Source organism: Pseudomonas umsongensis, from assembly GCF_002236105.1.
In the GTDB taxonomy this organism is placed as follows: domain Bacteria; phylum Pseudomonadota; class Gammaproteobacteria; order Pseudomonadales; family Pseudomonadaceae; genus Aquipseudomonas; species Aquipseudomonas umsongensis.
Genome location: NZ_NIWU01000006.1, coordinates 1 through 114,212, shown reverse-complemented (window position 1 = coordinate 114,212; position 114,212 = coordinate 1). Strand labels below are relative to the sequence as shown.

General features: G+C 59.1%; 105 protein-coding genes, 4 tRNA genes and 1 pseudogene (1 of these 110 running past the window's edge). 60 read left to right on the top strand and 50 right to left on the bottom strand.

The genetic code is table 11. From position 1 onward, the window contains the following. The 3 genes from PSUM_RS24920 to yjiA form a co-directional block, all read left to right on the top strand. A protein-coding gene (locus PSUM_RS24920; protein ID WP_083349772.1) for a carbon starvation CstA family protein crosses the window boundary here: on the top strand, positions 1-1,218 show its 3' portion. The gene continues 849 nt to the left of window position 1, outside the view; 1,218 of the gene's 2,067 nt are visible here — the last part of the coding sequence; its start codon lies beyond the left edge, outside the window; it ends in the stop codon at positions 1,216-1,218. A gap of 15 nt (positions 1,219-1,233) precedes the next feature. Next, on the top strand, positions 1,234-1,431 hold the full coding sequence (locus tag PSUM_RS24915) for a YbdD/YjiX family protein (RefSeq protein ID WP_008058222.1): 198 nt from the start codon (positions 1,234-1,236) through the stop codon (positions 1,429-1,431). A gap of 163 nt (positions 1,432-1,594) precedes the next feature. Beyond that, a complete protein-coding gene (gene yjiA / locus PSUM_RS24910; RefSeq protein ID WP_083349771.1) occupies positions 1,595-2,566 on the top strand; it encodes a GTPase in 972 nt (323 codons plus the stop codon). On the opposite strand, the gene PSUM_RS24905 is transcribed toward yjiA, so the two are convergent. The 3 genes from PSUM_RS24905 to PSUM_RS24895 all read right to left on the bottom strand — a co-directional run bounded on the left by PSUM_RS24905 (position 2,563) and on the right by PSUM_RS24895 (position 5,362). Then, positions 2,563-3,252, bottom strand: a complete 690-nt coding sequence (locus PSUM_RS24905; RefSeq protein ID WP_083349770.1) for a GntR family transcriptional regulator — start codon at positions 3,250-3,252, stop codon at positions 2,563-2,565. The two genes, yjiA and PSUM_RS24905, sit on opposite strands and share 4 nt — an antisense overlap. Before the next feature lie 25 nt (positions 3,253-3,277). Next, positions 3,278-3,982 carry a FadR/GntR family transcriptional regulator gene (locus tag PSUM_RS24900; RefSeq protein ID WP_020798672.1) on the bottom strand — a complete coding sequence of 235 codons (705 nt, stop codon included), beginning with the start codon at positions 3,980-3,982 and terminating at the stop codon, positions 3,278-3,280. A 66-nt stretch (positions 3,983-4,048) separates the two neighbouring features. Next, positions 4,049-5,362: a C4-dicarboxylate transporter DctA gene (locus PSUM_RS24895; protein WP_020798670.1), complete on the bottom strand. Its 1,314-nt coding sequence runs from the start codon at positions 5,360-5,362 to the stop codon at positions 4,049-4,051. Here PSUM_RS24895 and PSUM_RS24890 point away from each other — a divergent pair. After that, complete coding sequence (locus PSUM_RS24890) at positions 5,361-5,600, top strand: hypothetical protein (protein WP_020798671.1); 240 nt, start codon at positions 5,361-5,363, stop codon at positions 5,598-5,600. The genes PSUM_RS24895 and PSUM_RS24890 overlap by 2 nt on opposite strands. Positions 5,601-5,722: 122 nt before the next feature. Here the strand turns inward: PSUM_RS24890 and glyA are convergent, their stop codons facing one another. Both glyA and PSUM_RS24880 read right to left on the bottom strand, forming a co-directional pair. Then, positions 5,723-6,976 carry a serine hydroxymethyltransferase gene (glyA, locus tag PSUM_RS24885; protein WP_020798669.1) on the bottom strand — a complete coding sequence of 418 codons (1,254 nt, stop codon included), beginning with the start codon at positions 6,974-6,976 and terminating at the stop codon, positions 5,723-5,725. A gap of 251 nt (positions 6,977-7,227) precedes the next feature. After that, positions 7,228-11,016, bottom strand: coding sequence for a sensor domain-containing protein (locus PSUM_RS24880; protein ID WP_093935814.1), 3,789 nt, complete (start codon positions 11,014-11,016; stop codon positions 7,228-7,230). 345 nt (positions 11,017-11,361) lie between these two features. Here PSUM_RS24880 and ettA point away from each other — a divergent pair, with 345 nt between their 5' ends. From ettA to gdhA, 3 genes are all read left to right on the top strand, one after another. After that, positions 11,362-13,026 carry an energy-dependent translational throttle protein EttA gene (gene ettA / locus PSUM_RS24875; protein ID WP_020798667.1) on the top strand — a complete coding sequence of 555 codons (1,665 nt, stop codon included), beginning with the start codon at positions 11,362-11,364 and terminating at the stop codon, positions 13,024-13,026. A gap of 294 nt (positions 13,027-13,320) precedes the next feature. Continuing rightward, on the top strand, positions 13,321-14,787 hold the full coding sequence (locus PSUM_RS31945; protein ID WP_175582349.1) for a fibronectin type III domain-containing protein: 1,467 nt from the start codon (positions 13,321-13,323) through the stop codon (positions 14,785-14,787). A 242-nt stretch (positions 14,788-15,029) separates the two neighbouring features. Then, positions 15,030-16,367 (top strand): NADP-specific glutamate dehydrogenase, encoded by a 1,338-nt coding sequence (gdhA, locus tag PSUM_RS24860; protein ID WP_033041344.1) that lies wholly within the window; start codon positions 15,030-15,032, stop codon positions 16,365-16,367. Here the strand turns inward: gdhA and PSUM_RS24855 are convergent. From PSUM_RS24855 to PSUM_RS24840, 4 genes are all read right to left on the bottom strand, one after another. Next, the gene (locus tag PSUM_RS24855) at positions 16,364-16,858 is read right to left on the bottom strand and encodes a GreA/GreB family elongation factor (RefSeq protein WP_033041343.1); all 495 of its coding nucleotides are present in this window, start codon (positions 16,856-16,858) and stop codon (positions 16,364-16,366) included. The genes gdhA and PSUM_RS24855 overlap by 4 nt on opposite strands. Positions 16,859-16,928: 70 nt before the next feature. Next, positions 16,929-17,285, bottom strand: a complete 357-nt coding sequence (locus tag PSUM_RS24850; RefSeq protein ID WP_020798663.1) for a hypothetical protein — start codon at positions 17,283-17,285, stop codon at positions 16,929-16,931. Positions 17,286-17,509: 224 nt separating this feature from the next. After that, on the bottom strand, positions 17,510-19,363 hold the full coding sequence (locus PSUM_RS24845; protein WP_033045240.1) for an Lnb N-terminal periplasmic domain-containing protein: 1,854 nt from the start codon (positions 19,361-19,363) through the stop codon (positions 17,510-17,512). A gap of 96 nt (positions 19,364-19,459) precedes the next feature. Beyond that, positions 19,460-19,948 carry a DUF3015 domain-containing protein gene (locus tag PSUM_RS24840; RefSeq protein ID WP_020798660.1) on the bottom strand — a complete coding sequence of 163 codons (489 nt, stop codon included), beginning with the start codon at positions 19,946-19,948 and terminating at the stop codon, positions 19,460-19,462. 278 nt (positions 19,949-20,226) lie between these two features. Here PSUM_RS24840 and PSUM_RS24835 point away from each other — a divergent pair, with 278 nt between their 5' ends. After that, entirely contained in the window at positions 20,227-22,665 is a 2,439-nt protein-coding gene (locus PSUM_RS24835; protein ID WP_020798659.1) for a Lon protease family protein, read from the top strand. Positions 22,666-22,980: 315 nt separating this feature from the next. Further along, positions 22,981-23,322 carry a PA4575 family protein gene (locus PSUM_RS24830; RefSeq protein ID WP_008058253.1) on the top strand — a complete coding sequence of 114 codons (342 nt, stop codon included), beginning with the start codon at positions 22,981-22,983 and terminating at the stop codon, positions 23,320-23,322. 5 nt (positions 23,323-23,327) lie between these two features. Here PSUM_RS24830 and PSUM_RS24825 read toward each other — a convergent pair whose 3' ends face one another. Next, positions 23,328-25,157, bottom strand: a complete 1,830-nt coding sequence (locus PSUM_RS24825) for a hypothetical protein (protein WP_033045239.1) — start codon at positions 25,155-25,157, stop codon at positions 23,328-23,330. A gap of 159 nt (positions 25,158-25,316) precedes the next feature. Between PSUM_RS24825 and PSUM_RS24820 the strand changes: the two genes are divergently transcribed. The 3 genes from PSUM_RS24820 (at position 25,317) to bamJ (ending at position 26,970) form a co-directional block, all read left to right on the top strand. Further along, positions 25,317-25,805, top strand: a complete 489-nt coding sequence (locus PSUM_RS24820; RefSeq protein ID WP_007970904.1) for a TIGR00645 family protein — start codon at positions 25,317-25,319, stop codon at positions 25,803-25,805. Between the two features lie 135 nt (positions 25,806-25,940). Further along, positions 25,941-26,231, top strand: a complete 291-nt coding sequence (locus PSUM_RS24815; protein ID WP_020798656.1) for a DUF6482 family protein — start codon at positions 25,941-25,943, stop codon at positions 26,229-26,231. Between the two features lie 121 nt (positions 26,232-26,352). Next, a complete protein-coding gene (gene bamJ / locus PSUM_RS24810; RefSeq protein ID WP_020798655.1) occupies positions 26,353-26,970 on the top strand; it encodes a BamJ family beta-barrel-assembly machinery protein in 618 nt (205 codons plus the stop codon). A gap of 124 nt (positions 26,971-27,094) precedes the next feature. On the opposite strand, the gene PSUM_RS24805 is transcribed toward bamJ, so the two are convergent. From PSUM_RS24805 to PSUM_RS24795, 3 genes are all read right to left on the bottom strand, one after another. Beyond that, complete coding sequence (locus PSUM_RS24805; RefSeq protein WP_020798654.1) at positions 27,095-27,352, bottom strand: PA4570 family protein; 258 nt, start codon at positions 27,350-27,352, stop codon at positions 27,095-27,097. 207 nt (positions 27,353-27,559) lie between these two features. Next, complete coding sequence (locus tag PSUM_RS24800) at positions 27,560-27,901, bottom strand: zinc ribbon domain-containing protein YjdM (protein WP_020798653.1); 342 nt, start codon at positions 27,899-27,901, stop codon at positions 27,560-27,562. 169 nt (positions 27,902-28,070) lie between these two features. Beyond that, positions 28,071-29,039, bottom strand: coding sequence for a polyprenyl synthetase family protein (locus tag PSUM_RS24795; RefSeq protein WP_020798652.1), 969 nt, complete (start codon positions 29,037-29,039; stop codon positions 28,071-28,073). A 239-nt stretch (positions 29,040-29,278) separates the two neighbouring features. Between PSUM_RS24795 and rplU the strand changes: the two genes are divergently transcribed. The 5 genes from rplU (at position 29,279) to PSUM_RS24770 (ending at position 33,037) form a co-directional block, all read left to right on the top strand. Beyond that, positions 29,279-29,593 carry a 50S ribosomal protein L21 gene (gene rplU / locus PSUM_RS24790; protein ID WP_003176051.1) on the top strand — a complete coding sequence of 105 codons (315 nt, stop codon included), beginning with the start codon at positions 29,279-29,281 and terminating at the stop codon, positions 29,591-29,593. A 35-nt stretch (positions 29,594-29,628) separates the two neighbouring features. Next, entirely contained in the window at positions 29,629-29,886 is a 258-nt protein-coding gene (rpmA, locus tag PSUM_RS24785; RefSeq protein WP_003281574.1) for a 50S ribosomal protein L27, read from the top strand. Between the two features lie 195 nt (positions 29,887-30,081). Further along, positions 30,082-31,305 carry an Obg family GTPase CgtA gene (gene cgtA, locus PSUM_RS24780; protein ID WP_020798650.1) on the top strand — a complete coding sequence of 408 codons (1,224 nt, stop codon included), beginning with the start codon at positions 30,082-30,084 and terminating at the stop codon, positions 31,303-31,305. Positions 31,306-31,442: 137 nt separating this feature from the next. Then, the gene (proB, locus tag PSUM_RS24775) at positions 31,443-32,561 is read left to right on the top strand and encodes a glutamate 5-kinase (RefSeq protein WP_033041014.1); all 1,119 of its coding nucleotides are present in this window, start codon (positions 31,443-31,445) and stop codon (positions 32,559-32,561) included. Between the two features lie 11 nt (positions 32,562-32,572). After that, positions 32,573-33,037, top strand: coding sequence for a CreA family protein (locus PSUM_RS24770; protein WP_033041012.1), 465 nt, complete (start codon positions 32,573-32,575; stop codon positions 33,035-33,037). A gap of 182 nt (positions 33,038-33,219) precedes the next feature. On the opposite strand, the gene rpsT is transcribed toward PSUM_RS24770, so the two are convergent. Beyond that, on the bottom strand, positions 33,220-33,498 hold the full coding sequence (gene rpsT, locus PSUM_RS24765) for a 30S ribosomal protein S20 (RefSeq protein ID WP_020798646.1): 279 nt from the start codon (positions 33,496-33,498) through the stop codon (positions 33,220-33,222). Positions 33,499-33,750: 252 nt separating this feature from the next. Here rpsT and murJ point away from each other — a divergent pair, with 252 nt between their 5' ends. The 6 genes from murJ to ispH all read left to right on the top strand — a co-directional run bounded on the left by murJ (position 33,751) and on the right by ispH (position 41,262). Continuing rightward, on the top strand, positions 33,751-35,289 hold the full coding sequence (gene murJ / locus PSUM_RS24760; protein ID WP_020798645.1) for a murein biosynthesis integral membrane protein MurJ: 1,539 nt from the start codon (positions 33,751-33,753) through the stop codon (positions 35,287-35,289). 129 nt (positions 35,290-35,418) lie between these two features. Continuing rightward, entirely contained in the window at positions 35,419-36,369 is a 951-nt protein-coding gene (ribF, locus tag PSUM_RS24755; RefSeq protein ID WP_020798644.1) for a bifunctional riboflavin kinase/FAD synthetase, read from the top strand. Further along, positions 36,370-39,201: an isoleucine--tRNA ligase gene (gene ileS / locus PSUM_RS24750; protein ID WP_020798643.1), complete on the top strand. Its 2,832-nt coding sequence runs from the start codon at positions 36,370-36,372 to the stop codon at positions 39,199-39,201. It begins immediately after the preceding gene. Then, positions 39,194-39,706 carry a signal peptidase II gene (gene lspA, locus PSUM_RS24745; RefSeq protein WP_020798642.1) on the top strand — a complete coding sequence of 171 codons (513 nt, stop codon included), beginning with the start codon at positions 39,194-39,196 and terminating at the stop codon, positions 39,704-39,706. The genes ileS and lspA overlap by 8 nt, the downstream gene beginning before the upstream one ends. Positions 39,707-39,713: 7 nt before the next feature. Beyond that, positions 39,714-40,151, top strand: coding sequence for an FKBP-type peptidyl-prolyl cis-trans isomerase (fkpB, locus tag PSUM_RS24740; RefSeq protein WP_173667185.1), 438 nt, complete (start codon positions 39,714-39,716; stop codon positions 40,149-40,151). Positions 40,152-40,314: 163 nt separating this feature from the next. Beyond that, positions 40,315-41,262 carry a 4-hydroxy-3-methylbut-2-enyl diphosphate reductase gene (gene ispH / locus PSUM_RS24735; protein ID WP_020798640.1) on the top strand — a complete coding sequence of 316 codons (948 nt, stop codon included), beginning with the start codon at positions 40,315-40,317 and terminating at the stop codon, positions 41,260-41,262. A 4-nt stretch (positions 41,263-41,266) separates the two neighbouring features. Here the strand turns inward: ispH and PSUM_RS24730 are convergent, their stop codons facing one another. Next, a complete protein-coding gene (locus PSUM_RS24730; RefSeq protein ID WP_020798639.1) occupies positions 41,267-41,779 on the bottom strand; it encodes a GspH/FimT family pseudopilin in 513 nt (170 codons plus the stop codon). A gap of 67 nt (positions 41,780-41,846) precedes the next feature. Between PSUM_RS24730 and PSUM_RS24725 the strand changes: the two genes are divergently transcribed. The 7 genes and pseudogenes from PSUM_RS24725 to thiO all read left to right on the top strand — a co-directional run bounded on the left by PSUM_RS24725 (position 41,847) and on the right by thiO (position 47,472). Then, positions 41,847-42,320 carry a GspH/FimT family pseudopilin gene (locus tag PSUM_RS24725; protein WP_020798638.1) on the top strand — a complete coding sequence of 158 codons (474 nt, stop codon included), beginning with the start codon at positions 41,847-41,849 and terminating at the stop codon, positions 42,318-42,320. Next, entirely contained in the window at positions 42,317-42,766 is a 450-nt protein-coding gene (pilV, locus tag PSUM_RS24720) for a type IV pilus modification protein PilV (protein WP_020798637.1), read from the top strand. Before PSUM_RS24725 ends, pilV begins: the two co-directional genes overlap by 4 nt. Then, positions 42,763-43,482 carry a prepilin-type N-terminal cleavage/methylation domain-containing protein gene (locus tag PSUM_RS24715; RefSeq protein WP_020798636.1) on the top strand — a complete coding sequence of 240 codons (720 nt, stop codon included), beginning with the start codon at positions 42,763-42,765 and terminating at the stop codon, positions 43,480-43,482. Before pilV ends, PSUM_RS24715 begins: the two co-directional genes overlap by 4 nt. An 11-nt stretch (positions 43,483-43,493) precedes the next feature. Beyond that, positions 43,494-43,964 (top strand): pilus assembly PilX family protein, encoded by a 471-nt coding sequence (locus PSUM_RS24710; RefSeq protein WP_083349768.1) that lies wholly within the window; start codon positions 43,494-43,496, stop codon positions 43,962-43,964. Positions 43,965-44,067: 103 nt separating this feature from the next. Continuing rightward, positions 44,068-45,900 (top strand): annotated as a pseudogene (locus PSUM_RS24705) (pilus assembly protein); the annotation flags it as partial. Between the two features lie 14 nt (positions 45,901-45,914). Continuing rightward, complete coding sequence (locus PSUM_RS24700) at positions 45,915-46,316, top strand: type IV pilin protein (protein ID WP_033040385.1); 402 nt, start codon at positions 45,915-45,917, stop codon at positions 46,314-46,316. Between the two features lie 55 nt (positions 46,317-46,371). Beyond that, positions 46,372-47,472 carry a glycine oxidase ThiO gene (gene thiO / locus PSUM_RS24695; RefSeq protein ID WP_020798632.1) on the top strand — a complete coding sequence of 367 codons (1,101 nt, stop codon included), beginning with the start codon at positions 46,372-46,374 and terminating at the stop codon, positions 47,470-47,472. Positions 47,473-47,566: 94 nt separating this feature from the next. Here thiO and PSUM_RS24690 read toward each other — a convergent pair whose 3' ends face one another. From PSUM_RS24690 to PSUM_RS24675, 4 genes are all read right to left on the bottom strand, one after another. After that, positions 47,567-48,898, bottom strand: coding sequence for a sigma-54-dependent transcriptional regulator (locus PSUM_RS24690; protein ID WP_033040383.1), 1,332 nt, complete (start codon positions 48,896-48,898; stop codon positions 47,567-47,569). A gap of 2 nt (positions 48,899-48,900) precedes the next feature. Further along, entirely contained in the window at positions 48,901-50,487 is a 1,587-nt protein-coding gene (locus PSUM_RS24685) for a sensor histidine kinase (protein WP_083349767.1), read from the bottom strand. Then, complete coding sequence (locus PSUM_RS24680) at positions 50,477-50,710, bottom strand: PP0621 family protein (protein WP_033040380.1); 234 nt, start codon at positions 50,708-50,710, stop codon at positions 50,477-50,479. The genes PSUM_RS24685 and PSUM_RS24680 overlap by 11 nt, the downstream gene beginning before the upstream one ends. Positions 50,711-50,846: 136 nt before the next feature. Then, positions 50,847-51,869, bottom strand: a complete 1,023-nt coding sequence (locus tag PSUM_RS24675) for an outer membrane protein assembly factor BamD (protein ID WP_020798627.1) — start codon at positions 51,867-51,869, stop codon at positions 50,847-50,849. Positions 51,870-52,020: 151 nt separating this feature from the next. On the opposite strand from PSUM_RS24675, the gene rluD reads away from it, so the two are divergent. The 7 genes from rluD (at position 52,021) to PSUM_RS24640 (ending at position 57,276) form a co-directional block, all read left to right on the top strand. Continuing rightward, the gene (gene rluD / locus PSUM_RS24670) at positions 52,021-52,983 is read left to right on the top strand and encodes a 23S rRNA pseudouridine(1911/1915/1917) synthase RluD (protein WP_033040377.1); all 963 of its coding nucleotides are present in this window, start codon (positions 52,021-52,023) and stop codon (positions 52,981-52,983) included. Continuing rightward, positions 52,980-53,732 (top strand): peptidoglycan editing factor PgeF, encoded by a 753-nt coding sequence (gene pgeF / locus PSUM_RS24665; RefSeq protein ID WP_020798625.1) that lies wholly within the window; start codon positions 52,980-52,982, stop codon positions 53,730-53,732. The genes rluD and pgeF overlap by 4 nt, the downstream gene beginning before the upstream one ends. Before the next feature lie 263 nt (positions 53,733-53,995). Further along, positions 53,996-56,560 carry an ATP-dependent chaperone ClpB gene (gene clpB / locus PSUM_RS24660; protein ID WP_033040376.1) on the top strand — a complete coding sequence of 855 codons (2,565 nt, stop codon included), beginning with the start codon at positions 53,996-53,998 and terminating at the stop codon, positions 56,558-56,560. Positions 56,561-56,861: 301 nt separating this feature from the next. Further along, positions 56,862-56,937: transfer RNA gene (locus PSUM_RS24655), tRNA-Asn, on the top strand. Between the two features lie 9 nt (positions 56,938-56,946). Then, a tRNA-Pro gene (locus PSUM_RS24650) sits at positions 56,947-57,023 on the top strand. A 5-nt stretch (positions 57,024-57,028) separates the two neighbouring features. Continuing rightward, a tRNA-Lys gene (locus PSUM_RS24645) sits at positions 57,029-57,104 on the top strand. Positions 57,105-57,199: 95 nt separating this feature from the next. Continuing rightward, positions 57,200-57,276, top strand: a tRNA-Pro gene (locus PSUM_RS24640). A 195-nt stretch (positions 57,277-57,471) separates the two neighbouring features. On the opposite strand, the gene PSUM_RS24635 is transcribed toward PSUM_RS24640, so the two are convergent. Genes PSUM_RS24635 through PSUM_RS24620 form a run of 4 tightly spaced genes read right to left on the bottom strand, consistent with a single transcriptional unit; the run spans position 57,472 to position 60,207 of the window. Beyond that, positions 57,472-58,770: an NAD(P)/FAD-dependent oxidoreductase gene (locus PSUM_RS24635; RefSeq protein ID WP_020798623.1), complete on the bottom strand. Its 1,299-nt coding sequence runs from the start codon at positions 58,768-58,770 to the stop codon at positions 57,472-57,474. A 60-nt stretch (positions 58,771-58,830) separates the two neighbouring features. Beyond that, complete coding sequence (locus PSUM_RS24630; RefSeq protein WP_020798622.1) at positions 58,831-59,004, bottom strand: DUF3094 family protein; 174 nt, start codon at positions 59,002-59,004, stop codon at positions 58,831-58,833. A gap of 52 nt (positions 59,005-59,056) precedes the next feature. After that, entirely contained in the window at positions 59,057-59,584 is a 528-nt protein-coding gene (locus PSUM_RS24625; RefSeq protein WP_083349766.1) for an MOSC domain-containing protein, read from the bottom strand. Continuing rightward, complete coding sequence (locus PSUM_RS24620; RefSeq protein WP_003228301.1) at positions 59,581-60,207, bottom strand: DUF1780 domain-containing protein; 627 nt, start codon at positions 60,205-60,207, stop codon at positions 59,581-59,583. Before PSUM_RS24620 ends, PSUM_RS24625 begins: the two co-directional genes overlap by 4 nt. A gap of 220 nt (positions 60,208-60,427) precedes the next feature. Between PSUM_RS24620 and PSUM_RS24615 the strand changes: the two genes are divergently transcribed. From PSUM_RS24615 to PSUM_RS24605, 3 genes are read left to right on the top strand one after another with little or no spacing between them, the layout of a single operon-like run. Continuing rightward, a complete protein-coding gene (locus PSUM_RS24615) occupies positions 60,428-61,795 on the top strand; it encodes an aromatic acid/H+ symport family MFS transporter (RefSeq protein WP_020798620.1) in 1,368 nt (455 codons plus the stop codon). Continuing rightward, the gene (locus PSUM_RS24610; protein WP_020798619.1) at positions 61,792-63,009 is read left to right on the top strand and encodes a benzoate/H(+) symporter BenE family transporter; all 1,218 of its coding nucleotides are present in this window, start codon (positions 61,792-61,794) and stop codon (positions 63,007-63,009) included. Before PSUM_RS24615 ends, PSUM_RS24610 begins: the two co-directional genes overlap by 4 nt. Before the next feature lie 17 nt (positions 63,010-63,026). Further along, positions 63,027-64,295, top strand: coding sequence for an OprD family porin (locus PSUM_RS24605; RefSeq protein WP_020798618.1), 1,269 nt, complete (start codon positions 63,027-63,029; stop codon positions 64,293-64,295). Positions 64,296-64,308: 13 nt separating this feature from the next. Here the strand turns inward: PSUM_RS24605 and PSUM_RS24600 are convergent, their stop codons facing one another. After that, positions 64,309-64,551: a DUF2790 domain-containing protein gene (locus PSUM_RS24600; protein WP_008058336.1), complete on the bottom strand. Its 243-nt coding sequence runs from the start codon at positions 64,549-64,551 to the stop codon at positions 64,309-64,311. Between the two features lie 120 nt (positions 64,552-64,671). On the opposite strand from PSUM_RS24600, the gene PSUM_RS24595 reads away from it, so the two are divergent. Continuing rightward, complete coding sequence (locus PSUM_RS24595; RefSeq protein ID WP_020798616.1) at positions 64,672-65,604, top strand: LysR family transcriptional regulator; 933 nt, start codon at positions 64,672-64,674, stop codon at positions 65,602-65,604. A 76-nt stretch (positions 65,605-65,680) separates the two neighbouring features. Beyond that, entirely contained in the window at positions 65,681-66,370 is a 690-nt protein-coding gene (locus PSUM_RS24590; RefSeq protein WP_020798615.1) for an energy-coupling factor ABC transporter permease, read from the top strand. A 20-nt stretch (positions 66,371-66,390) separates the two neighbouring features. Here PSUM_RS24590 and PSUM_RS24585 read toward each other — a convergent pair whose 3' ends face one another. Further along, complete coding sequence (locus PSUM_RS24585) at positions 66,391-66,732, bottom strand: hypothetical protein (protein WP_020798614.1); 342 nt, start codon at positions 66,730-66,732, stop codon at positions 66,391-66,393. 180 nt (positions 66,733-66,912) lie between these two features. Here PSUM_RS24585 and PSUM_RS24580 point away from each other — a divergent pair, with 180 nt between their 5' ends. The 5 genes from PSUM_RS24580 to PSUM_RS24560 are packed head-to-tail and all read left to right on the top strand — an operon-like array spanning position 66,913 to position 71,928. After that, entirely contained in the window at positions 66,913-68,373 is a 1,461-nt protein-coding gene (locus PSUM_RS24580; RefSeq protein WP_042955495.1) for a cytochrome c oxidase subunit II, read from the top strand. A gap of 48 nt (positions 68,374-68,421) precedes the next feature. Continuing rightward, positions 68,422-70,197, top strand: a complete 1,776-nt coding sequence (gene ctaD, locus PSUM_RS24575; protein WP_020798611.1) for a cytochrome c oxidase subunit I — start codon at positions 68,422-68,424, stop codon at positions 70,195-70,197. Continuing rightward, positions 70,194-70,886 carry a cytochrome c oxidase subunit 3 gene (locus PSUM_RS24570; RefSeq protein WP_020798610.1) on the top strand — a complete coding sequence of 231 codons (693 nt, stop codon included), beginning with the start codon at positions 70,194-70,196 and terminating at the stop codon, positions 70,884-70,886. The genes ctaD and PSUM_RS24570 overlap by 4 nt, the downstream gene beginning before the upstream one ends. A gap of 6 nt (positions 70,887-70,892) precedes the next feature. Beyond that, positions 70,893-71,597: a heme-copper oxidase subunit III family protein gene (locus PSUM_RS24565; protein ID WP_083349765.1), complete on the top strand. Its 705-nt coding sequence runs from the start codon at positions 70,893-70,895 to the stop codon at positions 71,595-71,597. 13 nt (positions 71,598-71,610) lie between these two features. Then, positions 71,611-71,928, top strand: a complete 318-nt coding sequence (locus PSUM_RS24560) for a cytochrome C oxidase subunit IV family protein (RefSeq protein ID WP_033039536.1) — start codon at positions 71,611-71,613, stop codon at positions 71,926-71,928. A 21-nt stretch (positions 71,929-71,949) separates the two neighbouring features. On the opposite strand, the gene PSUM_RS24555 is transcribed toward PSUM_RS24560, so the two are convergent. From PSUM_RS24555 to PSUM_RS24535, 5 genes are all read right to left on the bottom strand, one after another. Then, a complete protein-coding gene (locus tag PSUM_RS24555) occupies positions 71,950-72,510 on the bottom strand; it encodes a hypothetical protein (protein ID WP_020798607.1) in 561 nt (186 codons plus the stop codon). A 218-nt stretch (positions 72,511-72,728) separates the two neighbouring features. Next, positions 72,729-72,929, bottom strand: coding sequence for a DNA gyrase inhibitor YacG (gene yacG / locus PSUM_RS24550; protein WP_020798606.1), 201 nt, complete (start codon positions 72,927-72,929; stop codon positions 72,729-72,731). Next, positions 72,926-73,549 carry a dephospho-CoA kinase gene (gene coaE, locus PSUM_RS24545; protein ID WP_083349764.1) on the bottom strand — a complete coding sequence of 208 codons (624 nt, stop codon included), beginning with the start codon at positions 73,547-73,549 and terminating at the stop codon, positions 72,926-72,928. Before coaE ends, yacG begins: the two co-directional genes overlap by 4 nt. Next, positions 73,546-74,418 carry a prepilin peptidase gene (locus tag PSUM_RS24540; protein WP_020798604.1) on the bottom strand — a complete coding sequence of 291 codons (873 nt, stop codon included), beginning with the start codon at positions 74,416-74,418 and terminating at the stop codon, positions 73,546-73,548. Before PSUM_RS24540 ends, coaE begins: the two co-directional genes overlap by 4 nt. Position 74,419: 1 nt before the next feature. Continuing rightward, positions 74,420-75,637, bottom strand: coding sequence for a type II secretion system F family protein (locus PSUM_RS24535; RefSeq protein WP_033039523.1), 1,218 nt, complete (start codon positions 75,635-75,637; stop codon positions 74,420-74,422). 312 nt (positions 75,638-75,949) lie between these two features. On the opposite strand from PSUM_RS24535, the gene PSUM_RS24530 reads away from it, so the two are divergent. Together PSUM_RS24530 and PSUM_RS24525 are read left to right on the top strand one after the other, a co-directional pair. Beyond that, entirely contained in the window at positions 75,950-76,369 is a 420-nt protein-coding gene (locus tag PSUM_RS24530) for a pilin (protein ID WP_083349763.1), read from the top strand. Positions 76,370-76,680: 311 nt separating this feature from the next. Next, positions 76,681-77,034 (top strand): BON domain-containing protein, encoded by a 354-nt coding sequence (locus PSUM_RS24525; RefSeq protein ID WP_020798601.1) that lies wholly within the window; start codon positions 76,681-76,683, stop codon positions 77,032-77,034. A 233-nt stretch (positions 77,035-77,267) separates the two neighbouring features. Here the strand turns inward: PSUM_RS24525 and PSUM_RS24520 are convergent, their stop codons facing one another. The 14 genes from PSUM_RS24520 to dksA all read right to left on the bottom strand — a co-directional run bounded on the left by PSUM_RS24520 (position 77,268) and on the right by dksA (position 97,197). Then, positions 77,268-80,222, bottom strand: a complete 2,955-nt coding sequence (locus PSUM_RS24520) for a DUF748 domain-containing protein (RefSeq protein ID WP_083349762.1) — start codon at positions 80,220-80,222, stop codon at positions 77,268-77,270. Between the two features lie 93 nt (positions 80,223-80,315). Further along, a complete protein-coding gene (locus PSUM_RS24515) occupies positions 80,316-81,332 on the bottom strand; it encodes a class I SAM-dependent rRNA methyltransferase (RefSeq protein WP_020798599.1) in 1,017 nt (338 codons plus the stop codon). A gap of 166 nt (positions 81,333-81,498) precedes the next feature. Then, positions 81,499-82,368: an oxygenase MpaB family protein gene (locus PSUM_RS24510; protein ID WP_020798598.1), complete on the bottom strand. Its 870-nt coding sequence runs from the start codon at positions 82,366-82,368 to the stop codon at positions 81,499-81,501. 37 nt (positions 82,369-82,405) lie between these two features. After that, positions 82,406-84,343 carry an acetate--CoA ligase gene (gene acs / locus PSUM_RS24505; protein WP_020798597.1) on the bottom strand — a complete coding sequence of 646 codons (1,938 nt, stop codon included), beginning with the start codon at positions 84,341-84,343 and terminating at the stop codon, positions 82,406-82,408. A gap of 159 nt (positions 84,344-84,502) precedes the next feature. Next, positions 84,503-86,167: a glucose-6-phosphate isomerase gene (pgi, locus tag PSUM_RS24500; RefSeq protein WP_020798596.1), complete on the bottom strand. Its 1,665-nt coding sequence runs from the start codon at positions 86,165-86,167 to the stop codon at positions 84,503-84,505. A 221-nt stretch (positions 86,168-86,388) separates the two neighbouring features. After that, positions 86,389-87,249, bottom strand: a complete 861-nt coding sequence (panC, locus tag PSUM_RS24495; RefSeq protein ID WP_020798595.1) for a pantoate--beta-alanine ligase — start codon at positions 87,247-87,249, stop codon at positions 86,389-86,391. Further along, on the bottom strand, positions 87,246-88,046 hold the full coding sequence (gene panB, locus PSUM_RS24490; RefSeq protein ID WP_020798594.1) for a 3-methyl-2-oxobutanoate hydroxymethyltransferase: 801 nt from the start codon (positions 88,044-88,046) through the stop codon (positions 87,246-87,248). Before panB ends, panC begins: the two co-directional genes overlap by 4 nt. A gap of 365 nt (positions 88,047-88,411) precedes the next feature. Next, entirely contained in the window at positions 88,412-88,897 is a 486-nt protein-coding gene (gene folK, locus PSUM_RS24485; RefSeq protein ID WP_020798593.1) for a 2-amino-4-hydroxy-6-hydroxymethyldihydropteridine diphosphokinase, read from the bottom strand. A gap of 3 nt (positions 88,898-88,900) precedes the next feature. Continuing rightward, positions 88,901-90,301, bottom strand: coding sequence for a polynucleotide adenylyltransferase PcnB (locus PSUM_RS24480; protein WP_020798592.1), 1,401 nt, complete (start codon positions 90,299-90,301; stop codon positions 88,901-88,903). Between the two features lie 699 nt (positions 90,302-91,000). Continuing rightward, positions 91,001-92,440, bottom strand: coding sequence for a sigma-54-dependent transcriptional regulator (locus tag PSUM_RS24475; RefSeq protein ID WP_020798591.1), 1,440 nt, complete (start codon positions 92,438-92,440; stop codon positions 91,001-91,003). Positions 92,441-92,462: 22 nt separating this feature from the next. Beyond that, positions 92,463-95,417 carry a sensor histidine kinase gene (locus tag PSUM_RS24470; protein ID WP_162276369.1) on the bottom strand — a complete coding sequence of 985 codons (2,955 nt, stop codon included), beginning with the start codon at positions 95,415-95,417 and terminating at the stop codon, positions 92,463-92,465. Continuing rightward, positions 95,401-95,577 (bottom strand): hypothetical protein, encoded by a 177-nt coding sequence (locus PSUM_RS24465; RefSeq protein ID WP_003176118.1) that lies wholly within the window; start codon positions 95,575-95,577, stop codon positions 95,401-95,403. Before PSUM_RS24465 ends, PSUM_RS24470 begins: the two co-directional genes overlap by 17 nt. A 77-nt stretch (positions 95,578-95,654) precedes the next feature. Beyond that, positions 95,655-96,551: a tRNA glutamyl-Q(34) synthetase GluQRS gene (gluQRS, locus tag PSUM_RS24460; RefSeq protein ID WP_083349761.1), complete on the bottom strand. Its 897-nt coding sequence runs from the start codon at positions 96,549-96,551 to the stop codon at positions 95,655-95,657. 202 nt (positions 96,552-96,753) lie between these two features. After that, the gene (gene dksA, locus PSUM_RS24455) at positions 96,754-97,197 is read right to left on the bottom strand and encodes an RNA polymerase-binding protein DksA (protein ID WP_008058386.1); all 444 of its coding nucleotides are present in this window, start codon (positions 97,195-97,197) and stop codon (positions 96,754-96,756) included. A gap of 333 nt (positions 97,198-97,530) precedes the next feature. On the opposite strand from dksA, the gene PSUM_RS24450 reads away from it, so the two are divergent. Both PSUM_RS24450 and sfsA read left to right on the top strand, forming a co-directional pair. Further along, entirely contained in the window at positions 97,531-98,703 is a 1,173-nt protein-coding gene (locus PSUM_RS24450) for a pyridoxal phosphate-dependent aminotransferase (RefSeq protein WP_020798588.1), read from the top strand. Continuing rightward, on the top strand, positions 98,703-99,416 hold the full coding sequence (sfsA, locus tag PSUM_RS24445; RefSeq protein WP_020798587.1) for a DNA/RNA nuclease SfsA: 714 nt from the start codon (positions 98,703-98,705) through the stop codon (positions 99,414-99,416). Before PSUM_RS24450 ends, sfsA begins: the two co-directional genes overlap by 1 nt. Here sfsA and PSUM_RS24440 read toward each other — a convergent pair. The 5 genes from PSUM_RS24440 to PSUM_RS24420 all read right to left on the bottom strand — a co-directional run bounded on the left by PSUM_RS24440 (position 99,413) and on the right by PSUM_RS24420 (position 103,374). Further along, entirely contained in the window at positions 99,413-99,730 is a 318-nt protein-coding gene (locus PSUM_RS24440; protein ID WP_020798586.1) for a Rieske (2Fe-2S) protein, read from the bottom strand. The genes sfsA and PSUM_RS24440 overlap by 4 nt on opposite strands. Positions 99,731-100,041: 311 nt before the next feature. Further along, entirely contained in the window at positions 100,042-100,851 is an 810-nt protein-coding gene (locus tag PSUM_RS24435; protein WP_020798585.1) for a Crp/Fnr family transcriptional regulator, read from the bottom strand. A gap of 16 nt (positions 100,852-100,867) precedes the next feature. Continuing rightward, the gene (locus PSUM_RS24430; RefSeq protein WP_007971093.1) at positions 100,868-101,140 is read right to left on the bottom strand and encodes a TfoX/Sxy family protein; all 273 of its coding nucleotides are present in this window, start codon (positions 101,138-101,140) and stop codon (positions 100,868-100,870) included. 242 nt (positions 101,141-101,382) lie between these two features. After that, the gene (locus tag PSUM_RS24425; RefSeq protein WP_020798584.1) at positions 101,383-101,727 is read right to left on the bottom strand and encodes a pentapeptide repeat-containing protein; all 345 of its coding nucleotides are present in this window, start codon (positions 101,725-101,727) and stop codon (positions 101,383-101,385) included. A 90-nt stretch (positions 101,728-101,817) separates the two neighbouring features. Next, positions 101,818-103,374 (bottom strand): bifunctional aminoglycoside phosphotransferase/ATP-binding protein, encoded by a 1,557-nt coding sequence (locus tag PSUM_RS24420; protein WP_033044038.1) that lies wholly within the window; start codon positions 103,372-103,374, stop codon positions 101,818-101,820. A 115-nt stretch (positions 103,375-103,489) separates the two neighbouring features. Between PSUM_RS24420 and mrcB the strand changes: the two genes are divergently transcribed. The 3 genes from mrcB to PSUM_RS24405 are packed head-to-tail and all read left to right on the top strand — an operon-like array spanning position 103,490 to position 106,915. After that, positions 103,490-105,814, top strand: a complete 2,325-nt coding sequence (mrcB, locus tag PSUM_RS24415) for a penicillin-binding protein 1B (protein ID WP_033044039.1) — start codon at positions 103,490-103,492, stop codon at positions 105,812-105,814. Positions 105,815-105,830: 16 nt separating this feature from the next. Further along, positions 105,831-106,580: a tetratricopeptide repeat protein gene (locus tag PSUM_RS24410; RefSeq protein WP_083349760.1), complete on the top strand. Its 750-nt coding sequence runs from the start codon at positions 105,831-105,833 to the stop codon at positions 106,578-106,580. After that, positions 106,580-106,915: a YqcC family protein gene (locus PSUM_RS24405; RefSeq protein WP_020798580.1), complete on the top strand. Its 336-nt coding sequence runs from the start codon at positions 106,580-106,582 to the stop codon at positions 106,913-106,915. The genes PSUM_RS24410 and PSUM_RS24405 overlap by 1 nt, the downstream gene beginning before the upstream one ends. Positions 106,916-107,023: 108 nt before the next feature. On the opposite strand, the gene PSUM_RS24400 is transcribed toward PSUM_RS24405, so the two are convergent. Further along, on the bottom strand, positions 107,024-107,446 hold the full coding sequence (locus PSUM_RS24400) for a DUF4124 domain-containing protein (RefSeq protein ID WP_083349759.1): 423 nt from the start codon (positions 107,444-107,446) through the stop codon (positions 107,024-107,026). Positions 107,447-107,846: 400 nt separating this feature from the next. Between PSUM_RS24400 and PSUM_RS24395 the strand changes: the two genes are divergently transcribed. The 6 genes from PSUM_RS24395 to msrQ all read left to right on the top strand — a co-directional run bounded on the left by PSUM_RS24395 (position 107,847) and on the right by msrQ (position 113,826). Further along, positions 107,847-109,571: an acetolactate synthase 3 large subunit gene (locus PSUM_RS24395; protein WP_020798578.1), complete on the top strand. Its 1,725-nt coding sequence runs from the start codon at positions 107,847-107,849 to the stop codon at positions 109,569-109,571. Between the two features lie 2 nt (positions 109,572-109,573). Continuing rightward, on the top strand, positions 109,574-110,065 hold the full coding sequence (gene ilvN, locus PSUM_RS24390; protein ID WP_003176102.1) for an acetolactate synthase small subunit: 492 nt from the start codon (positions 109,574-109,576) through the stop codon (positions 110,063-110,065). A 45-nt stretch (positions 110,066-110,110) separates the two neighbouring features. Continuing rightward, positions 110,111-111,127, top strand: a complete 1,017-nt coding sequence (ilvC, locus tag PSUM_RS24385) for a ketol-acid reductoisomerase (RefSeq protein WP_007909969.1) — start codon at positions 110,111-110,113, stop codon at positions 111,125-111,127. A 144-nt stretch (positions 111,128-111,271) separates the two neighbouring features. Beyond that, positions 111,272-112,129 (top strand): CDP-diacylglycerol--serine O-phosphatidyltransferase, encoded by an 858-nt coding sequence (gene pssA / locus PSUM_RS24380; protein WP_020798577.1) that lies wholly within the window; start codon positions 111,272-111,274, stop codon positions 112,127-112,129. A gap of 63 nt (positions 112,130-112,192) precedes the next feature. Next, positions 112,193-113,206 carry a protein-methionine-sulfoxide reductase catalytic subunit MsrP gene (msrP, locus tag PSUM_RS24375; protein ID WP_020798576.1) on the top strand — a complete coding sequence of 338 codons (1,014 nt, stop codon included), beginning with the start codon at positions 112,193-112,195 and terminating at the stop codon, positions 113,204-113,206. Beyond that, positions 113,206-113,826: a protein-methionine-sulfoxide reductase heme-binding subunit MsrQ gene (gene msrQ, locus PSUM_RS24370; RefSeq protein WP_033044642.1), complete on the top strand. Its 621-nt coding sequence runs from the start codon at positions 113,206-113,208 to the stop codon at positions 113,824-113,826. The genes msrP and msrQ overlap by 1 nt, the downstream gene beginning before the upstream one ends. Positions 113,827-114,212: the final 386 nt, after the last annotated feature.

Here is a 114,212-nt window from a genome sequence, read left to right as displayed (position 1 = left end):
TACCTGTCGACCTTCCTCAAGATCGGTACCATCGTCGCCTTGGCGATCGGCATCCTGATCACCATGCCTGAGCTGAAAATGCCGGCGCTGACCCAGTTCATCGATGGCACGGGGCCGGTCTGGAAGGGCGGTCTGTTCCCGTTCCTGTTCATCACGATTGCCTGTGGCGCGGTCTCGGGTTTCCATGCACTGATTTCCTCGGGCACCACGCCGAAGCTATTGGATAACGAGGTCAACGCCCGTTACATCGGGTACGGCGGCATGCTGATGGAGTCCTTCGTGGCGATCATGGCCATGGTCGCGGCCTCGGTGATCGAGCCAGGCGTGTACTTTGCCATGAACAGCCCGGCGGCCGTGGTCGGCGGTGATGTGGTGGCCGTGGCGACCACGGTCAGCAACTGGGGTTTTGCGATTACTCCCGAAGCCCTGCAAGCGGTGGCCAAGGACATCGGTGAAACCACCATCCTGGCCCGTGCCGGCGGTGCGCCGACCCTGGCCGTGGGTATCGCGCAGATCCTGCACAGTGTGCTGCCGGGTGAAAACACCATGGCGTTCTGGTACCACTTCGCGATCCTGTTCGAAGCACTGTTCATCCTGACCGCGGTGGACGCCGGTACCCGTGCCGGGCGTTTCATGCTTCAGGACTTGCTCGGTTCCTTCGTGCCGGCGCTGAAACGTACCGAGTCCTGGGCAGCTAACTTCCTCGCCACCGCCGGTTGCGTGGCCATGTGGGGCTGGTTGCTGTACCAGGGCGTGATCGATCCGCTGGGCGGCATCAATACCTTGTGGCCATTGTTCGGCATTTCCAACCAGATGCTGGCTGGTATCGCGCTGATGCTCGGCACCGTGGTGCTGATCAAGATGAAGCGCCAGCGCTACGTCTGGGTCACCATGCTGCCTGCCGTGTGGTTGCTCATCTGCACCACCACCGCTGGCTTCATCAAGCTGTTCGACGCCAACCCGGCCATCGGCTTCCTGTCGCTGGCGAAAAAATACAGCGATGCGCTGGCCAATGGCCAGATCCTCGCCCCGGCCAAGGACATCACTCAGATGCAGCACGTGATCTTCAACGCCTACACCAACGCCACGCTGACCGCGCTGTTCCTGTTCGTGGTGTTCAGCATCCTGTTCTATGCGCTCAAGGTTGGTATTGCCGCCTGGGGTAAAAAAGAGCGTACGGATAAAGAATCGCCGTTCCAGGCGCTGCCGGATGCGTAACCAGAGGACTGCAGCATGTTCAATGACCTGAGTCGCCTCGGTAAATACCTCGGTCAGGCTGCGCGCCTGATGGTCGGCATGCCCGACTACGACAATTACGTCGAGCACATGCAAAGCAAGCACCCGGACAAACCGGTGATGAGCTACGAGGCGTTCTTTCGCGAGCGCCAAGAGGCTCGCTACGGTGGCAAGGGTGGGCCGAAGTGCTGTTGATTAAACAGCCAGGTTGACGCAATACCCTGTGGGAGCGGGCTTGCTCGCGAAAGCGGTGTGTCATTCAGCATTCATGTCGACTGACACGACCTCTTCGCGAGCAAGCCCGCTCCCACATCTGTTTTGTGTTTTTCTTTCATTTCATTACGACAGGAGATTTAGCGTGTCCTCTCCAATCCCGGTCACGATCCTCAGCGGCTTCCTCGGCGCAGGTAAAACCACACTGTTGCGCTACCTGCTCAAAGCCGAGCACGGCCTGAAAATCGCCGTGATCGAAAACGAATTCAGTGACGCCGGTATCGACACCCAGCTGTTGGGCGACGAACCGGTACAGGTCATGACGCTGGCCAACGGCTGCGTCTGTTGCACCATTCACACCGACCTGACCAAGGCCTTGTACCTGCTGCTCGAACGCCTCGACAGCGGCGAGATCGCCTTTGATCGCCTGGTGATCGAATGCACGGGCCTCGCCGACCCGGCTCCGGTGGCACAAACGTTCTTCATCGACGAGGAGCTGCGCGAGCGCTACATCCTCGACGGCATCATCACGTTGGTGGACGCGGCACACGCCGAACAGCACCTGACCCAGACCATCGCCCAGGCGCAGATCGGTTTCGCCGATCGGCTGTTGGTAAGCAAGCGTGATCTGGTGGACGAAACTGCATTCACGGCGTTAAGTGAACGCCTGACCCGTATCAACCGTCGTGCGCCGATCCGTGTGGTCGACCACGGCAAGATCGATCTGGCCGAACTGCTTGATGTGCGTGGGTTCAATCTCAACGCCGATCTGGGCGGCGGCGTGAGTTTGCGCCCAGTGAGCCAGGCCCCGTCCATCGACCGTATTTCCAGCCTGGTGTTGCGCACCGAAAAACCGCTGGATATCGACAAACTCAGCGAGTTCATGAACGAACTGCTGGAGGACCACGGCAAGCAACTGCTGCGCTACAAAGGCGTGTTGAACATCCTCGGCGAACCGCGGCGCATGGTGTTTCAGGGCGTGTTGAAGCTTTACGGTTTCGACTGGGACACGGAGTGGGCGGCCGATGAAACCCGGGAAAGCGTGATCGTGTTCATTGCCGATGATTTGCCGCAGGAAAAGATTCGCCAAGGTTTCGCGCGAGTAGCGGCGAGTTAACCGGCAACACGCTTCTGGCTGCAGAGCGGTTGAGCGTTCAGCAATACCGCTTCCAGATGATCCAGGTGTCGGTCCAGTAACATAACTGCCTTCGCGGCGTCCCTGCGCGTTAACGCATCCACTATTTGCTCATGCAGATGCCACGCGCAATAGTCCTCCAACGCAACATCAAATTGAGCAATCGCCAACGAGACCAGTGGCACCAGGCTGCTGAGAAAATGCGCTAGAGGTGCGTTACCCGCCATCTCTGCCAATTGCAGATGAAACTCCCCTGACAAACGAATCGCTGGGCCTCGCTCGGTGCATTGGCGCTCGCTATCGACCAGTGTCCGCAGGCGCTCCAGGACAAGCGGGCAGGGGCGCTGGCAGGCCAGCCGCACCAGCATGAGTTCGGTCAGTCGCCGGGCGTGCAAGGCCTGCCGGGTTTGCTCGACATTCAGCTGCGCGACGCGAGGACGGTGGTTGGCTCGCAGGACAATGACTTGCTGGTGGGAGAGTCGCGTCAGCACGCCACGAATGTCGCTGCGTCGAACACCAAACACCTGCGCCAGGCTTTCTTCGGTAAAGCGACTGGTCGTGTGGAGGCGCTGTTCGAGAATGGCATCGAGCACCCGTGAGTACAGATCCTCTACCGCCGGGGCAAAGGGCAGGGCAACAAGAGTCTGTGGCGAGGCGAAGCTGTTCATGGCCTGTCTCCAATTTGAAACGGATTCAACTGCCGAGGTTGTCGTCCGGAATATTCAGTTCGATGCCCATGCGCCGGCCTTCGCGCAAAATGTGCCGGCGCATCTCGGCGCTGGCCTGGGCACTGTTCTTGCTGCGGATCGCGCGCACCACCGCTTCGTTTTCTTCAAGGCGTTCAGCCAGGTGCTCCGGGGAGTTGCGCAACACGTCGGCGCTCTGCTTCAGGGCATTGCTGGTCTGCTGGACCACACTTTGGAAAATCGGATTCGACGTCAGCGTGAACAGCTCTTCATGGAACGCGATGTAGGCATTCACGCCGGCCTCGCTGTCATTGGCTTCCAGGGCTTCACGCATGTCCATCAGGGTCAGGCGCAGTTGCCCGACTTCCTTGCTGCTGATGGATTGCGCCACCAGGCCGACGATAAATGGCTCAAGGGTGTAGCGAAGTTGCAAAACGTCTTCCAGGCTCGCCCCGGCCACTGCGCTGTCGTGGCTTTGGCTGTCGCTGAGATTCGCGTCCAGCACCACCACGCCTTTGCCCGGCATGGAGCGCACCAGGCCGAGGGTTTCCAGGACGATGACGGCTTCGCGCAGGCTCGGGCGGCTGATGCCCAGTTGTTCGGCCAGTTCACGCTGCCCCGGGAGCATTTCGCCGGAGCGCCACTGACCGCGGGCCAGTGCGGCCCGAAGCTTTTCTACGACTGAATTTACAACGGTCGATGAGGTAATCACTGTTTGCTCCATGAGCATCTATAGCGTTGTTGGCCGTACCCGCCCGAAAGCAGGCACGGCGTTTGTTCAAAATTCCTGCTGATGGGCCGGGGTCACCGGTTTTCTCGGCTGGAAGGTATAACCCACCTGCCCGGAAAGCACCTTGTTCGCCCGCTGCACATCGATGTCCTTTTCCCAACGAGCAATGGCCACGGTCGCCACGCAATTGCCGATCAGGTTGGTCAGCGCCCGTCCGATGCCCATGAACCAGTCCACTGCCAGCACCAATACCAGGCCCACCACCGGAATCGCCGGAATCGCCGTCAGGGTGGCTGCCAAAATGACCAGTGCCGAACCCGGAATCCCGTGCGCACCCTTGGAGGTGATCAGTGACACCAGCAGAATCGTTAGCAGGTCGGTCATCGCCAGCGGCGTGCCGGTGGCATTGGCGATGAACACAATGGCCAGGGTCAGGTAGATCGAAAAACCGTCGAGATTGAATGAATAGCCTGTTGGAATCACCAGCCCAACCGTCGAGCTGCCGATGCCCAGATGCTCCAGCTTGCGCATGATTTGTGGTAGCACGGCATCGGACGAAGCGGTCCCCATGACGATCAACAGTTCTTCGCGCAGGTACTTGAGCAGCGGCCACATCCGCAGGCCGGACAGGCGCATCACCAGGCCTAGAATCAACGCGACGAAGGCCACGCAGGTCAGGTAGAACAAACCGACCAGGCTACCCAGGTGCTGCAGTGAATCCAGGCCATATTTGCTGGTGGTGAAGGCGATTGCGCCGAACACACCGATCGGCGCCAGTCGCACGATCATGCCCATGATGCGGAAGATCACGTGGCTGAGTTCATTGATCAGTCGCGAGATACCGGAGGCGGCTTCGCCCACCAGATTCAACGCACTGCCAAACAGCACCGAAAACAGCAGCACTTGCAGGATATTGTTGTCTGCGAAGGCACCTATTACAGAGGTCGGGATCAGGTCCATCAGGAACTGCGTGGTGGTGTGCATGTGCTGGCCACGTTGGGCGATATCGCCCATGTCTGCGGCAGAAAGCTGATCCAGATGAATGTTCGCGCCGCTGCCGATTCCAGTAGTGAAGGCGAATACCAGGCCGATCACCAACGCAATGGTGGTGAGGATTTCAAAGTAGATCACTGATTTCAGGCCGATGCGGCCGACCTTCTTAAGGTCGCCGGCACCGCTGATACCGCTAACCACTACGCAGAACACAATCAGGCCGATGAGCATTTTGATCAGCTTGATAAAACCGTCACCAAGTGGTTTGAGCTGAGCGGAATATTCGGGAAGGGTCAGCCCGCAGACGATGCCGAGCACCAGTCCGAGAACCACTTGGAGGAAGATTGAACGCGAGCACCATCTGAGCATGGGAGGAATCCTGGTCGGTGTCCTGGCTGCCGTGCGCGTCGCGCATCAGATTCAGGACTTAATTATTGTGGTCTTACCGGTATGTCCAGTGCAGGCGCAGTCTACGCTGGGTTTTTTCAAGATTACAAGGGGAAATCGTAAAATTGGCATGACCGGTCTGACCAGTTGTGCCGATCCTATTGAAAATCAAAAGATCGCAGCCTTCGGCAGCTCCTACGGAACCTGCGTACACCTGTGATTTCGCGAAATTACGCTACCTCTGTAGGAGCTGCCGAAGGCTGCGATCTTTTGATCTTTATGACGGACAAAAAAAACCGGCCATCTCTGGCCGGTTTTTTTGACCGCGGTTTAGCGGTGCAATTAAGCGCCGTATACCGGCAGCTTCTTGCAGATAGCCTTGACCTTCTCACGAACGGCATCGATCACCGCTTCGTTGTTCAGGTCTGCCAGGATGTCGCAGATCCAGCCGGCCAGTTCCTTGCACTCTGCTTCCTTGAAGCCGCGAGTGGTCACAGCCGGAGTGCCGAAGCGCAGGCCGGAGGTGACGAACGGGGAGCGAGGGTCGTTTGGCACGGAGTTCTTGTTCACGGTGATGAACGCTTTGCCCAGGGCGGCGTCGGCATCTTTACCGGAGATTTCCTGCTTGATCAGCGACAGCAGGAACAGGTGGTTTTCAGTACCGCCGGAAACCACGTCGAAACCGCGCTCGATGAACACGCTGGCCATGGCCTGGGCGTTTTTCACCACTTGTTGCTGGTAAGCCTTGAATTCAGGTTGCAGCGCTTCCTTGAAGCAAATCGCTTTAGCGGCGATCACGTGCTCCAGTGGGCCACCCTGGGCACCCGGGAATACCGCGGAGTTCAGCTTCTTCTCGATGTCGGCGTTGGCGCGAGCCAGGATCAGGCCGCCACGTGGACCGCGCAGGGTCTTGTGGGTGGTGGTGGTCACCACGTCAGCGAATGGCACCGGGTTCGGGTAGACGCCAGCGGCGACCAGACCGGCCACGTGGGCCATGTCGACGAACAGGTAGGCACCCACCTTGTCGGCGATTTCACGGAAGCGTGGGAAGTCGAGGATCTGCGAGTAGGCAGAGAAACCGGCCACGATCATTTTCGGCTTGTGCTCAACGGCCAGGCGCTCGACTTCGTCGTAGTCGATCAGGCCATTGGCGTCGATGCCGTACTGGATGGCGTTGTACAGCTTGCCGGAGGACGAAACACTGGCACCGTGGGTCAGGTGACCACCGTGGGCCAGGCTCATGCCCAGGATGGTGTCGCCAGCCGACAGCAGGGCCAGGTAAACGGCGCTGTTGGCTTGCGAACCGGCGTGCGGTTGAACGTTGGCGTAATCGGCACCGAACAGTTCTTTGGCTCGATCAATTGCAAGCTGCTCGACGATGTCAACGTACTCGCAACCACCGTAGTAGCGCTTGCCCGGGTAGCCTTCGGCGTACTTGTTGGTCAATACCGAGCCTTGAGCTTCCATCACCGCAGGGCTGGTGTAGTTTTCCGAAGCGATCAGCTCAATGTGCTCTTCCTGGCGCTGAGCTTCTTGCTCCATGGCGGCAAAGAGATCGGCGTCGTACTTGGCAATAGTCAAATCACGGCTGAACATGGCGGTCCTCAAGGATCGGGGGCGGAAAAGGGGGGCATTCTAACCCAATGGCTTTTGGAAGGCATATGAAACGACATCATGTCGCAGACAAGTGGGCTTCATGACGGGATCAGCGGTGAATGGGCCGGCCTCTTCGCGAGCAGGCTCGCTCCCACAGTGGATCTTGAGCGTTCAATAATTTTGTGTACACCCAAGAAACCCTGTGGGAGCGAGCCTGCTCGCGAAGGGACCGCCCGCGTCACCACACAATGTCAGTCGAACATGAAGAGGGCATCATTGCTGAACTGCCCTTCAAAGGTGTGGGCCGGCATCGGCCGGCCAAACAGGTAACCCTGGACCTCATCGCAACCGTGTTCACGCAGGAAGTCCAGTTGCTCCTGGGTTTCCACGCCCTCGGCGATCACCGCCAGGTTAAGGCTGTGGGCCATGGCGATGATCGCCCGGGCGATCTGCGCATCCTGTTCACCCGATGGCAGGCCGTCGACAAAGGTGCGGTCGATCTTCAGTACATCGATCGGGAACTGCTTGAGGTAGTTGAGCGATGAGTAGCCCGTGCCGAAGTCGTCGACCGCGATGCTCAGGCCAAGGTTTTTCAACCCGGCGAGAATCTGCATGGCTTCGCTGACTTCGCGCATCAGGATACTTTCGGTCAGTTCCAGTTCCAGGCACGCCGGCGGCAGGCCGGTTTCCTTCAGGATGTTGGCGATCCGCGTGCCAAGCTGGCCGTCGGAGAATTGCCGGGCGGAGATGTTCACCGACACCTTCGGCACGCGCACCTTGGCCTGATGCCAGGTCTTGAGCTGGCGGCAAGCCTCGCTGATCACCCAATCCCCGACGTCCACCACCAGTCCGAGTTCTTCAAGCACCGGAATGAAATCTCCCGGCGGTACCAGGCCACGGCGCGGATGACGCCAGCGCAGCAAGGCTTCGGTGCCGGTCAGGCGTTTGCCATCGCCGCTGAACTGCGGTTGGTAGTACAGCACGAATTCGTTTTGTTCCAGGGCATGTCGCAAGTCGCTTTCCAGTTCCAGGCGCTCCAGGGCGCTGGCGTTCATGTCCGCCTGATAGAACTGGAAGTTGTTCTTGCCGCGCTCCTTGGCGTGGTACATCGCGGTGTCGGCGTTCTTCATCAACTGGCTCAGTTCATTGCCGTCCTGCGGACTCAAGGCGATGCCGATACTGGCCGTGACGAAGAACTCACGGCCTTCGAGTACGAAGGGTTTGACCAGGCTGGCGAGGATCTGCTCCGCCACGTGAATCGCCCGCGTCAAGGCGATTTCCCGGTTGGCCCGCGGTTGCAGGAGCAAGGTGAACTCATCGCCGCCCATGCGCGCGACCGTGTCGTCGTCGTCGACGCAACCGAGCAGGCGCGTGGCCATTTCCTTGAGCATGCGATCACCGGCGGCATGGCCCAGGGAGTCGTTGATCGGCTTGAAGCGGTCCAGGTCGAGGAACATCAACACCACCCAGGACTTCTGCCGTTCAGCCGCCTGCAACGCCGTGTGCAGGCGATCCTGGAACAGTGTGCGGTTGGGCAGGTGGGTCAGGGCGTCGTAATAGGCCAGGCGGTGAATCCGTTGTTCACTGGCCTTGCGTTCGCTGATATCGCTGAAGAAACACACGTAGCTGGCCAGGTCGCCTTCGTCGTCCAGAACCGCGGTAATGCCGACCCAGGCCGGATAATGCTCGCCATTGCGCCGACGCAGCCACACTTCGCCTTCCCAGGTGCTGTGCTGGTTCAGTTGCTTGAGCACGTAGCGCAAATGAGCTTCCTGCTGCTCATCGACGGTGAGCATGTTGGGCAACTGGTCGAGTACCTGTTCCACGGCATAACCGCTGACACGGCTGAAGGCTTCATTGGCCTGGACGATATAACCGGCCGGGTCGGTGATGAGGATCGCCGAGGTCGAGTGTTCGAATACCGTGGCGGCCATGCGCAGGTCTTTCTCGGCCCGGCGTTGCTGGCTGATGTCGCGACCGACGCCCAGCACGCCTTCGAATGCACCGTGTTCGTCCCAGACCAGGACCAGTCGCAGCTCGATAGGAATCTTGCGCCCATCGCCGCGCAGGCAGTCGAACAGGAATAGTTGGGTTTGCACCTGGCTGCGCAGAAGGGCCAGCTGTTCAGGTTTATCCAGCGCTTTGCTGACGCGATCCATCAGGCTATAGATGCCACTCAACTGCTGCGGATTGGCAATGGTCGATTGCCAGCCGTTCTGGAAAATCCACTCCACTTCGTAGCCCAGCACCCCCTGCACGGAAGGGCTTACGTAGTTGAGTGCCATGCGGCTGTCGGTGGAAAAAATCACGTCGCTGATGCTTTCGGCGAGCATGCGGTAGCGCTGCTCGCTGTCGCGCAGCGACTCGCTGGCCTCGATCTGTTCGGTTACGTCCTTGGCCACGCCGATGATGCGGGTGACCTGGTCGTGCTTGTCCCGTGCCAGTGCCTGCTCGCGAATGTCGAAACGCCGCCATTGCCCGTCACGGTGGCGAAAGCGCAACTGGCATTGCATCAATTGGCTGTAGCCGCCTTGCCGCTGGGTCTGGCGCGACCTGTGGTAGTAATCGGCATCGTCGGGATGCAGGAGGATTTCCCAGAAGTACTCGCCCATCTGCTGCAGTTCGGTGCGGTTGTAGCCCAGCGTTTGGCCCAGATGGTGGTTGCTGAAGATCATTCGCTGGCTGATCACGTCTTGCACGTAAAGGTGATCGGGCACGGTCCGCACGACGTCAGACCAGAAACGTTCGCGCTCCTGCTGCGACAGCTCGATGAGCTTGCGGCTGGTGATATCGGTGATACTCAGGATCACCGCCTTGAAGTCGTCAGGGTTCTGCGGCAGACGCAACACCAGCCACAGATGCTGGTCACGACCCGAGGCGTCCTGGAGTTTGATTTCCAGTTCGAGCTGTTGCTGTTGCCTGTGCACCGCTTCGAGCACCTGATTGCCGATGGCACTGCCCTCTACAGGATTGCCATCGATCAACAGTCTCCAGACGTGTTCACAGGTATCGACGTTAAGCAGCTGTAGGGCGACCTGATTGACTTCGGTAATGCGCAGCTCCTGCAACAGCTGCCGGCGCTGTTGCGCAACCGCCAGCCATGCTTGCAGTTGCTCGTCGCTCAGCAGCTGGGCCTTGTCAAACAAGCTCCGCAGGCCAGACATGTCGAGTACGCACAATGCCACGCCGGAGCCTTCGAAAATTTCCTGGTAGCGTCGGCGACCTTCGTGCAGCTGGCGCTGCCGACGGCGCATGTTTAGCAGGACGATGAACGGCAGCATGGAAAAAGCCAGGCATAGCAGGCATTTGCCAATGAAAGCCGGCAGCAGTTCTTCGAGCACTCGCTGGCGATCGAACAGTCCACGTAGTTGCCAGTCGCTGCTGCTCAGCGCGACGGTCAGCACGCTGTTGGCCACATCGTCCTGGGTCAAGGTGCCTGGGTTGACCTGCGGCAATGCCTCGTCGCGGCTGAGGATCTGGTGATTGAAGCGATTTTCCACCAGCCACAGCGGGGCAGTGCCCGTTTCGTTCAGATGGGTCAGTGAGGTGAAAAACGTCGGCTTGAAGCGCAAGGCCCAATAGCCGCGATTGCTGCCGCTGGCTTGATGTAGCAGCAGATACACCCGCGAGCCGTCGATGGCGTTGCTGTAGTAGTGGGGTTGGGCGCGACTGCGTCGGACCAGCTCTCCCAGATAGTCTGCATCGTCGCTGGTGCCGGCCGTGTCACTGAGGATTCTTCCCGAAGGGCTGAGCAGTGCCAGGCTCGAAAGCTCCGGCAAGGACTTTTGCAGTTTGCGCAGCAGGTCCTGCAGCTCGTCAGCTCTTTGCGGCTGCTCGACAATCGGTAGCAGGTTGAGGGCGATCTGGGCGTTGAGCGCCATGTTCAGGCTGACTTGTGCGGCCTGGTCGGCGGTGTGGTCGATGGTCGCCTGGCGTTGGATCTTCTGGGTTTCCCGAAGCTGATCGAGCAGTTGCCAGCACAACAAGGCGAGCAGCAGCAACACGAGCATCGCCATAGCGCCCTTGAGTGTGCCGTGCATGGGCGAGCCGGGTGCAACAGTCGGTGCACGGGGGATCAGGGACGGAGGGACACTGGACAAACTGTAATCCTGCGGTTTGGCTGGACTGGCGCGACGTGCACTATAAGTCGGACGCCCGAAGGGCGGCTAGCATGCCTTGAGTTGTGGCGAAGTGCCAGTCCCGCTCGGCTGGACTGCCATCTGTCATTAAGGTAGCTTTGCCGGTTACGCGGGAGCGTTCCAGCTCCTAGAATCAGACTTTTTTCAGCGCCTGCGCATTGACCTCGTCAAGCGTACGTCGCGCATGGTCTGGCCGGGCATCGCCTGCGCTCTATTCATTCATCAGTCACTGACCCTAGGTTCTCCATGGCTCAATACGTATTCACCATGCATCGGCTGGGCAAAGTTGTTCCGCCGAAGCGGGAAATCCTGAAAAACATCTCCTTGTCGTTCTTCCCGGGCGCCAAGATCGGGGTACTCGGCCTCAACGGTTCGGGTAAGTCCACCCTGTTGAAAATCATGGCTGGCGTCGACACCGAGTTCGACGGCGAAGCCCGTCCGATGCCGGACCTGAACATCGGCTATCTGCCGCAAGAACCACAACTGGACCCGACCAAGACCGTGCGTGAAGTGGTCGAGGAAGCGGTCAGCGTGATCAAGGACGCCCAGGCGCGCCTGGACGAGGTCTACGCGGCCTACGCCGACCCGGATGCCGACTTCGACAAGCTGGCTGCCGAACAGGCCAAGCTCGAAGCCATCCTGCAAGCCAGCGATGGCCATAACCTGGAGCGCCAGCTGGAAGTCGCCGCCGACGCGCTGCGCCTGCCGGCCTGGGACGCAAAAGTAGAACACCTGTCCGGTGGTGAAAAGCGTCGTGTGGCCCTGTGCCGCCTGCTGCTGTCCGCGCCAGACATGCTGCTGCTCGACGAACCGACCAACCACCTGGACGCCGATTCCGTTGCGTGGCTGGAGCACTTCCTGCACGACTTCCCGGGCACCGTGGTCGCGATCACGCACGACCGTTACTTCCTGGACAACGTCGCTGGCTGGATCCTGGAACTCGACCGCGGCGCGGGCATTCCGTACGAGGGCAACTATTCGGGTTGGCTGGAAGCCAAGTCCGATCGTCTGGCCCAGGAATCCAAGCAGCAGTCGGCTCACGAAAAAGCCATGAAGGAAGAACTGGAGTGGGTGCGCAAAGGCGCCAAGGCCCGCCAGTCGAAATCCAAGGCACGTCTGCAACGCTTCGAGGAAATGCAATCGCAGGAATTCCAGAAGCGCAGCGAAACCAACGAGATCTACATCCCGGCGGGTCCACGCCTGGGCGACAAGGTCATCGAGTTCAAGAACGTCACCAAGGGCTACGGCGATCGCGTATTGATCGACAACCTGTCGTTCTCCATGCCTAAAGGCGCCATCGTCGGTGTGATCGGCGGTAACGGTGCCGGTAAGTCGACCCTGTTCCGCATGCTGATGGGCAAGGAAACACCGGATTCGGGCAGCATCGAAGTCGGCGAAACCGTGCAGTTGGCTTGCGTGGACCAGAGCCGCGAAGACCTGGACGGCAGCAAGACCGTGTTCCAGCAAATCTCCGATGGTTCCGACCAGATCCGCATTGGTAACTACGAGATTCCGTCGCGCACCTACGTCGGCCGCTTCAACTTCAAGGGCGGCGACCAGCAGAAGTTCGTCAAGGACCTCTCCGGTGGTGAGCGTGGTCGCTTGCACCTGGCGCTGACCCTGAAAGAGGGCGGCAACGTCCTGCTGCTCGACGAACCGTCCAACGACCTCGACGTCGAAACCCTGCGCTCCCTGGAAGAAGCCCTGCTCGACTTTCCGGGCGCCGCCATTGTGATCTCTCACGATCGGTGGTTCCTTGACCGCGTCGCGACTCACATCCTGGCGTACGAAGATGACTCGCAAGCGGTGTTCTTCGAAGGCAACTACACCGAGTACGAAGCCGACCGCAAAAAGCGTCTTGGCGAAGCCGCTGCCCAACCACATCGGGTACGGCACAAAAAACTGGCCTGATTTCGGGTTGGTGGTTTGAAAAAAAGCGGTGCCTTCGGGCCAATGCCAGTCAGTCATGCTGACTGGCATTTTTATTTCTGGCCGGAGGATTGTAACGCTCGATTCAGATCCTTCCTGGCAAAACGAGACAGTACAGTGATTTTAAGTCGGTGCGATGTTTAGGTATTGAAGAAAGCCGGAAAGAAGCTGTTTAGAGATTGCAACCTAGTAGTTCTGCTAGTGGTGGACGTGAAATTACTGTTTATACTCGCTTATGTGGTTTAACACTAATTCGCTTTCTCTCCGGTGATTATAATGAGAATTTCAAATTTACCTTTGCTTCCTAAAGCAAGTCCGATTCCTGATCCTTTGATTAAGATCCAGGCTTCTAATATTACTGCTACGACATGTCGGATAAGCTGGCAGGTGTATGGGTACTGGGAAGGTGTTTACTTATATAAAGGCAGTACTCGTGTGGGCCAGTATAGTGGCGGAGGGTCTTATGAATTTACCGGGCTGACATCCAAGACGCCTTATGTTTTTTCTGTGCATCCTAAAACGCATGGTCCGGGCAGCCCTGAAGGTGAAAGTGTGCCTGTTACCACCGCCAGGCACAAACCGAGTCCTCCGTCATTTCTTGAGGCTTTCAATCAAACTTCGTCTGAGGTTAGTTTGTTCTGGGGGGACGGTGCAGTCGACGGTGGTGAGCCACGCTATGAACTAAGGCGTGATAATGATTTGATGGAAGTGCCACGCCATCCTCCTTATAAAGATACCACTCCAGAGCAAGGGCGAGTTCATAAATACTGCATGCGTACGTATGATGAGGAATTTAACTTTTCCGATCCCATTTGTGTCGATGTCGAGTTCGAAGACTTTACCGCACCGACAGTGCCTACTGATCTGAGAACCACCAATTTAGGGCTTATCTTCAGTTGGGATGAATCCAGTGACAGCTCAGGGCATGTTACCTATCGGGTCGATCAGGGAGTTGATCATAAATTAGGGGAAACTATAAATACTGAGTTTGCTATTGCCGGTCTGGTTCCAGGTCAACGCTACGAGTTTGGTGTAACTGCGTTCGATCCTACGGGCAATGAATCAAATCGGGTTTTTGTTCAATATCCCAAGGTTGGTATTCCATTTAACGTTGGGGAAGTTAATTTTCCTGCAAAAAACCAACTTCCAGGGTTTTCAGGTTCCGTCGGGTCTCGATTCACGCCAACGCCTCCGACCTATTTTAAGCCTTTTAATCACACGGCGAGTCAGGTTTCATTTTATTGGTACGGCGGTGAAGTAGAAACTGGTGAACCTCGATATGAACTGCGTCGAGATAATCAGCTCCTCGAGATACCAATTTCGCCCCCCTATACCGATACAGATCCACAGGAAGGACGAGAACACGTTTACTGCATTCGAACTTACGATGAGTCATTTCGCTACTCGGAGCCTGTTTGTGTCAAGGTTAGTTTTCCGGACTTTACCTCGCCGACAGACCCCTCGAATCTTCGAACCACTGATCTTGGCCTAACATTGACGTGGGAGCCGTCGTATGACAGCTCTGGCAATATTACTTATATCGTCGAACAGGGCGGTATAGAGTCGGGGCGTACGAAAGAGACCGAGTTTGCTGTTACCGGGCTGGAATCAGGTAAGCGATATACGTTTAGCGTAAGGGCGGTGGATGGTACCGGGCATGAGTCAGATCGCGTATCTGTTCATTATCCTGCATTGGGTATTCCTCTTCCGGGGAAACGTGTCGGTTCGGCCCTATTGGCTTGACCTGCTCAACCAAGCCCTGATGCTGGCGCATCAGGGCTTTTATGTGCAGGGTGCATGCTGGTGCAAGCCCTGCGGATGAGGTCCCCTTTATGGTGCATGAGGTGCTCAAAAATCGATTATTTTATATCTTGAGCACCATTTAATTTCATAAATGCGACATTCTGCTCTATTCCTGTGCGCGTTTCGTTTGTTAAAGTCCGGCCCAATTTCTTCCAACGACAATAATTTGCCGAGACTTTTCCATGATCGAATCCGTCGAATCCTTCCTTGCCCGGCTTAAAAAACGCGACCCGGACCAGCCTGAATTCCACCAGGCCGTCGAGGAAGTCTTGCGTAGCCTGTGGCCCTTTCTCGAAGCCAATCCGCATTACCTGACCTCAGGCATCCTGGAGCGCATGTGCGAGCCGGAGCGAGCTATCGTGTTCCGCGTGTCCTGGGTCGACGATCACGGCAAGGTGCAGGTCAATCGCGGTTTCCGTATCCAGATGAACAGCGCCATTGGCCCGTACAAAGGCGGCCTGCGTTTCCATCCGTCGGTGAATCTGGGCGTCTTGAAGTTCCTGGCCTTCGAGCAGACCTTCAAGAACTCGTTGACGTCGTTGCCCATGGGTGGCGGCAAAGGCGGTTCCGATTTCGACCCCAAAGGCAAAAGCGACGCCGAAGTCATGCGCTTCTGCCAGGCCTTCATGAGTGAGTTGTATCGCCACATTGGCGCCGATGTCGACGTGCCGGCCGGCGATATCGGCGTCGGTGCCCGCGAGATCGGCTTCCTGTTCGGTCAGTACAAGCGCCTTAGCAACCAGTTCACCAGCGTGTTGACCGGCAAGGGTCCGAGCTATGGCGGCAGCCTGATTCGCCCTGAGGCCACCGGGTTCGGTTGCGTGTACTTCGCCGAGGAAATGCTCAAGCGTCGCGGTGAAACCGTCGAAGGCAAACGTGTGGCGATCTCGGGTTCTGGCAACGTTGCGCAGTACGCGGCGCGCAAGGTCATGGACCTGGGCGGCAAGGTTATTTCGCTGTCTGACTCCGAAGGCACGCTGTACTGCGAGAGCGGGCTGACCGAAGAGCAGTGGCAGGCGCTGCTTGAACTGAAAAACGTGCAGCGCGGACGCATCAGCGAACTGGCGGGTCGATTTGGCCTGGAGTTCCTGGCTGGCCAGCACCCATGGGGGCTGAGCTGCGACATCGCGCTGCCGTGCGCCACGCAAAACGAACTGGATGCCGAGGCGGCACAGGCGTTGCTGCGCAATGGCTGCTTCTGTGTGGCGGAAGGGGCGAACATGCCGACCACCCTCGAAGCCGTGGACCTGTTTATCGAAGCAGGCATCCTGTTCGCGCCGGGCAAGGCGTCCAATGCCGGTGGTGTTGCTGTCAGCGGTCTGGAGATGTCGCAGAACGCCATGCGTTTGCTATGGACCGGCGGTGAGGTGGACAGCAAGCTGCACGCCATCATGCAGTCGATCCATCATGCTTGCGTGCATTACGGTGAGGAGAATGGCCAGGTCAACTACGTCAAGGGCGCGAACATCGCCGGTTTTGTCAAAGTCGCCGACGCGATGCTGGCCCAAGGTGTGGTTTAAGCCGGCTCGATACGAATGATCTCGATCGTTTGATCGCCGGCCGGGCGTTGCCACAGCACCTCGTCACCGAGTTGCGCCCCGAGCAGTGCCCGACCCAGCGGCGATCCCCAATTGATCAGGCCATGAGCGGCATCGGCCTGATCTTCGCCCACCAGTTGCACCCGGTGCTCGGCGTCATGTTCATCGGCGTAGGTCACCCGACTGCCGATCTGCACTTTTTCGGTGGACGTGGCGACTGGTACGACCTGGGCGCTGCCCAGGCGTTGCTTGAAGTAACGCAGGTCGCGCTCCAGGTCGGCCAGGCGCTGCTTGTCGGCCTGATCGCCCTCCGCAGACTGCGCGGCGTGCAGGGCTTGCAGTTCGCCAACCTTGGCCTGCAGCAGTTTCAGGCCCTGTGGTGTGACGTAGTTGGGCTGCGCGCTGACCTGCCGTTCGACTGGCTGATCGGCTTGCGCAGCGGCGTTATCTTCATTGACGAATGCCCGGCTCATGGTTTTCTCCCGTTATAGGGTTTGGGCCATGCTCGCAGGCATTTGGTTGCACAGGATGTCTGAAAGCGACTCATGGCGAGCGATAGGCTCGAGCGGCATCCTGATCCTTCTGTTGCTCCCAGGCTTTGTCCCGTTCATTGAGGTGACTGTTGCGATAGCTCTCACGATCCTCGTTTTCGCGCATGGCCTGACACTGACGGAAACCATCGCTCCAGCCTTCGGCGTAATTCTTGTCCTTCAGGTAGCGCGGGACGTTTTTTCGAAACTCGCCGGTGATGGCCCCGGCGGCCTGTCGACCACTGCTGCACCCATCATCGAACCCGTCGGCGAATGCCGGTGGATAACCCTTGGCGATCAGATCTTCGTGGGTTGTCTGGCAACCAGCGATCAACATCAACAAACTCAACACACCTGCGCAACGCCACATCTCGGACTCCCGGGGCCGTTTAACGGCCTATAAGGGAAGTCTAGGTGCGGGTTCGTCAGGTGTTTGTGGAAGGCCTGTGAAAAATCCATTCAACACCACAACCCCCACCCCCCTGTGGGAGCGAGCCTGCTCGCGAAGGCGGTGGATCAGCCGCCATCGATGTCGGCAGACAGTGCGCATTCGCGAGCAGGCTCGCTCCCACAGGGTGGATCGGTGCATTTTGGTCAGTAGTGATACCACTTCACCTCTAGCATCACTTCATTCTCAGGCGTGGCCAGGTGGCTGAACTCGCGCTGGGCGCTCAGGCGCAAACCGAGGTTGCGCGACAATTCCCACTGCTGGTTCAGGCTCAGGCTACGGCGCACTTCGCCATTGGTGAAGAAATCGCCTTTTGCCTCCAGGCTCAGATTGCCCAGCGGGTTTTTCCACAGCAGGCCGGTGTTGAAACCTGCTGCCGGCGATATGAATTCGGCGAAGTCATTATTGTGCTCCACGCGCACGGTGCCCAGGGCGAACCCCAGCATGTCGTCGCCCAGTTGCCAGGTTCCGCCGCCGCCGCCATTGACGTGGCTGACCAGGGTTTCATCGTCATGCTTGCCCGGCACTCGCTCCAGGCCACCAGTGACCTGCCACGACAACGGTTGCAGCAACTCATTTCGCGGGGTCAGGGAGCGAATGGTCGCCAGGTCCAGTTGCTGCACTTGCCAGTCATTGCCTTCGTACTGGCGCAGTTTCAATTGCAGGATCTCGATCTGTGCGCCGAGGGGGAAGCTTTCGGCGTTGTCATTGAGATCGTGATAGGCCATGCGCAAGCCGTACTCGCCAAAGGCGCGGTCACCACGGGTGCCCAGACCGGCCTGCCAGGTGCGCGACTCATGGCCGTCCTCGGGCAGGCCAGGCTGCGGGATGTCCAGTTCTGGGGCGGGATTGCGGTTGATCGCCCGCAGCAACTCAAAGCTGCGCTGGGCCCGCTGCGGATCTCGCTCCTGGCCGTTGGCGCGATAGCGTTCCAGGCGGTAGGCCGCATCGATGATCAGCGCCTGGCGGTCACGGGGTTGCGCCTTGAATTCGGGCGTTTGCAATTGATTCTGGTCGGCGCTGACCTTCAGTACCCACTGTTGTTCTTCATCGGTCAGTGGCTCGGCTCGGCTCAGCAATTCCCGTTCGCGAGACGGACGATACTGGATGGACTCCACCAGCCCGGCCTCTTTCACGGCCTTGACGGTGTCGGTGGGAATGGCTGTCAGTGGGAATTGCTCGGTCAGGCGCAGACTCGGACGCGCCACTTGCAGCAGTTCCAGCAGGCGATAGGAGCAGTTTTCGTCGAAGAAGAAATAGTCGAACTGAATCTGTTTCAGTTCCCAGACGTGCTCGACCATGCGCGCCGTTTCCTGCTGGGTCAGGTTCAGGCGGTACTCCCACAAGTCACGGTTTTCGAGACTGCGGTATTCCGAGAGCTTTTCCTGGTAAGGCACCAGCGCAAACAGCCCCGGATAGCCCCCCATCAAGCCTTTCCAGGCGTACAGGATGCTGTTGTCGGAACCCTCGATGTAGGCGCCGAAGTTGATCGCGTAACTGAGCAGCGAGGTCTTGTCGCTTTGCACGTCGGCCTGATCGATGCGCAGCAATGTGTGGCCGAACATCGATGACGGGCTGTTCAGGTAGGCCGCCGGGAAGATCATCACCGCGCTGTGGGGCGAAACGTCCTTGAACCATTGATTGAACTCGGCGCAGTCCAAAGCCGGCAGGTCGGTCAGGTTGAGCTGCGCCTTGAGCCAGCGGGTTCGTGCCGGGTAGACGCACTGCGCATGCTGTTCGCCGGAAGTGGCCGGGGCGTACAAGGCTTGCACGGTGGCCGCCAGTTCACGGTCCGGGTGTTCGTTGCCATCGGCGGCAAGAAAAAATTTCTTGTCGCTGACATAGCTACGCCAGCCACCGAGCTTGGCGGTTTCGTAATGGCCCAGGGAGATCCAAAAGGGGTCGTTGGCCAGTTGCTGCAAACGTTGTGGATCGATGTGAGGCGCGGCGGACAGCGGGGCGCAGACACAGAGCGCCAGCCAGGCAAGGCGTTTGAGCATAATCAGCAACTTAAACAGGAAAAAAACAAAGACCCAAGGAGGGGGCAGTTCCAAAAAATAAACCCGCTTCCCGAAAGAAGCGGGGTGCGCTGGAGCTTAAGCCTGAGTGGCGTACTTGGCCAGGCGAGGATCGCTCTTGAGAACGGCCAGGGTGTTGGTATGCACATCTTCCGCGGTCACGTCAGCTTTGCTGAAGATCTGCTGGAAGTGCTCGTGAGTGACGGCGGCGAAGTGCGCACGGTCTTCCGGCGCCACGCCCAGTACTACGGCGTAGGTGGTCAGCGCTTCGCCCTGACCTTTAGCCATGTCTTCGGACAGCTCGTTCATCATGCCATTCATGGCAAACCAGGATTTGCCGCCATAGGTCAGCGACGCGTTGGTCGAGCAACCGTTGGTACCGGAAGTCATACCAAATGTTGCGTTGCCGGAAGTGCCGTTGGTGGTGGATGCCAGGAAGTGAGCCGGGGTACCACGCTGACCTTCGAACAGCATGTTGCCCCAACCGCAATCCGGGCCGCCTGGCGCCTGAGCCATGGCGTTGATGGATACCGCGGTGAAGAGAGTACCAAGAAGAATCCGTTTCATAGCTTTGTTCTCTTTATGTGCAAACCAATGGACAAGGGTTCTGGCGCCTATCTCGCCAGTGTGGACTGGTTATTAATCCAGTCGCGCAGTTTGGAGTTTAGGCATGATCAAGGGGTTCCGTGATTTTTTGCCAAATATTCGTTGAAAAGGCTGATTTGGCGCCGCTCAACGCCGGGCTTTGGCCTTGACTACGTTTTGGCCTTAGGCGCTCCTTGCCAGTCAGGCATGGGCGGCGCCAGAATGCCGCTATCTGCCCCGCCTGATTGTAAGGAAGCCCGATGCCTGATCCTGTTGCTGCCAGCTTGCGTCTAGCGCCTGAAGCGCTGACCCGTCCGTTTTCCGCTGAACAGTTCAGCTTCTCTACCACCAATGATCTGGAGCCCTTTCGCGGTGTGCTTGGCCAGGAACGTGCGGTCGAAGCCTTGCAGTTCGGTGTGGCCATGCCACGCCCCGGTTACAACGTATTCGTCATGGGCGAGCCTGGCACCGGTCGCTTCTCTTTCGTCAAACGCTACCTGAAAGCCGAAGGCAAACGCCTGCAGACCCCGGCGGACTGGGTCTACGTCAATAATTTCGATGAGCCGCGCGAACCGCGTGCCCTGGAGTTGCCATCGGGCACCGCCGGTGCCTTCATCTGTGATATCAACGGCTTGATCGACAACCTGCTGGCGACCTTTCCGGCGGTGTTCGAGCACCCGTCCTACCAGCAGAAGAAAAGTGCCATCGACCGCGCCTTCAATCAGCGCTATGACAAGGCATTGGATGTGATCGAGCGCCTGGCGCTGGAGAAAGACGTCGCGCTCTATCGCGATGCCAGCAATATCGCATTCACTCCGATGCTTGAAGGCAAGGCGTTGGATGAGGCCGAATTCGCCCAATTGCCGGAAGCCGAGCGCGATCGCTTCCACGATGATATTTCCAACCTCGAAGAGCGCCTGAACGAGGAACTCGCCAGCCTGCCGCAATGGAAGCGCGAGTCGAGCAATCAGCTGCGCCATCTGAACGAAGAAACCATCACCCTGGCCCTGCAGCCTTTGCTGTCGCCGTTGTCGGAGAAATACGCCGAGAACGCGGCGGTGTGCGGGTACCTGCAAGCGATGCAGGTGTATTTGCTTAAGACCGTGGTCGAGCAACTGGTCGACGACAGCAAGACCGATGCAGTCGCCCGCAAGCTGCTGGAGGAGCAATACGCGCCGAGCCTGGTGGTCGGGCATTCCGCCAGTGGTGGTGCCCCTGTGGTGTTCGAGCCGCATCCGACCTACGAGAACCTGTTCGGCCGCATCGAATACAGCACCGACCAGGGCGCGCTCTATACCACGTATCGGCAGCTGCGGCCGGGTGCGCTGCACCGGGCCAACGGCGGTTTCCTGATCCTCGAAGCGGATAAAATGCTCAGCGAGCCGTTCGTGTGGGATGCGCTGAAGCGCGCCCTGCAATCGCGCAAACTGAAAATGGAATCGCCACTGGGCGAGATGGGTCGTTTCGCAACCGTCACCCTGACGCCGCAGCACATTCCATTGCAGGTCAAAGTCGTCATCATCGGGGCTCGCCAGCTCTACTACACGCTGCAGGACCTCGATCCGGACTTCCAGGAGATGTTTCGCGTCCTGGTGGATTTCGATGAAGACATTCCGATGGTCGACGAGAGCCTGGAACAGTTCGCCCAGTTGCTCAAGACCCGTACTTCCGAGGAGGGCATGGCGCCGTTGACCGCCGATGCGGTGGCGCGCCTGGCAACCTACAGCGCACGCCTGGCCGAGCATCAGGGGCGGTTGTCGGCACGCATCGGTGATCTGTTCCAGCTGGTCAGCGAGGCGGATTTCATTCGTCACCTGGCCTCGGATGAAATGACCGATGCCGGTCACATCGAGCGGGCACTCAAGGCCAAGGCCACCCGTACTGGACGTGTGTCGGCGCGCATTCTCGATGACATGCTGGCGGGGATCATCCTGATCGACACCGCGGGCGCCGCGGTCGGCAAGTGCAACGGCCTGACGGTGCTGGAAGTCGGCGACTCGGCCTTCGGTGTACCGGCGCGGATCTCCGCCACGGTGTATCCCGGTGGCAGCGGTATCGTCGACATCGAGCGTGAGGTCAACCTCGGTCAGCCCATCCACTCCAAAGGGGTGATGATTCTCACCGGTTACCTGGGCAGCCGTTACGCCCAGGAGTTTCCGCTGGCGATCTCCGCGAGCATTGCGCTGGAGCAGTCCTATGGCTACGTCGATGGTGACAGTGCTTCCCTGGGCGAGGCGTGCACCCTGATCTCGGCCTTGTCGAAAACCCCGCTCAAGCAGTGCTTTGCGATTACCGGCTCGATCAACCAGTTCGGTGAAGTGCAGGCCGTGGGCGGCGTCAACGAGAAAATCGAGGGGTTCTTCCGTCTCTGTGAAGCGCGCGGACTGACGGGCGAACAGGGAGCAATCATTCCCCATGCCAACGTTGCCACGCTGATGCTTGACGAGAAAGTGCTGGCCGCTGTGCGCGCCGGTCAGTTCCACGTCTACGCCGTGCGTCAGGCCGACGAGGCGCTGAGCCTGCTGGTGGGTGAGCCGGCGGGCGAGCCGGATGAAAATGGCGAGTTCCCTGAAGGTAGCGTCAACGCACGGGTGGTGGAGCGCTTGCGGGTGATCGCGGAGATGATCAGCGAAGATGACCTGAAAGAGGCAGAGAAGGAAATGGCTGTGGAGGCGCTGGTGGAGGCCAAGCCGGCCTGACAAAAACCTGAGCTTCACCCCGATCCACTGTGGGAGCGAGCCTGCTCGCGAAGACGGATTTTCATTCAGCATTGATGTTGGATGATCGTCCGCTTTCGCGAGCAGGCTCGCTCCCACATTTGCTTGTGAATCGCAATAAAGTGCCATCACTCTGGCGCCAATATTCACACAGTGACCATTCGGCGCCTTCTGGTCTTACTTGACGTACTAGTCAAACTTTTCCTCTATTCTCTGCTCAAGGATATCGACAGTATCACTGGATCGAGACAGCCTCCCCGTGGAGGCTGAATACCGGATTTACCGAGGGTCGCCGCCATGCCGCGCAACCTCTGCCTCACTCGTCAATGTCTAGGTCTTGTGACTCGTATCGAATGCGCCATCCGCCCCCTGGCGGGCGATACGGGGATGTGGACCTTACTCTTCGCCGCCGGAATGGCCGGTGAACAACCTTCAGCCATCAAAGCCCAAGGCCCGTTCCATGGCCCTTTTGTGGCTGAGTCCATCCTCGATACCATCGTTGAAAGCCTGACCCTGCACGGCTATGAACTGGCCGATGACCCGCAGATCTGGTGCCTGCATCTGCAAGCCCAGTTGCGGGAAATCAACGGTGGTCGTTGTCGTAGCGTGGGTGGTTTCGAGTTCCGGCCCGAGCACTGACAGCGCTATTGGGCCTGGCTGGACATGTCAGCCTTGTCGAGCTTGACCTCAAAACCATATTGCACGGTGGCGAGGTCAGTTCGTTGATAGGTTTCCAGGCGCGTGGGTTGACCGTAGAAGTAATGCACGGCGAATAACGCGGGGCCTTCTGTGCTCGCGTCATGGCTGACCGCAAGAATTTCCTTCAGGTAATTGCCGCTGTCATCCTTGGCAAAAAAACGCCAGTCCGGATCGGGAAACACTTTCGAATCCACCACCAGCGCATTGCCCTTGAGTTCAAGACCCTTGGGCAATTGATGGGCATCGAACGTCTGCTTTTCGACAGTGGCCAGAAACAGCGGGATGGAGCCAACCACAAAGGCGGGTGTCTGTGGAAACAGGTTCAGGTCGTAGGTGATCGTGCCGCCCAGGGGGTCGACCTCATACGCCTCTGGTGGCAATTCGATCGACCCATCGCGCTTGCCGCTGCTGTCTTCGGTGAAGAAGCTGACCGGACTATCGCCCGGGTTGAAAGAGCTACCGAGCAATTCATCATTGAAGCTGCGCAGGTGAGTGAACTCGACGCGCGCAGCGCTGGGATCCTCGACCGATTGAGTGATCCTGACGCCTTTTTTCAACTGCTCAGGGGTCAAGGTCGCGCCCTTGAGCCAGGTCGGGGCATTGTCGTCGTAGACTACCACCGGCAAGCTCAGCGGCTGGATGGTTTTCGCCGTGGTATGGCGGTCGAAGCGGCGTACCGGCAGGTCCAGATCCTTGCGAGTCACCGTAACGCCGGAGAAATCCAGCAGGCTGACTTCAAGGGTTTCGATGGTCCCGTTGAAATACACCTTGGAGTAGTGGCGTTTCTGTTGTTTCTCGAAGGTTCGCTGCTCTTCATTGAGCTGTTTTTCCAGCGACTCGCTCCAGAGTTTCTGTTGCTGCAACTTCGCCAGTTGTTTCTGGTAGAAGGCAATTTGCGCGGCATTCTCATTGATCGAGCCTGAGCGCGACAGAAACTGCCCGGTGGCATCCCTGGCCTGGACAATCAGCGGATTCAACGGTGTTTCGGCGATCTCGGGGGCTGGCGGCTCGCTATTGCTGAACTCGATTTCGGCGTAGTTGTCCCCAAGTTTCACCAAGGTGACGCTCAAATTGTCGTTGGTGCGGGTCTGGCCGATGTCCTTTTTCGTCAGGTCGAAGCTGTAGAGCCGGCGCGGTGCAATGACTTCCACCGTGCCTTGCAGGCTCACCGGTTGTGGCTGATTCTTGATATCGACGTCCAGTCCTTCAATGAACGGATAGGTCACGGTCAGGTCGTCAGGGTTGGTCACGTTGGAGCTCGATGGGCTCAACTGAATGCCCGGGTCGGTTTCCGACCATTCCGGCTGGAAGGCGATAACCCGTTTGTTGCTCAGGGTGACCGACTGCCATTGCAGGCCATGGGGAAACAGAAACGCCGCCGGGATGCTGAAGTTGAAGGGGAACACCGGTTGCAGGTCCGTCAGGTAGTCGGAGCTGGAGTCCTTGTGCAGGACGAAAAGGCCATTGATGTACGTGTCAACCAGGGCCTGTGGCGTTGGGTAGTGCTTGAGCACGGCGAGGGCGTCTTCACCGTATTCGGTTTCCACGGGCTTGCTGTCGAGCTTGAGTTGCGCGCGCTCAAGCAGCAAAAGCGAACCGCCCAGTTCGGCCACCGCATCCTTGAGTTTCGGGTCCTCGATGGCATCCAGGGACTTCTCGAACTGCGCAGTCTTTTCCTCAAGGCTGACCTGCCGTTTCTCGTCGCTGGGCGAGCAGGCGCTGATCAGCAGGGCCATGAAAATCCCGGCACTCGTTAATGGCAATCGCCCATCCATTTCCAGTCTTCCTGTCCGATGTCATTTTGCTGTCAATGGTTTGGACACTAGCAGAAAAAATTTGATACACACACGCAGGTAGCGGATTTCCCAATGGTTTCTGGGTATTACAGACGGCTGTTATACTCACGGCCATTTCAAGTCCGCCTGTGAGATTCAATGGAACGCTTTATCGAAAATGCAATGTACGCCTCGCGCTGGCTGCTGGCGCCGATCTACTTCGGTTTATCCCTCGGGCTGTTGGCACTGGCACTGAAATTCTTCCAGGAAGTCTTCCACGTTATCCCCAACGTCTTCTCGATGGCCGAATCGGACCTGATCCTGGTGTTGCTGTCGCTCATTGACATGGCGCTGGTAGGCGGTTTGCTGGTGATGGTGATGATTTCCGGCTACGAGAACTTCGTGTCTCAACTGGACATCGACGACAGCAAGGAGAAGCTCAACTGGTTGGGCACCATGGACTCCTCGTCGCTGAAAATGAAGGTGGCCGCGTCGATCGTGGCGATCTCGTCGATCCACCTGCTGCGTATCTTCATGGACGCCAAGAACGTCGATCCCGAGCATTTGCAGTGGTATGTCATCATTCACATGACCTTTGTGGTGTCGGCATTTGCCATGGGTTACCTGGATAAAGTGACCAAGCACTAAACAACGGCTGTCCTGTTGTTATGCGCCGCCCGTCTGTTGCAAAACAGACGGGCGGCGTCGTTTATGGCTTGTGCTTTGATGCGCCGAGGCATATCCCTGTAAGGGTGTTGGCTCGTCACTGCGTGAGGTGCGCTCATGAACCTGCAAGAGTTGAATGCCTATGCCGTCGCCGGGAAGGTCGATGAGTTGAACCTGATCTCCATGGAAGGAGGCATTTACCTGCTTGAGGCGCGTATGCACGGAGCGGCGTATCCATTGAGTGATGCGCCAGGTCACACGATGCAGTTGCGCTCGGTGGAACATGCACGCGAGGTGCTACGCTCCTTTCCCAAGTTGCACTTCAACCTTGTCCACACCGTCGTGCATGACGAGATGTGCGGGCTGGTTGCCGATGTGGAGGAAAACCTGAAGGTGCCGATCGCCTGACGTCCCTCATCAATGGCATGACATCTGTGCTAGTCTGCTGGCCCTTTTGGTTCCGGGCGCTCCGGGACGCGCTGTGCACGCACGGCCAGTTCCCGAGCCGTCCGCACAGCGGAGCAGTGTCATGTCCGAAGTAAATCTGTCCACCGACGAAACCCGCGTCAGCTACGGCATCGGCCGTCAGCTGGGCGACCAGCTGCGCGACAACCCGCCACCGGGCGTTAGCCTGGACGCGATCCTGGCAGGCCTGACCGACGCGTTTGCCGGTAAGCCAAGCCGTGTTGGCCAGGAAGAAATGTCTGCAAGCTTCAAGGTAATTCGCGAAATCATGCAGGCCGAAGCTGCAGCCAAGGCTGAAGCAGCCGCTGGCGAAGGCCTGGCCTTCCTGGCTGAAAACGCCAAGCGTGACGGCATCACCACCCTGGCTTCCGGCCTGCAGTTCGAAGTACTGTCCGCCGGTGAAGGCGCCAAGCCATCCCGTGAAGATACCGTGCGTACCCACTACCACGGCACCCTGATCGACGGCACCGTGTTCGACAGCTCCTACGAGCGCGGCGAGCCTGCGGAATTCCCGGTCGGTGGCGTGATCGCTGGCTGGACCGAAGCCCTGCAACTGATGAATGCCGGCAGCAAATGGCGTCTGTATGTGCCGAGCGAACTGGCTTACGGCGCTCAAGGCGTTGGCAGCATTCCGCCGCACAGCGTACTGGTGTTCGACGTCGAGCTGCTGGACGTTCTGTAATACCTGACCCTGTAGGAGCGAGCATGCTCGCGATGGGCGTGAACGATAACGCGTGCATTCTGAATGAGCGCGGTGTCCTTGAGTCCATCGCGAGCATGCTCGCTCCTACAAGGGTTTGCGTTTCTCATAGTTCTATCTTGTGATGCAGTTCATTGGTCGGGCGCAATGCCCGGGCATAGCAGAACAGAAACAGGTTTCTCACCACTTCCTTGAGCACCACCGGCTCGCTGGAACTCAAGCCGTTGACGTCCAGGTCACCCTGATCCTGCAGTTCGTTCAAGGCTTCTTCTTCCAGCACTGCACAGACTTCCCCGGTTTCCCGATGCAGGATCCTGAGGTAGGGGTGTGGACGGTCCAGCCAGGCATCGATCAAATAAGTCATGGGTTCTCATCTCCATTGATGGGGTTCAATGAGAATAATTCGTATTCAATAAATAGCAAGGGCCTATTGGCTGATCCGTGATTTTTCTGGGTAAAGATTGCGTAAGGTCAAAACGGCTGGCGTTTGGCTATTGCGAGGGTTCATTGGGCGAGGCGGGGAGGGCGAAGCACCACCCCACGTCAGGACGCGGGGTGGCGTACAGCTGAATCAGACTTTTCTGACGAATTCAGATTTGAGCTTCATCGGGCCGATGCCGTCGATCTTGCAGTCGATGTCGTGATCGCCATCGCACAGGCGGATGTTCTTGACCTTGGTGCCCACCTTGACCACCAGCGACGTGCCCTTGACCTTGAGGTCCTTGATGACGGTGATGGTGTCGCCGTCCTGCAGGACATTGCCCACCGAATCCTTTTTCACTGCATCATCGGACACAGCTTCGGCTTCGCCGCTGGCGGACCATTCGTGGGCGCACTCAGGGCAGATCAGCTGGGCGCCGTCTTCATAGGTGTATTCGGAATTGCATTTCGGGCAGGGTGGCAACGTGCTCACTAAGGCTCCTTGGATTCAGGATCGCTAAAAAGCGCACATTATATAGGGTTTTAGGTGAGAGAGGGGGTGGGACCTGTAGGAGCCGGCTTGCTGGCGATGCATCCAACTCGGTGTGTCAGGAACACCGTGGTGATGCAATCGCCAGCAAGCCGGCTCCTACAAGTGCAGATCAGTGTGTGCGGGCGACCGCAAACTCGCTCAATTCAACCAGTGCATCGCGGTATTCGCTGGCGGGCAGCGCGTCGAGACACTTGATCGCACGGGCCACATAGTCGCGGGCGAGCTGGGCGGTGTAATCCAGTGAGCCGGAGGCTTCCACAGCTTCGCGGATGTTTTCCAGGTCTTCGATACCGCCTTTCTGGATCGCCTTGCGCACCAGGGCTGCCTGCTCCGGCGTACCTTCGCGCATGGTGTAGATCAGCGGCAGGGTGGGCTTGCCTTCGGCCAGGTCGTCACCGACGTTCTTGCCCAGGGTCTCGGCGTCGCCTTTGTAGTCCAGCAGGTCGTCGACCAGTTGGAAGGCCACGCCCAGATGGTCGCCGAAGGTGCGCAGCGCTTCGCACTGCTCAGGTGTCGCGCCGGCCAGGGCTGCCGCACTGTGGGTCGAGGCTTCGAAGAGCATCGCGGTCTTGCCGCGGATGACCTCCATGTAGGTTTCTTCGGTGGTGCTGGCATCGCGGACCTTCGACAGCTGCAACACTTCGCCTTCGGCGATGATGCGCGTGGCTTGCGAAAGGATCTTCATCACCGGCATGGAGCCCAGCTCGACCATCATTTCGAAGGAGCGCGAATACAGGAAGTCGCCCACCAGCACGCTCGGCGCGTTGCCCCACATGGCATTGGCCGTCGAACGGCCACGGCGCATGCCGGACATGTCGACCACGTCGTCATGCAGCAGGGTAGCGGTGTGCAGGAATTCGATGGTGGCGGCCAGCAGGCGCAGGTCGTCGCCTTCGCGGCCGAGGGCCTTGCCACACAGCAGCACCAGTAACGGACGCAGGCGTTTACCACCGGCCGAGGTAATGTAATCGCCGATTTTCGATACCAGCGGCACTCGGGAAGTCAGCTGCTTCTTGATGATGCCGTCGACGGCGCTAAAATCGTCCGCCACCGCGCGGTAGAAAGCTTGGGGTTGCATCAGCGACAGTTGCTCCAGAAGGGTTGCGCGGCATGCTAGGACCCACGCCAGCAGGTGTCAAGGCGCGATGGACGGCCTATTGCAAGGCGCTCGTGCCTTGCGTACAATCGCGCACCCTGAACTTCCTGGGCAGCACCTGCCTTACGCAATTGCAAGCGGGCCTCCAGCCCCATGCAGCCATGCCAGCCAATACCTCTTCTTATAAAGAGCTGGGTGAGCAGGATTATCGGAGAAATACCATGTCTTATGCAGTAATCGTTACTGGCGGCAAGCAGTATAAAGTCGCCCCAGGTGAATACCTGAAGATCGAAAAACTGGAAATCGCTACCGGCGAATCCGTTACCTTTGATCGCGTTCTGTTGGTTGCCAACGGTGACGACGTGAATATCGGCGCTCCAGTTGTTGCTGGCGCTACCGTTGTGGCTGAAGTGATCTCCCAAGGTCGTCACGATAAAGTCCGCATCATCAAGTTCCGTCGCCGTAAGCACCACATGAAGCGTATGGGCCACCGCCAGTGGTACACCGAGATCAAAATCACCGGTATTCAGGCTTAATTACAGCCTAATTCCTCACTAGGAGAATTGAACTCATGGCACACAAAAAAGCTGGTGGTAGTACCCGTAACGGTCGCGACTCAGAAGCCAAACGCCTTGGCGTGAAGATGTATGGCGGCCAGGCTATCAAAGCAGGCAACATCATCGTGCGTCAGCGCGGCACCCAATTCCACGCTGGCTACGGCGTTGGCATGGGTAAAGATCACACTCTCTTCGCTAAAGTCGAAGGCGTGATCAAGTTCGAAGTAAAAGGCGCCTTCGGTCGTCGTTACGTGAGCGTAGTCGCGGCTTAATCGCGCGATCGCTGGAAAAGCCCTGTCTCGCGACGGGGCTTTTTCGTTTGTGGGGTGAGTCTCTTGCAAAACTGTTTGTATGGGCTGCCGGCGCTGGTTTTAGCGGTCGTTGATTGGAGTCGCTGCGCTCATTTTTGCAAGAGTCTTATGTCTTAGTGTTTTTCGGCTCGTCCGTATGGCGAGAGGCGTTGTGTTATGAAGTTTGTTGATGAAGTATCGATCCGAGTAAAGGCTGGCGACGGCGGTAACGGCTGCATGAGTTTCCGTCGCGAAAAATTCATCGAAAACGGTGGTCCGAACGGTGGTGATGGTGGTGACGGCGGCTCGGTCTACATGATCGCCGACGAAAACCTCAACACCCTGGTCGACTATCGTTACACCCGGCACTTCGATGCCGAGCGTGGCTCCAATGGTGGCAGCACCGACTGCACCGGCAAGAAGGGTGAGGATCTGGTGCTGCGCGTACCGGTCGGCACCACCGTGATCGACTCCGCTACCCAGGAAGTGATCGGTGACCTGACCAAGGCCGGCCAGAAGCTGCTGGTGGCACATGGCGGTTGGCACGGTTTGGGTAATACCCGTTTCAAATCCAGTACCAACCGTGCGCCACGCCAGACTACGCCGGGCAAGCCGGGCGAGCAGCGTGACCTCAAGCTGGAAATGAAGGTGCTGGCGGACGTGGGTCTGCTGGGCTTGCCGAACGCTGGTAAAAGTACCTTTATCCGTTCGGTATCCGCTGCCAAGCCGAAAGTCGCCGACTATCCGTTTACCACCCTGGTGCCAAACCTGGGTGTGGTCAGCGTCGATCGCTGGAAAAGCTTCGTGGTCGCGGACATCCCGGGCCTGATTGAAGGTGCTTCCGACGGCGCCGGCCTGGGGATTCGTTTCCTCAAGCACTTGTCGCGTACCCGCCTGCTGCTGCACCTCGTCGACATGGCGCCGCTGGATGACACCAGTGCTCCGGACGCTGCCGAGGTCATCGTCAACGAGCTGACCAAGTTCAGCCCGTCCCTGGCTGAACGTGATCGTTGGCTGATCCTCAACAAGTGCGACCAGATCCTTGAAGAAGAGCACGATGAGCGGGTCAAGGAAATCGTCGATCGCCTGGAGTGGACCGGTCCGGTCTACGTGATCTCGGCCATCGCCAAGCAGAACACCGAGCGTCTGTGTCACGACATCATGCGTTACCTGGAAGATCGTGCCGATCGCCTGGCCAATGACCCGGCCTACAAGGAAGAGCTGGCCGATCTCGATCAGCGCATCGAAGACGAAGCCCGTGCCCAGCTGCAGGCGCTGGACGATCAGCGTGCCTTGCGTCGTAGCGGCGTGAAGTCGGTCCACGACATCGGCGACGATGATTGGGACGAAGAAGATGTGGATGACGAAGACGGTCCGGAAATCATTTACGTGCGTGACTGATTCGTTGCGATAAACTTAAGCGCCGCTCAATCGAGCGGCGTTTTAGTATCTGGAAATCGATCGTTGGTCACGAATAACCACGAATAACGTCACGGGCAGTGCCAGGTCGCGCTGCCCTCAAGCTAAGGTTGAAGATGATGCGGAGCAAGGTGACAGGTGCGCAGCGTTGGGTCGTGAAGATCGGCAGCGCTTTGCTGACAGCGGACGGCAAGGGCCTGGATCGCGCGGCAATGGGTGTCTGGGTTGAACAGATGGTGGCCTTGCATGAGGCGGGTGTCGAGTTGGTGCTGGTGTCCTCCGGGGCGGTGGCGGCCGGCATGAGCCGTCTGGGCTGGACCGCGCGACCCAGTGCGATGCACGAGCTCCAGGCCGCTGCTGCAATCGGCCAGATGGGCTTGGTGCAGGCCTGGGAGTCGAGCTTTGCCGAGCATGGTCGACACACTGCGCAAATTCTCCTGACGCACGATGACCTGTCCGACCGCAAGCGCTACCTGAACGCCCGCAGCACCTTGCGTGCGCTGGTCGAGTTGAAGGTCATTCCGGTGATCAACGAGAACGATACTGTGGTCACCGACGAAATCCGTTTCGGCGACAACGATACCCTCGCGGCGTTGGTGGCCAATCTGGTCGAGGCTGACCTGCTGGTGATCCTGACGGATCGCGATGGCATGTTCGACGCCGATCCGCGCAACAATCCAGATGCCCAACTGATCTACGAGGCGCGTGCCGATGATCCGGCGCTCGACGCGGTGGCGGGCGGTACCGGCGGAGCGCTGGGACGCGGTGGCATGCAAACCAAGCTGCGCGCGGCACGCCTGGCGGCGCGGTCCGGTGCGCATACGATCATCGTGGGTGGTCGTCTGGAGCGCGTTCTGGATCGTCTTAAGGCGGGTGAGCGCATTGGCACCTTGCTCTCGCCTGAGCGCGGCATGCTGGCGGCACGCAAGCAGTGGCTGGCCGGGCATCTGCAAACCCGTGGCACCCTGGTGTTGGACGCAGGTGCGGTGACGGCGTTGTCCCAAGGTAACAAGAGCCTGCTGCCGGTTGGGGTCAAATTGGTCCAGGGAAGCTTCCGGCGCGGCGAAATGGTGGTGTGCGTGGCGCCCGACGGTCGTGAAATTGCCCGTGGGTTGGCCAACTACAGTGCGCTGGAAGCACAAAAAATCATCGGTCAGTCGTCTGAGGCGATTGTCGGTCTCTTGGGTTATATGGCGGAACCGGAACTGGTTCATCGCGATAATCTGATTCTGGTCTGAAGGAATACCTGATGCGCATGGCAAAAGGATTGTTGGGGTTGCTGTTGGCGATGCCGCTGCTGGCGTCGGCTGAGGAAATTGGCCAGGTGTCGACGGTGTTCAAGTTTGTCGGCCCGAACGATCGCATCGTGGTCGAGGCGTTTGACGATCCCAAGGTCGAGGGTGTGACGTGCTACCTGTCGCGCGCCAAGACCGGGGGTGTGAAGGGTGGGCTTGGATTGGCCGAGGATCGTGCCGAGGCGTCCATTGCCTGTCGTCAGGTCGGGCCCATCAGCTTCAAGGGTGAGCTCAAGGACGGTGACGAGGTGTTCAAGGAGCGTACCTCCCTGGTGTTCAAGACCATGCAGGTGGTGCGATTCCTCGATAAGAAGCGCAATACGCTGGTGTATCTGGTGTACAGCGATCGGTTGATCGAGGGCAGTCCGCAGAATGCGGTGACAGCGATTCCGATTTTGCCTTGGGCGAGCGCTCAATAAGTAAACGAAAATCCAAGTGTGGGAGCGGGCTTGCTCGCGAAAGCGCAGTGTCAGTCGATGCAGGTGTCGCCTGATGCGCCGCTTTCGCGAGCAAGCCCGCTCCCACACTTGTTTTGTGTGTTCATCAAGTCGCAGGCAATAAAAAACCGACCCTGAGGTCGGTTTTTTAATGAACGAGTCGCTTAGGCAGCAGCGGCAACGTTCAGGGCCTTTACGTGGCCATTCAGGCGGCTCTTATGACGAGCAGCCTTGTTCTTGTGGATGATGCCTTTATCGGCCATACGGTCGATAACTGGCACAGCCAGAACGTAAGCAGCTTGAGCTTTTTCAGCGTCTTTTGCGTCGATGGCCTTAACTACATTCTTGATGTAGGTACGAACCATGGAACGCAGGCTGGCGTTGTGGCTGCGACGCTTCTCAGCCTGTTTTGCACGTTTTTTGGCGGAAGGTGAGTTGGCCACCGTCGAGCTCCTCGAAAGACTTTTTAGGAAATAGCAAACAAAATAGGCCGCGAATCATGCCGATGAGTTGAGGTCTTGTCAAGGGCGGTTGAAACGTTCCGCTAAGTGGTAGGTGCAACACCTCTGGATATTTCTTTCCAGCGTGCGACCTGTAAACTCGCGAGCTTTGGCTCTGTGCTGTTGCGGCGCGGAGTATCGCATAAGTAGGCGCGTAGTTCGCCTGCTGTTTATCGACAGGCACGAACTCTTTTAATGAATCTGCTCAAATCGTTGGCCGCTGTCAGCTCTATCACGATGCTTTCCCGGGTTTTGGGGTTTGTTCGTGACACCCTTATTGCACGTGCATTCGGCGCGGGAATGGCGACCGACGCCTTTTTCATCGCCTTCAAGTTGCCCAACCTGTTGCGGCGGATTTTTGCCGAAGGGGCGTTTTCCCAGGCATTCGTACCGATTCTGGCCGAATACAAAAGCCAGAAGGGCGATGAGGCGACGCGAACCTTCATTGCCTATGTTTCTGGCCTGCTGACACTGGTGCTGGCGCTCGTCACGGCGTTGGGCATGCTTGCCGCCCCCTGGGTCATCTGGGTGACCGCGCCGGGTTTCACCAATACGCCGGAGAAGTTCGAGCTGACCACCAGCTTGCTGCGAGTGACCTTTCCGTACATCTTGCTGATTTCCCTGTCCTCATTGGCTGGCGCGATCCTTAACACCTGGAACCGCTTTTCTGTGCCGGCGTTTGTGCCGACCCTGCTGAACGTCAGCATGATTATCTTTGCGCTGTTCCTGACGCCGTATTTCGATCCGCCGGTGATGGCGCTGGGCTGGGCGGTGCTGGCGGGCGGCCTGGCGCAGTTGCTTTACCAACTGCCACACCTGAAAAAAATCGGCATGCTGGTCCTGCCGCGCCTGAGTTTGCGCGACAGCGGCGTCTGGCGGGTGATGAAGCAGATGCTGCCGGCGATTCTCGGGGTGTCGGTGAGTCAAATCTCGTTGATCATCAACACCATCTTTGCGTCCTTCCTGGTTGCCGGCTCGGTGTCCTGGATGTACTACGCCGACCGCCTGATGGAGTTGCCGTCCGGTGTGCTGGGCGTGGCATTGGGCACGATTCTGCTGCCGACCCTGGCCAAGACCTACGCCAGCCAGGACCGCCAGGAATATTCGCGAATCCTCGATTGGGGCCTGCGCCTGTGTTTCGTGCTGGTATTGCCTTGTGCCCTGGCGTTGGGGATTCTGGCCGAGCCGCTGACGGTTTCACTGTTCCAGTACGGTCAGTTCGATGCCCATGACGCGGCCATGACCCAGCGTGCGCTGATTGCCTACTCTGTCGGTTTGCTCGGGATTATCGTGATCAAAGTACTGGCGCCAGGCTTTTATGCGCAACAAAACATCCGCACGCCGGTAAAAATCGCGATTTTCACCCTGGTGGTCACCCAGTTGTTCAACCTGCTGTTGATCGGCCCGCTGGCCCATGCCGGCCTTGCGCTTGCCATCAGTGCCGGTGCCTGCCTGAATGCCGGGCTGCTGTTCTATCAACTGCGCAAGCAGCAGATGTACCAGCCGCAACCGGGTTGGGCGAAGTTTGGCTTCAAGCTGGTGGTCGCGGTGACGGTGATGTCCGCTGTGCTGCTGGCGGGGATGCATTTCATGCCCGCCTGGGGCGAAGGGCAGATGCTTGAGCGGTTCCTGCGCCTGGGCGCTTTGGTCATCGCCGGTGTGGTGGCTTATTTCGGCATGTTAGTGTTGATGGGCTTCAGGTTGCGCGACTTCAATCGCAAGGCGCTTGGCTAAAGCCAGGGCCTCGATAAACATGGGCGAGTCGGCGTTTTTGTCGGCTCGATTACTTTGGGATACGGTGTTGCCTGTCGTCGGCCGCCGGGTGTGGTTATAATCGACCACTTTATGAGCAAGAAGCGCGTTATGCAGCTGGTTCGAGGCCTCCACAATCTGCGCCCCCAGCATCGGGGCTGTGTCGCCACTATTGGCAACTTTGACGGTGTACACCGTGGCCACCAGGCTATCCTGGCGCGGCTGCGCGAGCGTGCGCTCGAGTTGGGCGTGCCCAGCTGCGTGGTTATTTTCGAGCCGCAGCCCCGGGAATTCTTCGCCCCTGACACGGCGCCAGCGCGTCTGGCCCGGCTGCGTGACAAGCTGCAGCTGTTGGCTGCCGAAGGGGTCGACCGAGTCCTGTGCCTGGCATTCAACCAGCGCCTGAGCAAGCTCAGCGCCAGTGAGTTCGTCGAAACCATCCTGGTTGACGGTCTCGGCGTGCAGCACCTTGAAGTCGGCGACGACTTCCGTTTTGGCTGTGACCGGGCAGGGGATTTCGATTTCCTGCAACAGGCTGGCGTCATGCAGGGTTTCACCGTCGAAGCGGCGCAAACCGTCGAGCTCGATGGCATTCGCGTCAGCAGCACCCAGGTGCGTAATGCGCTGGCCGCTGCTGATTTCGCCCTCGCGGAGCGTTTACTGGGCCGTCCATACCGGATCGCCGGTCGCGTGTTGCATGGCCAGAAGCTGGCCCGGCAGTTGGGTACGCCCACCGCCAATATCCAGCTCAAGCGTCGTCGCGTGCCGCTGACCGGGGTTTATCTGGTCAGTATCGACCTGGACGGCAAGACCTGGCCTGGCGTCGCCAATATCGGCGTTCGACCCACGGTCCAGGGAGATGGCAGAGCCCACCTCGAAGTACATCTTTTAGATTTTGCCGGCGATCTGTATGACCGGCGTATGACGGTGGTTTTCCACCAAAAGCTGCGTGAAGAGCAGCGTTTCGCCTCTCTGGAGGCGCTTAAGACGGCGATCAATGCGGATGTCGCCGCCGCCCGTGCCCTGTCGCACCTAGCGCCAATCGCTAATGAAGAGCCTTAAATGACCGACTATAAAGCCACGCTAAACCTTCCGGACACCGCCTTCCCAATGAAGGCCGGCCTGCCTCAGCGCGAACCGCAGATTCTGCAGCGCTGGGACAGCATTGGCCTGTACGGAAAGTTGCGCGAGATTGGCAAGGATCGTCCGAAGTTCGTCCTGCACGACGGTCCTCCATACGCCAACGGCACGATTCACATCGGTCACGCACTGAACAAGATTCTGAAGGACATGATCATTCGTTCGAAGACCCTGTCGGGCTTCGATGCGCCTTATGTTCCGGGTTGGGACTGCCATGGCCTGCCGATCGAGCACAAGGTCGAAGTGACCCACGGCAAGAACCTGGGCGCGGACAAGACCCGCGAACTGTGCCGTGCCTACGCCACCGAGCAGATCGAAGGGCAGAAATCCGAATTCATCCGTCTAGGCGTGCTGGGCGACTTCGCCAACCCGTACAAGACCATGGATTTCAAGAACGAGGCCGGTGAAATCCGTGCCCTCGCCGAAATCGTCAAGGGCGGTTTCGTGTTCAAGGGCCTCAAGCCTGTGAACTGGTGCTTCGATTGCGGTTCGGCCCTGGCCGAGGCGGAAGTCGAGTACGAGAACAAGAAGTCCTCGACCATCGACGTCGCATTCCCGATTGCCGATGAAGCCAAGCTGGCTGCCGCGTTCGGTCTGCCTTCGCTGGACAAACCCGCGTCGATCGTGATCTGGACCACCACCCCGTGGACCATCCCGGCCAACCAGGCGCTGAACGTCCACCCTGAATTCAACTACGCCCTGGTCGATGTCGGCGACAAACTGCTGGTGTTGGCTGAAGAGCTGGTCGAGTCATGCCTGGCACGCTACAGCCTGGAAGGTTCGGTCATTGCGATTGCCTCGGGCAAAGCGCTGGAACTGATCAACTTCCGCCACCCGTTCTACGATCGCCTGTCGCCTGTCTACCTGGCTGACTATGTCGAACTGGGCGCCGGCACCGGCGTGGTTCACTCTGCCCCGGCCTACGGTGTGGACGACTTCGTGACCTGCAAGAAATACGGCATGGTCAACGATGACATCCTCAACCCGGTACAAAGCAACGGCGTCTACGCGACCTCGCTGGAATTCTTCGGCGGCCAGTTCATCTGGAAGGCCAACCCGGCCATCGTCGACAAGCTGACCGAAGTGGGCGCGCTGCTGCACACGACCATCATCGAACATAGCTACATGCACTGCTGGCGCCACAAGACTCCGCTGATCTACCGTGCCACCGCGCAGTGGTTCATCGGCATGGACAAGCAGCCAACCACCGGCGACACCCTGCGCCAGCGCTCGCTCAAAGCCATTGAAGAAACCCAGTTCGTACCGGCCTGGGGCCAGGCGCGACTGCACTCGATGATTGCCAACCGTCCGGACTGGTGCATCTCCCGCCAGCGCAATTGGGGTGTGCCGATCCCGTTCTTCCTGAACAAGGAAAGCGGCGAACTGCACCCACGCACCGTCGAATTGATGGAAGAAGTTGCCAAGCGCGTCGAAGTCGAAGGCATCGAGGCCTGGTTCAAGCTGGACGCCGCCGAGCTGCTGGGCGATGAAGCGCCACAGTACGACAAGATCAGCGACACCCTCGACGTCTGGTTCGACTCGGGTACCACCCACTGGCACGTCCTGCGCGGTTCGCACCCGATGGGCCACGAAAGCGGTCCACGCGCCGACCTGTACCTGGAAGGTTCGGACCAGCACCGCGGCTGGTTCCATTCGTCGCTGCTGACCGGTTGCGCCATCGACAACCACGCGCCGTATCGCGAGCTGCTGACCCACGGTTTCACCGTTGACGAGTCCGGCCGCAAGATGTCCAAGTCGTTGGGCAACGTCATTGCACCGCAGAAGGTCAACGACACCCTGGGTGCCGATATCATGCGCCTGTGGGTCGCTTCTACCGACTACTCCGGTGAAATGGCAGTGTCCGAGCAGATCCTGCAACGCAGTGCGGACGCCTACCGGCGTATCCGTAACACCGCGCGTTTCCTGCTCTCGAACCTGACCGGCTTCAACCCGGCCACCGACCTGCTGCCGGCCGAAGAAATGCTGGCACTGGACCGTTGGGCCGTGGATCGCACCCTGCTGCTGCAACGTGAGCTGCAAGAGCACTACGGTGAATACCGCTTCTGGAACGTGTACTCGAAGATCCACAACTTCTGCGTGCAGGAGCTGGGCGGTTTCTACCTGGACATCATCAAGGACCGCCAGTACACCACGGGTGCCGACAGCAAGGCCCGTCGTTCGTGCCAGACCGCGCTGTTCCACATCTCCGAAGCGCTGGTGCGCTGGATCGCCCCGATCCTGGCGTTTACCGCCGACGAGCTGTGGCAATACCTGCCGGGCGAGCGCAACGAGTCCGTCATGCTCAACACCTGGTACGAAGGCCTGAGCGAACTGCCGGAAGGCTTCGAGCTGGGTCGCGCCTACTGGGACCGCATCATGGAAGTGAAGGTCGCGGTCAACAAAGAGATGGAAATCCAGCGCGCGGCCAAGGCCGTCGGTGGCAACCTGCAAGCCGAAGTGACGCTGTTCGCCGAAGACGCGCTGAGCGCCGACCTGGCCAAGCTGAGCAACGAACTGCGTTTCGTCCTGATCACCTCCACCGCCAGCGTTGCACCTTTTGTTCAGGCGCCAGCGGACGCGGTAGTCACCGAAGTCAGCGGCTTGAAGCTGAAAATCGTCAAGTCGGCCTTCGCCAAGTGCGCCCGTTGCTGGCATTGCCGTGAAGACGTCGGCGTGAACCCGGAGCATCCGGAAATCTGCGGTCGTTGCGTCGACAACATCAGCGGCGCGGGCGAGGTTCGTCACTATGCCTAATGCCGTTGGCCGTTTTGGGCGGCTGGGCTGGCTCTGGTTGAGTTTGCTGGTCCTGGTCATCGACCAGGCCAGTAAGTTCTACTTCGAAGGCTCGTTGGAGATGTACCAGCAAATCGTGGTGATCCCCGATTACTTCAGCTGGACCCTGGCCTACAACACCGGCGCGGCATTCAGCTTCCTGGCTGACAGCTCCGGCTGGCAGCGCTGGTTGTTTGCCCTGATCGCGATGGTGGTCAGTGCCGTGCTGGTGGTGTGGCTAAAGCGTCTGGGACGTAACGAAACCTGGGTGGCCATCGCGTTGGCGTTGGTGCTGGGTGGCGCGCTGGGCAATTTGTATGACCGCATAGCCTTGGGCCATGTGATCGATTTCATTCTGGTGCATTGGCAGAATCGCTGGTATTTCCCGGCTTTCAACTTTGCCGACAGTGCAATCACGGTTGGTGCTGTAATGCTGGCACTGGATATGTTCAAAAGTAAAAAGACCGGAGAAACCGTTCATGACTGAACAGGTATTGGCTGAGCAACGCATCGGCCAGAACACGGAAGTCACCTTGCATTTCGCATTGCGCCTGGAGAACGGCGACACGGTGGACAGCACCTTCGACAAGGCCCCGGCGACCTTCAAGGTCGGTGACGGCAACCTGTTGCCAGGTTTCGAAGTGGCGTTGTTCGGTTTCAAGGCGGGCGACAAGCGTACCCTGAGCATCGAGCCGGAAAACGCGTTCGGCCAGCCCAACCCGCAAAACGTGCAGATCATCCCGCGCTCACAGTTCCAGGACATGGACCTGTCGCCAGGTTTGCTGGTGATCTTCAACGATGCGGCCAATACTGAATTGCCGGGTGTGGTCAAAGAGTTCGATGACACGCAAGTGACCATCGACTTCAACCATCCACTGGCGGGCAAGACCCTGACCTTTGACGTGGAAATCATTTCCGTCAAAGCGCTGTAACTGACCGAACACGGTCAAAAATGTGGGAGCGAGCCTGCTCGCGAAGGCTGACAGACATTCAACATTGATGTCGTCTGACACACCGCTTTCGCGAGCAGGCTCGCTCCCACAGTAGGTTTCTACAGTTTTCGCTTTTTCTTGCGCACAAGACACGAGGCACAGCATGCAAATCAAACTCGCCAACCCCCGTGGCTTCTGCGCCGGCGTGGACCGGGCGATCGAAATCGTCAATCGCGCCCTGGAGGTTTTCGGGCCGCCGATCTATGTGCGCCACGAAGTGGTTCACAACAAGTTCGTCGTCGAAGACCTGCGTAACCGCGGGGCGATCTTCGTCGAAGAGTTGGATCAGGTGCCGGACGATGTGATCGTCATCTTCAGTGCCCACGGCGTGTCCCAGGCCGTACGTACTGAAGCCGCCGGCCGTGGCCTGAAAGTGTTCGACGCCACGTGTCCGCTGGTCACCAAGGTGCATATCGAAGTCGCCCGCTACAGCCGCGATGGACGTGAATGCATCCTTATTGGTCACGCTGGTCACCCGGAAGTCGAAGGCACCATGGGCCAGTACGATGGCAGCAACGGTGGGGCGATCTATCTGGTCGAAGACGAAAAGGACGTCGCCGAACTCCAGGTGAACAACCCGGATAAACTGGCGTTCGTCACCCAGACGACCTTGTCCATGGACGATACCAGTCGCGTCATCGACGCCCTGCGTACTCGGTTCCCGGCCATTGGCGGCCCGCGCAAGGACGACATCTGCTACGCCACGCAAAACCGCCAGGACGCGGTCAAGCAATTGGCCGACGAATGTGATGTGGTGTTGGTGGTCGGTAGCCCGAACAGCTCCAACTCCAATCGCCTGCGTGAACTGGCAGAACGCATGGCAACCCCGGCGTACCTGATCGACGGTGCCGAGGACCTCGACAAGAGTTGGTTCGACGGTGTCGAGCGGATCGGTATCACCGCTGGCGCTTCTGCTCCGGAAGTCCTGGTGCGCGGCGTGATTCAGCAATTGCAGGCCTGGGGTGCTACCGGTGCCGATGAGTTGGCCGGGCGTGAAGAGAACATCACGTTCTCCATGCCAAAAGAACTCCGGGTCCGTTCGCTGCTCTGACCCTTCAGGTTGCGCATAACGCCTGCGCGGTTTTTTCACTGCGCAGGCTGATGCGACCGTTCGAGGCCAGCACCACCTGGTGCTGGCTTTGCGCTTCGCGTGCAGCGCAAACATGCAATGTCCCTGCTTGGAAACCTCCGGACACCGGCTCACCCCCTGGGCCGAAACGTACGGCAGTCCTGACATACTGGTTGCCGAAAATAGCCACGCCAATGCCGCTGCGACGCTCTATCAGCAGCGGATTTCCAGGGTCGTCGTGCCCCTTGCCGCTGACATCCAGAATGATTCGCCAGCCCTGGCTCCAGTCATCATTTATGCCGTGAACGACGACGACCTGACCGCGCGATACCGCTTCGCTCCTTGCACTGCGCAGACCGCTGACCAGTGACTTGGCCGCTTCCTTGCGATGGTTCGATTCTGTCAGCGCAGCGAATGCCGGACTGACCAGTTGCAGAACAATCCCGAGAATCGCGAGTCCCATAAGCAATTCAATCAGACTGAAACCTTGCTCACGCATGAGATTTTCCTCCCTGGAATGTTCTAGCGCGTGGAGCAGGTATAGCCGACGGCAGTAGAGAGCAACGATGGATCATCGTACAAAAGGTTTCACGTTGATCGAGTTGTTGGTTGCGTTGGCGATTTTCCTGGCCCTGATCACCCTGGTGGTCCCGGCGTTTATCCGTTCGTCGCAAAGCACCAAGGCCGACACCGAGATCAGGGATCTGCAACGTGGCCTCAACTTCGCCCGACTCGAAGCCATCGATCGCGGCGTGACCATTCGGGTACGACCTACGGCGGGTGGGGACGTGTGGACGGGGGAGTTGTCGGTCTATGACGGTACGGGCACCCCGGCGAATGTATTGCGGGTTGTTCCACCGATCAGCAGCGGTGCGACTCTGACGCTAACCTCGGGAGTGTCGGCCATCGATTTCAACAATTTGGGCGGGCTGTCGTCACCCTCCACGGCAGTGGTGATCAGCTATGTGCTCGGAACGCAAAGCAGGATGCTGAATGTGTGTTTGAACGGACGAATTCTATTGGGTGGAAATTGCGGATGAGGCCATGGAGCAAGCGTGCCCAGGAGGGCATGACGTTGATCGAAGTGCTGGTGGCGTTGCTGATTCTGGGCGTGGGGCTGTTGGGCGCGGCCGCCGTTCAATTGAATGCCCTGAAATACACTGACAGTGCGCGCATGACCAGCCAGGCCAGTTTTATCGCCTACGACATGCTGGACCGCATTCGCGCCAATGCCGCCGCCGATTACACCGTGACACCGCCGACCTCAGGCAATCTCAACGTCGCCCGGGACCAGGATCTCTACGATTTCACCCATAACATCGTCAATTTCGGTGGTGCCACGGCGACCGGCACCATCTCCCTGAGCCAGCGGGTGTACACCATCACCATTAATTGGGACGACTCGCGGGCCGCCAACAGCGCGAACTCAAGGCGCAGTTTCGTCCTCACAAGCCGCGCCACCACCGACCCGGTGACCACGCCATGAGCCGCTCCAATCGCGGGTTCGGCCTGATCGAATTGCTGATTGCCCTGGCGTTGAGCCTCGTGGTGGTACTGGGCGTGGTGCAGGTGTTCATCGCCGCAAAAAACACCTACATCAGCCAGAATGCCGCCGCAGCCATGCAGGAGGACGCGCGCTTTGTGCTGAGCAAGATGATCCAGGAAATCCGCATGGTCGGCATGTTCGGCTGCCTGGGGACGATCACCGATGCCAGCAAAGAGGGTGATTTCGCTGCCAGCCAGATAAAACCGATCAGTTGGGACAACGCCAGTCTCAAGCTAATCCTGGTCACGGCGGATGTCGGCAGCAATGGCGGGACCCCGGCCTGGACGGTGGTTTCCGATTGTCGAAGCAGTGCGACGGCTTACTCCGACCTGCGCACACCTGCCACGGGGCAACTGGCATTTCCTATCCGGCGATTGATCTACAGCTTGAAGAACGGTCAGCTGACGTTGGGTGCCGGTAGGGAGACGCCGAAACCGCTCCAGCAAGTGCTGGTGGATAACGTCAGTGCCTTCGACGTGAGCTTCGGCCTCGCCAGCTCGGCTGCCGATTCGGCGGTGTCCAGTTACAGCAGCAACCCGTCGGACCCGGCGCGCATCCGTAGCGTACGCCTGAACCTGACACTCACGGACCCGAACCACCGGGTGAGCGACCAAACCTTCAACGTGGTTGCCGCCTTGCGCAACCGCCTGCCATGAAGGGCAGGCCGATGCGTGTGTCCCCTGGTTGCCAGCGCGGCATGGCGCTGCTGGTCAGCCTGGTGTTCCTGTTACTGCTGACGCTGATCGGCATCTCGTCGATGCAAAACGCCACGCTGCAGGAAAAAATGGCCGGTAGCCTGAGCTTGCGCAACCAGTCATTCCAGGCTGCCGAAGCGGTGTTGCGCGTAGGCGAAAGCGCGGTTCAGCTCGACACTTATTCGTTGCCGGTGTGCAGCGGCACGTTCCGGTGCGCACCGCCTGCCGAATCGACGACTCTCAAGTCGGCCGGGTTCAACTCCACCTCGGGGGTGACCTGGATCGCGTCGGGCGCCGGCTTCTATGGCGTGCAGAACATTGGCACCAGCCTGGCCGCGGTGAACGTGCCGAGTAACACCTCGGTGACCTTGTACCGGGTCACCGCCGTGGGCATTGCGGGCAGCTCACGCAGTGTGGTGGAGAGTATTTATGCGAAATATTGATAACCGCACGCAGCGGTGGAGATTGTTGAGCGGGGTCTTTTGCGCCTTGTTCCTGGCAGCTCCCGCCGGTGCCTTCACGCCCTCGGATTCACCTTTGTTGTGCGCCGCCGGCTCCGGCGGCAGTGGTGTCGCCAGCGCCACCCGCTATTTCCAGACCCGCTACGACCCCAAGGACTGGCGTGGCACGATCAAGGCCTACGGCCTCACCGCCAGTGGCGCGGTCAACACCGCGTCGGTGCTGTGGTCCACCGATAACACCATCGTGCCGGGCGCTACGGCACCGACCTATCAATCATGGAACAACCAGAGCAACAGCGTCGTGCCATTGGCCTTCGCCAATTTTTCCACGACCCAGCAAGCCGTTCTCAACCAGGGCTTGCCCGGCGATATCACGGGCAGCGATCTGGTGGAGTGGAGCAAGGGCACCAACAAGGCTGGCCTGAAGGCGCGCAGTGTGTTGCTGGGCGATATCATCAACTCACCGCTGGTCCTGGCGGCACCTTCGGATCAAACCGCATCGGACTTGTCGGGGGACACCGGCTATAGCGCTTACCTGGCGATCAAGGCGGTCAACATGAGTGCGAGTCTGGTGGTCAACGCCAACGATGGTTTCGTCAGCGTCATCAATACCGGCAACGGTGCCCGGCGCTACGCCTACATGCCCTCCAGCGTACTGCCGTCTTTGCGTTACATCGCCGATAACGCCTACATCAACGGTGTCAGCCACAAGTTTCTGGTGGATGGGCAGGTGGGCGTGTTCGATGCTCAGCTCAACAGTGCCTGGAAAACCCTCGCACTGGGCGGAACGGGGGCGGGCGGGCGAACCTTCTATGCGCTGCAGTTGTTCGACGCGTCGGCGGGCAATGTCATGAAGGCCTTGTGGGAAATCAGCGCGCCGGTCACTGCCAGTGCGGCGAACGCGTTCAATGACCTGGGTTATGCCTACGCCCGTCCGGAGGTGGCACGCTTGGCGGATGGGCGGTGGGCGGCGTTCATTGCCAACGGCTACGGCAGCAATTCAGGGGTAGCGGCGTTGTACGTGGTGGACATTCGTGACGGCAGCCTGATCAGGAAAGTCGTGATCGACAGCAGCGAAACCACTAACGGCTTGTCTTCGGTGAAACTCAAGGTGAACTCGCAGAACGTGGTGCAGGCAGCCTATGGCGGCGATCTCAAGGGACGGCTCTGGAAGTTTGACCTGAGTGGCACCACCCCGGATGCCTGGGGCCTGGCATTTGCCGGCCAGCCGTTGTTTACCACAGCCGGTGGCGCTACCCAGCCAATCACCGCGCAGCCATTGCTGGCGGACAACGCCCTGGGTGGCAAGTTGGTGTTTTTCGGCACTGGAAAACTCAACGAGGCGGCAGACAAGACCAACAAGGACCTGCAGGCGTTCTACGCGGTGTGGGACGCGAACGGGGGCTCCGGACAAATCACCACCGCCAGTCTGCAGGCTCAGGCCGTGACCGGGGTGCTTTCGGGAAGTTCGGGGCAGTTGATCACTACCAGCCAGAACGAGGTGACCTACCCGGCGAAAAAGGGCTGGTACTTGCCGCTGCTGTATAACAGCACGCTGACCGGTGAGCGGGTGCTCAACCAGGCCAGCCTGGTGCTCGGGCGGATCGTCTTCACCACGGCAAGCGTGGATACCACGCTACCTTGCGCCAGCTCTGGTAGCGGCAAACTGGTCGAACTCGATGCGTTCAGCGGTAAGATGCTCAATTACGCGGTGCTCGACAGTAACGGCGACGCAGTGATCGACAGCACCGACACGCTGTCCAGCGGCGTGGTCTTTACCGGCGGCATTCCGACTTTGAACGCCATCGTCAATGGCGCGACGCGCAAGATCGTGAACGATTCCAGTGGCGGTATCTCCACGCTGGTGGAAAAATCCGGCGGCGGCAGCCGTCGCATCATGTGGCGACAAATACAGTAAGCGAGAGTTGAGGCATGCACAGATCCAACCGCGGTTTTACCCTGATCGAAATCATGATCGTGATTGCGATCATCGGGATTGTCATGACCATCGCTATGCCGAGCTTCACCGAATACCTCAATAAGGGGCGCCGCACCGAAGTGGCCGGTCTGCTTTCCGAGCAGGCGCAGATCCTTGAGCGTTTCTATTCACAGAAAAACGTCTATAGCGGTGTCCCGGGTCTCAGCGCCGGAAATGACTACTACACCATCACGCCGACTCTGACCGACCAGACCTTCTTGCTGACGGCGGTGCGCAAGCCTGGCACCAGCATGGCCAATGACAAGTGCGGTGATTTCACCATCACCAATACGGGGACGCGCGCGATGGTCAATGCCACGGCCGGCCTGACCACCAAGGATTGCTGGGGTCGCTGAGTTTCCTTTTCGGGCGCCCTTTGCGCCTTTGTCTATTTAATGGTTGGATCAGAACATGACCAGGCAACAGCAAGTGGTGATCGTCGGTGGTGGGGTAATCGGCCTGCTGACGGCATTCAATCTCGCGTCCCAGGTGCAGAGCGTGGTGCTGCTGGACCGGTCGAGCGTTGGCCAGGAATCGTCCTGGGCGGGCGGCGGCATCGTTTCTCCGCTCTATCCATGGCGCTACAGCCCTGCGGTTACCGCGCTGGCGCATTGGTCCCAGGATTTTTATCCACAGCTGGGCGAGCGCTTGTTCGCTGCTACCGGGATCGATCCCGAGGTGCATACCACGGGCCTGTATTGGCTGGACCTGGACGATGAAGCCGAGGCGCTGGCCTGGGCCGCGAGCGAGGGCCGGCCACTGCGGGCTGTGGATATCTCGGTGGCCCACGATGCGGTGCCGGTGCTCGGTGGCGGCTTTTCCCGAGCGATCTACATGGCCAACGTCGCCAATGTGCGCAACCCACGGCTGGTTAAGTCGCTCAAGGCGGCATTGCAGGCGCTGGCGAACGTGACGATTCATGAGCAATGCGAAGTCAGCGGGTTTATTGCCCAAGACGAAAAAATAGTCGGTGTGCAGACCTCCGCCGGTGCGATTCATGGCGATCAAGTGGTTCTTACCGCTGGCGCCTGGAGCGGCGACTTGCTCAAGAGCCTGGGCCTTGAGCTGCCGGTCGAACCGGTGAAAGGACAGATGATCCTCTACAAGTGCGCGGCGGATTTCCTGCCGAGCATGGTGCTGGCCAAAGGGCGTTATGCAATACCGCGGCGCGATGGGCACATCCTGATTGGCAGCACCCTGGAGCATGAAGGCTACGATAAGACGCCTACCGAGTCGGCACTCGAGAGCCTCAAGGCTTCGGCCGTGGAATTGATCCCGGCGTTGGCCGACGCCGAGGTGGTGGGACATTGGGCAGGATTGCGGCCAGGTTCGCCGGAGGGCATTCCCTACATTGGCCGGGTGCCGGGGTTCGATGGCCTATGGCTCAATTGCGGGCACTACCGTAACGGGCTGGTACTGGCGCCGGCGTCCTGTCAGTTGTTCGCTGATGTGATGTTGGGCAGGGCGCCGATCATTGATCCGGCACCCTATGCGCCGGCCGGGCGGATCTGAAGCAGAATCAAGAGATCGCAGCCTGCGGCAGCTCCTACAGGAGTACCCGTTTCCCCCTGTAGGAGCTGCCGCAGGCTGCGATCTTTTGAGGCCCTCAATCCAAACCGAGCTTCTTGAGTCGATAGCGCATCGACCGGAATGAAAGATTCAACCGTTGAGCCGCTGCCGTGCGGTTCCAGCGGGTCTCTTCCAGGGCCTGGAGAAGCAGTTGGCGTTCAACGTTTTCCAGGTACGCCTCCAGGTTATCGATCTGCGTGAGGTCCGGCACGCCCCCTTCGGCGGAGCAGTTGCCCTCGGCCAGGCGCAGGTCGCTGGCCTCGATCCGGTTGTTTTCGCACAAGGTGTGAGCGCGTTCGAGCATATTCTCCAGCTCCCGCACATTGCCCGGAAAACGGTAGTTTTTCAGGGCGTCGAGGGCATTGGGGTGGAGTTTTGCCGCGGGCTGCCCAGTGTCTGCAGCCAGGCGCTTGAGCACATGGCAGGCCAGTGGCTCGATGTCGTCACGGCGTTCGCGCAACGGTGGCACGCGTAGTTCGATCACGTTCAGGCGGTAGTACAGATCCTGGCGAAAACGTTCGCCGGCGACTTCGGCACCAAGGTCTTTGTGGGTGGCGCACAGTATGCGCACATCGACCACCCTCTCCTGTTGCCCACCGACGCTGCGTACGGCTTTCTCCTGGATCGCCCGCAGCAGTTTGACCTGCATGGGCAGAGGCAGGTCTGCCACTTCGTCGAGAAACAGGGTGCCGCCGTGGGCCGCCTGGAACAATCCGGGCTTGTCCTCGATGGCGCCGCTGAAGCTGCCTTTTCGATGGCCGAAAAACTCGCTTTCCATCAGCTCCGTCGGAATCGCGCCGCAATTGACCGGGACAAAGGGCTGGTTGGCCCGTGGTCCTCGCTCATGAATCAGGCGGGCGACCAGTTCCTTGCCACTGCCGGACTCGCCACTGATGTACACCGGAGCCTGGCTGCGGGCCAGCTTGTCGATCTGCTGGCGCAGATTGCGCATGGGCGGCGAGTCGCCTAGCAAGCGGCGATCGATGGTGGTCCCAGGGGCGGGTAACAGCAAGGCACTGGTGACCAGTTCCCGCAAGCGGGTCAGGTCCACCGGCTTGGTCAGGAAGTCGAAAGCGCCGGCCTTCAGCGCATTGATCGCCGTATCGAGGTTGCCATAGGCGGTGATCATGGCCACCGGAATCTGTGGATAGCGTTGCTGGATGTGTTGCACCAGCTCAAGGCCGCTGCCATCCGGCAGGCGCATGTCGGTCAGGCACAGGTCGAACGTCTCGCGCTGGAGCAGGGCCAAGGCCTCGCCAACGTTACGGGCACTGTAAGTGTCGAGTTTCATCCGCCCCAGGGTGATTTCCAGGAGTTCGCGGATGTCCGGTTCGTCGTCGACGACCAGAACTTTTTTCCGTGGGCTCATGTTCAACCTTGTTTGCGTCCGTGAGCAAAGGTGATGCGAAAGCAGCCGCCTTGGCGTGGTTTGAAGTCCAGGCGAGCCTGGTTGCTCTCGCACAGCTCACGTGACAGGTATAGCCCCAGGCCAGTGCCCTGTTGGCTGGTGGTGAAGAAGGGCTCAAACAGTTGTGCTTGATGATCCGGGGCCACTCCGGGGCCGTCGTCGAGGATTTCGAGGACCGGAAGCTGGCTTTCGGGATCGGTGAACAATTCAAGCCAGACCTGCGCCGGGTCGTGGTCCAGGGCGCTATGGCGCCAGGCATTGCCTATCAGGTTGTCGAGAATCTGCTCCAGCTGGTTCGGGTCCATCAAGGTCTCGAAGTCACCGGGCGCAATACGCAGATGGATTTTCTGGTGCTCGCTCGCCTGGTCGCGGGTTGCCGCCACGAACTGTTCCAGCCAAGGCCTCAGGTCGAGTCGTTGGGTCGCGGTTTGCTGGTGGCGGGACAATTGCAGGACGTTTTCGATAACCCGATTCATGCGCTGAGAGTGGTCTTGAATAATCTGCGTCAGACGCCGGTCCGCGGCATTCAGTTCCTCCGATTCTCGCAATAGCTGCGCGGCGTGACTGATGGCGCCCAACGGATTGCGGATTTCATGGGCAATACCGGCGGTCAGGCGACCCAGGGCGGCGAGCTTCAGTTGGTGAGCCTGCTGGGTGATCTGTGCGAGGTCTTCGAGAAAGACCAGGGTCTGGCGGTGTGGGCTGGAGGACAGGGCGATGAAGCTTGGCTGTAGTTCAAGGCCGCTACGGGCGATTTTCAGGCTTTGCGGGCGCAGCGTCGGATTGTTGATCCACAGTTGCAGGCGCTCGACCAGGGCAGGTGCATGTTCGTCAATTCGTTGGCCTTCGAGGCGCTCGCAGCCCAGCAGGGTCAAGGCGCCATGATTGGCCAGTTGCACGCGCCATTGGTCATCAAGCACCAGGATGCCAGTACGCATGCGTTGCAGGATCAGTGCATTGAGGGCTTCCAGGCCAACCACTTCGCTGGCCTTCTGTTGCACCAGGGTTTCGCTGACTTCCAGTCGTCGGATCAGGCCCTGTACCAGCAGCGCCGCGGCAAAACACAGCACGCCAAGCGTGCCGACCTGCAAATAATCGTTGGGATTGGCACGATGGCTGACATTCAGCAGGAAGCTCGAACCCAGGATGCCAAGTGTGCTGATGGCGGCAATGAGCAAGCCGATGCGTTTTCGCAACAAGGTATTGCTGATGGCCACCGAGACGATCAGCAAGTTGCCAATAGCGCTGGCCACTCCGCCAGCGGCGTAGAACAACCCGCAAAGCAGCAGGACGTCGACCAGAGCCAGGCTGAGCAGTTGCGTCGGGCGTCGGGTGCTCTGGAAGAAGACTGCCAGCAGGATATTCAGCACCAGGTACAACCAGCTGCCACTGCGCAGCAGGTCGTCATTGGCGGCCGTAAGCAAGCGGTTGTCCAGGTTGCTGGAAATCAGCAATACCAAGGTGATGCCGATGCTTAAACGGTAGAGGTGATAGAGACGCAGCAGTCGCTGGGCCTGTTTTTCGCCGGGACTGGACGTCTCAGCGATCACTAGGACCGGGGCCTTGCTCCAGGTGAGCCTGGCTGCAATACCACTGTTGTTGAAGGCGCAGTGCACGATCGCGGGGCAGGTGCACGCCGCAATGGGCGCAGCGGACCATGGGGGCTGCTTCCAGCTCGGCGGAGGACTTGGGTGCAGACGCCTGGCCCTTGTACTTGCGCCAGAACCACACAGCGGCGGCAATCACGGCGATCCAGAATAATAAACGAAGCATGGTGAGCTGCTATATGACGGATGAACCGCCAGTTTAGCCAAGGACATGGCAGGCGCACAGCGTATTCGCGCTGGATAAAAACGGCGCAATAAAAAAGGGAGACTCGAGAGTCTCCCTTCCTGCACCGTCGGTCGTATCAGTCGAACACGCCGAAGGTCATGTAGCTGAACCACGAGCGGTCTTCGTTGTTGCCCTCTGCCTCGTGGTCCTCTTCCTCGATCACATCGCCGCTGCTGTCTTTAGGCTTGAGCTCGTTGGGAATCGCGTCCTTGGCGTCCTGGAACTGCTTCTGCACGTCCTGGTTGGCGCGGGTTTCTCCCGGTGGCAGCGGTGGACGGGATTCGATCAGGCCCAGGGTAGCCTTGCTCAGCCACGAACGGTTGTCGGCTTCGGCAACCGATGGCACGAACTGACCGTCCACCAGGCTTGGGTGGTTCGGGTAGTTGAGCTTCAGGGTTTCGAGGCTGGTGGCCGCCAGGTCGTCCAGGTGCAGGCGCTGGTAGGCCTCGGTCATCACTGCCAGGCCGTCACCGACTGCAGGGGTTTCCTGAAAGTTTTCCACCACGTAGCGGCCACGGTTCGCGGCAGCCACATAGGCCTGGCGGGTCAGATAGTAGTCGGCCACGTGGATTTCGTAGGCTGCCAGCAGGTTGCGCAGGTAGATCATGCGCTGCTTGGCATCCGGCGCGTAACGGCTGTTGGGGAAGCGGCTGGTCAGCTGGGCGAACTCGTTGTAGGAGTCGCGGGCGGCACCCGGGTCACGCTTGGTCATGTCCAGCGGCAGGAAACGCGACAGCAGGCCAACGTCCTGGTCAAAAGAAGTCAGGCCCTTGAGGTAGTAGGCGTAATCGACATTCGGATGCTGTGGGTGCAGGCGAATGAAGCGCTCGGCAGCTGCCTTGGCGGCTTCCGGTTCGGCGTTCTTGTAGTTGGCGTAGATCAGTTCCAGCTGAGCCTGGTCGGCATAGCGGCCGAACGGATAGCGCGATTCCAGAGCCTTCAGCTTGGCAGTGGCGCTGGTGTAGCTATTATTGTCCAGATCGGCTTGAGCCTGTTGGTATAACTCGACTTCGCTCAGGTTTTCGTCTACGACTTCCTTCGAAGAGCAAGCAGCGGTCAATGCGAGGATGGCGATCAGCAGCAGGTGTTTCACTTGCATGGCGGCTTGCGTCCCTATGACGGCCGCTGTCTTGGGCGAGGCCGTCCTGTTATGATGAGCGCCCCGTTGAATAGCCTCGGGGCAAAAGACGCCGTATTTAACCACAAGCGCGCAGCCGAAACCAAAGGCTGTGCCGACGCCCAGTCCGAGCATGTCCGATAAAATTGAACTTCGCGCAGAGGTGCCGTCCGAATTGGGCGGCCAACGCCTCGATCAAGTCGCCGCACAACTATTCGCTGAGCACTCGCGCTCGCGCCTTTCCGCCTGGATCAAAGACGGCCGCCTGACTGTGGATGGGGCGGTTATCCGCCCGCGAGACATCGTTCACGGTGGCGCCATTCTTGAACTCACCGCCGAGCAGGAAGCTCAGGGCGAATGGATCGCTCAAGACATCGAGCTGGACATCGTCTACGAAGACGACGACATCCTGGTGATCAACAAGCCCGCGGGCCTGGTGGTTCACCCGGCTGCTGGCCACGCTGATGGCACCTTGCTCAACGCCTTGCTGCATCACGTGCCGGACATCATCAATGTGCCCCGCGCCGGGATCGTGCATCGCCTGGACAAGGACACCACCGGCCTGATGGTGGTGGCCAAGACCATCCAGGCGCAGACGCAGCTGGTGACACAGTTGCAGAGTCGCAGCGTCAGCCGGATCTACGAGTGCATCGTGATCGGCGTGGTGACGGCGGGTGGCAAGATCAACGCGCCCATTGGTCGCCATGGCCAGCAACGCCAGCGCATGGCCGTGATGGAAGGTGGCAAGCAGGCCGTCAGCCATTACCGCGTGCTCGAGCGTTTCCGCTCCCACACCCACGTGCGGGTGAAGCTGGAGACCGGTCGTACGCACCAGATTCGCGTGCACATGGCGCACATCAACTTCCCGTTGGTCGGAGACCCTGCCTATGGCGGTCGTTTCCGGATTCCGCCGGCAGCCAACCCGACCATGGTTGAATCGTTGAAGAACTTCCCGCGTCAGGCACTGCATGCACGGTTCCTGGAGCTGGACCATCCGACGACCGGTGTCCGTATGAGCTGGGAATCGCCGCTGCCGGAAGACTTTGTCTGGTTGCTGACCCTGCTCAAGCAAGATCGCGAGGCGTTTGTCGGATGAGTGACTGGCTGATTCCTGACTGGCCCGCGCCGGCCGGGGTCAAAGCCTGTGTGACCACCCGTGCGGGCGGCGTCAGCCTGGCGCCGTTCGACAGCCTCAATCTTGGCGATCATGTCGACGACAGCCCCGAAGCTGTCGCCGAAAATCGCCGTCGCCTTACTGATCACTTCTCCATTCAACCGGCCTGGTTGCAGCAGGTTCACGGCATCGTCGTGGCCCATGCGGACCCGAGCCGGGTGATGACTGCTGACGCCAGTTGGACTTCAACGCCGGGCATTGCCTGTGCGGCGATGACTGCCGACTGCCTGCCTGCGCTTTTTTGCGACCGTGCCGGTACCCGCGTTGCCGCAGCCCATGCCGGTTGGCGCGGGCTGGCGGCCGGTGTGCTGGAAGCCACGCTCGACAGTCTGGCTGTTGCGCCTGCCGAGGTCCTGGTCTGGCTCGGCCCGGCCATTGGCCCGCAAGCGTTTGAAGTCGGCCCGGAAGTGCGCGAAACCTTCGTCGGGCAATTGCCCGAAGCCGCCCAGGCATTTGTGCCAAGCCAAAACCCCGGCAAGTTCATGGCCGACATCTATATGCTGGCGCGTTTGCGTCTGGCGGCTCGTGGTGTAACCGCTGTTTACGGCGGCGGTTTCTGTACCGTGACCGATCCGCGCTTCTTTTCTTATCGCCGTGCGTCGCGCACCGGCCGCTTTGCCTCCCTGATCTGGCTTCAAGTGCCCTGTCTCACAAATACTGTTCCTTTTTGACGGCGTCTGTTGCCGTCATGCTGCGTTGCCGCTCCTCGCCATAGCGGGCTATGACTCGTCGCGGCGCCTTGCCTGACAGCAACAGCCACTCGTCAAAAGAGGAACGTATTTGCGAGGCAGGGCACCAGGCTAGACTTCTCTGACCTGCATCAACATCACAACGCTTGAAACTCCCAGAATCGACCGCATCTATTGTGGTATCTGGCAGGTTTCTTCATTCAGGATGTTTTATAGGTCCGACCTGCTCAAAAGGAAGGTGACCCATGCGTATAGACCGTTTAACCAGCAAATTGCAGTTAGCCTTGTCCGACGCCCAATCCCTGGCTGTCGGTCTCGATCATCCGGCCATTGAACCGGCGCATTTGATGCAAGCCCTGCTCGAACAACAGGGTGGCTCGATCAAGCCCCTGCTGATGCAGGTGGGCTTCGATGTCAACAGCTTGCGTAAAGAGCTGACCAAAGAGCTCGACCAGCTGCCGAAAATCCAGAATCCCACCGGCGACGTGAACATGTCGCAGGATCTGGCGCGCCTGCTCAATCAAGCCGATCGCCTGGCCCAGCAGAAGGGCGACCAGTTCATTTCCAGTGAGCTGGTGCTGCTCGCCGCCATGGACGAGAACAGCAAGCTCGGCAAGCTTTTGCTCGGCCAGGGCGTGAGCAAGAAAGCCCTGGAAAATGCGATCAACAACCTGCGTGGTGGCGAGGCGGTCAATGACCCCAACCACGAGGAAGCGCGTCAGGCACTGGACAAGTACACCGTCGACCTGACCAAGCGTGCCGAGGAGGGCAAGCTTGATCCGGTGATCGGCCGTGACGATGAAATTCGCCGCACGATCCAGGTCCTGCAACGTCGCACCAAGAACAACCCGGTGCTGATCGGTGAGCCAGGCGTCGGTAAAACCGCCATCGCCGAAGGCCTGGCCCAGCGCATCATCAACGGTGAGGTGCCTGATGGCCTCAGGGGCAAGCGCCTGCTGTCCCTGGACATGGGGGCGCTGATCGCCGGTGCCAAATACCGTGGCGAGTTCGAAGAGCGCCTGAAGGCGTTGCTCAACGAGCTGTCGAAGCAGGAAGGGCAGATCATTCTGTTCATCGACGAGCTGCACACCATGGTCGGTGCCGGTAAAGGCGAGGGCTCGATGGATGCAGGCAATATGCTCAAGCCGGCCCTGGCACGCGGTGAGTTGCACTGCGTCGGTGCGACCACGCTCAACGAGTACCGCCAATACATCGAGAAGGACGCCGCCCTGGAGCGACGCTTCCAGAAAGTGCTGGTGGACGAGCCGAGCGAAGAAGACACCATCGCCATCCTGCGTGGCCTGAAGGAGCGCTACGAGGTCCACCACAAGGTGGCGATCACCGACGGCGCGATCATTGCGGCGGCCAAGCTCAGCCATCGCTACATCACTGACCGGCAATTGCCGGACAAGGCCATCGACCTGATCGACGAGGCCGCCAGCCGCATCCGCATGGAGATCGACTCCAAGCCGGAGGTGCTGGACCGCCTGGAGCGCCGTTTGATTCAGCTGAAGGTGGAATCCCAGGCGCTGAAGAAAGAAAGCGACGATGCGGCGAAAAAACGCCTGGAAAAACTCCAGGAAGAAATTGCCCGTCACGAGCGTGAGTACTCGGATCTCGAAGAAATCTGGAACTCGGAAAAAGCTGAGGTGCAGGGTTCGGCGCAGATCCAGCAGAAGATCGAACAGTCACGTCAGGAGCTGGAAGCAGCCCGCCGCAAAGGCGACCTGAACCGCATGGCCGAATTGCAGTATGGGGTGATCCCGGACCTGGAACGCAGCCTGCAAATGGTCGACCAGCATGGCAAACCCGAGAACCAGCTGCTGCGCAGCAAGGTGACCGAAGAGGAAATTGCTGAAGTCGTGTCGAAATGGACCGGCATTCCCGTGTCGAAAATGCTCGAGGGCGAGCGCGAAAAACTGATGAAGATGGAAAGCCTGTTGCACCAACGTGTGATCGGCCAGGATGAAGCGGTGGTGGCGGTTTCCAACGCGGTTCGGCGTTCCCGTGCCGGGTTGTCCGACCCTAATCGCCCGAGCGGCTCTTTCATGTTCCTCGGCCCGACCGGTGTCGGTAAAACCGAGCTGTGCAAGGCGCTGGCCGAATTCCTCTTTGATACCGAAGAGGCGATGGTGCGGATCGACATGTCCGAGTTCATGGAGAAACATTCCGTGGCTCGCCTGATCGGTGCGCCACCGGGCTACGTCGGTTATGAAGAGGGCGGTTACCTGACCGAGGCGGTGCGCCGCAAGCCTTACTCGGTGATCCTCATGGATGAAGTCGAGAAGGCGCACCCGGACGTGTTCAACATCTTGCTCCAGGTGCTGGAAGATGGTCGCCTGACCGACAGCCATGGCCGTACGGTGGACTTCAAGAACACCGTGATCGTCATGACCTCCAACCTGGGGTCGGTGCAGATCCAGGAGCTGGTGGGTGATCGCGAGGCCCAGCGTGCGGCGGTGATGGACGCGATTTCCACCCACTTCCGGCCGGAGTTCATCAACCGGGTCGACGAAGTGGTGATCTTCGAGCCTTTGGCGCGGGATCAGATCGCTGGCATTACCGAGATCCAGCTGGGTCGCCTGCGCAGTCGCCTGACCGAGCGGGAGCTGAAGCTGGAGCTGAGCCCAGAAGCCATGGACAAGCTGATCGCGGTGGGTTACGACCCGGTATACGGCGCACGGCCGCTCAAGCGAGCGATCCAGCGCTGGATCGAGAACCCGCTGGCGCAGTTGATCCTTTCCGGTCGATTCATGCCGGGAGACACGGCCCATGGCGTGGTGGAGAACGACGAAATCGTCTTCGTCTGATCCAGATCGGCGGCAAAATTGAAGAGGCCTCGCATTGCGAGGCCTTTTTTTCATCTAGGCTGTTGAACTCTAAGGAAAAGGCTTGTAAAGTGCGCCCCGCAGTAAGTCACCCGCCAGGGTTTCTGCTCCCCAAGCAGGAATCGAAAATAAGTTGCAAATCATTAACTTGAAAGCAATTTAGGGGGTTGACAGAGGTTGTAGAGATTGTAGAATAGCGCGCCTCAGACACACGAACGCAGCGATGCAAACGGGTTGAAGAGAACGCAGTAAAGCTTCACAGTTGTAAATTGAAATGTGTAGTTCCGTGATAGCTCAGTCGGTAGAGCAAATGACTGTTAATCATTGGGTCCCAGGTTCGAGTCCTGGTCACGGAGCCAATTTCAAACCGGGGTATAGCGCAGTCCGGTAGCGCGCCTGCTTTGGGAGCAGGATGTCAGGAGTTCGAATCCCCTTACCCCGACCATTTTTGGGTCGTTAGCTCAGTTGGTAGAGCAGTTGGCTTTTAACCAATTGGTCGTAGGTTCGAATCCCACACGACCCACCATTTTTGAAACCAGTTAACGCTGGAATCGAATCTTAAGATCAGACGCCAAAAGCTCTGTTCGCAGAAGGCGCCTTTCAAAGGTGCCTTTTTTTTACCGGGGTATAGCGCAGTCCGGTAGCGCGCCTGCTTTGGGAGCAGGATGTCAGGAGTTCGAATCCCCTTACCCCGACCATATTAAAAATCCTCGTATCGAAAGATACGGGGATTTTTTTTGCCTGCTAATTGCTTGCCGCGGATCAACTGTAGGAGCAGCCGGTCGACGCTCGAATGCTCGCGAAGATCGTTAACGAAAACGCAGCGTTTCTGGTTTAACGCGGCGCTCTCAGGTTCTTCGCGAGCATGCTCGCTCCTACAGAAAGCAGCTTGATCAGTGCAATTTCAGGCGCGGCTCTGTCCCGCGTCCAATCTTGCTGCCCAGCATCAGCATCGCCGTGCGAAATGGCCCGTATAGCGCCATCTGGTGCATGCGGTACAGCGACACGTAGAACATCCGCGCCAGCCAACCTTCCAGCATGACGCTACCCGTCAGGTTACCCATCAAGTTACCCACAGCCGAAAAACGCGACAGCGAGATCAGCGATCCGTAATCGGTGTACTTGTAAGAAGGCAGAGGCTTGCCTTCGATCCGCAGTTTCAGTGACTTGGCGAGCAACGACGCCTGTTGATGCGCCGCCTGGGCGCGTGGCGGCACATTGCGATCAGTGCCCGGTTGCGGGCAGGCCGCGCAGTCACCGAAGGCGAAGATGTTCTCGTCACGAGTGGTTTGCAGGGTCGGCAGCACTTGCAGTTGATTGATGCGGTTGGTTTCGAGGCCATCGATGTCCTTGAGGAACCCTGGCGCACGAATCCCGGCGGCCCAGACTTTCAAGCTGGCGTTGATCACTTTGCCATCTACGGTGATCAGGCTGTCGGCCGTCACCTCGCTGACGGCGGCGTTGGTCATGACATTGACCCCGAGTTTTTCCAGGGTTTTATGCACCGGGCCGCCGATTCGTTCCGGCAGGGCCGGTAGCACGCGAGGCCCGGCTTCGATCAGGGTGATGTGCATGTTTTCCGGTTTGATCCGATCCAGGCCATAAGCCGCCAGTTCATGGGCTGCGTTATGCAGTTCGGCGGCCAGTTCGACCCCGGTGGCACCGGCACCGACAATGGCGACACTGATCTGCTCGACCTTGTCGGTCTGCCCCGCATGGGCGCGCAGGTAGTGGTTGAGCAACTGCTGATGGAAGCGCTCGGCCTGTTTGCGGGTATCCAGGAACAGACAGTGCTGCGCTGCACCCTGGGTGCCGAAATCGTTGGTGGTGCTGCCGACGGAAATCACCAACGAGTCGTAAGGCACTTCCCGGGCAGGCACCAGTTCCAGGCCGGCGTCATCATAAGTGGCGGCCAACTGGATTTTTTTATTGGCGCGATCAAGCCCGCTCATGCGCCCCAGTTGGAATTGGAAGTGGTTCCATTTTGCCTGGGCTACATAGTTGAGTTCGTCTTCGGACGAGTTCAACGACCCGGCCGCGACCTCGTGCAACAGCGGTTTCCAGATGTGGGTCAGGTTCGCGTCGACCAGCATCACGCTGGCCGTGCCGCGTTTGCCCAGAGTCTTACCCAGACGGGTAGCCAACTCCAGACCGCCGGCGCCGCCGCCAACGATGACAATACGATGAGTCATGGGGATATCTCGCAAGGCTAAAAGAAATCGGTGCAATTACCCGAGCGAGCGCCAAGCAGCTCATAGCGTCAGGTAACTGATAAGTCGGCTCAACAGGCCCAGGCCAATGGTCACTGCCAATACCAGCACAAGGAGCATCCACGGCCGGAAAGGCCGGCGCTCGACTTGGTGTTGGGACAGTTGCAGATACGCTTCGACATGCTTTTGGTCTTCGGGGTTCAGGCGGCTGGTCATAAAAGGCCTCGTCAGGTAGACGTTGCTGAAGGTGAAGAAGCTACAGGCAGACTCAACGAACGTTGAACGGAGCATAGCCGCTGTCAGTTAGGGGCTCGATGCTCACCCTGTCGTCCAGGCGAATGATGCCACTTTGTAGCACTCGGGCGGTGATTCCGCCATGCCCGCGCACGGCCTGAAAGGTCCCCGGGCCCAGGTTGTTCTGCAGGCGTGCGCAGGGCTGGCACCAGCCAGTGGTTTCGAAAATCGCCTGGCCGATGCGGAAACGCCGGCCCTTGAGGCTGAACAAGTTGATGCCACTGATAACGAGGTTGCGCCGCAAATCTTCAGGCTTGACCGGTTGATCGTCCGGGCGGCCCATCAGCGAACTGATCACTGCCAGATGCTCCCACTGAATCAGCGTCACCTGCCGCGCATTGCGCACGCCGGGGCGGGCGCGATCGCCCGTCAAGCCGGCCTCCAGTCGCGCTTCCACGGCCTCCAGTTCGATCATTGGCACGTGACGTTCCGGGCGCACGCCAATCCAGCGTACGCGGCCGATCTGCGGTACTTCGGCAATCAGTTCCTGCAATGGGCTCACAGGCTGATCCCGACGTCGAACACGATGCTGCGTCCCAGGTTGCTGCGCAGGAAATCCGGCGCATCGGGATGAGCGAACAGCACGCGGGCGAAGGTCGGGCCCACCAGTGACAGCGAGCGCCAGCCCTGGCGCAGGTATTCGGTGGGCGGTGGGAAATGACTGTTGAGGTCCAGCACTTCACGCTTGAGGCTGGCGAAGGCAATGATGTCAAGCTCGCCCAGGTCCATGCCGCGCTCTTTGTAGTTGTGTGCTTTTTTGCGCAAGGTCGGCGCCAGCCGCAACAAGAACTCGTTGGCCGGTATGCGGCGGGGCTTGGCTTCGCGCCGTACCAGCTGGCTCAGGGAGAACGCACTGCGCCGCCTCTGCAATTCGTCGCGCCATTCATCATTGAGGCGTCGGCCCTCGTCGAGCACGAAGAACACCTCGAAATTGGCGTCGCGAAACAACACGTCCGGCGGTTCTCCCGCCGGAGCAAATTCGTCGGCCCGGTAGGGAATGTTCAAGCCTTGCAGCAGGCGTTGGCAGACCCAACGCTCGCGCTCCCATTTGCGGGCATTGGACAGGAACGCGTTGGCTTGCTCGGCCGCAATGGTCAGCAGGCGTAAGTAATCTGAATCATCCATACGCCCAAGCTTAGCGCTCAAATGCGATTGTAAAGAAGACAGTTTATCGGAGAGGGGCAATTGCGCGCCCCTCCAGCCCGGTTCAGGGCGCTGCACAAAACGGATAGTGGTCTGCGCGATGCGGATATTGACCCGAGCCTGTTGACTCTACCCTCGGCTGTACGGACGTGAGCCGTGCTTCCGCTGCTCCTGAAAAAAACAACAACAAGAGATGAATGCCATGCGCAAGATCGACGTACATGAGGTTATCGACAATGCTCGGTTCAACCGCTTCCACTGGATGGTGCTGTTCTGGTGTGCCCTGATCATCATTTTCGACGGTTACGATCTGGTGATCTACGGCGTGGTCTTGCCGATGCTGATGAAAGAGTGGGGGCTCAGCCCTCTGCAAGCGGGGGCGTTGGGCAGCTATGCACTGTTCGGCATGATGTTCGGTGCGCTGTTCTTCGGTCCGCTGTCGGACAGGATCGGCCGCAAGAAAGCCATCACGATCTGCGTGATGCTCTTCAGTGGTTTCACCGTGCTCAACGGGTTCGCCCGAAACCCCACCGAGTTTGGTCTTTGCCGCTTCATTGCCGGACTGGGCATTGGTGGCGTGATGCCCAATGTCGTGGCGTTGATGAACGAATACGCGCCGAAAAAAATCCGTAGCACCCTGGTAGCGATCATGTTCAGCGGCTACTCGGTGGGCGGCATGCTGTCCGCCGGCCTGGGTATAGTGCTGATCCCGAGTTTCGGTTGGCAGTCGGTGTTCTATGTGGCGGTCCTGCCGTTGCTGCTGTTGCCGCTGATCATGTATTTCCTGCCCGAGTCAGTGGGGTTCATGCTGCGCCAGGGGCGCAATGACGAAGCTCGCAACATTCTCCAGCGGATCGACCCGGCCTACGTCGCAGAGGCCGATGACCAGTTGCACATGAGTGAAGTGAAGGGCACCGGGACCCCGGTGTTGCAGTTGTTCCGCGAGGGCCGTGCACTGCGTACGTTGATGTTGTGGCTGGCGTTTTTCTGCTGCCTGCTGATGGTCTACGCCTTGAGCTCCTGGCTGCCGAAACTGATGGCCAACGCCGGTTACAGCCTGGGCTCGAGCCTGTCGTTCCTGCTGGTGCTGAATTTCGGCGCGATCTTCGGCGCAGTTGGCGGCGGTGTGCTGGGTGACAAGCTCAATCTGCCGCGTGTGCTATCGGTGTTCTTTGCCATGGCGGCGGTGTCGATCACCCTGTTGGGCTTCAATAGTCCGATGCCGGTGTTGTACTTGCTGATCGCTGTCGCGGGTGCCACCACCATCGGCTCGCAGATTCTGCTTTACGCCTGCGCTGCCCAGTTCTACTCAATGAACATTCGGTCCACCGGTCTTGGCTGGGCTTCGGGCATCGGGCGCAATGGTGCGATCGTCGGACCACTGCTGGGTGGCGCTTTGCTCGGGATCAGCCTGCCGCTACAACTGAACTTCATGGCGTTTGCTTTGCCTGGTGCGATTGCCGCCATTGCCATGACGGTGTTCGCCATCAGCAGTCGGCGCAGTGCCCGACAATCCCTGTTGGATGATCAGCAGGGCTCGTCTGGCGGAGCTGTCGGCGAGGCTTCATGAAAACCTTGCTGCGGGATTTTTCCCTGTCTGCGGCCGTCGCCGGGTTCATCGCCACCGTGATTTCCTACGCCGGCCCCCTGGTGATTATTTTCCAGGCCGCCGAGGCAGCGCACCTGTCGCGCGAAGTGCTGTCGTCGTGGGTCTGGGCGATTTCCATCGGCAGCGCCGTGCTTGGCATCGGTCTGAGTTTGCGTTACCGCGTGCCGGTGATCATCGCGTGGTCGGCACCCGGTTCGGCGTTGCTCGTGGCGCTGTTGCCAGGGATCTCCTTGCCGGAAGCGGTGGGCGCCTATCTGGTCAGCAGCCTGATCATTTTCCTGGTCGGGGTGTCGGGGGCGTTCGACCGGATCATCGGCAAGCTGCCGGCAGCGGTGGCGGCAGCGATGCTGGCGGGGATTCTGTTCAGCTTCGGCACCGGGTTGTTTGTCTCGTTGCAGGGTAAGCCGTTGCTGGTGCTGGCGATGTTTGCCACGTACCTGATCTGCAAACGACTGATGCCGCGTTATGCGGTGCTGATGGTCCTGCTGGTGGGCTGCTCGATGGCATTGCTCGCCGGAGATCTGCATGGCGAGGCGTTGGTCGTCGGTATGGCCACGCCGGTGTGGATCACTCCGGCGTTCAGCCTCAGCGCGACGCTGAACATCGCCTTGCCGCTGGTGATGGTGGCGCTGACTGGCCAGTTCGTTCCTGGCATGGCGGTGCTGCGCGCCAGTGGTTACGCCACGCCATCGGGCCCGATCATCGCCAGCAGCGCATTGGGCACGGCCCTGCTGGCACCGTTCGGTTGCCACGGGCTGAACCTGGCAGCGATTACCGCGGCTATTTGCACTGGCCGCGAAGCCAACGAAGACCCTGGCAAGCGTTACGTGGCCGGGGTGATGGGTGGCCTGTGTTACCTGGTGCTGGGGATCTTCGGCGCCACCCTGGTCTCACTGTTTTCGGCATTCCCCAAGGAACTGATCGCGGCCCTCGCCGGATTGGCGCTGTTCGCTGCGATTGCTGGAGCGCTAGCGGGCGCGATGGCGGTGCCAACCGATCGCGAAGCCGCGCTGGTGACCTTTCTCACCACAGCCTCGGGTATGTCGCTGTTTGGGTTGTCCGCGGCTTTTTGGGGACTGATTTTCGGCATGGCCACCCACTTGATATTGAACGCCCGCCGCTCCGTCTCGCGCAGTGAGTCCACTGCAGAAGCACTTCAACCTGTCGATCAATAAAAATAAGAGAAAAAACGATGAAACAGATTCTCCCAACAACCGGTTCAGTGTTGTCCATGGCTGTCGTCTCGAGTTTCTCCACCGGCACGATGGCCGCCGAGAGTGGTTTTATCGAAGACACCACGGCCACCTTGCAAGCGCGCAATTACTACTTCAGCCGGGACTATTCCGACATCGTCGGGGCCAATCAACAATCGAAGGCCGAGGAATGGGCGCAGGGATTCATTCTCAACGTCAAATCCGGTTATACCCAGGGCACCGTCGGCTTCGGCGTGGATGTCATCGGCCTGCTCGGCCTCAAGCTCGACAGCAGCCCGGACCGGGTCAATACCGGTTTGCTGCCGGTGCAGGATGACGGGCGTGCGGCGAACGATTACAGCCGCCTGGAGGGCGCCTTGAAGGTGCGCTACTCCAAAACCGAACTGAAGGCGGGTGAATTGCAACCCAACCTGCCGGTGCTGGTGTTCAGTGATATCCGGCTGCTACCGCCCAGCTATCAGGGGGCAAGTATCAGCTCCAATGAGATCAATGGCCTGACATTGCAGGCCGGCCATTTGATTTCGACCAGCCTGCGCAACGAAGCCGGTGACGAAAAGATGCAAGCCATGCTCGGCCATGTGCCGCAGCGTCAAGTCAGCAGTGACGGTTTCAACTTTGCCGGGGCCGATTACGCCTTCAACGATAAACGCAGCTCGGTCAGCGCCTGGTACGGGCAGCTGGAAGATATCTACAACCAGCGCTTCCTGGGGCTCAAGCACAGCCAGCCGACGGGCGACTGGATATTGGGGGCGAACCTCGGTTACTTCGATTCGCGCGAGGACGGCAAGAAATTGCTGGGCAATATCGACAACCAGGCATTCTTTTCGCTGCTGTCGGCCAAGCGCGGCGGTCACACTTTTTATGTCGGCTATCAGGGCATGTTCGGAGACAGTGCCTTCCCGCGGGTATTTGCCAACATTTCGCCCTTGGGCAACGAAGTACCGACCTACGAGTTTGCCTCCACCGACGAGCGCTCCTGGCAGGCGCGTTATGACTATGACTTTGCGGCCCTGGGAGTACCGGGGTTGACCAGCACCCTGCGCTACATCAGCGGCAACAATGTCGATACCGGCAAGGGCTATGAGGGAAAGGATCGTGAGCGTGACCTGGACATCGGCTATGTGCTGCAGAGCGGCAGCCTCAAGGGCCTCGGTATCCGTGTGCGCAATGCAATGGCGCGTTCCAACTACCGCAGTGATATCGATGAAAACCGCTTGATCCTGAGTTACACCTGGACGCTGCTCTAATTGCCATGGCCCATCACAGGCTGCTGGTGCAATCACCGATGACGTTGTACGTCACGCGGCGGGTCTGGCCCTGATGATCGACATAGACCATGGTCGCTGGTACAACCCCGCACGCGGTCGCGGTGTCTGACACCGAAACCACCTTGGCGATATCCAGCGGCTGCGCCGGGTTGTACAGGACAGCGAGGGGCTCGTTTTCAGCGGCCATGGCCGAGGTGGCGACGAGGGTCAGAAACAGGCTGATCAAGGTTTTCATTATGGCGAGTTCCATGTGGATTCGATGGGTAAAGTCTAGTCTTTGCCACCGCTGGATAAAGGGGCGAACGCCTGATACAGCCTTACATGAAACGTAACAGTCACCCAGCCTGGAGGGCTCATGGATTTGCTTAACAACTTGCGCGTGTTCGTCCGTGTCGTCGACTGCGCAAGTTTCACCGCCGCGGCCGATGCGTTGGAGTTGTCCACCGCGCAAGTCTCGCGCCTGGTCGCGGACTTGGAGCAGCATGTGCAAGCCCGCCTGCTGCAGCGCACCACACGGCGCTTGAGCCTGACCGAGGCCGGCGAGCGATTCCTGCTGCGCAGTCGTCTGATACTTGAGGAAATGGAGGAGGCGACCGCAGAGGCTCGCGGTGCGCATCTCAAGCCAAGCGGTCGGTTGCGGGTGCATAGCATGAACGGCCTGGGGGTGCTGATCACGCCGCTGATTGCTCGATACAGCGAGCTTTATCCCGATGTGGTGTTCGAGCTAACCCTGTCGCAGCGCAATCCCGATCCGTTGGAGGAAGGGCACGACGTGGTGATTTCGACTGCCCACGAACTGGCCGATTCGCAATTGGTCGCCCAGGCCGTCGGGCAGTTCTACAGCGTGCCCTGTGCTTCCCCGCAATACCTGCAACGCCGGGGTGTGCCAGACCATCCGCGGGTGCTGGACGACCATCAGTGCTTGCGCATGCTCGACCCGTTGTACAGCGATCAGTGGGTGTTTCAGGACGAGGAGGGCGAGCATGCGGTCAGCCCGTCCAGGACTTTTCAGTGCAATGTCGCCGAGTCGATGGTCAAGGCTTCGGAAGCCGGCATGGGCATCAGCCTGATTCCGTTCTACACCGCCACGCGGCCCTTGAGCGATGGCACCTTGTTGCGTTTGCTGCCGGACTATCGGCCGCGTCAACGCAATGTGTATGCGGTGTATCCGTCGCGACGCTTTCTCGATGCCAAGGTTCGTACGTGGGTGGATTTTCTCAAGGCTGAGCTGCCCAAGCTGTTCGCCGAACATGAAGCGGTGATTAACGATCCCCGGCATTGGGCATGAAGTCGAGGGGGCGGCAAAGGGCGGTGTAGACTGAAGGCCTGTTCTCTATTGGCAAGCCAAGGGAGTGTGTCCTGTCATGATCGGTGCCGAGTTGCTGTCACCTGAAACCCTCACGGTGGGGTGGCTGATCTATGTGCCGGTGCTGATCTGGGCCGTTGCGCGAGTGTCCTGGGTCGAGCTGTTCAGCGACAGCCGTCGCCAGCACTTGCTGTTCGGCACGGTGTTTGCGCTCTTTGCGTTGTGGCTGGTGCGGCGCGATTTCGATACCGGCGTGTCTTATCACTTCATCGGCATGACCGCGGTGACGCTGTTGCTCGACTGGCCGCTGGCGATCGTCGGTGGATTGGTGGCGCAGACAGGTCTGGTGCTGCTGGGCCGTCAGGACCTTGTGGCCATGGGGGTCAATGGCGCGCTGTTTATTTTATTGCCGGTGTTGATCACCGAATGCTGTGCGATTCTGGTGGAGCGCGCGCAACCACGAAATCCCTTCGTGTACATCTTCGTTTCCGGTTTCTTCGCTGCAGCCCTTACAGCGTTACTGTGCCTGGTGCTGTCGCTGACATTGTTGTGGTACGACGAGCGTTTTGCCATGCCTTACTGGCTCGAAGACTTCATCGGCTACCTGTGGCTGCTCATTTTTCCGGAGGCGTTCATCAACGGCATGGTGGTCAGCGCGCTGGTGGTGTTCTCCCCCGAGTGGCTCGAAACTTTCAATCGCACGCGCTACCTCTCGGCGCCCTGGAAGGACGACGATCCCAAGTCTTGAGTCCTTTCAAATCCGCCGTTTCAATCGATCAATTGATCAATCAGGACCACGTTGGAATAGATTAGGCTGCCATCGCTCGCCCGGTGTCCGACCAGATGGAACTGGCCACGCTCGTAGTGCAAATACACGCGCATCTGACAGTCGGACAAGGGGCCGTAACCCTCTGGCAAGACCAGGTTCAATGTGTCCATGTCGACATCGACCATGACTTCTTTCAACCCAGGGGTCTTCTGCAAGCGTTCTTCCGCTTCCTCCAGCCGTAGATGAAGAGGGCCGTCGACGTAAAAACGTATCTCACCTATTGGTTCGGATTTTTGGTCGGCGCTGGGTTTCCACCTGCCTTCGAGCGTCAGGTCACTCATGACGAATCCTCCATCGGGGCTGCTGGACTGCAATTGAGTATAGCCGCCAACCGGGTTTCGCTTGCCGACCTATACTTTGCAATGACTTTACCACCACGGGTGGTAGTTGCCTGTCGTGCCTGGACGTCAGTGGCGATGCTTGCGCATAACCAACGAACAACAGGAATAGGATGAAGAGAAATGGCGATAGCAATTATCTTGATTCTAATCGTTATTGCCTCAGTGCTCTTTCATGTACTAGCGCCTTGGCATGCAGCACCGCCCGCTTCCAACTGGGGATCAATAGACACCACACTGTTCATTACTTTGATCATTAGCGGAATATTTTTCATCGCCATTACGGTATTCATGGCAGTCGCCATAATGCGGTATCGCCATAAGGAAGGCGCCAGGGCGCACTACCAGCCGGAAAGTAAAAAGTTGGAGTTCTGGTTGATTGTAGTGACCTCGATCGGTATCGCCGCCATGTTGGCGCCAGGCCTGGTTGTCTACAACGAGTTCATCCGGGTGCCGAAAGAGGCTTATGAACTTGAAGTCGTTGCTCAACAGTGGCAGTGGACCTATCGTTTTCCCGGGCAGGATGGGAAGCTGGGTAGGTCGGATATCAAGTTTGTCGATGCCATCAATCCCCTCGGCATTGATCCCAAGGACCCTGCCGGACAGGACGATATACTTATAAAAAATAATGAAATCCGATTGCCGCTGAATAGGCCGGTAAAAGTTTTACTTCGTTCTAAAGATGTGTTGCATGATTTCTATATCCCGCAAATTCGCAGCAAGATGGATATGGTGCCAGGGATGGTGTCTTACTTCTGGTTTACTCCAACTAAAACCGGCAAATATGAGGTCCTGTGCGCTGAGTTTTGTGGCGTAGGCCATTACAACATGCGCGGCCAGATGATCGTGGAGGAGCAGGGCGCCTTTGATCAATGGCTGAGCGGCCAACCGACCTTTGCGCAGACCTTGGTGAGCACTGCGAAACCAGGTCAGGACAGCGTGCTGGAAAAAGGTCGCCAGTTGGTCGAACAATACGGCTGCAGTGCCTGCCATAGCCAGGATGGCAGTACCCGTCTTGGTCCGACCTGGAAGGGGCTGTACGGTCGCACTGAACAGTTTGCCGACGGCAGCAGTGCGCTGGTCGATGAGGCTTACCTGAAAGAGTCGATTCTCAAGCCGCAGGCCCGTCTGGTGCAGGGCTACCCGCCGGTGATGGTGGCCTATACTCTCAATGACGATGAGCTGACGGCTGTCGTCGCCCTGATCAAATCACTGGGCGGCGCGCAGCAGGAACCTTCTGCCAGCGAAAAGCTGGACAGGGGGGACGACTTGGCGACTCAGGGGCAGCGGCTATCCGAGTCGCTCGGCTGTCTGGCCTGCCACAGCGTCGATGGCAGCAAGGGTGTCGGCCCCAGCTGGCAGGGCCTGTATGACTCGACAGTGACGCTTGCCGACGGATCGAGTATCAAGGTCGACGAGGGTTATCTAAAGGATTCGATCCTCAATCCCGGCGCCAGGATCGTCAAAGGCTATGCCGCCGTCATGCCGGCCTTTACGCCGACTGATCAGGAGTTGAACGCACTGATCGCCCTTATCAAATCCAAAGCCAATGCCGATGCGAGCAAGGCGCAACCAGGGAAGTAGCCGTAAACAGCCAGGAATGCACTGAAACTTCGACAGGAGGATGACGTGATGGCTTATGCGGAGCAAGCCGAAACAGAAGCACTGCACGAACCCAAGAGTTTCCTGACCAAATACATCTGGAGTCAGGACCACAAGGTCATCGCCGTCCAGTATTCCTTGACGGCGCTGTTCGTGGGGCTTATCGCCGTGGTGTTGTCCGGCTTGATGCGCATGCAGATAGGCTTCCCCGGCAGTTTGGCGTTCATGGATGCCAGTACTTACTATCAGGCGATGACCATGCACGGCATGATCATGGTCATTTACTTGCTGACGGCCTTGTTTCTGGGGGGCTTCGGTAACTATCTGATCCCGTTGATGGTGGGCGCCCGCGACATGGTCTTCCCCTACGTCAACATGCTCAGTTACTGGTTCTACCTGTTGGCGGTAGTGGTGTTGCTTTCCAGTTTCTTTGTCCCGGGCGGCGCCACCGGTTCGGGCTGGACGCTTTATCCGCCGCAGTCGATCAGCCAGGGCACACCTGGGTTCGAGTGGGGCATCGTGCTGATGCTCATCTCATTGGCGATCTTTATTGTCGCCGCCACCATGGGTGGATTGAACTATGTCACCACGGTGTTGCAGGCGCGCACGCACGGTATGACGTTGTTTCGCATGCCGCTTTCGGTGTGGGGCATCTTCATGGCCTCGATCATGGCCTTGCTGGCGTTCCCGGCGTTGTTTGTCAGTGCGGTCATGATGCTGTTCGACAAACTCCTGGGCACCAGTTTCTTCATGCCGGCGATGGTCTCGCTGGGGCAGCAACTCGATCACCAGGGCGGCAGCCCGATATTGTTCCAGCACCTGTTCTGGTTCTTCGGCCATCCGGAGGTCTACATCGTTGCGCTCCCCGCGTTTGGCCTGGTCTCCGACCTGATCAGCACCCATGCGCGTAAAAATATCTTCGGTTATCGAATGATGGTGTGGGCCATCATTGCGATCGGCGTACTCAGCTTTGTGGTCTGGGCGCACCATATGTATGTCAGCGGCATGAACCCCTACTTTGGCTTTTTCTTCGCCGTCACCACCTTGATCATCGCCGTGCCGACGGCACTGAAAGTCTACAATTGGGTACTGACCCTGTGGCGGGGCGACATCCATCTCACCGTACCGATGCTATTTGCCCTGGCCTTTATCGTCACCTTCCTGGTCGGCGGCCTGACCGGATTGTTCCTGGGTAATGTGATCGTCGATATTCCGCTCTCGGACACCTATTTCGTCGTCGCCCACTTCCATATGGTCATGGGGGTCGCACCGGTGTTGGTGGTGTTCGGCGGCATTTACCATTGGTTCCCGAAAGTCACCGGGCGCATGTTTAACGACACCTTGGGCAAGTTGCATTTCTGGATAACTTTTCTGGGCACCTACGCGATCTTTTTCCCTATGCACTATCTGGGCTTCCAGGGGATGCCGCGCCGCTACTACGCCTATGACAACTACGCGTTCATTCCACAGTCGGCGCACGAGTTGAATGCCTTCATTACGGTGGTTGCATTGACCGTCGGTGTTTCCCAACTGCTGTTCGTGTTCAACATGGCCTGGAGTGTATTCAAGGGTAAACCCGCAGGCAGTAACCCCTGGGGCGCGGCCAGTCTGGAATGGCAAACACCGGACACACCGCCGGTACACGGTAACTGGGGCGAGAAACTGCCAGTCGTGCATCGTTGGCCCTATGACTACAGCGTGCCAGGGATAGACCAGGATTTCGTGCCGCAAACGGTCTCCGCCGAGGAACTGGAGCAAATGCGGCAACGCAGCGAGGGCACCAGGATAGCGGACGTCAAGACATGAACAGACTGCTATTGAGAAATGCCGATGGCGCTGACCCCGGCGGCAGTTGGAATCGCGATCCTGAAGGTATTCAGGCCGGCGAGGGTGCCGATAGAAGCCACGTTGCAAAAACCGGCCTGCGCCTGTTTCTGGCAGTAGTGAGCTCGCTGTTCTTTCTCTTCCTGCTCGCCTTTATCGCCCGCTCGCAAATGGCCGACTGGCTACCCCTGACAGAGCCCATGGCGCCGTTGGCCAATCCTTGGCAATTGTGGGTGAATTCGGCTTTTCTGGTATTGAGTTGCATCTCTCTGCAGTGGTCGCGCATGGCCGCCCGCCGGGCTCGAATGGACGCAACGGTCATTGCTTTTGTAGTAGGGGGAGGATTTGCCATTGCCTTTCTGGCGGGGCAACTCTGGGTCTGGCAGCAGTTCGTCGCCTGGGGCTACTTTGTCGCCAGTAACCCAGCCAACAGTTTTTTCTACCTGCTGACTGGCGTGCACGGCCTCCACCTGTTGGGCGGGTTGGTGGCCTGGGGCAGGACCGTCGGCAAGTTCCTGCGTCAGGTGCCGTTGCCGCAACTCAGCGCCAGCGTAGAGCTCTGTGCCATCTATTGGCACTACCTATTGGGTCTTTGGTTCGTGCTGTTCGCGCTACTGACCAGCACGCCGCAAACCTATGAAACCATCGCCAGACTCTGCGGCCTGAGGTGAAAAACCATGGCAGCGCATCCACAAGCCCCAGTCGAGTCGGATCCAACAAGCCCGTTGCCTGCACCGGGATGGCAGGGCATCGCCAGCGACTGGGCCTCGGATAAAGACGCCTTCAAACAGGTCCCCTGGGGCAAGGCGATGATGTGGATATTCCTGCTGAGCGACACGTTCATATTCACCTGTTTCTTGACCGGCTACATGTCGGTACGCATGACCATCACCGACGCCTGGCCCAATCCCAGTGAAGTGTTTGCATTGACGATCGGCGGTAGGGAAATCCCGCTTATCCTGATCGCCATCATGACTTTTGTGCTGATCAGTAGCAGCGGCACCATGGCCATGGCCGTCAATTTCGCCTATCGCCGTGATCGCGCGAAAACCACGGCCCTGATGCTGGCGACCGCTGCCTTGGGAGTGACCTTCGTCGGCATGCAGGCCTTTGAATGGAGCAAGCTCATCGCAGAAGGGGTGCGCCCTTGGGGAAACCCCATGGGGGCGGCGCAATTTGGTGCCAGCTTTTTCATGATTACCGGTTTTCACGGACTGCATGTATCCATCGGCGCCATCTACCTCAGTATTGTGGCGATGAAGGTATGGCGGGGAGATTATGAGCGCTCCGGCAACTATCAGAATGTCGAGATAGCCGGGCTTTATTGGCACTTCGTGGATTTGGTGTGGGTGTTTATTTTTGCTTTCTTCTATTTATGGTAGAGGAGCGCGGATGATGGCGCATGCTCAAGGTCAGCAACATCCAATCAGTTTGTACCTGAAAATTTGGGGGCTGTTATTTGTCCTCAGCACACTCTCGTACCTTGTCGACTATTTCCATTTTCACGGCTATCTCAGGTGGGCCCTGATTATTACGTTCATGTTGTTGAAGGCAGGCTTGATCGTCTCCATCTTCATGCACATGGCTTGGGAACGGTTGGCACTGGTCTACGCCATATTGGTGCCACCGTTGTGTCTGCTGGTGCTTGTCGGACTGATGGCCACCGAGGCGGATTATATTTTCCTCAGTCGGGTCATCTTCTTTGGCCAATAAGCGGCCATCAGTCTTCGGCAGTTAACCTGATATCACTCGCTTGAACTGATGCCATTTGTGCTGCCAGGCTACTGTCCAGTGGGGTGCTGCCGCTCCCGTGCCAGCGATTTCCAGCATGGGATGATGTCCGATGACCTGGTCCAGTACCGTTTCCTGATTCGGCTCAACATCCACGAAGAAGATGTGCTTGCCCTCATGCACCGCCTGCTTGAAATTGCGGAAGTGAGAGTTCGGCACCTGGAATCCAAAGAAGCCGCCTTCCCAGATGCAGAAGCCCAAAACAACCACGGCAAGGAAGACGAAGGGTGTCCAGCCTGCGGCGGATTCGGTCCAGCCCATCCAATAGGCGCCACCCAGGACCACTGCTGCGAGTGGGATACCGACCACCGCACCAATCTCACCAGAGTGAACGGCGTCCTGTTCCATTAACGAGCTGATTTCGTGGAGGTGATGTTGTTCAACATCAGCAACCTGTTCACTGAGCACATGAATTTGTTCGGAATTGATGCCGCTGGCTTCCAGCTCATTTTCAACGGCTTCAAGATCGTCGAGATTGTCACTGATGTAATAGTGTCGATTCATGCCACACCTCCCATCTCGTGTTGGCGGTGAACCTCCTTTGTCCTGCAGCCAATAACCGAGATTTTGCCGTCGGTAACGGTACCCGTGGGGAACGTTGCACATTCATACAATTCGAGAGAAGTATAGCATTCGCTAATAAGCCGGATTTCGGGGCGCAAGCTCTAAAAGTCAAGGCCTGGCTCACTCCCTGGCACAGGCCAGGCCCCTGATGATCCGGATCAGTGGCGCGGGTCGAAATCGCCGCTGAACATTTCGTCCTCGGCATCCGGGGCCACTGGAATCTTGTGCTCTTCCGACGCCCAGGCGCCCAGGTCGATCAGCTTGCACCGGTCCGAGCAGAACGGCCGGAATTTGCTCTCGGGGCTCCATTCGACAGGGGCACCACAGGTTGGGCATTCGACGGTTGAAATCTGGCTCATGACTGGCCTCCACGCAAAGTAAGGTAAAAGTGATGCAGGCGTTCGACCTCGCTGTGCAGCCAGGCGAGGTCGCGGTCGTTGACCACTACGTCGTCGGCATGGCTTAGGCGCTCCTGACGGCTGGACTGGGCCTTGAGGATCGCCTGGACCTGCTGTTCGCTGGTCTGGTCACGCCGCAGGGTGCGTTCGATCTGCAGCTGTTCGGGGGCATCGATCACCAGGACCCGTTGGGTCATGGCGTACTGGCCGGATTCAATCAGCAGTGGCGAAACCAGGATCGCGTAAGGTGATTTTGCCAGCGCCAGGTGATGGGCAATCTCTTCGGCGATCAGCGGATGCAGCAAGGCTTCCAGCCAGAGGCGTTGCTCCGGTACTTCGAAGATCAGTTTACGCAACGCGGCGCGGTCCAGTTGCCCATCGGCTTGCAACACCCCCGGACCGAAGTGTTCGGCAATCTTTGCCAGCGCCGGCCGACCGGGTTCCACCACCCAGCGAGCGGCATGATCGGCATCGACCGCATGCACGCCCAGGTCGATGAAATGTTGGGCCGCCGCACTTTTGCCGCTGCCAATGCCGCCGGTCAAGCCGAGAATCCAGGGTTTTTCCACAGGGTTATTCATTTCAGACCGACAAACTGCCAATAGAAGGCGGTTATTTGACCACCCCAGAGCAAGGCAATCCAGCCGGCAATGGCCAGATAGGGGCCAAAAGGGATAGGCGTCGCTGTTTGTGCCTTGCGAAGGCGCAGGTAAATCGCGCCGATGATCGCACCCGCCAGGGATGACAAGACGATCGTCAGCGGCAGGATCTGCCAACCGCCCCAGGCGCCAAACATCGCCAGCAGCTTGAAATCCCCATGCCCCATGCCGTCCTTGCCGGTGATCAGCTTGAACACCCAGAACACCGTCCACAGCGCCATGTAGCCGGCAATTGCACCCCATAACGCTTCAGGCAATGGGACGAACAGATCGAGGCTGTTGACGATCAGCCCCAGCCACATCAGCGGTAGCACCAGTACATCGGGCAATAGTTGATGCTCGGCGTCGATCAGGCTCATGGCCAGCAAGCCCCAGGTCAGGAGCATTGCCATGCCGGCTTGCCAGCCGAAGCCGAAGTGCCAGGCAATGAACGCCGACAGGAGGGCGCAGGCCAGCTCAGTCAATGGATAGCGTTTGCTGATCGGCGTTGCGCAGGCGGAACAGCGCCCGCGCAGGAACATGAAGCTGAACACTGGAATGTTTTCCCAGGCGCGAATCCGGTGGCCGCAATGTGGGCACTGGGAATGCGGCAGCATCAAATTGAAAGTCGGCAGCGACGTTTCGCCGGGCAGCCCGAGGATCTCATGGGCCTGCACGCGCCACTCGCGCTCAAGCATCTTCGGCAGGCGCCACACCAGTACGTTGAGGAAGCTGCCGACCAGCAGGCCGACCACCCCGGCGATGACGACGAAAGCCAGTGGGTAGTGGGTAAGCATATCGTTCAAGGGCATGTCAGATCGCTGAGCCGAGTTGGAAGATGGGCAGGTACATTGCGACCACCAGGCCGCCGACAATAACACCCAGCACCACCATGATGAACGGTTCCATCAGGGTGGTGAGGGAGTCGACCATATTGTCGACCTCGTCTTCGTAGAAACCTGCCACCTTGTCGAGCATGTCGTCGAGTGCGCCCGACTCCTCGCCTATGGCGGTCATCTGAATGGCCATATTCGGGAAAATACCGGAAGTGCGCATGGAAAAATTCAGCTGCATACCCGTCGCAACGTCCTGTCGGATGCGCAACACCGCGCGTTTGAACACGATGTTGCCGGTGGCGCCGGCCACCGATTCCAAGGCCTCGACCAGCGGCACGCCAGCGGCGAAGGTCGTCGACAGCGTGCGGGCGAAACGGGCCACGGCGGACTTGTACATCAAGGTCCCCACCAGCGGCAGTTTCAGCAGCCAGGTGTCCATTCGGTCACGAAAACCTTGCGAGGTTTTCAGGGCATGGCGTACAGCGAAAGCAGCCGTGACCAGTACGCCCAGCAGCATCCACCACCATGCTTGCATGAATTGCGACAGGTCGATGACCATCAAGGTAAAGGACGGCAATTGAGCGCCAAAGCCCTTGAACACCGATTCGAATTGCGGCACCACCTCGACCAGCAGGATGCCAGTCACGATGATCGCAACACACACCACGATCAGCGGGTAGGTCATGGCTTTCCTGATTTTCGCCTTGAGACTTTCGCTTTTCTCCTTGTAGGTCGCCACCCGTTCCAGCAGCGTGTCCAGCGCGCCAGCCTGCTCCCCGGCGTCTACCAGGTTGCAGTACAACTCATCGAAATATTGCGGTTTTTTACGCAGGGCGGTGGCGAAGCTATTGCCCGCCGCCACTTCCTGTTTCACCTCATCAACGAGCTTGCGCATGGCCGGGTTATCGAAGCCTTCACCGATGATGTCGAAAGACAGCAACAACGGCACGCCGGCTTTCATCATGGTTGCCATTTGCCGGGTGAAAAGGGCGATGTCCTGGGCCTTGATACGTTTGCCCAGATTGAAAATCGACGTGGTTTTCCTGCGCACCTTGCCGGGGTTGATGCCCTGCTTGCGCAATTTCGTCCTGATCATTGCCGGGTTCTGGGCGCTCAATTCGCCCGTCACCTTCGTACCTTTCCTGTCTGTGCCTTCCCAGGTGTACACACTGGTTCTTGCTGCCTTGACTGCCATGTTCAGTCCTTGCTGACCCGGTTATAACCGCCGTTGCATTGATTGCAATCGACCGCCTCATAGATCGTGAATGTGCCGATGCGTTCCTCGGGGTTCCGGGCGCAAGCAATTGAAGACTTATAGCCTAGTCAAGCGGGGGAACAAAACCTGCGGTCTTGAGGTGACAAAAAGTGTCAGATAGTGCGTTTTCTGGGGCTAGGAAGGGCTTCGTGGCAACGATTGGACCCCGGAATAGGGCACGCCGGGCTTGGCATGGGCTGTGCTGCAGCAGGTGCAGATCATGAGATTTCGACTCATGCACGGAGGCTGTCATTGAATAATCAAAAAGGCTTTACCCTGATCGAGTTGCTGATAGTCGTGGCGATCATCGGGATCCTGGCGACGTTTGCGATCCCTGCTTACTCCAAGTACCAGGCGCGGGCCAAGGTCACGGCAGGTCTTGCCGAGATTTCAGCATTGAAGGTGGCGTTTGAAGACCTGATGAACCAAGGGACAGACCCGGACCTGACACAGGTGGGCGGCTCCGCCACCACGTCCAACTGCGCCACGACCGCCGTGGGCAAAGCAGCAGAAGGTACGGGCACGATTGGTTGCACAATCCTCAATGCTCCGGCGCAGGTGTTGAATAAAACCATTACCTTGACCCGCTCGTTGAATGGCTGGACGTGCACCACCGGTGTCGAACAGGAGTACGCGCCGAAAGGCTGCAAGGGCGTTGAGCCAAAGGCCTGACCCATACGCTTGTTGCCCCGATACCCCGCTCAGTGCGGGGTATTTTTTTGCTCGCCGTTCAGAAATTTCGAGTAATTGAGAAAACTTCCAAAAATTCATGGCCTTAGGCCTTCTTCAAAACCCGCAACTTGCATGTAGATAATTTCCAACTCATGCATTTTGCATGATTGTGAAAAATGACTGTTTTTATAAGCAATTGATTTATAAGTAATTGTTGTCTGTTTCAAAGTTGGCACAGCGTTCGCAATATCTCTGGTAACCCTGCTGACACGCTAACCAGCAGACTTTCCAGAAAAACAGGAGTTACTCGTATGAAGAAGTTCGCTATTGCTGCCGCTACTGCTACCGCGCTGACCCTGACCATGGCCAACGCTGCATTTGCCCAGGCTCAGGCCACACAAGGCCCGATTATGCTGGCCGCCGGTGAAATGACCGAAGCGAAAGAGGATGTTTCCGATACCTGGATCACTACCAAAGTCAAATCAGACCTGGTCACCGAAAAAGGGATTCCAGGTACCGATATCAAAGTGGAAACCAACAAAGGTGTTGTGTCCCTGTCGTCCACCGTTGCTGTAACGGATGCACAGAAAGCCACCGCCGTGGCGATCACCAAGAAAATCAAAGGCGTCAAGGCGGTCTCCGCTGACGGCCTGAAAGCCGAGTAAGGCAAGACTTCTCGCCTGGACTGGGAGAAGGCGCGGCAGACGGGCTGAGTCATACGTCTGCCGCAACCTGGTAGTTCATGCGACCGGCCACAAGGATGTGGCCATTACAGGCCCTGGCATTCGTGTCGGGGCCTGTTCTATTCAAGGCAGAGATCGCAGCCTTCGGCAGCTCCTACATGGGTTTGTGTAGACCAGTAGGAGCTGCCGAAGGCTGCGATCTTTTGCTGTTGCCGTTATTCGGCGTCCAGATGCAGGGGCGTAACGACCTTGCCGTCTTTTTCCGCTTCGCCCAACTGGGCATCGATGAAGTACACACGGTCATCGGCGAGCTGGCCTTTATCGACCAGATAGTCCTTGATGCTGCTGGCGCGTTCCTGGCCCAGCTCACGCAACAGCACTTCGCTGGAACTCCAGAACTGGATAACCTGCTCGCGCATTTTCGCGGTGCGTTCTTCTTTGCCCAGGTCTTTCCATTCAGCAGGTGGCTGGACCTTCAGGCGTGTGCGGTAGATCCCTTCCAGCAGCGGACCTTTCTCGCTATCGGGTACCTCCAGCAAATTTGCCTTGGCCGGAACCTTGTCGCCACGGCGCTGGAGCATTTTGTAGTAGTTGTACTGATATTCCCGTTCCAGGCGTTGCTCGGCGAGCAGCGGGCCGTCGCTGCTCTTGGCGGCAGTGCCTTCGATTTCCAGGCGCAGGGCCGGACGTTCCTTCAGGGCTTGGGACAGTTTGACCAGTGCCGCTTCGGCGTCCTTGTTCAGTTCGCTTGAACCCGGGGCGAATGCCACGGTGCCCAGGTCTTGCGAGCCACCACCGGCCACCAGGCCACCAATGAGTTTGAACGGCGCGGCCGCGGCCTTGACGATCAGGTTGCGCAGGGTCTGCCAGACAATCGGCATCACGCTGAACTGTGGATTGTTCAGGTCACCGCTCACCGGCAGTTCAATGGAAATCTTGCCATCGACATCCTTGAGCAAGGCGATGGCCAGTTTCAATGGCAGGCTCACGGCGTCCGGGCTGTCGACCTTTTCGCCCAGTTGCAACTGTTCGACCACCACTTTGTTCTCAGCCTTGAGCTGGCCCTTGACGATCACGTAATGCAGATCGAGGTTGAGTCGGCCCTTGCGGATGCGATAACCGGCGAACTTGCCGGAGTAGGGGGTTAATGTGGTCAGTTCCACGCGTTTGAAGCTGGTGGCGATGTCGAGGCTGGCCATCGGGTCGAACGGGTTGACCGCGCCTTTGATGGTCACCGGTGCATAGCGGTCAACCTTGCCTTTGATGTCAACACTGGCCGGTTTTGCCTGACGGCTGTCTATGGTGCCGATCGAACCGTTGAGCTGCTGAATGGCGGTGGCGAAGTTCGGGGTCAGGCTGAAGTCGGCGAAATTCGCAGAACCGTCGTTGATGGCAATGCCGCCGATGTGGATGCCCAGGGGCTTGTCCTTGCTGGCGGTGGGTTTGGCGGCGGCGGGCTTGGCGCCGGCGTCGGCCGGTTGCGGGATCAGCAGGTCATCGATGTTGGTGGTCCGGTCATCGTTGATCATGAAGCGCGCATAGGGTTGCAGCAGATTGATCTTGTCGATCGACAGGCTGTCGCCGTGTTGGTAGTTCAGGCCTTCTACCACCAATTGTTGCCACTTGAGAAAGTCGCGGGTTTTCAGGGTGTCGAGGGTATGCAATTGATCGACCTGGGCGCGGCCGGTGACGCTGAGCGCCAGCGGATCGGTGCTTTTCAGGTTGACCGCCAGGTCGCTGCCGAGCATGCCACTGCGCAGTTCCAGGCGAATGAACGGGCTGATGTAGGACTGGGCGACGCGCAGGTCGATGTCCTTGGTCTGTACATTGAGTCGGGCGCTGACTGGGGCCAGGTTGACCTCGCCATCGGCCGTGAGCTTGCCCTGTTTGCCTACGCCGGTGTCGAGCTTGAGGAGGAAGGGCGAGCCATTGAGACTGTCGAACTTCTGTAAGTCGAGATTCAGCGGGCTCAGTTCCAGTTCCACCGCAGGTTGTGCTTTGCGGTCCGCCAGATGCACTTTGTAATCGCGCAATTGCACATCATTGAGAAGCACTTGCCACGGTTTGCCTGGCGTCGCGGGTTCGGGTTTCGGCGAATCGGCCGCCGCCGGGGTGCTCGGCGGTTCGGCGTTGGCCTTGGCCGCTGGTTTGGACGGTTGGCTGGCGAACAGTTTCTGCCAGTCGAGTTGCCCGTCGGCTTCCAGGGCTGCCCAGGTTTCCAGCTTGTGGCTGCGGATCTTGCCGACCACCACTTGTTGCTTGGCCAGGTCGACAGTGGTTTCGCTGATGTCCAGGCGTTCGAGTCTCGCCAGCGGCCGTCCATCCGGGGCCTTGATCGCGAAGGGGGCGATACTGACCGCGACATTGTTTAGCAGCAGTTCGGTTTGCTTGGACAGGTTGAGTTTGTAATCGGTACTGAGGCTGACTACGCCGCTTTCGAGGTCCAGCGGCACGGCGTCGCGCACATAGGGCCAGAAAGCTTTCATCTTGCCGTCGGTGATTTTCAGCTTACCTTCGGAGGCGAGTGGGATCAGGCTGAAGTTGCCGGTCCAGTCGATCTGACCGCCGTTGGGACCAATTGCCACCAGCGTCATGTTGGCACTGTCTTCCGGCAGGGTGCTGAGGTTCTTGAGTTCGAAATCGAGCTTGTCGTAGAGGAATTCGATGGCTTCGCTGGGGCGTGCATCCTTGAAGTGCAGCGATCCATCCACCAGTTTGATTCGGTCGATGCGCAGCGGGAATGGCTTGGCGTCAGGGTCGACGGGTGTCGGCTCGCTGGCCGGCAATTTGAACAACCCGATCAGGTTGAGCTTGCCGTCCTTGCCGAAGAGCACCTCGGTCTTGGATTTTTCCAGCTCGATATCCGACAGGTGCAGCGCTTTGGTCCAGAGGCTGTCGAGTTGCAGGTTGGCGTACAGGCGCTCGAAGCCGACCTGCTCCTTGCCGGGCTCGCCAATGTTCAGGCCCCAAAGGGTTACTTCAAGGCTGAACGGGTTGAGTTCGATCCGTTGGATCTTGGCGGGCGTCGTGGCGTAGTTGGCCAGTTGCTGGTTGGCAACGCGCAACGCGATGCCGGGCAAAATGAGAAAGCCCAGCAGACTGTAGAGGGCCAGAGCAGTCAACAAGGCGCCGATGGCGCGAATCAATCCTTTGTACATGTATGGCTTCATCTGTCTGGATCGGAGTGCCTTGGAGTATGGCACGCGATTTCGGTTCCGAAGTCCTTACATCGGGCAGGATTTATCTGAAAACAACGGCGACTTTCAGAGCTGCAGAATCAGGGTTTTCAGGGGCGGCTGCTGATCCATCGACGGGAAGTCGGCGCCCGGTTTCATGACGGTCCACTCGCGTACCGGACGGCCGGCCTTCTCGGCGCAACGCAAGACCTGCTCGCGCCAGTCGTCCATGCTGACCTTTGCCAGGTTGTTGCAGCAGATCAGCACGCCATTGTCTGCGGTGGTCAGCAATGCCGGCTTGAGCAGGCTCTGGTAGTCGCGCAGCAGGTCGACGGTGCCGAAAGCACTCTTGGCCCAGGCAGGCGGATCGAGCAGCACCAGGTCGTACTGGCGCTGTTCCAGGCGTTGATAGCTCGGCAGTTTCTGCCCGCGACGCTGGCTGATGGGCAGGCCGGCCAACTGGCGAATGGCCGGGAAGTAGTCGGACTGGATGAACTCCATGGTCGGCAGTTGCGGGTTGAGCAAGCCATTCTCGCGCCCGACCGCCAGGTTGCCTTCGGCGAAATCCAGGTTGCACACCTGGCTGGCACCACCGGCTGCGGCGCTGAGGCCGACCCCGCAGGTGTAGGCGAACAGGTTCAGCACGCGCTTGTTCTTGCTGTGCTCCTTGACCCAGCCACGGGTGTTGCGCAGGTCGAGGAACAACAGCGGGTCTTGCCCGGCATGGCGCCCGCGTACCCGGTAATTCAAGCCCCACTCGTGGCCAACCAGGTCTTGCAGTGCGGCTTCTTCGGCACGGTAGACGGTGTCTTCACGGTCGATGCGCGAGTTGCCACGGGAGCGGTCGTTATAGACCAGCAGGGTTTCCAGCCCCAGGTATTGATTGACGATTTCATGCAAGTGCAGCAACGCCTCGCGGTCCAGCGACTGATGGAAGCTTTGCACCATCAGTTGTGGGCCATAGCGGTCGATCGTCAGCCCTCCGGCGCCTTCCTGGCTGCCATGGAACAGGCGATAGCAGTCGGTGCCCTGGCTGTGCAACTCGGCCAGCAGGTCCTGGCGATGTTCAAGGGCGGCGCGCAGCGCCTGATTCAAGGAAGACATGCTGGGCGCCTTGCAGGAGGAATTGGGCGCGGGAGTTTAACAGCTTGAGCGCAGTAGCACTTGTAGGAGCGAGCATGCTCCGGGCGGCGTTCCGACGATGATCGTCAACGATGACGCTGGGTGCCTGACACTCCGCGCAGTATTCAAGTCCATCGCGAGCTCGCTCCTACGACAGGCCCATACGCCGTTTCGCACGATGCACCGAGCCATTGCGCACCGCCCAGCGCAGCATCGGCGCACTGCGATTGACACTGGCGCGGATCAGTTTGCGTTGCAGCGGCCCCTGGCTCACACCGAGCATGTCACTGGCCCAATCTGGCAGCAGGTCGATCCCGGCCTGCATCATCAACCCGCCGAAAGGCCGGGCCAAACGGCTGGGGGAGGGGGCGTTCAACAACAGTCGAAGTACTTCACGACTGCGTTCGTCGCACAACAGTTGCGGGCGAACGCGTTCAAGATAAGCGGCAATTTCCTGCCGGGAGCGCGGCACGTCGCGGGCGCCCAGGCGCTCGGCCACTAGTGCGATCTCTGCGTAATAACGATCCTGATCGGCCAGGGACAGCTGCGGATTTCGATAACGCAGGTGCGCTGCTAGGAAGTTGCTGACCTCGGCGACGTGCACCCAGGTCAGCAGGTCGGGATCGCTGGCGGCATAGGGCCGGCCATCGGGCGCGGTGCCGGTGATTTGCAGGTGGATGGTGCGCACCTTTTCGATCAGCCAGTCGGCGTCCTGTCGTGAGCCGAAGGTGGTGCCGGAGATGAATTGCCCGGTGCGGCGCAAGCGACCGAGCATATCCTCGCGGAAATTCGAATGGTCCCACACACCGGCCAAGGCCAGCGGGTGCAGCGCTTGCAGCATCAGGGCGCTGATACCGCCGATCAACATGCTGCTGAAGTCGGCGTGGACTTGCCAGCTCACTGAATCCGGTCCGAACAGCCCAGGATCGCCCTTGGGGTTTTCCAGGTCGAGCTTGCCCAGGGACAGGCCGGTCAGGCTCATGATCTGGGTTTCGATACGGCTGCGAATGAATTCCATGGTGTCCCGGTGATTTTCCGTAGGCGGCGGCAGTACGTTATTGGTTCAGGCGCTTGTCGATCAAGCCCTGGACCACGCTCGGGTCGGCCAGGGTCGAGGTATCTCCCAGGCTGTCCAGTTCGTTACAGGCAATCTTACGCAGAATGCGCCGCATGATCTTGCCCGAACGGGTTTTCGGCAAGGCCGGCGCCCATTGGATCAGGTCGGGCTTGGCGAAGCTGCCAATCTCCTTGCTGACGTGGGCCAGCAAGGTTTTCTTCAGTTCTTCGTTGGGCTCGACACCGTTCATGGGAGTGACGAAGGCGTAGATGCCCTGGCCCTTGACGTCATGGGGGTAACCGACCACGGCGGCTTCGGCGATGCTGTCGTGCAGCACCAGGGCGCTCTCCACTTCGGCAGTGCCGATGCGGTGCCCGGAGACATTGATGACGTCGTCGATGCGCCCGGTGATCCAGTAGTCACCGTCTTCGTCGCGGCGGGCGCCATCGCCGGTGAAATAGTAGCCGGGGTAGGGCTTGAAGTATGTGTCGACCATCCGTTGCGGATCGCCATAGACGCTGCGGATCTGCGCTGGCCAGCTTGATTTCAGGGCGAGCACGCCGCTCCCGGCGCCTTTGATTTCCTTGCCATGTTCGTCCAGTAACACCGGCTGCACGCCGAACATCGGTTGTGTCGCGCAGCCTGGTTTGATCCGTTGCGCACTGACCAGCGGGCTGAGCATGATGCCGCCGGTTTCGGTCTGCCACCAGGTATCGACAATTGGGCAGCGTTGTTCGCCGACGACATTAAAGTACCACTCCCACGCTTCCGGATTGATCGGCTCACCGACGGTGCCGAGCAATCTGAGGCTGGAGCGGGACGTTTCCTGCAACGGTTCTGCGCCCTCGCGCATTAGAGCGCGCAATGCGGTGGGGGCGGTGTAGAAGATATTCACTTTGTGCTTGTCGATCACCTGCCAGAACCTCGAGGTGCTCGGGTAGCTCGGCACGCCTTCGAAGATCAGGGTGGTGGCGCCATTGGCCAGGGGCCCGTAGACGATGTAGCTGTGGCCAGTGACCCAGCCGACATCGGCGGTGCACCAGAAAACTTCGCCATCGCGGTAGTCCAGGACATATTTGAAGGTCATTGCCGCTTGCAGCAGGTAGCCCCCCGTCGTGTGCAGCACGCCTTTGGGTTTACCGGTGCTGCCGGAGGTGTAGAGGATGAACAGCGGGTCTTCGGCGTCCATCGGCTCGGGCGGGCAGTCGTCGCCGACGTCACGCAGTGCCTGGTGATACCAGAGATCCCGGCCCTCGACCCAGTTCACCGGGTTCTGGGTCCGTTCCACCACGACCACGGTGCTGACATCCGGGCAGCTTTGCAGCGCCTTGTCGACATTGTGCTTGAGCGGCACGAACTTGCCTCCGCGCACGCCTTCATCGGCGGTAATCACTGTGCGACAGTCGGCGTCGAGGATCCGGTCGCGCAACGAATCCGGCGAGAAGCCACCGAACACCACCGAATGCACTGCACCGATGCGTGAGCAGGCGAGCATGGCGTAGGCGGCTTCAGGGATCATCGGCATGTAGATGCATACACGATCGCCTTTCTTCACGCCACGGCTCTTGAGCACGTTGGCCAGGCGGCAGACGTAATGGTGAAGCTTCTTGTAGGTGATTTGCGTGGATTCGGCGGGGTCGTCGCCTTCCCAGATGATCGCGGTCTGATCGCCGCGTGTTGCCAGGTGACGGTCGATGCAGTTGTAGCTGACGTTCAGCCTGGCGCCGGCAAACCAATGGGCTTCACCGGTTTTCAGATCGTAGCGCTGGACGGTTTGCCACGGTGTGCTCCAGTCGAGGAAGCGGGTGGCTTGTTCGGCCCAGAAGGTGCTGGGGTGCTCGATGGATTCGCGGTACAGGCGGTGATAGTCGTCCTGACTCAATTGTGCAGCCCGGCGCACGGCATCGGCTTTGGGGAACGTGCTGATATCGAACATGACGGTTCCTTCTTCTTGTTTGGCGACAAGAGGGGAGCTGCGCGACCCTCGTAGGAGCTGCCGAAGGCTGCGATCTTTTGACTTTGCTTTTAGAAGATCAAAAGATCGCAGCCTGCGGCAGCTCCTACAAGGTTAGTTCCCCGCAGGAACGGTGTCAGATCAGCCGCGGTGACGCCCGCGGAAGTAGTTGATCAAGCCCTGGGTAGACGCGTCGTCAGCCGGGGTTTCTTCGCTGCCGACCAGGCGGTTGTAGACGCCTTTGCCCAGCTCCTTGCCCAACTCCACACCCCATTGGTCGAAGGCGTTGATGCCCCATATCACGCTTTGTACGAAGACTTTGTGCTCGTACATCGCCACCAGCGCACCCAGGCGCCGCGGGCTGATACGCTCGACCACCAGGGTATTGCTCGGACGGTTGCCCGGGATCACCTTGTGCGGCGCAAGGCTCTGCACCTGTTCTTCGCTCATGCCTTTGTCACGCAGCTCGGCCTGGGCTTCGGCCAGTGTCTTGCCGAGCATCAGCGCCTGGCTTTGCGACAGGCAGTTGGCATACAGCCACTGGTGGTGGTCGGCCACCGGGTTGAAGCTGACGATCGGCACGATGAAGTCGGCCGGGATCAGTTGGGTGCCCTGGTGCAGCAACTGGTGGTAAGCGTGCTGGCCGTTGCAGCCTACACCGCCCCAGATCACCGGGCCGGTATCGGTGCTGACGGGCGTACCGTCCTGGCGCACGCTCTTGCCATTGGATTCCATGTCCAGCTGTTGCAGGTGCTTGGTAATGTTCCGCAGGTAGTGGTCGTACGGCAGGATCGCGTGGCTTTGCGCACCCCAGAAATTGCCGTACCAGACGCCGAGCAGGGCCAGCAGCACCGGCATGTTCTGTTCGAAAGGGGTGTTGAGGAAGTGCTGGTCCATGGTGTAGGCACCGGACAGCAGTTCCTTGAAGTTCGACATGCCAATGGCCAGGGCGATCGGCAGGCCGATGGCCGACCACAGCGAGTAACGCCCGCCGACCCAGTCCCACATCGGGAAGATGTTTTCTTCGCGGATGCCGAACGCCACGGCGGCAGCGTTGTTGCTCGATACCGCAATGAAGTGGCGATGCAACTCGGCTTCCGAACCACCTTGGGCCAGGTACCAGGCGCGTGCGGCCTGGGCGTTTTTCAGGGTTTCGAGGGTGTTGAAGGATTTCGACGAGACGATGAACAAGGTGGTCTCGGCGCGCAGTTTCAGCGCCAGTTCGTGGAACTCACTGCCATCGATGTTCGCCAGGTAGTGGCAGCGCACGCCTTTCTGGGCATAGGCCAGCAGGGCTTCGGACACCAGCTCGGGGCCGAGGAACGAACCGCCGATGCCGATGTTGACCACGTCAGTGATCGGCTTTTCGGAGTAGCCGCGCCACAGGCCGTCGTGGATGCGGCCCACCAGGTCAGTGATCTGGTTCAGCACCTTGTGCACTTCAGGCATCACGTTGACGCCGTTGACCGACAACTTGTCGCCAACCGGGCGACGCAGGGCGGTGTGCAGGGCGGGGCGTCCTTCGGAGGCATTGACGATTTCGCCATCGAACAGCGCCTTGATCGCGCCCTTGAGGTCGACTTCGTCGGCCAGGCCTACCAGCAGGTCACGGGTCTGGGCGTTGATCAGGTTTTTCGAATAGTCGAGAAACAGGCCGCAGCTACTGAGAGTGAATTGGGTAAAACGCTGCGGGTCGGCGTTGAACGCCTCGCGCATGTTGAAATCCTGCATGGCCTGGCGGTGGTCTTTCAACGCTTGCCAGGCGGGCAGGGCGGTCACGTCGTGGGGGGTGCGGTAGTACGCCATCGCTGCGGGTTTCCTTTTACTTGAACTGCCTTTAAGACACTGAAAATACCGGAATGTCCTGACCACCGTCTGAGTGGTATCCGGTTAGCCTGCGTGCACACGATTAAATAGCGCAGGCCGGTAACAGTAAACCCAGAGAGACGATCTGTCTTGGCTTTGTCGGACCTGCGACCGGTACTTTTTTATACCGGCGCAGTCGTGGGGGCGTTGTGGGGGGGAATTCAGGCGGGGGTGTCGAGGTTCAGGTGCAAATTGTCAATCAAGCGCGTCGTCCCCAGGAACGCCGCCACCAGGATGACCAGGTCGCGATCTTCCGGGGTTGCCGGGCGCAGGCTCATACCATGACGAATTTCCAGGTAGTCGGGGCGCAGGCCCGCCGCTTCGAGTTGTTGCAGCTTGGTGCGGATCAGGGCCGGGTAATCACGCTCACCCTGCCTGATCGCTTCGGCGATCTCGCTCAGCGTGCGATACACCACCGGTGCCACGGCGCGCTGGTCTTCGGTGAGGAAGCCATTGCGCGATGACAGTGCCAGGCCATCGGCCGCCCGTACCGTCGGCTCGCCGATGATCTGGATCGGCATGTTCAGGTCATGCACCAGCGCGCGAATGACCGCCAGTTGCTGGAAGTCTTTCTGGCCGAAGATCGCCAGGTCCGGCTGGACCATGTTGAACAGCTTGCTGACCACCGTTGCTACACCTTCGAAATGCCCTGGACGGCTGGCGCCGCACAGGCCTTCGGAAAGTTGCGGGACGCTGACGCGGGTCTGTCCGGCCATGCCGTCGGGGTACATCTCTTCAACGGTTGGCGCGAACAGCAGGTCGCAGCCCGCTTCAAGGAGTTTTTCCTGGTCTGCGGCGAGGGTGCGCGGGTATTTGTCGAGGTCTTCGCCGGCACCGAACTGCAGCGGGTTGACGAAGATGCTCGCGACCACGAAATCCACCCGTTGGGTGGCCTTGGTGATCAGTGCGACATGACCGCTGTGCAGGTTGCCCATGGTTGGCACGAAGCCGATGCGCTTGCCTTCACCGCGGGCACGGGCCACGGCGGCCCGCAGTTCGCGGACGGTTTTGACGGTGTTCATGCAGAGAATCCATGTTCGGTGCCAGGGAAAGTCGACGCCTTGACTTCGCTGACATAGGCGCTCAAGGCGGCCTGAATACTGGTTTGGCCGGTCATGAAGTTTTTCACGAACTTGGGGACGCGACCGGTAATGGACAGGCCCAGCATGTCATGCAGCACGAGTACCTGGCCGTCTGTGTGGTGGCCGGCGCCAATCCCGATGACCGGAATGTTCACGGCCTGGGTGATTTCTGCGGCCAGTTCGCTGGGCACGCATTCGAGCAGCAACATCGCCGCGCCGGCCTGCTCCAGGGCAATGGCATCGGCACGCATCTGCCGCGCCTGGTTTTCATTGCGACCCTGGACCTTGTAGCCACCGAGGATGTTCACCGATTGCGGGGTCAGGCCCATGTGGGCACAGACCGGAACGCCTCGTTCCGCCAGCAGGCGGATCGAGTCCGCCAACCACAATGCGCCTTCGACCTTGATCATGTGAGCGCCGGACTGCATCAGCAGGGCGCTGTTGGTCATGGTCTGTTCCGTGGTGGCGTAGGCCATGAAGGGCAAGTCGGCAAGGATCAAGGCGTCGGTGTTACCGCGTTTGACGGCCGCCACGTGGTAAGCCATTTCGGCGGTGGTCACTGGCAGGGTGCTGTCATGACCTTGCAGAACCATGCCGAGGGAGTCGCCCACCAGCAGCACTTCGACACCGGCCTGGTTGCAGGCGTGGGCGAAGGTTGCGTCATAGCAGGTCAGCATGGTGATTTTTTCACCTTTGTGCTTGAGACCTTGCAGAGTGGTCAGGGTGATGGCTGGCATGAAAAGTTCCTCATTCAGGCGCTGTGGAAACTACTGCGAGTAACGCGCGTGATTCTTCGTTAAATACAGGCGCACGGTCTTCTGTCGTGCTTTTAAGGCCTGGATTGCGCCCTTGATGCCGTGATGGCGGCAGCGGGACGCCTATAGTCGTGAGGAGAACGTGGGAAGTCAATTGCGTGTGTTACCGCATTGTTACGAGGAGGGTGTTACCGATGGGACTGATGCGTTTCAGCAGCCTTGGACCTTTTGTTCGACGCAAATCAATGTGGGAGCGGGCTTGCTCGCGAATACGGTGTGTCATACAAAATTGATCTCGACTGACACACCGCATTCGCGAGCAAGCCCGCTCCCACAGGGGGTTTGTGTCAATTTGTAGCCAGGCGTTCCAGGCCGACGAACGGGCACGCATTGAGCAATTCTGCCAGGCTGCGGCCATCAGCCAGGCGCAGATCCACAGGGGCCAATTCTGCCAATGGATAGAGCACAAAGGCCCGCTCGTGCATATGGTAATGCGGGACTTTGAGGCGAGGCTCGTCAATCAGGCGGTCACCGAACAGCAGGATGTCGAGATCCAGGGTGCGCGGCCCCCAGCGCTCAAGGCGCTCGCGGCCTTGGTCGTTTTCAATGGATTGCAAGGCGTCCAGCAGCTCAAGCGGTGCCAGAGTGCTGTCGAGAGCGGCAACCGCGTTGGTGTAGCGCGGTTGGCCAGGGAGCAACGAATCGCTTTGATAGAAGGCTGAAACCCCGACCAGTTCCGATTGCGGCAACTGTGCCAGCGCCAGGGTGGCGCTGCGCAGCTGTTCGGCGGGGTCAACGAGGTTGCTGCCCATGCCGATGTAGATGCGTTCCATGGATTACTCGCCCGTGGTGCTCGAAGCGTCTGCTGAACGCTTGCGCTTGGCGCCGCCGCTGCGACGACGTTTGCGTGGGCCGCCGGTGCCGTCGTCCTTGCCACTGAGGTCGCGAATCATGTCGCGCCGCTCACTGTCGTTGGCGTCCTGGTAGTCCGTCCACCATTCGCCCAGGCCATCGGTCTGCTCGCCCGCGCTTTCGCGTAGTAGCAGGAAGTCGTAACCGGCGCGGAATCGCGGATTGTCCAGCAGCAGGTCGGCACGTTTGCCGCTGCGCCGTGGCAGGCGCTCCTGCATGTCCCAGATCTCGCGGATCGGCATGGTGAAGCGTTTCGGGATCGCGATGCGCTGGCACTGCTCGGCAATCAGTTCGTGAGCCGCTTCCTGCATCGCCGGAATTGGCGGCATGCCACGGTCCTGCAGGCGCAATACGCGCGCCGGCAGGGCAGGCCAGAGCAGGGCGGCAAACAGGAACGCCGGGGTCACCGGTTTGTTCTGCTTGATACGCAGGTCGGTGTTGATCAGGGCTTCGCTGATCAGGGTATGGGTATAGGTCGGGTTGTATTCCAGTGCCTCGGCGCTCGCCGGGAACAGTGGATCGAACAATTGCAGGTCGACCAGCATTTCAAAAGTGTCAGCGGCGTGACCGGACAGGAACAGCTTGAGCACTTCTTCGAACAAGCGGGCTGACGGGATCTCGCGCAGCATGGGGGCCAGCTCGCGGATAGGCGTGGCGCTGTGTTTTTCGATGCCGAAATTCAGCTTGGCGGCAAAACGCACGGCCCGCAGCATCCGCACCGGATCTTCCTGGTAGCGCTGCTTGGGGTCGCCAATCAAGCGGATCAGTTGGTTGCGAATGTCGTGTACGCCGTTGGCGTAATCGAGAATGCGTTCGCTGACCGGGTCGTAATACAGGGCGTTGATGGTGAAGTCGCGACGTTGGGCGTCTTCTTCCAGGGTCCCGTAGACGTTATCGCGCAGGATGCGCCCGCTTTCGTTGCGCGAAGATTGATTGGTGTCTTCCTCTTCGTCGTTTTGCGGGTGATTGGCGCGGAAGGTCGCGACTTCGATGATTTCGCGGCCAAAGTGGATGTGTACCAGTTTGAACCGGCGGCCGATGATCCGTGCATTACGGAATTCTGCCCGTACCTGTTCGGGTGTGGCACTGGTGGCGACGTCAAAGTCTTTCGGCGTGATGCCGAGCAGCATGTCTCGCACACAGCCGCCGACCAGATAGGCCTGGTACCCGGCGCCCTGTAGGCGTTCGACGATGTTCACCGCGTAACGGCTGAATTGCGCCTTTTGCAGCGAATGTTGACCGCTGTTGAGCACTTCAGGCGTGCTGCGAATGTGTTGCGTACGACGCAGGGGAGTACGGAATGACTGGAACAGCTTCTTCAGCATGGGATGCACTGTTTGAAGGAATGTTCGGCCAAAACGAAGAATGACCGCATGATGGGCGGGGATTCTAGCATTTAGTCGGGGGATGGTGTAGGACACAGCAGATTTGAGGTGTAGGCAGGTTTCCAAATCGCAGAAACCACAAGGGGAGCCGAAGCTCCCCAAGAAGTAGTTGCATGCTCTATTTTTGTTATTGGTTTCGGGCTTCTTGTTTTTGTTGAGTGCCCTTGTCATGAAGCTTTCCTTCATGACCCTCCCAATCGGGAGCCAAGAGCAAACGGATTGCTTTGGTCGCTGTGCTGCAGTGATCTTGCGATCCAACCAGTTCAGGCTCTGTCTTAAGACAGTTTTTTGTTGTTCTCGGCCTGGTCGTGGGGCAAGCCCCAAATACAACGCCTCTCCAAAAGAATCAGTTAGCTGCGCCTCTCGCCGTCTTGTTTTTATTGTGCGTGAGTCGATTCGTCTTATTTTTATTGTGTTGTTCGTTGCTTGTTATTGTTCTTGTACCAAACATATAGCAGGGTGCGTGCCAACTTTTGCGAACCCCAGTAAAACAAGGGGTTAGGTGCGTCGAGGGGGTCAACAAGGGCCAAAAAAAACCGGGGCTTCGTTACCGTAAGCCCCGGTTCTGTTACGTGAAAAACCTGAGGTAACAGTTTTTTCACAAAATCATGTGTTACCCGCACATGAGACAGGCGGCGTTCAGCTCTCGCTTGGTACCCCAGTCTTGCGCCGCGGGATGCCCAGGCGCTGACGGCGTTCCCACAGGCACTTGCGACTGACCCCCAGTTTGCGCGCCAGTTCGGTTTCGGTCATGTGATCCTGATGCTCGAGCACGAAGTGCTGGAAGTAGTCTTCCAGGGACAGGTCTTCGGTCGGCTCATGGTTATTGTTGCCGGCGTTGCTGCCACCTTGTTGCGGAGGCAGGCCGATGAACTCGTCGTCTTCCAGGTCGCCCAGTTCGATGTCGATGCCCAGCAGCTCGGCGGAAATTTCCGGGCTCTCGCACAGGATGACGGCGCGCTCGACCGCGTTTTCCAGCTCGCGAACGTTGCCTGGCCACGAGTAATGACGAATGGCTTGCTCGGCGTCCGGGGCGAACTTCAGGTCTGTCCGGTTGATTCGTGCGCTTTGGCGCGCCAGGAACGCATTGGCGATTTCATTGACGTCCGCGCCACGCTCGCGCAGGGCTGGCAGTTTCAGGGCAATCACGTGAAGCCGGTAATACAGGTCTTCACGGAACTGGCCGATCTTCGCCAGGCTCTTGAGATCGCGGTGGGTTGCAGCAATCAGGCGCACATCGACTTTCTGCGACTGGACCGAACCCACTCGGCGAATTTCACCTTCCTGCAGCACGCGCAGCAGGCGCGCCTGGGCTTCCAGTGGCAGCTCACCGATTTCATCGAGGAACAAGGTGCCTCCGTCCGCCGCTTCCACAAGGCCGGCACGTCCAGCGCTGGCGCCAGTGAATGCGCCTTTCTCGTGGCCGAACAGTTCGGACTCGATCAGGCTTTCCGGAATGGCTGCGCAGTTCACCGAAATCATCGGCGCCTTGGCCCGCCTGGAAAGGTTGTGCAGGGCGCGCGCCACCAGTTCTTTACCAGTGCCGGACTCGCCCTGGATCAGCACATTGGAGTCCGTCGGCGCGACTTTGCGGATCTTGCCATACAGGTCCTGCATCGGTGGGCACGAGCCGATGATGCCGATTTCACCGTTACTGTTGTCGCTACCGGCTTTGGCGGCAGCGTTGGCGACTTTGCCAACGACCGGTTCGCCGCTGGCTTGCGCCGTTTGCCGGTCACGCAGGATGCGCGCGACGGCCTGGAGCATTTCGTCGTGGTCGAAAGGCTTGGCGATGTAATCCACCGCGCCCATTTTCATCGAATCCACCGCCGAGCGCAGGCTGGCATAGCTGGTCATGATCAGCACCGGAGTGCCCTGGCCAAGCTTGATCAACTCGGTACCCGGCGCGCCCGGCAGGCGCAGGTCACTGACGATCAGGTCGAACGTGTTAATGGTGAAGCGTTCTTGTGCTTCCTGCACTGAACCGGCTTCGCTGACCTGGTACTGGTTACGTTCCAGCAGGCGGCGCAAGGCGGAGCGGATAATGGTTTCGTCTTCGACGATCAAAATGTGCGGCATTGATTCGATACTCTCGACGGTCTCAGTTCACAGCGGACGTCGCTTCGACATGACGCGGTAAGGTCACCCGGATACGGGTGCCGCGTTGGCTCTGAACATCAGCCGGGCTGTCGATGGTGATTTGTCCATAATGCTCTTCAACGATGGAATAGACCAGTGCAAGGCCCAGGCCGGTACCTTCACCCGGGTCCTTGGTGGTGAAGAAGGGTTCGAACAATCGATCCATGATGCTCGATGGAATGCCGCTGCCTTCGTCCTCCACGATCAAGTCGACCGTGTGTTCGCCGGCTTCGCTCTTGACCCGCACCGCGCTGCCGGGAGGCGAGGCGTCGCGGGCGTTTGAGAGCAGGTTGATCAATACCTGGGCGAGCCGCTGCGGATCGCCTTCGACCCAGTGGTCGGGATCGCACAGGTTATAGAACTGCACTTCGAAATTGCGCCGGTTCAGGGCCAGCAGGCCGATGGCGTCCTGGGCCACTTCCGCCAGACAGACGGGCTCGTCGCTGTGCTGGTGGCTGCCGGCATGGGCAAAGCTCATCAGCGACTGGACGATGCGCGAGACGCGCTTGGTCTGTTCGAGGATCTGCCCGCTGATTTCCTTGAGTTCGCCGTCTTCCTCGCGCTCTTCGCGCAGGTTCTGCGCCAGGCAGGCGATACCGGTGATCGGGTTGCCGATTTCGTGGGCCACGCCCGCGGCCAGGCGACCGATGCTGGCCAGGCGCTCGGAGTGCACCAGTTTGTCTTCGAGCATCTGGGTTTCGGTCAGGTCTTCCACCAGCAGCACCAGGCCACTGTTGCCCGGTGCGAGGGGTTCGTCGATCGCCGCTTTGTGCAGGTTCAGCCAGCGGGTCTGGCCGTCAAGGGCCAGGTGCTGTTTGTGCAAATGCTCATCCGGGACATTGATGAAGCCTTGCAGCAATTCTTTCCATGGATCGGCAATGGTGCTCAGGCGCGAACCGACCACGCGCTGCGCGGCGATGCCGGTCAACTCCTCCATGGCTTTGTTCCACATGAGGATTTCCTGGTCCTTGGCCAGCGAGCAGACGCCCATCGGCAATTCCTGCAGGGTCTGGCGGTGATAGCGGCGCAGGGCATCGAGTTCGGCGGCCAGGCCGGTCAGGCGCGAATGGTAATCCTCGAGGCGGCTTTCGATGAAGTGGATGTCCTCGGTGACATAGTTTTCGCCGCCGGCCTTGTAGGGCAGGAACGTCTCGACCATGTCCTGGGCCACGCTTGGCCCCATCAGGCCGGACAAATTGGCTTCGATCCGGTCGCGTAAGCGGCGCAAGGCGTACGGTCGACGCTCGTCGAAGGGCAGGTAGAGATCGCGCAGGGCTTGTTCGACTTCCTTCTGCGCAGCCTTGGCTCCCAGCGGTTTGGCCAGCTGAGTGGCGAATTCCTGGGGCGAGGCGGCGTGCAGCTCCCGGCGTTGCGGGCGGCGCACGTTGTCCACGGCACAGGCTTCGGCGGCGCTGGCCTCTTCAGTGCTGGCATTGGTGAACAGCGAAATCAGGGTGAACATCAGTACGTTGGCGGCCAGGGAGGCGATCGCAGCCATGTGCCAACTGGTGTCGTCGAGCACGTAGATCATGTTCAACAACGGTATGTAGAAGCCCTGCAGGTTGCCGACCAGCGGTAGCAACATGGTCACCAGCCACACCAGGATCCCCGCCAGCAGCCCGGCGATGAAGCCGCGACGGTTGGCGGTCGGCCAATACAGGACCGACAGCACGCCCGGCAGGAACTGCAGCGTGGCCACGAAGGCGACGATGCCGAGGTTGGCCAGGTCCTGCTCCGCACCCAGCAGCAGGTAGAAACCGTAGCCGGCCATGATGATGGCGACGATCAGGGCGCGACGGGTCCACTTCAACCAACGGTAGATGTTGCCTTCAGCCGGTGGCTGGTACAGCGGCAGCACCAGGTGGTTCAAGGCCATGCCCGACAGGGCCAGGGTGGTGACGATGATCAGGCCGCTGGCCGCAGACAGGCCGCCGACATAGGCCAGCAGTGCCAGGGCCTTGCTGTTGGCCGCGATGCCGATGCCCAGGGTGAAATATTCCGGGTTGGTGGTGGCGCCGAGTTTCAGGCCGGCCCAGAGAATCAGCGGCACTGCCAGGCTCATCAGCAGCAGGAACAGCGGCAAGCCCCAGCTCGCGCTGACCAGCGAGCGCGGATTGAGGTTTTCGGTGAAGGTCATGTGGTACATGTGCGGCATGACGATCGCCGAAGCGAAGAACACCAGCAACAGCGTGCGCCAAGGGCCTTCCTGCAGTGGCGTGTGCAGCGCGGCCAGGGCGGTCTGGTTTTGCAGCAGCCACAACTCCAGTTGTTGCGGGCCGTCGAATACGCCATACAGCGCATAGAGGCCGACGCCGCCGAGGGCGATCAGCTTGATCACCGACTCGAAGGCGATCGCGAACACCAGGCCTTCATGTTTTTCCCGGGTGGCGATGTGCCGGGAGCCGAAGAAAATCGTGAACAGCGTGATCAGTGCGCAGAAACTCAGCGCCACGCGATGCTGTACCGGCTCGCGGGTGAGGATGCCGATGGAGTCGGCGACTGCCTGGATCTGCAGCGCCAGCAGGGGCAATACCCCGACCAGCATGAAAATCGTGGTCAGCGCGCCGGCCCAGGTGCTGCGAAAGCGGAACGCGAACAGATCGGCCAGGGATGACAGCTGATAGGTTCGGGTGATCTTCAGGATTGGATACAGCAGCACCGGCGCCAGCAGAAACGCGCCGGAAACACCCAGGTAGCTGGACAGGAAGCCGTAGCCATACTGATAGGCCAGGCCCACGGTGCCATAAAATGCCCAGGCACTGGCGTAGACCCCCAGGGACAAGGTGTACGTCAGCGGGTGGCGAATGATCGCCCGCGGGATCATGCCCCGTTCGCTGACCCAGGCTACGCCGAACAGCACCGCCAGGTACGCGGCGCTGATCAGGATCATCTGGGTCAGGCTAAAGCTCATCGGCATCTTTTTGGCTCTGCAGGATGAAGGTCACGACGATCAGGATCAGCCAGAGCAGATAAGGGCGATACCAGGCGCCGGTGGCGTCGATCCACCAATCCATGATGGCCGGGGAAAACAGATAAATCCCCACTACCAGGAGCAGGACCAAGCGATAGATGTACATCCCGGCCTCTCTTTTTTATGCCCGTGCCCGAAAACGTGCGGCGATGGTAACGGATGGGCGCGCCACTGCAAGCACGATCACTGTAGCTGCGCCTCGGGCAGGCTCAGTGTGCGCGGGATCAACCGGGCATCCCAGTGGGCAATGCCCCAATCCAGCACTTCCCGTGGCGTGGCGTAGGCCAGTTCGGCACCGGGTTTTTGTCCCAGGGCGCGCAAGGCTCGCAACAACAACGGCGTAGCCTGATCTGCGGTGAGCGGCGGCGAACGGTAGGACTTGCCGAGTTTGTTGCCATCGGGCTGGGTGATCAGCGGGATGTGCAAGTAGCGCGGCTGGCGCAGGCCGAGAAGCTCCTGCAGGTAGAGCTGGCGCGGCGTGGAATCGAGCAGGTCGGCACCGCGCACGATGTCGGTGATGCCTTGCCAGGCATCGTCCAGCACCACCGCCAGTTGATAAGCATAGAGCCCGTCGCGCCGGCGAATCACGAAATCACCGACATCCCGGCCCAGATGCTGGTGAAACTCGCCTTGCACCCGATCAATGAAGTGGTAATCAAGTTCGGGGACGCGAATGCGAATGGCGGCATCTTCGGTGCCGTGTCCGGCATTGCGGCACAACCCCGGATAGATGCCGTGGTACGGCTCCAGTTGTTTGCGCGAGCAGGTACAGGCGTAGGCCAGGCCCTGGCTGAACAGGCGATCGAGCACTTGGGCATAGGCATCGTGACGGTCGCTCTGGCGCACCATCTGGCCATCCCACTCGAAACCATAGCTCTCCAGTGCCTTGAGGATTGCGGCCTGAGCGCCGGGCTCTTCGCGGGGCGGGTCGAGATCCTCCATGCGCATCAACCAGCGCCCACCCACCGAGCGCGCGTCGAGGTACGAGGCCAATGCAGCAACCAGCGAGCCGAAGTGCAGGTGACCACTGGGCGTGGGGGCGAAGCGGCCGATGTAGCTGGGGGAGGTGATGGCGGTCATGAATGCAATGTTACGTTGTCCGGTCGTGCGCAAGTCCCATGTGGGAGCGAGCCTGCTCGCGAAAGCTGAGTGTCAGCCTGCATCAATATTGGGCCTGGAAGCCCCTTCGCGAGCAGGCTCGCTCCCACAGGTTTCCTGTCGAAGCATACGTCAGAAACAAAAACGGAGCGTTCGCACGCTCCGTTCTTTACTCAAGTCGATATTACTTGCCGACTTGCTTTTCCTTGATTTCCGCCAGAGTCTTGCAGTCGATGCACAGGTCAGCGGTAGGGCGTGCTTCAAGACGCTTGACGCCGATCTCGATGCCGCAGGACTCACACCAGCCGTACTCTTCGTCTTCGATCAACTGAAGCGTCTTGTCGATCTTCTTGATCAACTTGCGCTCACGATCGCGGGCTCGAAGCTCGAGAGCGAACTCTTCTTCCTGGCTGGCACGGTCTGCCGGGTCAGGGAAGTTGGCCGCTTCGTCCTTCATGTGGTCCACAGTCTTGTCGACACCTTCCATCAGCTCTTTTTTCCACTGATTCAGAACCTTGGTGAAGTGTTTGCGCATGGGCTCGCCCATGTACTCTTCGCCAGCTTTCTGAACATAGGGCTCGAAGCCGCTGATCGCCTGATTCGCTTGTTGCTTTGCTTGGGTGGACATGAAATAGACCGCCTCTACTCTTGTAATCCATCTGCGCAGGATTGCTCCATCACCGGCACCTGCCGGCCCTGCGGCTGCAAGCGGGCGAACTTACCAGATCAAATCAGACCGCGCTACTCCCGGATGTCGAGGCCGCGGCCTGCGGCGCTTTCAAATGATGGCAAAGCGTTGCCTGGTGGCTCTGGAACCCTGCTCAATTAATGATTTTAGTCAAACCCCGGGCACTCGCTCAGTTCGTTTGTGCCTGGGTCATAAGGCCTCTGACCGCTTTAGGTTCTCGCTCGTTCCTGCGCTTGGGTAGAATTGGTTCTTTTCCCTGTTGAAGGAAGGCCAATGGCTCAGTCCTACAGTGCCCGCAGTCGCGCAATCGAACCTTTCCATGTCATGGCGTTGCTCGCGCGGGCCAATGAATTGCAGGCTGCAGGTCACGATGTGATCCACCTGGAAATCGGCGAACCGGACTTCACAACCGCCGAGCCGATCATCCGCGCCGGACAGGCGGCACTGGAGGGGGGCAAGACGCGTTACACCGCCGCGCGCGGAATCCCCGAGCTGCGCGAGGCTATTGCGGGCTTTTATCAGCAGCGTCATGGCTTGAACATCGACCCGCGACGCATCCTCATCACGCCCGGCGGTTCCGGTGCGTTGCTGCTGGCCAGTGCCTTGTTGGTCGATCCGGGCAAGCACTGGCTGCTCGCCGACCCGGGTTACCCGTGCAACCGGCACTTCCTGCGCCTGGTGGAAGGCGCCGCGCAGCTAGTCCCGGTGGGGCCGGACGTGCGTTATCAACTGACGCCGGATCTGATTGAGCGGCATTGGGACCAGGACAGTGTGGGCGCACTGGTGGCCTCACCGGCCAACCCGACCGGTACGATCCTCACCCGCGACGAGCTGGCGCAACTGTCCCAGGCCATCAAACAGCGCCACGGTCACCTGGTGGTGGACGAGATTTATCACGGCCTGACCTACGGCACCGATGCGGCCAGCGTGCTGGAAGTCGACGACAGCGCCTTTGTGCTGAATAGTTTTTCTAAATATTTCGGCATGACCGGCTGGCGTCTTGGCTGGCTGGTAGCGCCGGATGCGGCGGTGAGTGAGCTGGAAAAGCTCGCGCAAAACCTCTATATCAGCGCGCCTAGCATGGCCCAGCACGCGGCGTTGGCCTGTTTTGAACCGGCGACCATCGCGATCCTGGAAGAACGTCGCGCCGAATTTGGTCGTCGTCGCGACTACCTGCTGCCAGCCTTGAGAGCGCTTGGTTTCGGTATCGCCGTCGAGCCGGAAGGCGCGTTCTACCTGTATGCCGATATCAGCAAGTTCGGCGGCGATGCCTTCGCGTTCTGCCGTCATTTCCTCGAAACCGAGCATGTCGCGATTACGCCCGGGCTGGACTTCGGCCGGTATCAGGCCGGGCATCATGTGCGGTTTGCCTACACCCAAAACCTTGAGCGCTTGCAGGAAGCGGTGGAGCGTATCGGGCGTGGCTTGCGGAGCTGGCAAGGCTGATGCGTTTTCATCCCCCACTCGAAGAAGGTCGGCTGATTCGCCGCTACAAGCGTTTTCTCGCCGATATCGAAACCGTCGATGGTGAGTTGCTGACTATTCATTGCCCTAACACGGGCTCGATGCTCAATTGTCAGGTCGAAGGCGGGCAGGTCTGGTTCAGTCGCTCCAATGACCCCAAGCGCAAGTTGCCCGGCACCTGGGAAGTCGGCGAAACCCCGCAAGGGCGCTTGTTCTGCGTGAATACCGGGCGGGCCAATGGCTTGATCGAAGAGGCGTTGCGAGCGGGGGTGATCACCGAGTTGAACGGCTTCACCGAGCTCAAGCGCGAAGTCGCTTACGGTCAGGAAAGCAGTCGCATCGATTTCCGCCTCGAGTACCCGAGCGGGCACGCGTACGTGGAAGTAAAAAGTGTCACCCTGGGCTATGAAGGCACGGCTGTGGCGGCGTTCCCCGATGCGGTGACCCAGCGCGGGGCCAAGCATTTGCGGGAGTTGGCCCATCTGGCTCGGGACGGGATTCGTGCGGTGCAATTGTATTGCGTCAATCTCAGCGGCATCGAAGCGGTGCGTCCGGCGCAAGAAATCGATTCAGCCTACGCACAGGCCTTGCGTGAGGCCGTGGCGTGCGGGGTTGAAGTGTTGGCCTACGGTGTTCGCCTGACCCATGAGGAGATGGTGGTGGACCGGCGTCTTGAAGTATTGCTCGGCGGTTAGAGGCTGACCCAGATGCCTTGTGCGTCTTCGCGACAATCGACACGGGTCAGCGATTGTCCTGCGCAAGGGCCGGCGACACATTCGCCGTCCTCGATCAGGAACAGGGCGCCATGGGTGGCGCACTGGATCAGGCTGTTACTGGGGTCGAGGAATTGGTCAGGGGTCCATTCGAGTCCGACGCCACGGTGCGGGCAGCGATTGATGTAGACGTAGACCTGGCCGCCCCGGCGTACGGCGAACAACTTCTGGCCGTCGAGGTTGAAACCGCGGCTGCTGGCGTCGGCCAGTTCAATGCCGGTACACAGAAATTTCATGCTGATCCTCAGGTCGCAAGCACTGACCAAATAGCTGAGTTGCCCAATGCAAACCCGTTTCAGATGCTCAGGATACTGGCTGCAGCGTTGCGCGACTTTCCCGCGGGCAAAAAAAGACCCGGCAAGAGCCGGGTCAAATAACCGTGATTAGCCTGATGAGGAGATAATCTGAGAGTCCGAACCAAGGGCTTTTCAGAATATCGACCAGTCTCGCGACCAGTTGTGATAATCATATCGATTCTCATTACCAAGTCAACAGGTGATTTCCATTTACCTGATTCCTGTCGCACGATGGTTCCAAGTCCTTGTATTCACTGAGCTCTGCCTGTCGTTTTCAGTGCACTCAACTGTGTAACCTGTTTATTCAGCAGGTCGATACGCCGGGCCATGCTCTCTATCAGGCTGTTAGCAATCTTCGGATTGCTCTGGGTAAGGCTCAAGAACTGATCCTTGGGAATGCGCATGAGGGTGCAGGGTTCACTGGTGATGACCGTTGCGTTGCGTTTCTCCCCGGTAAACACGGCCATGGCGCCGAAAATCTCATCCTTGGGCACGTCGCCCACCTTCACCCCATCGACAAACGCTTCGGCATGGCCGTCGATGATCACGAACACATGGTCCGCCTCATCGCCCTGATGGATCAGGATTTCGCCGCTGGCAACTCGCTGGAAGCCGTTGGTGGCGCGAAACTCCGGTTGCTTGAGGCGCGCCACGGCATCGGACAGCAGGGCGGTCTGGCCCGCCATGTACTGCAGGAACAGCTCCGAGCGGGTCGGGTCGGCATAGATGTGCTGGAACACCTGCGATCGAAGGTAGGGTGTCAGCGCCAGGGGCGTCTTGCTGCACAAGCGACAGCGCGGCAATCCCGCGTCCTGGCGCAGGCCGATCAGATCGCCATGCTGCAGGTAGAACAGTGCGCGGTCGTCGATGCATCCATGCAGCCGGCCGTCATCCAGCATGAACAGTTGATCGGCGGGCAAAACGGCGGCCAGGTCGTCGATGGCGGAAAATTCGACGGCGGGCCCGCTCGGTGTCAAACCCTGCAACAGCCGGGCGGGAATGTTCTGCAGGCGAGTGATCAGTGTTTCGGCGTAGGCCGGTTGTTCCCCAAGTAAGTACATGGCGAGCGGTACTCGTTCAATTCTTGTGGCGTGACGAGATGGCTTCGAGTTGTTTGTTCAAGGCTTCCTTGCGTTCGGCGGGGATGTCATTCCAGTGCACGTCCATCAAGGCGCCTTCGATCGCGTACAACAACACCTTGGACGCCCGGAACCCGCGCGTGCGCACGGCTCGATAAGCATCCACCGCCCCCAGGCGACGCAAGTCCGAGGCGCTGTGGATGCCCACGGCATGCAGCCATTGCGCCGACGTCTTGCCAAGATTCTTCAGGTGTTGCAGTTCATCATTCATCAAGCCTCCTTGCGATGGCCGAATGGTGCATGGGCAAGCTTCTGAGGAGTGTAGCCATCAGTAGGAAAAGCGTGATTGTTTGCTCGTTTTTGACGCAAAAGCTTCTAAGAGGCCGCTGGCTGTGATGCTGCCAAAAGCAAGGAAAAGGTGAGAAAAGCGATCAATTTGCCAAGTTTTCAGGCAATACTGCCCAAAATTCAGCGCAATGTCGGGGCGCTGGACTTGTCAATTCAGACTGGCGGTCAGCGGGTGCGATAACGCAGGCGCGTACCGAAGTTCATCGACATCAGGATTTCGTCCGCGCTCAGCTCCACTGGGAAATAGGCGCCGGAAATCTGTGCGTGGGCCAGGCTCGCACCTTCGAGCGAAGCGTTGCGAAAATCGATGCCGCGCAGATCGGCGGAGCGAAAATAGGCGTCGGTGAAGTCGATGCCCTCGGCGTTGAGTTCGCGCAGGTCGAGGCCGCGGAAATCACCACCGATCATGTCGATAGGACCCTGTTTGGGGCGCTCTTTGTTAAAACCGGTGATGTCGTCTTTATGCAGCAAGGCATACAGCGGGGAGTCGAGCAGTTTCGGCTGGCTCATGTCACGTCACCTGTTGGATTTATGACGCCAGTATAGTGCCACTGTTTGAAGGCCGTGAAGCCGGATCAGGCTTCACGGCTCAAATGCTCCTTACAGGCCGGGCAGGCGCTGGCGAATCTGTTCTACGACTGTGTCGAGGGTTCCGCTTTCGTTGGTCTGCACGCGTTTGCTGCAGAGGATTTCTGCGGGCGTCAATGCTTCACGACTGGCTTGCTGGGCTTCGATTACGGCCAGGGTGGCGTCGGACGGATCCTTTTTGTCTGCCTGGCGCAGGGCCAGCCAACTCTCGATCACCGCTTGTGGTGCATTGCAGTCAAGGATCAGGAAAGGCGCGCCGGTCGCTTCGGCCACTTTCGCCGCCTTGTCGCGCTGTTCATGCTTGAGGTAGGTGGCATCGACCACCACCGGGAACCCGGCGTGCAGGATCAGCCCGGCAATTTCATGCAAGCGCTGGTAGGTCGCGACACTGGCATCGGCACTATAAATGCCGGCTTGCAGGTCATTGGCGACGGTTTGCTCGCCGAACAGGCGTTTGCGTTCGACATCGGAGCGCAGGCGAATCGCCCCCAGTGCTTCGACCAGGCGCATGGCCACGTGGCTTTTGCCAACGGCGGAAACGCCGTGGGTGATGGCCATGAAGGGGGACGGGATGGTGCTGTAGCTTTCCGCCAGGTTGGCGTAGTTGCGGTATTGGCGCAGTGCCGTGGCGCGCTGCACCGCAGTGGCCTCGGCCGGCATGCTGAACAAGGTGACCTTGGCGCGCACCAATGCTCGGTAGGCTTTATAGAAGTTCAGCAGTTCCAGACCCTGGTAATCGCCGGTCAGCTCCAGGTATTGGCTGATGAATCGACGTGCCAGGCACTTCAGGCCGCGGTCTTCCAGGTCCATCGCCAGGAAGGCGGTGTCGGCGTACACGTCGGTGAAGCGGAACGGTTCGTTGAACTCGATGCAGTCGAAGATCACCACGCGGCCGTCGATCACGGTAGCGTTGCCCAAATGGATGTCGCCGTGGCATTCGCGAATGAAGCCCTCTGCCTTGCGTTGGGCAAACAGTGGCTTGAGACGTTCGAAGCTGCTTTCAGCCCAGGCCAGCAGGGCGTCCAGTTGCAGCAGATCGGCCTTGTCGCTGAGGAAGGGGCGAATTTGCTCGAAGTTCTGTCGTACAGGGGCCATGACGCTGTCTGCGGTCCCGGCTTCGTGTTCTGCCGGCACTCGCGGTGCGTCCAGATGGAAGCGGGCAATCTGTTCGGCCATCTGGTCGATGTGCGCCGGCGTCAGTTCGCCATTGGCTTGCAGAGTGCTGAGCAATCCGTCCTGGTCAAACTGGCGCATTTTCAGCGCGTACTCGATGGCTGGACCCTCGCCGCCCAGTTGCGGTGCTTCGGCGCTACCGGTGATCGGTAACACTTCGAGATAAAGATCCTGGGTCAGGCGCTGGTTCAGGCGCAGCTCTTCTGCGCAGAAATGCTTGCGAGCCTCGAGGGTGGTGAAGTCGAGGAAGCCGAAGTTCATCGGCTTCTTCACTTTATAAGCAAAGGGGCCGGTAAGCACGACCCAGGAAATGTGGGTCTCGATGACCTTGAAACCATCTACAGGATGCGGGTAGAGGGCCGGGTTTTGCAGGGCGGCGATCAGGGACTGGCTCACAGGCGATCCTTAAGAGTCGGAAAAAATTCAGGTCGTCATTATGGCGTCTAGCCAGCCTAACGCAAACTCGCGGGCCTCCTGTTGACTATGAATAAAGTGCGTATAATCCGCCGCCATGACTCGTACTCGATCCCCCCGTACCCCAAAGAATCCCCCCTCCAGAGGCCTGCGGCCCTGGCTTGGCTGGGCCCTTAAACTCAGCCTGGTCGGCCTTGTGGTGCTGGCCGGGTTCGCCGTTTACCTCGATGCCATCGTGCAGGAGAAGTTCTCCGGTAAGCGCTGGATGATTCCGGCCAAGGTCTACGCACGTCCGCTCGAGCTGTTCGTCGGACAAAAGCTGAGCAGGGACGATTTTCTCACCGAGCTCGATGCCTTGGGCTATCGCCGTGAAAGCGTGGCCAACGGTCCGGGCGCGGCTTCCGTCAACGGCAATACCGTCGATCTGAATACCCGTGGCTTCCAGTTCTATGAAGGCATGGAGCAAGCGCAACCGGTGCGTGTGCGCTTCTCGGGCGATTACGTGGCCGAACTGTCGGCGGCCAAGGGTTCGAAATTGTCGGTGGTGCGTCTGGAACCGCTGCTGATCGGTGGCCTGTACCCGAAAAACCTCGAAGACCGGATCCTGATCAAGATCGATCAGGTGCCACCGTATTTGCTCGAGACCCTGGTCGCGGTCGAGGACCGTGACTTCTATCACCACTTTGGTGTCTCGCCGAAGTCGATTGCCCGGGCGATCTGGGTCAACGGCTCGTCGGGTCGCATGCGTCAGGGGGGGAGTACCCTGACCCAGCAGCTGGTCAAGAACTTCTACCTGACCAACGAGCGCAGCCTGACCCGCAAACTGACCGAAGCCATGATGGCGTTGCTGTTGGAACTGCACTACGACAAGCGTGAGATCCTTGAGGCTTACCTCAACGAAGTGTTTATCGGTCAGGACGGTCAACGCGCGGTGCACGGTTTCGGCCTGGCCAGCCAGTTCTTCTTTAGTCAGCCTCTGGCCGAGCTCAAGCTGCATCAGGTGGCCTTGCTGGTCGGCATGGTCAAGGGGCCGTCCTCCTACAACCCGCGCCGGTATCCGGAGCGTGCACTTGAGCGGCGTAACCTGGTGCTCGATGTGCTGCAGGAGCAGGGTGTCGCCACGGCGGAGCAAGTCGAAGCGGCGAAAAAAATGCCGTTGGGCGTGACCAAGCGCGGCAGTCTGGCGGACAGCTCGTTCCCTGGCTTCCTTGACCTGGTCAAGCGCCAGCTGCGTGAAGACTACCGCGACGAAGACTTGACCGAGGAGGGGCTGCGGATCTTCACCAGCTTCGATCCGATCCTGCAGATGAAGGCCGAAGCGTCGGTCAACGACACGTTCAAGCGCCTGTCCGGTCGCAAGGGCTCGGATGAGGTCGAGGCGGCGATGGTGGTGACCAATCCGGAAACCGGCGAGGTGCAGGCCATGATCGGCAGTCGCCAGGCCAGCTTTGCCGGTTTCAACCGGGCGCTGGACGCGGTGCGGCCGATCGGCTCGTTGATCAAGCCGGCGGTTTACCTGACGGCGCTGGAAAAACCGAGCCAGTACACATTGACCAGTTGGCTGTCGGACGACTACTTCTCGGTCAAGGGCGCCGACGGCCAGGTCTGGAAACCGCAGAACTATGATCGCCGTTCCCACGGCACGGTCTTCCTTTACCAAGGGCTGGCGCACTCCTACAACTTGTCGACCGCACGCCTGGGCCTGGCCGTGGGTGTGCCGAATGTCCTCAAGACTCTTGGGCGCCTGGGTGTCAGTCGCGAGTTTCCGGCCTTCCCGTCGATGTTGCTGGGCGCTGGCGGTATGACCCCGATCGAAGTGGCGACCATGTACCAGACGCTCGCCAATGGCGGTTTCAATACGCCGATGCGCGGGATCCGTAGCGTCCTGACGGCGGAAGGCGAGCCGCTCAAGCGTTATCCGTTCCAGATCCAGCAGCGTTTCGACCCCGCGTCGATCTACCTGATCCAGAGCGCCATGCAGCGCGTGATGCGTGAAGGTACCGGCAGCTCGGTCTACAACGTGTTGCCAAAGACCTTGACCCTGGCCGGCAAGACCGGCACCAGTAACGACTCGCGAGACAGTTGGTTCGCAGGTTTCAGTCAGGACTTGCTGGCGGTGGTCTGGTTGGGACGCGACGACAACGGCAAGACACCGTTCACGGGTGCCACCGGTGCGTTGCAGGTCTGGACCAGCTTCATGCGCAAGGCCGACCCGTTGCCGCTGGACATGCCGCAGCCGGATAATATCGTTCAGGCCTGGGTCGATTCGCGAACCGGCCAAGGCTCCGACGCCGGTTGCCCCGGCGCCGTGCAGATGCCGTATATTCGCGGCAGCGAACCGCCTCCCGGTCCCGCTTGTGGTGGCGAAAGCCCGATCAACGGTGAAACGGTGATGGATTGGGTCAAGGGCTGGATGAATTAAGCAAAGAGGGTTTCAAGTGAACAAGTGGTTGATTCCAGCGATTACCGCCGTGGCTTTGCTCAGCGGTTGTTCTTCGGTACAGCGCGGCTCGATTCCGGTGGTGGACTCCGGCACCAAGGTCTCCAATAGCGAGCGCGTATCGGCGAACGGCGGCTACCGTCAGACGACGGTAAAGCGTCCTGTGCAACCCCAGGCCCAGGAGATTCCACAAGGCGATACTGGTGTTGTCGTGATGGTGCCGGGTGGTGGTGCGGTGACGTCGGCACCGATCAGCACGACTCCGATTACTCCGGGACCAATAACCCCGGGCCCGATTACGCCCGGGCCGATCGACACGTCGCCGGTTCAGTCCGCGCCGGTCAATCAAGGCAGCTACAGCATGCCCTCGACACCGAGCAGGATTCCGTCGGCCACTTCCGGTGGCTTGTCCGCCGACGAGCAACTGGACGGGCCGGTGCTGGCATTATTAACCACCGCCCAGCAGCAACAGGCCGGCGGCGATCTCAATGGCGCTTCTTCCAGCCTCGAGCGCGCCCAGCGTGTCGCCCCGCGTGAGCCGCAAGTGCTCTATCGCCTGGCGCAGGTGCGCATGGCCCAAGGTGATGCGCCGCAGGCCGAGCAATTTGCTCGCCGTGGCCTGACCTTCGCCAACGGGCGTCCGGCACTGCAGGCCAGCCTTTGGGAGCTGATTGCCCAAGCGCGCGAGAAGCAGGGTGATTCGGCGGGCGCCGCTTTGGCTCGCCAGAAAGCCAAGGTTACTTCGTGATGGATGTACGGTTTCCGAAGATTGCCGATCAACTGCTGCTGATCGAACGCGAATTGCGGGTGCAAGGGTGGTGGGACGAGGTCGCGCCATCCGCTGAAGCGCTGTCCAGCGTCGAGCCGTTTTCAGTTGATACGCTGGACTTCGAGCAGTGGCTGCAATGGATCTTCCTGCCGCGCATGAAAGCAATCCTGGAGCAGGATCTGCCCTTGCCGAATGCATCGGGGATTCAGGAGATGGCTGAAATGGTCTTCGCCCAGCGCAATGTCCAGGGCAAGGATCGGCAGCTGCAGGCTTTGCTCAAAGAGTTCGATCAACTAATCACCGCCTCGCGCTGAGCTGCAATCCCCTGTAGGAGCTGTCGAGTGCAACGAGGCTGCGATCTTTTGATCTTGCTTTCAAAAAAAGATCGCAGCCTCGTTGCACTCGACAGCTCCTACGGGCTCCTACATGCAGTTATCCGCAATCTGCCTTTGCGTTTCATCGATGCGCTCCTGACGCTGGGAGCCATCAATACGCCGCATCTGGCCATCCACTTCCTCTCTTAAACGCGGATTATTCTGCAATTGCGCCAGATTGGTTCGCGCCTGTTCGCAGAAAGCCTTCAGCTGGTTCTGTTGCTCGCTCACCTGCTTCTTCACCGACTTGTCGATCGCCTGTTGGTCGCCAATGGCCCCGTTTTGTGCGCCAGTGCCCGACCTGCCAGGCTTTGGGGCGGGCGTGACGATGGTAGTGGCAGGCTGATCCCGAGGCGGTTGAGCATCGAAATGGGTAACGCCCTGGGCGTCGACCCACTGGTAAATCTGCGCGGCCATGGACAGCGGGCTAAGGGCGAGCATCAGGCCGGCGATGAGGAAGTGCGTACGCATGCCAATTCCTTGTCAAAAGTTGCGCAATTGAAGCTAACACGCAGGGGGTTTACAGGTTTTTTCTTGCGTTCTCATGTGGTTAGTAGAATAAAGCTCATAGACGACTTGACTTGCAAGGGACGAAACAGAAGAATCCAAAGTCCGCTGTAGAGGGACTGCCAGAAGCAGACCCACTCAGCAGATCATGAGGCGCACATCCGCGCCGACCTGTTACACCCGCAACGCGTTACCTCGCGCTGGGTGGGAAAGGCCCGCAACACTTGGGACGATCCCAATACTTGCTCAGTCAGTGCTGACGTAGTCGGCGACCACCGTCGCTCATGCTCTGCTGGGAAGTAAACCTATTAAGACCCGTCCCCCTTTTCGTGGACGGTATTCTGGCGTTTTAGAGGTGAACAACGTGGAGCTTTTATCTGGCGGTGAGATGCTCGTCCGCTTTTTGCGCGACGAAGGCGTCAAATATATCTACGGGTACCCGGGCGGTGCTCTTCTTCATGTCTATGATGCCTTGTTCAAAGAACCGGAAGTGACTCACATCCTGGTTCGTCACGAGCAGGCCGCGACCCATATGGCTGACGGCTACGCCCGTGCCACCGGTAAAGCCGGCGTGGTACTGGTGACCTCCGGCCCGGGCGCGACCAACGCCATCACCGGTATCGCCACGGCCTACATGGACTCCATTCCGATGGTGGTGATTTCCGGCCAAGTGCCTAGCACCATGGTCGGTACCGACGCCTTCCAGGAAACCGACATGATCGGTATTTCCCGGCCGATCGTGAAACACAGCTTCATGATCAAGCATGCGTCGGAAATCCCGGAAGTCATGAAGAAGGCGTTCTACCTGGCGCAATCCGGTCGTCCTGGTCCGGTCGTTGTCGATATTCCGAAAGACATGACCAACCCGGCCGAGAAGTTCGAATACGTCTTCCCGAAAAAAGCCAAGCTGCGCTCCTACAGCCCGGCCGTTCGCGGCCACTCGGGGCAAATCCGCAAGGCGGCAGAAATGCTCCTGGCGGCCAAGCGGCCTGTGCTGTATTCGGGCGGTGGCGTCATCCTGGGTGGTGGCTCCGCGCCGCTCACCGAGTTGGCGAAGATGCTCAACCTGCCAGTGACCAACACCCTGATGGGCCTGGGCGGTTACCCTGGTACCGACCGTCAGTTCATCGGCATGCTGGGTATGCACGGCAGCTACACCGCCAACCTGGCGATGCACCATGCTGACGTGATCCTGGCCGTCGGCGCGCGCTTCGACGACCGCGTCATCAACGGCGCATCGAAGTTCTGCCCGAACGCCAAGATCATCCACATCGACATCGACCCGGCTTCGATCTCCAAGACCATCAAGGCCGATGTGCCTATCGTGGGTCCGGTCGAGAGCGTCCTGACCGAAATGGTCGCGATCCTCAAGGAAATCGGCGAGACCCCGAACAAGGAGTCCGTGGCCAGCTGGTGGAAGCAGATCGACGAGTGGCGCGGTGACCGCGGCCTGTTCCCTTATGACAAGGGCGACGGCAGTGTCATCAAGCCGCAGGCGGTGATTGAAACCCTGTGCGAAGTGACCAAGGGCGATGCCTTTGTAGCCTCCGACGTGGGTCAGCACCAGATGTTCGCGGCGCAGTACTACAAGTTCAACAAGCCGAACCGCTGGATCAACTCCGGTGGCCTGGGCACGATGGGCTTCGGTTTCCCTGCGGCCATGGGTATCAAGTTGAGCTTTCCGGATGATGACGTCGCCTGCGTAACGGGCGAGGGCAGCATCCAGATGAACATTCAGGAATTGTCGACCTGCCTGCAATACGGTTTGCCGGTCAAGATCGTCATCCTGAACAACGGTGTACTGGGCATGGTTCGCCAATGGCAGGACATGAGCTACGGCAGCCGTCACTCTCATTCCTACATGGAATCGCTGCCTGATTTCGTCAAGCTGGCGGAGGCCTATGGCCACGTTGGCGTGCGCATCACTGATTCGAAAGATTTGAAGTCGAAGATGGAAGAGGCGTTCGCCATGAAAGATCGCCTGGTGGTAATCGATATTTCGGTCGACACCAGCGAGCACGTCTATCCGATGCAGATCAAAGACGGCTCCATGCGCGATATGTGGCTGAGCAAGACGGAGCGTACTTAATCATGCGGCACATTATTTCCTTGCTTCTGGAAAACGAACCTGGCGCTTTGTCTCGTGTTGTCGGCCTGTTCTCGCAGCGCAACTACAACATCGAAAGCCTGACCGTGGCCCCCACCGAAGACCCGACCCTGTCGCGTCTGACGCTGACCACTGTCGGGCACGATGAAGTCATCGAGCAGATCACCAAGAACCTGAACAAGCTGATCGAAGTGGTCAAATTGGTCGACCTGTCGGAAAGTGCTCACATCGAGCGCGAACTGATGCTGGTCAAGGTCAAGGCCACCGGCGCCCAGCGCGCCGAGATCAAGCGCACCACCGATATTTACCGTGGACAGATCGTCGATGTCAGTGCCAGCGTATATACCGTTCAATTGACCGGTACCAGCGACAAGCTCGACAGCTTCATCCAGTCCATTGGCACCGCCTCGATCCTGGAGACCGTCCGCAGTGGCGTCACCGGTATTGCCCGCGGCGACAAAGTACTCAGCATCTAAACCAAATTAGCGAATGGCCTGAACGGCCTGATATAGGGGAAATTCATGAAAGTTTTCTACGATAAAGACTGCGACCTGTCGATCATCCAGGGCAAGAAAGTTGCCATCATCGGTTACGGCTCCCAAGGCCACGCTCAAGCGTGCAACCTGAAAGATTCCGGCGTTGACGTGACTGTTGGCCTGCGCAAAGGCTCGGCCACTGTTGCCAAGGCTGAAGCCCACGGCCTGAAAGTGACTGACGTTGCTTCCGCTGTTGCTGCTGCCGACCTGGTCATGATCCTGACCCCGGACGAGTTCCAGTCTTCCCTGTACAAGAACGAAATCGAGCCGAACATCAAGAAAGGCGCCACCCTGGCCTTCTCCCACGGTTTCGCGATCCACTACAACCAGGTTGTGCCGCGCGCTGACCTCGACGTGATCATGATCGCGCCGAAGGCACCAGGTCATACCGTACGTTCCGAGTTCGTCAAAGGCGGCGGTATCCCTGACCTGATCGCGATCTACCAGGACGCATCCGGCAACGCTAAAAACGTAGCACTGTCCTACGCTGCTGGCGTGGGTGGCGGTCGTACCGGCATCATCGAAACCACCTTCAAGGACGAGACTGAAACCGACCTGTTCGGCGAACAAGCCGTTCTGTGCGGCGGTACCGTTGAACTGGTAAAAGCTGGTTTCGAAACCCTGGTTGAAGCTGGCTACGCGCCGGAAATGGCCTACTTCGAATGCCTGCACGAACTGAAGCTGATCGTGGACCTCATGTACGAAGGCGGTATCGCCAACATGAACTACTCGATCTCCAACAACGCCGAGTACGGCGAGTACGTGACTGGCCCGGAAGTGATCAACGCCGAATCCCGTCAGGCCATGCGCAACGCCCTGAAACGCATTCAGGACGGCGAATACGCCAAGATGTTCATCAGCGAAGGCGCTACCGGCTATCCTTCGATGACCGCCAAGCGTCGTAATAACGCCGCGCACGGTATCGAAGTCATCGGCGAGCAACTGCGCTCCATGATGCCTTGGATCGGTGCCAACAAGATCGTCGACAAAGCCAAGAACTAAGTCGATTACTTGTACGAAAAACGCGGCTTAGGCCGCGTTTTTTCGTTTGGGTGATCGGTTCTGGTATAAAGCTGCATCGTTTGCGGTCGAACCGTCGTCCCAGACACCTGTCGAAACTTTCCACCCCGTTGCAAGGTAATGTCCATGAGCGAACGTCCCGAAGAGCCAAAGCAGGCTTCTGACGCCGAAAGCCTTCTGCCCATCGATGAGCACATCGAAGAAGGGCATGACGCTGACGGCCGTAAAGTCCGGCATCGTGGTATCTATCTTCTGCCGAATCTGTTCACCACTGCGAATCTCTTCGCAGGGTTCTATTCCATCATCAACTCGATGAGCGCCCAGAGTGCCTTGAGTGCCGGCGATTCGATTGGTGCGAGCAAGTATTTTGCGTTCGCCGCCATCGCGATTTTCGTGGCGATGGTGCTCGACGGCCTTGACGGCCGCGTTGCCCGCATGACCAATACCCAGAGCGCCTTTGGCGCCGAGTACGACTCGCTGTCGGACATGGTCGCCTTTGGCGTGGCACCGGCGTTGCTCGCCTTCGGCTGGGCGCTTGGTGACATGGGCAAAGTCGGCTGGATGGTCGCCTTCATCTATGTCGCGGGTGCGGCGTTGCGCCTGGCACGGTTCAACACCCAGGTCGGTACTGCCGACAAGCGTTATTTCATCGGTCTCGCCAGCCCGGCTGCGGCGGGAGTCGTAGCCGGTATTGTCTGGGCGTTCAGTGATTACGGCATCCAGGGTTCCAAGATGTCCTTCCTGGTTGCGCTGATGGTGGCGGCGGCCGGCATGCTGATGGTCAGCAACATCAAGTACAACAGCTTCAAGGAGCTGGACCTGAAAGGGCGCGTTCCGTTTGTGGCGATCCTTGCTGTGGTGTTGGTGTTTGCCGTCGTATTCAGTGATCCGCCGCGCATCCTGCTCCTGGTGTTCCTCGCCTACGCCGCATCTGGTCCAGTCCAATACCTGTTACATCTTCGTCGGCGTAAAAGCGCCGAGTGATGTAATTTCCCTCATACTCCGCAGTCTGTTGGTGCGCCTGTTCTCCAATGCTGCGGAGTAGCCATGCTGATCAAAGTCCCAAAAGCGTCCGACTGCCATGAGTCGGACGTCACGCCTGAATCTCTCTATCTTTCTCGACGCAATGTATTGGGTGCTGCCGTAACCGGATTGGCGGTGAGCAGTCTGCCGCGGTGGGCGGTGGCCGATGAAGCGGCGCGATACCCGGGTGTCGAGCCTGGCAAGGCACCCTCCTGGTTTGGCGAAAAGCTTCCCTCGATTCGATGGGGTGCCGTCAGCGTGAAGGATGAGGCGATCACACCGTTCAAGGACGCGACGCATTACAACAACTTCTATGAGTTCGGCACTGACAAGGGTGACCCGGCTGCCAACGCCGGTGCGCTGAAAACCGAACCCTGGAGCGTGGTCGTGGACGGGGAGGTGGGTAAGCCTGGGCGGTATGCTCTGGAAGACTTCATGAAGCCTTATCAGTTGGAAGAGCGCATTTACCGTTTGCGCTGCGTTGAGGCGTGGTCGATGGTGATTCCATGGATCGGCTTCCCCATTTCGGCGCTGCTTGGCCAGGTAGAGCCCACGTCAAGCGCCAAATTCATACGCTTCGAAACCCTGCAGGATCCAAAGAGCATGCCTGGACAGCGGTCCGGGTTCGCCTTGATCGACTGGCCTTATGTAGAAGGGCTGCGATTGGATGAAGCCATGAACCCGCTGGCAATACTGGCGGTGGGGATGTACGGGCGTGAGTTGCCGAACCAGAACGGGGCGCCTTTGCGTTTGGTCGTGCCATGGAAGTACGGGTTTAAAAGCATCAAGTCCATCGTGCGGATAAGCCTGGTGAGCGAACAGCCTAAAACCACTTGGCAGAGTATTGCCGCGGATGAATACGGTTTCTACGCGAACGTGAATCCTACGGTTGACCACCCGCGCTGGACCCAGGCTCGCGAGCGCCGACTGCCGAGCGGCCTGTTCAAGCCCAATGTGCGTGACACGCTGATATTCAACGGTTATGCGGATGAAGTCGCTTCTTTATATGCAGGGCTCGATTTGCGGAAGAATTATTGATGCGATATCCGCTCTGGCGTACAGCGGTTTTCATTTGTGCAATGGTGTGGCCGCTGCTTTGGTTGTACCAGGCCTGGCAGGATGCGCTGGGGCCTGATCCCGGCAAGGTGCTGGTTGATCGGTTGGGGTTAGGGGCGCTTGTGCTGTTGCTCATCACGCTCAGTATGACGCCGCTGCAAAAGCTCACGGGTTGGGCGGTGTGGATAGCGGTCCGGCGGCAATTGGGATTGTGGTGTTTCGCTTACGTGGTTCTGCACTTGAGCGCCTACCTGGCGTTCATCCTTGGATTTGACTGGTCGCAGCTAGGTGTCGAATTGCGCAAGCGACCGTACATCATTGTCGGGGCAATGGGTTTTTTGTGTTTGCTGTCGTTGGCTTGCACGTCCAATCGATACAGCCAACGACGTATGGGAGTTCTTTGGAAGAAGCTGCATCGCTTGGCTTATCTGGTTCTCGTGCTCGGATTGCTGCATATGCTCTGGATCGTGCGCGCCGATGTTAAGGAGTGGTCGATCTATGCATCTATAGGCGCATTGCTGTTAGTGCTCAGGCTACCGCCGCTGGCTCGTCGAATCCCGCGCCTGATCGCTAAAAAGGGTACTTCTGCCAAAAAGGCGTAATTAGTGGTTGACGGCAGATTCTGGAAGCCTATAATTCGCCCCACTTCCGGCGCAGTCGAAACGGAAAACTCCTTGGTAAACAATGAGTTACGCAGTTTTCGGCAGCAGGTTGCTTCAGTTCATCGAAGCGCCAAGGAAGTTGAAAAAGAGGTGTTGACAGCAGCGTGTAACGCTGTAGAATTCGCCTCCCGCTGATGAGAGATCTGAAGCGCAAGTGGTTGAAGTTGTTAAGGTTTTCTTGAAAGCTTCTGAAAAATATCACTTGACAGCAAATGAGGCTGCTGTAGAATGCGCGCCTCGGTTGAGACGAAAGATCTTAACCAACCGCTCTTTAACAACTGAATCAAGCAATTCGTGTGGGTGCTTGTGGAGTCAGACTGCTAGTC

Coding starts and splice junctions, on each gene's coding strand:
- pgeF (WP_020798625.1), top strand. CDS start 52,980: ATGAGTGACTGGCTGATTCCTGACTGGCCCGCGCCGGCCGGGGTCAAA.
- PSUM_RS24895 (WP_020798670.1), bottom strand. CDS start 5,362: ATGCTCAGATGGTGCTCGCGTTCAATCTTCCTCCAAGTGGTTCTCGGA.
- PSUM_RS24405 (WP_020798580.1), top strand. CDS start 106,580: ATGGATGTACGGTTTCCGAAGATTGCCGATCAACTGCTGCTGATCGAA.
- rpmA (WP_003281574.1), top strand. CDS start 29,629: ATGGCACACAAAAAAGCTGGTGGTAGTACCCGTAACGGTCGCGACTCA.
- sfsA (WP_020798587.1), top strand. CDS start 98,703: ATGCGTTTTCATCCCCCACTCGAAGAAGGTCGGCTGATTCGCCGCTAC.
- PSUM_RS24475 (WP_020798591.1), bottom strand. CDS start 92,440: ATGCCGCACATTTTGATCGTCGAAGACGAAACCATTATCCGCTCCGCC.
- PSUM_RS24480 (WP_020798592.1), bottom strand. CDS start 90,301: ATGCTGAAGAAGCTGTTCCAGTCATTCCGTACTCCCCTGCGTCGTACG.
- PSUM_RS31945 (WP_175582349.1), top strand. CDS start 13,321: ATGAGAATTTCAAATTTACCTTTGCTTCCTAAAGCAAGTCCGATTCCT.
- pgi (WP_020798596.1), bottom strand. CDS start 86,167: ATGGCGTACTACCGCACCCCCCACGACGTGACCGCCCTGCCCGCCTGG.
- PSUM_RS24690 (WP_033040383.1), bottom strand. CDS start 48,898: ATGAGCCCACGGAAAAAAGTTCTGGTCGTCGACGACGAACCGGACATC.
- gluQRS (WP_083349761.1), bottom strand. CDS start 96,551: ATGACCGCCATCACCTCCCCCAGCTACATCGGCCGCTTCGCCCCCACG.
- PSUM_RS24400 (WP_083349759.1), bottom strand. CDS start 107,446: ATGCGTACGCACTTCCTCATCGCCGGCCTGATGCTCGCCCTTAGCCCG.
- PSUM_RS24715 (WP_020798636.1), top strand. CDS start 42,763: ATGAGCCGCTCCAATCGCGGGTTCGGCCTGATCGAATTGCTGATTGCC.
- lspA (WP_020798642.1), top strand. CDS start 39,194: ATGCCTAATGCCGTTGGCCGTTTTGGGCGGCTGGGCTGGCTCTGGTTG.
- murJ (WP_020798645.1), top strand. CDS start 33,751: ATGAATCTGCTCAAATCGTTGGCCGCTGTCAGCTCTATCACGATGCTT.
- thiO (WP_020798632.1), top strand. CDS start 46,372: ATGACCAGGCAACAGCAAGTGGTGATCGTCGGTGGTGGGGTAATCGGC.
- ileS (WP_020798643.1), top strand. CDS start 36,370: ATGACCGACTATAAAGCCACGCTAAACCTTCCGGACACCGCCTTCCCA.
- PSUM_RS24795 (WP_020798652.1), bottom strand. CDS start 29,039: ATGCAACCCCAAGCTTTCTACCGCGCGGTGGCGGACGATTTTAGCGCC.
- acs (WP_020798597.1), bottom strand. CDS start 84,343: ATGTTCGATATCAGCACGTTCCCCAAAGCCGATGCCGTGCGCCGGGCT.
- ispH (WP_020798640.1), top strand. CDS start 40,315: ATGCAAATCAAACTCGCCAACCCCCGTGGCTTCTGCGCCGGCGTGGAC.
- PSUM_RS24630 (WP_020798622.1), bottom strand. CDS start 59,004: ATGACCAGCCGCCTGAACCCCGAAGACCAAAAGCATGTCGAAGCGTAT.
- PSUM_RS24535 (WP_033039523.1), bottom strand. CDS start 75,637: ATGGCAGTCAAGGCAGCAAGAACCAGTGTGTACACCTGGGAAGGCACA.
- PSUM_RS24470 (WP_162276369.1), bottom strand. CDS start 95,417: ATGCCGATGAGCTTTAGCCTGACCCAGATGATCCTGATCAGCGCCGCG.
- ribF (WP_020798644.1), top strand. CDS start 35,419: ATGCAGCTGGTTCGAGGCCTCCACAATCTGCGCCCCCAGCATCGGGGC.
- panB (WP_020798594.1), bottom strand. CDS start 88,046: ATGCCAGCCATCACCCTGACCACTCTGCAAGGTCTCAAGCACAAAGGT.
- PSUM_RS24430 (WP_007971093.1), bottom strand. CDS start 101,140: ATGAATGATGAACTGCAACACCTGAAGAATCTTGGCAAGACGTCGGCG.
- PSUM_RS24540 (WP_020798604.1), bottom strand. CDS start 74,418: ATGCCCTTGAACGATATGCTTACCCACTACCCACTGGCTTTCGTCGTC.
- PSUM_RS24820 (WP_007970904.1), top strand. CDS start 25,317: ATGGAACGCTTTATCGAAAATGCAATGTACGCCTCGCGCTGGCTGCTG.
- pilV (WP_020798637.1), top strand. CDS start 42,317: ATGAGGCCATGGAGCAAGCGTGCCCAGGAGGGCATGACGTTGATCGAA.
- PSUM_RS24805 (WP_020798654.1), bottom strand. CDS start 27,352: ATGACTTATTTGATCGATGCCTGGCTGGACCGTCCACACCCCTACCTC.
- PSUM_RS24425 (WP_020798584.1), bottom strand. CDS start 101,727: ATGAGCCAGCCGAAACTGCTCGACTCCCCGCTGTATGCCTTGCTGCAT.
- PSUM_RS24605 (WP_020798618.1), top strand. CDS start 63,027: ATGAAACAGATTCTCCCAACAACCGGTTCAGTGTTGTCCATGGCTGTC.
- PSUM_RS24440 (WP_020798586.1), bottom strand. CDS start 99,730: ATGAAATTTCTGTGTACCGGCATTGAACTGGCCGACGCCAGCAGCCGC.
- PSUM_RS24520 (WP_083349762.1), bottom strand. CDS start 80,222: ATGAAGCCATACATGTACAAAGGATTGATTCGCGCCATCGGCGCCTTG.
- clpB (WP_033040376.1), top strand. CDS start 53,996: ATGCGTATAGACCGTTTAACCAGCAAATTGCAGTTAGCCTTGTCCGAC.
- PSUM_RS24620 (WP_003228301.1), bottom strand. CDS start 60,207: ATGGATGATTCAGATTACTTACGCCTGCTGACCATTGCGGCCGAGCAA.
- msrQ (WP_033044642.1), top strand. CDS start 113,206: ATGCGATATCCGCTCTGGCGTACAGCGGTTTTCATTTGTGCAATGGTG.
- PSUM_RS24610 (WP_020798619.1), top strand. CDS start 61,792: ATGAAAACCTTGCTGCGGGATTTTTCCCTGTCTGCGGCCGTCGCCGGG.
- PSUM_RS24915 (WP_008058222.1), top strand. CDS start 1,234: ATGTTCAATGACCTGAGTCGCCTCGGTAAATACCTCGGTCAGGCTGCG.
- PSUM_RS24680 (WP_033040380.1), bottom strand. CDS start 50,710: ATGCTTCGTTTATTATTCTGGATCGCCGTGATTGCCGCCGCTGTGTGG.
- PSUM_RS24880 (WP_093935814.1), bottom strand. CDS start 11,016: ATGCACGGCACACTCAAGGGCGCTATGGCGATGCTCGTGTTGCTGCTG.
- PSUM_RS24595 (WP_020798616.1), top strand. CDS start 64,672: ATGGATTTGCTTAACAACTTGCGCGTGTTCGTCCGTGTCGTCGACTGC.
- ctaD (WP_020798611.1), top strand. CDS start 68,422: ATGGCTTATGCGGAGCAAGCCGAAACAGAAGCACTGCACGAACCCAAG.
- PSUM_RS24450 (WP_020798588.1), top strand. CDS start 97,531: ATGGCTCAGTCCTACAGTGCCCGCAGTCGCGCAATCGAACCTTTCCAT.
- msrP (WP_020798576.1), top strand. CDS start 112,193: ATGCTGATCAAAGTCCCAAAAGCGTCCGACTGCCATGAGTCGGACGTC.
- PSUM_RS24855 (WP_033041343.1), bottom strand. CDS start 16,858: ATGAGCCGGGCATTCGTCAATGAAGATAACGCCGCTGCGCAAGCCGAT.
- PSUM_RS24845 (WP_033045240.1), bottom strand. CDS start 19,363: ATGCTCAAACGCCTTGCCTGGCTGGCGCTCTGTGTCTGCGCCCCGCTG.
- PSUM_RS24725 (WP_020798638.1), top strand. CDS start 41,847: ATGGATCATCGTACAAAAGGTTTCACGTTGATCGAGTTGTTGGTTGCG.
- PSUM_RS24580 (WP_042955495.1), top strand. CDS start 66,913: ATGGCGATAGCAATTATCTTGATTCTAATCGTTATTGCCTCAGTGCTC.
- rplU (WP_003176051.1), top strand. CDS start 29,279: ATGTCTTATGCAGTAATCGTTACTGGCGGCAAGCAGTATAAAGTCGCC.
- cgtA (WP_020798650.1), top strand. CDS start 30,082: ATGAAGTTTGTTGATGAAGTATCGATCCGAGTAAAGGCTGGCGACGGC.
- mrcB (WP_033044039.1), top strand. CDS start 103,490: ATGACTCGTACTCGATCCCCCCGTACCCCAAAGAATCCCCCCTCCAGA.
- ilvC (WP_007909969.1), top strand. CDS start 110,111: ATGAAAGTTTTCTACGATAAAGACTGCGACCTGTCGATCATCCAGGGC.
- pssA (WP_020798577.1), top strand. CDS start 111,272: ATGAGCGAACGTCCCGAAGAGCCAAAGCAGGCTTCTGACGCCGAAAGC.
- ettA (WP_020798667.1), top strand. CDS start 11,362: ATGGCTCAATACGTATTCACCATGCATCGGCTGGGCAAAGTTGTTCCG.
- PSUM_RS24675 (WP_020798627.1), bottom strand. CDS start 51,869: ATGCAAGTGAAACACCTGCTGCTGATCGCCATCCTCGCATTGACCGCT.
- panC (WP_020798595.1), bottom strand. CDS start 87,249: ATGAACACCGTCAAAACCGTCCGCGAACTGCGGGCCGCCGTGGCCCGT.
- PSUM_RS24710 (WP_083349768.1), top strand. CDS start 43,494: ATGCGTGTGTCCCCTGGTTGCCAGCGCGGCATGGCGCTGCTGGTCAGC.
- PSUM_RS24510 (WP_020798598.1), bottom strand. CDS start 82,368: ATGGAATTCATTCGCAGCCGTATCGAAACCCAGATCATGAGCCTGACC.
- PSUM_RS24435 (WP_020798585.1), bottom strand. CDS start 100,851: ATGTACTTACTTGGGGAACAACCGGCCTACGCCGAAACACTGATCACT.
- PSUM_RS24515 (WP_020798599.1), bottom strand. CDS start 81,332: ATGTCTTCCTTGAATCAGGCGCTGCGCGCCGCCCTTGAACATCGCCAG.
- PSUM_RS24825 (WP_033045239.1), bottom strand. CDS start 25,157: ATGGATGGGCGATTGCCATTAACGAGTGCCGGGATTTTCATGGCCCTG.
- PSUM_RS24600 (WP_008058336.1), bottom strand. CDS start 64,551: ATGAAAACCTTGATCAGCCTGTTTCTGACCCTCGTCGCCACCTCGGCC.
- dksA (WP_008058386.1), bottom strand. CDS start 97,197: ATGTCCACCCAAGCAAAGCAACAAGCGAATCAGGCGATCAGCGGCTTC.
- PSUM_RS24560 (WP_033039536.1), top strand. CDS start 71,611: ATGGCGCATGCTCAAGGTCAGCAACATCCAATCAGTTTGTACCTGAAA.
- PSUM_RS24590 (WP_020798615.1), top strand. CDS start 65,681: ATGATCGGTGCCGAGTTGCTGTCACCTGAAACCCTCACGGTGGGGTGG.
- PSUM_RS24890 (WP_020798671.1), top strand. CDS start 5,361: ATGGGAGGAATCCTGGTCGGTGTCCTGGCTGCCGTGCGCGTCGCGCAT.
- yacG (WP_020798606.1), bottom strand. CDS start 72,929: ATGAGCCAGATTTCAACCGTCGAATGCCCAACCTGTGGTGCCCCTGTC.
- proB (WP_033041014.1), top strand. CDS start 31,443: ATGCGGAGCAAGGTGACAGGTGCGCAGCGTTGGGTCGTGAAGATCGGC.
- folK (WP_020798593.1), bottom strand. CDS start 88,897: ATGGAACGCATCTACATCGGCATGGGCAGCAACCTCGTTGACCCCGCC.
- PSUM_RS24700 (WP_033040385.1), top strand. CDS start 45,915: ATGCACAGATCCAACCGCGGTTTTACCCTGATCGAAATCATGATCGTG.
- PSUM_RS24830 (WP_008058253.1), top strand. CDS start 22,981: ATGCCGCGCAACCTCTGCCTCACTCGTCAATGTCTAGGTCTTGTGACT.
- PSUM_RS24770 (WP_033041012.1), top strand. CDS start 32,573: ATGCGCATGGCAAAAGGATTGTTGGGGTTGCTGTTGGCGATGCCGCTG.
- glyA (WP_020798669.1), bottom strand. CDS start 6,976: ATGTTCAGCCGTGATTTGACTATTGCCAAGTACGACGCCGATCTCTTT.
- PSUM_RS24840 (WP_020798660.1), bottom strand. CDS start 19,948: ATGAAACGGATTCTTCTTGGTACTCTCTTCACCGCGGTATCCATCAAC.
- PSUM_RS24465 (WP_003176118.1), bottom strand. CDS start 95,577: ATGTACATCTATCGCTTGGTCCTGCTCCTGGTAGTGGGGATTTATCTG.
- ilvN (WP_003176102.1), top strand. CDS start 109,574: ATGCGGCACATTATTTCCTTGCTTCTGGAAAACGAACCTGGCGCTTTG.
- bamJ (WP_020798655.1), top strand. CDS start 26,353: ATGTCCGAAGTAAATCTGTCCACCGACGAAACCCGCGTCAGCTACGGC.
- PSUM_RS24905 (WP_083349770.1), bottom strand. CDS start 3,252: ATGAACAGCTTCGCCTCGCCACAGACTCTTGTTGCCCTGCCCTTTGCC.
- PSUM_RS24525 (WP_020798601.1), top strand. CDS start 76,681: ATGAAGAAGTTCGCTATTGCTGCCGCTACTGCTACCGCGCTGACCCTG.
- gdhA (WP_033041344.1), top strand. CDS start 15,030: ATGATCGAATCCGTCGAATCCTTCCTTGCCCGGCTTAAAAAACGCGAC.
- PSUM_RS24835 (WP_020798659.1), top strand. CDS start 20,227: ATGCCTGATCCTGTTGCTGCCAGCTTGCGTCTAGCGCCTGAAGCGCTG.
- coaE (WP_083349764.1), bottom strand. CDS start 73,549: ATGAATAACCCTGTGGAAAAACCCTGGATTCTCGGCTTGACCGGCGGC.
- PSUM_RS24585 (WP_020798614.1), bottom strand. CDS start 66,732: ATGAGTGACCTGACGCTCGAAGGCAGGTGGAAACCCAGCGCCGACCAA.
- PSUM_RS24565 (WP_083349765.1), top strand. CDS start 70,893: ATGGCAGCGCATCCACAAGCCCCAGTCGAGTCGGATCCAACAAGCCCG.
- rluD (WP_033040377.1), top strand. CDS start 52,021: ATGTCCGATAAAATTGAACTTCGCGCAGAGGTGCCGTCCGAATTGGGC.
- PSUM_RS24570 (WP_020798610.1), top strand. CDS start 70,194: ATGAACAGACTGCTATTGAGAAATGCCGATGGCGCTGACCCCGGCGGC.
- PSUM_RS24635 (WP_020798623.1), bottom strand. CDS start 58,770: ATGACTCATCGTATTGTCATCGTTGGCGGCGGCGCCGGCGGTCTGGAG.
- PSUM_RS24730 (WP_020798639.1), bottom strand. CDS start 41,779: ATGCGTGAGCAAGGTTTCAGTCTGATTGAATTGCTTATGGGACTCGCG.
- PSUM_RS24555 (WP_020798607.1), bottom strand. CDS start 72,510: ATGAATCGACACTATTACATCAGTGACAATCTCGACGATCTTGAAGCC.
- PSUM_RS24615 (WP_020798620.1), top strand. CDS start 60,428: ATGCGCAAGATCGACGTACATGAGGTTATCGACAATGCTCGGTTCAAC.
- PSUM_RS24815 (WP_020798656.1), top strand. CDS start 25,941: ATGAACCTGCAAGAGTTGAATGCCTATGCCGTCGCCGGGAAGGTCGAT.
- PSUM_RS24850 (WP_020798663.1), bottom strand. CDS start 17,285: ATGTGGCGTTGCGCAGGTGTGTTGAGTTTGTTGATGTTGATCGCTGGT.